Origin of the sequence: Streptomyces sp. NBC_01429 (assembly GCF_036231945.1) — a bacterium.
Taxonomy (GTDB): domain Bacteria; phylum Actinomycetota; class Actinomycetes; order Streptomycetales; family Streptomycetaceae; genus Streptomyces.
This window is the reverse complement of the sequence record NZ_CP109599.1, coordinates 7,857,601-7,970,847: the sequence shown is the minus strand read 5'-3', so window position 1 is coordinate 7,970,847 and position 113,247 is coordinate 7,857,601. Positions and strand designations below refer to the sequence as shown.

Here is a 113,247-nt window from a genome sequence, read left to right as displayed (position 1 = left end):
CACGTGGTAGCGGAACCAGTAGTCGACAACGCTCTCCAGGTCAGGGGAGAAACCCCGGTCGCCGGAACTCCAATACCCGACGAACGCCGCACGGAAAGCCTTGCCGAGGTGGTGCTCATCGACGAGACCACTGCCCGTCCCGCTCGACGCCAATCGGCCCGGGGCGACAAAGAACGCGGCAACGAGGGCCACGGCGAGTGCGACGAGAACAGCGAGTGTGCGACCGGAGACACCTGCGGATCGCGACGTGGCCACGGAACTGCTCAAGGAAATTCCTTCGGATCGATCAAATGTGCAGACACCACGCCGACCAGCGGATTCGCCGGTTGAAAGGTTCGGTGCGGCAGGGGCAGTCCCCCTGCTGTTGTCATAGCGATCACTGTCTCGCACCGGCTGACGCCCGGTCACTGGGGTACACCGCACACTTCGGGGTGGGGTTTGCCCCCCAAGACAAAGGCGGACGCAGTGTCCTCGGGGCCGCCTGTTCCCGGTCATGGCCGTCGGGACGGACGGCGCGCCGCCGGGTCGTCGACCCGGGCCGCCGGGATCGAACGCGCTGTCCAGGCCGAGCCGGACCCCCAGCAGCGGATCCGGGTCTACCTCGCCGGCGTGGGTACCGCCATGCGGCGGCACTCCCACGCCTTCTACGACGACATGGTCGGGTACGAGCCCACGGCGCGGATCTACCGCCAGAACTCGGCCGCCGCCGCACGCCGGGTCCATGAGCTGATCGATGAGGGGGTGCGGGCGGGTGCCTTCCGTTCCGTCAACGGGCCGTTCGCCGCCCAGGTCGTGGCCGTCGCCATCGACGCCGTCCAGTCCGGCGCCCCTCTGGAGACCACCGGCCTGTCCGCCGGCGACGCGTTCTCGGAGCTCGGGGACCTCCTGCTCGACGGTCTCAGCTCGGCCTGAGAGTCCGACGGCCCGCCGGCAGGCGCCGCCGCCGCGTACCGGACTCCTGCCGCCGGGCAGCCAGTTGTCCGGTCAGAGACCGCAGGTTGCGGCTGGACAGATCGATCGAAGACGGGCGGGCAAACACACGAAGCTCCTGGCGGACAGAGTGCTCTTGGTCGAGACCCCCTCTACCAGGAGCTTCGTCGTTTCGCGGGCGCGTCCCGTCTCACGGTCGGCACAAAGCTCCTTGACCGCAAGAGCGCGATCAGGCCGCGCGGCCGCCGGACCGGCCGGTCGCACACGCGCCCACTGGATCACCGGTCCCGCCGACGCCGGAGACGCGGAGTTGAGGCGCGGTGCCGCTCCGGGGTGGTCTTCACCGGGAACACATTCACGACCGGGCGGAGTTCCCTGCTCGCGGGCGCTCCCGCAATCGCTGTCCTGATTTCTACCGCATTTCCTGTCCTGAATTGCGTTGTTGACGCACACTGGAAACATCAATTTCCGCAGACCAGCCGCGTCACGCCTTCCCGCGACTCCGGTGCGCGCCCACTCATCCCGGTGCGCCTGCGACCAATGGCCAGTTTCTGCCCTGTGGATACAAAGAGCCATCAGACACCATGGGCCCCACAGGTCGGCAGGGATTTCAGCGAGTAGAGGAATGGATACGTCACTCATCCCGTGCCGTAATAAAGCCGACGGATGAAGTATCCGTCTCTTCGATTCGACTCTGCCCGATCCTGGCGTTCCGCTGCTCCATTGCTCGGCAAAGTCGTCACACCAGTCAATCGCGCCTGAAACAGGAGTGGACACAGAAATGACAACGTTTCCCAGCTCGGCCATCCACGACTCGGTCACCTCACTCATCGACGACCTGGACCGGCACCCGGTCTACGAAAACGAGTACTTCACGTTCCTTGAGGGAACGCCCTGGACCGGCGAATCATTCGAATTCCACCGGGCGAACTTCTACCACCGCACCGAAGGAACCGTGAAGGGCATCGCTCACGTGTGCGCCCAGGCGGCGGCCCACGACGATATGGACACCCTGGTCCTGTTCTCGCACATCCTCAACGAGGAGACCGGCGACGGCAACGCGGCACACTGTCACGAGGTGCTGATGGAGAACACCCACAACCGGCACGGTCAGGTCGAGTTCGGCGTGGCTCCGATGCTGGTCAAGGAGGCGCGGGACAGCAAGCTCCTCATCCCGGAGACCTTGGAATACCGTCGGCGGACCCTGGAGCTGCTGGCCGACAGCTACCACAGCATGCTGGGCGTCGCGATGGCGCTGGAGTCCCACGCCGACCGGATGCTCAAGATCTGCCGTACGGCGTTCCGCAACACCAACAAGGTCCTCCCGCAGGACAAGTTCGTGCACGACGTCGAGATCTATTTCAACGTCCACGTGGGCGACGAAGGGGTCGAGGAGCGCCATGCCGCGGACGCCAAGAAGTGCGTGGTGAACAATTGCCACAGCAAGGCGGATGTGGCGGCCATTGCCGCCGCCGCGACGGCGACGCTGGACATCCAGTTGGAGATGTGGAACGCGATGCACAAGGCCGTCACCAACTGAGTCCGTAGCTCCAGAGAGGTGGTCCACACGGCTGTGCAGAAAAACCGAGGAATCTCCAGCGCCCTTCTGAACATTCCGGAATCGGCGACGCACGGAACAGCGGCCAAGCTCGTTGCGCTGAACAGCGGACTCGCCGTGGAAGACCAAGTAATCGACCTCAGCATAGGCGCTCTGGACACTCCCGCCGATCCTCGGATCGACCGCGGTGTGATCGATTTCATCCAGACGAAATCCGGCGTGGTCCATGCGTTCGCCCCCGTCAAGGGGTTTCCCTTTCTGCGGGAATCCATCGCGGCGCGCGTGAGCCGTCTGCACGGGATCGAATACGATCCGGAGAACGAGATCCTGGTGACGCCCGGCGGCGTGAAGGGTTCCATCTCCGTGGTGCTCCACGCCCTGCTGGACCCGGGCGACGAGGTCGTCGTCCCGGTGCCCAACTGGCCGCACTACTCGGACATGGTGCTGCTGCACGAGGCCGTGCCGAAGACGGTCCTGGTCACCGCCGAGGACGGGCTGACGGCGCCGGCGCTCGACCGGGCGATCTCCGACCGCACCAGCATCGTGGTGCTCGGCGACTGCATCAACCCGACGGGCAAGATCTACTCGACGGAGGAACTCTCCCTGCTGGCGCAGGTCATCGCCCGGCACAACCTGCGGCGCGAGGCCGATGGCGCGAGCCCGATCTACGTCCTGTTCGACTGCCCCTACGAAGCCCATGTCCTGGGCGAGCGCGCCAAGACGTTCGCCGCCATCGAGGCGTCACTCCCCGACGGGAGTCTCTCACCGATGCGGCCGTGGACGCTGACGGTGACCGGCCCCGGCAAGACGTACGGCATGCACGGGGACCGGATCGGCTATCTGTGCGGGCCGACGGACATCGTCGAGGCCGCCGCCCGGGCACAGGTCAACCTCACGTCCTTCGCGTCCACCTACGGCCAGGTGGCGACGCACATCGCGCTCCAGCCGGAGATGGACGAAGTGGCGACGGCGAGGGCCAGGACCGCGCGCGCCAACCTGCAAGCCATGCTTCGCGAGCTGGAGTCCGTTCCTTCGCTGCGGGTCAGACCTCCCCAGGGGGGCTATTTCCTCTTCGTCGACCTGTCGAACTACGCCCACGCCTACCAGCAGCACGGCTACGTCACGGCCGACCAGTTCCTGTTGGAGGAGGCGAAGGTCGCCACGATCGGCGGCAACCACTTCGCGGAGGAGAAAGACCTTCAGCACTTCGTGCGGATCAACTGCGGCCGCACGAGTTCCATCCTGAGCCAAGCCGGCATCCGCATCAGGCATGCCCTCAGTCGTCTGGAGCCCTGAGCTGAAAGCCAACTCGTCGGGAGCTGTCGGATACTGCGTCATCGGCACCGGATTCGCCGGTACCTGCGCGCTGTGGCATCTGGTCCGAGAACTGACCGTTCCAGTCCGCCTGTCCCCGCTCTCCCGTTCCGCGGTCACGATCGTCACAGTGGAGCGGGGGCCCGTGAACGGCCCCGGATACCCCTACGCCAAGGAGAACGCCCAACTCGGGCACCGGTGCAACAACGAAGCGAACACCATGGGGATCCATGGCAACGACTTCGTCGACTGGCTCGCCGAGAGCAGGACCTGGCTCGTCGCCGACCATCCGGAACTCATCCTGGAGACCCACCCCGGGATCGAGCTGACGGCATGGAAGCCCGAGGACGGCGAGTTCTATCCGCGGGCCCTGTTCGGCCTGTACCTGGAGCACCGGTTCCAGGACGCCGTGAGAATCGCCCGGGACCACGGGATCGAAGTGCGGCAGTACGTGGGGCACGAGGTCTTCGACGGGCGGACGACAGAGGACGGCTTCTCCGTCCTTCTCCGTGACCTCGGCACCGGCCGCGAGTTCAGCCTGGACGGACTCGACCGGGTGCTGCTGAGCACCGGGCACTGGCAGTCCACGGAGAACGACGCGCTCGCGGAACACGAGGGGTACGTCTCGGCGCCCTATCCACCCGGCAGGCTCCGGTCCGTCGTCGCCGGCCGTGTGCGGTCACGGCGGACGCCGGGCGCGCGTCCGCAGGTCTACGTCCAGGGGATGGGGCCGAGCGGCATCGACGCCATCATGACCCTGTGCGACGAGGGCGTGTTCACGTACACGGCCGACGGACACGTCGCCTCGTACCGGCCGGCGCCGTCGGGAGCGGGGGAGGAACCGCCGCACATCGTCGTCGGATCACGCTCCGGGTTCTTTCCCCCCGTCCGGGGCCCGCTCGCCGGCCATGAACTGTCCCACCTCACCCCGGACGCCCTCGTCCGTATCCGGAGCGAACACCAGGGACAGTTGAGGATCGAGCCCATTCTGGATCTATTGGACAAGGATCTGCGCAAAGCGACCGATGGGGCGCTGGGGTGGCACGACGTCGAAAATCCCCGGCACTCTTCGGCCAGGGAGAAACTCGAAAGCGACCTTCGGGACTCACGTCTTGGAAATCTCGTCTACACGCTTGTCCTGAAGGCGCGAAGGATGTGCTTCTACCGGGAACTGGCGCCCGGTGACAAGGCCGTGTACGACCGCCTGTTCGACACGCACTTCATTCGGACGGCAGTGCCGATGCCGACGGTGAACGCGGAGAAACTGATCGCCCTCATGGACTCCGGAGTGCTGTCCACCGTGAAACACGGGTACGCGGCGCCACCGGTCGGCGTGCACGAGGAAGGCGGATTCGTGATCGCGTACGAGACCGCTGACGGCGAGCGTTCCAGTCTGCGAGCCGACTGTGTCGTGCGGGCCAAGACACAGGATTTTGATCTGGAACGCCACCCTTCGCCGCTGGTGCGGAACCTCCTGCGGCGGGGCGAGATCGTGCGTCACGAGGAATCGGGATACGTCACCGGCGGGTTGGCCCTCGACCCGATCGGAACATACCGGGTGACGAGGCGCGTGGGGAACGTTCACGGACCGTCTCCGCACCTGTCGTCGTACGGCTCCCCCGTCAGGTTCTGGCAGAACGAGAAGAACTACGCCGGAGCCTTCGTGAAGGCCGCCGAGCAGGTCGCCGCCGACTGGGCCGACGCCGCGACCGAAATGCCGCAACCCATCACCGCCCCGGACGACTCAGGGCTGATCATCACGGAAGTTGGGAACTGAGCGATGGAAATGAAAGAGTTCTACTATCAGAACCGCATACGGGTCAGCGTGTTCAATCTCGACCACGAAGCCGTTCCCTACCACTTCCACAACGAAGTGTCGGACATGGTGTACTGCTCCAGGGGACAGATCGCCATCGAACTCCCCGAAGCCGGCGAGGTGTTCACCGTGCTTCCCGGACAGGTCTTCCAGGTGCCCCGCACGAACAAGCACCGGTTCGTCAACGGAGCGCCCGTCGGAACGCCCTCGCGGTACGTCCTCCTCCAGCTCGGCACGTTCGACATCAACTTCGTGCCGGCCGCCGAAGGGCTGGCGGGGAAGGTCGCCGACCGCATCGCGACACACGTGGCGGACGCCGACGTGTACATTCAGAATCGCAAGGCCGACGTCCTCGAACTCGCCGACCGCTTCGCGTCGGAGAAGCCGGAGGACCTGACAGCGGAGGAGCAAACCGACGTGGTGCGGGCGCTGCGCTGCTTCGTGGACTGCGGTATCGAGGCCGAGCACCCGAGGGCCGCCGTCCAGCCGTGACCGACGCCGCCCCCTTCTCGTTCCAACTGACCACTTTCGTGCTGATCGTACTCACGTTCTTCGTCGGTGGGTTGTTCAAGGGACTGACCGGCCTGGGCCTGCCGCCCGTCGTCCTCGGAATTCTCACCGTAACGATCGGTATTCAGCCCGCCAAGGCGCTGATCATCATCCCGACGTTCCTGACCAACGTATTCCAGGCGGTGCGCGGCGGCCATGGTCGGAGAATCATCCAGCTCACCTGGCCGTTTCTCCTGGCCGCCACTTTGTTCACCCTGTCGGGCGCGCTGACGCTGAGCTACTTCCGGGCGGACGTGATGTCCGCCCTGCTCGGCGTCGGGCTCGCCGTCTACGGGATTCTAGGTCTGTTCCGACTACAGGTGAACATCAGGGGGAAATGGTGGAATCACCCCGTGGGCGTGTTCCTCGGGGCCGTCAACGGATTCCTCACGGGAATGACCGGATCGTCGGCCGTCCCGGGTGTCTTCTACCTTCAGTCGATCGGCCTGCTGCGGGACCAGTTGATCCAGAGCATGGGGATCCTCTTCACCCTGTCGACGGTTTCCCTGGCGTGGTCGCTGCGTACCCAGGATCTCCTGGACGCGAACCTCCTCGCCATGTCCGCGGTGTCCCTGGCACCGGCCTTTCTGGGAATGTCGATCGGGAACAGGATCCGCCGCAGCATACCCGAGGAGAAATTTCACACGGTACTCTGTACCGCTCTGGTGCTCCTCGGCCTGTACATCACGGCCCAGAATCTGGCCAAGTGACACCGACCATTAATTGACGAGGGGATGCATCATGGAACCGGCCTTCGCCGAGTTGCTGCGAGAGTTGGAGGAATTCGGCGAGGCCAACGACTCGTCCACGGACGAACGAAGCCGGAAGATGCTGAACATCACGCCCGACACCGGTACGTTTCTCGCGCTGCTTGTCAAAGCCTGCCAGGCGCGGAACGTTCTGGAGATCGGCACGTCCAACGGCTACTCCACCTTGTGGCTCGCCGACGCCGTGGGCCCGGAAGGGTCGGTGACGACGGTGGAGCAGGCCGACGACAAGGTGAAGATGGCCGAGCGGAATTTCCGGCGTGCCGGACTCCAGTCCCGGATCCGGCAAATCACCGACGACGCGGGCCGTTTCATCGCCTCGCGCGACGCCGGCGAGTACGACTTCGTCTTCCTGGACAGTAACCGCGGCGAGTACGTCCGATGGTGGGAGTCGCTGCGGCGGATCCTTGCGGACGGCTGCCTGCTCGTGGTCGACAACGCCGTTTCCCACGCTCACCAGTTGGAGGACTTCAACCGGCTGGTCGAAGCGTCGGACGACTTCTCCGGAGTCCTGCTGCCCATCGGCAAGGGCGAGTTGGTGCTCCGCAAGGACCCGTGACCGATCCATCGCCCGCGAACGAGCGAGCGGCCGCGATCCGCGGCCGCTCCTACCCGAGGACGGGCAGCTCCACATAGGTCTCGCTGCCCAGGTGCACGGTGACACCGCCCGCGGGGTTGTCGGGGATGATCCGGGGGGAATCGCCGCCGCCGATGGTGACGCGCAGCTTCTCCCCCGCTTGAACATCCAGTGTGTCTGTCCCAGCGAGACCGTGTACCGCGTCGGCGCGCCGGGGGTGACGGGCTTGGCCTTCTCCAGGCTGTCCCGCAGCTGGGCCCGAAGGCAGCCCGTTTCGATCGGCAGGACGCGGCCGTCCGGAAGGACGGTCTCCAGCTTGCTGACGAAGTAGGTGTCCTTCGCGCTGATGGACGCGTTCAGGTGGAGGGTGACCGGCCCGGCGAGCGTGGTGTTCTCGGTGAACGCCGGGAGGGTGAAGGTGGCGCGGCGGGTCGCGTAGTTGCCGCTGGGCAGGACGCCGTTCTGTTCGGCGGTGGCCTGGTTCTGGCCCGGGTCGCAGGGCAGCGTCCCGATGACGTCGACCGATGGGCCGTCGATCGGGTTGACCTGATAGCTCAAGCCCGCTGGCGCGGGGGCGTTCCTGGTGAGCGCGCCGTCGGCTGTCGGGTAGAGGCGCGTGTCCGACACCGCTGCCGAGGGCCACCGGCTGTAGCCGTGCCAACTGCCCGACGCCTTGGCGGAGGTCGACGCGTAGCTGATCACACGGTCCGGGGGCAGCAGCGCCCCGGGGCGCTTGGCCAGCCAGTGGTCGAACCAGTGCAGGATGACGGAGAACGAGATCGCGTTCGGGGCGTCCACGCCCTGGGTGGCCGGATCCGTCCCCGGGACTTGCAGGAAACCGCGACCCCGCGGACATCGCCGAAGCCGCGGCCTACCTGTGCTCGGAGGCGGCCCGGTACGTGTCGGGCGTGGTCCTCGACGTGGACGGCGGCATCAGCATCGGCAGCTCCCTGCGCTGACCACCGGGCGGCGGGGCGGCACCCGGGCGGCACACCGGCCGTGGGTGGGCCCGGTGGCCCGGGCCCCTCCCTCACCCGTTCCGCTCCTGGTCCGCCGTGGACCAGGAGATCAGGGCCCCGCGCAGCGCGGCCACCAGCCGGGTGGCGGCCTCCTCCTCGGTGCGTCCGCTCTTGATGAGGTCGAGGATGTCCCGTGGATCGAACAGCGCGTTCCACGGATACAGCGCCTCGTCCCCGAGATCCCCGAGGCCGAGTTCCTCGGCGGTCTGCCGAAGGGGCTCGGCCAGCGCCTCGGCCTGGGGCGTGAGGTAGTTGGTCGCCTCACGCAGCCGCTCCAGGTAGCCGCGGTGCGACCGCATCTGCGCCACCGCGCCGCCGTGTTCGAGGACAAGGGACACCCAGCAGCGCGACACCGCTTCGAGCCGCGCCATGCCCCGCGTGGTCTGACGGGCGCTGAAGTCGCGCATTTCGGAGCCTACTTGAGCCCGGAAGGCATGCAGGATCTCCTCGACGGACGAGAAGTGCCGGTAGGCCGGCGCGGTGGACACCTCGGCGTGCCTGGCGATCTCCGCCAGGCTGACCGGCGTCGGCGAGTTCTCGAACAGCAGCGCGGCGGCCTTGATCAGGTGTCTGCGGTTGCGTTCGGTGTCACTGCGCATGGGTCGACTCCCCGTCGCGAGCGAGGCGGCGTTCACCGCAGGGCCGAGAGGCCCTGGGCCAGCCGGCGGACGCCCTCGGTGATGGATTCCGGGCTCGCAGCGTACGACAGTCGAAGGTGCTCCTCCCCCGGGCTCCGAACTCGCTTCCGGGGCGGACGGCGACACCGTGCGTGCGCAGCGCGGCGACGACCTCCACGGAAGGCAAGTCGATGTCGTATCCGGGGAATTGGTAGAACGCTCCCTCCGGCGAGCTGAGGGTGAGGCCGGGGATCGCGGCGAGTTCCGTCCGCATGATCTCGCGCCGGACCTCGTACGCGCTCCGCATCCGGGCGACATCCTCCTCGCGGCTCCGCACCGCGACGAGCGCGGCGTCCTGGATGAAGGTGTTCACGGAGCCGTTGAAGGTGTTGTGTCGACGATCGCGCCGACGGCACCGAACGCGGCGAACCGCTGGGCGAGGTTGTCGCCGACGATGGCGCGACCCGCGTGTCCGAAGGCGTTGATGACGAGGATGTCGCTCGCCGCCGTCAACCCCAACCTGCTCGGCGGCGCCGCCTACGGCGCGGCCAAGGCCGGGGTCCGCACTTTCATGACGTTCCTGCACACCACCTTCCGCAACCAGGGGCTACGGGCGATCACCGCGCTGCCCGGCGAGGCGGACACTCCCATCCTCGACAACCGCGCCCGGCCTCCGGCGCCCCGGGAACGCGCGGACAAGGTGCGGCCCGAGGACGTGGCCGAGGCCATCCGCCTCGCCGTCACCCTTCCCCAGCGCGTGGTCGTCCAGGAGATCGTCGTCGCTCCCACCCGGCAGCGTGACACTTCCGCCGACCTGGAGATCAGCCGTTGGGCCGGAGCACCCGCCGACGTCACACCGCAGGCCTGAACACCCCGCCACCAGGAAGATCCATGCCGCCCACCATCACCACGCACCCGCCCCGGTTCGCCACCGCGGAGGCCGTCGCACGGATCGCGGCCGCCTCCCGCCGGACGCAGCAACCGCAGTCGCGGGGCGACCTGGTCTCCCTCGCCATGGGCGAACCCGACTTCGACACACTCCAGTCGGTGACCGAGGCGGCCCACGCCTCACTACGCTCAGGACGCACCCACTACTCACCGCTGCTCGGCGAACCGGCCCTGCGCGAAGCACTCGCCGAGAAACTCGCCGCCACCGCGGGGGCGCCGGTCGACGCCGCCGACATCCTCATCACTCAGGGCGGCACCGCCGGTCTCGCCGCCTCCATCCTCGGCATCGTCAACCCCGGTGACAAGGTGGTTATCCCGACGATCTCGGTCGACGGACTGCGCGACCGTACCGTCTACTGCCAGACCTTCTCGAAGAGTTACGCGATGACGGGCCGGCGCGTCGGCTACCTCTGGGGACCGCCGCAGCTTCTCCAGGCGTCCGCTCGTATCCCAGGGCCAGCGCGACTTCTTCGGCGCCCGCACCTACCGCCGCACCGACCGGAACGGCACCTTCCACACCCGGTGGTCGGGCGACCGCACCGAGACGGAGGTCGGTGGCCCCGCCCTCTAGGGTCCTGTCCGCGAAGCACCGCCCGGCCGATCTTCGCGACTTCGCGGGCCCGCGGCGCTTGGTGCGGGGGGCAGGCCGAGTCGTACCGCAGGCCATCATCGGGATCGGCATGGCCTCGATCCTTCCCCTGGACAGCACTGCTGGTGGTGCCCAGGCGCGATGACCGGGTGCGCGGCACGTGGCCGGGATGCCCCGGAGCTGATCAGGGCCTCCCGGCGTGCTACTGCCTCGGTCCCGCGACGGCGTAGGTCACCGTGCCGGCGACCGCGAGCACGGCCGCCGACCAGATACCCGTCGTGGCGTCGGGCGGCAGCAGCATCCAGGTCGCCAGCTCCATCGGCGTGCTCGTCGTGCCGGTCGTGCTCGTCGCGGGCGGAGCGAAGTACGCGATCATGAACCAGCCGACCGGCAGGGTCCACGCGTACTGCCGTCCGCACACCACCGCGCCCAAGGCGGCGAGCCCCATCAGCCCGGCGCTGTCCCGGACGATGAACTCCGCGGTGGCCAGGTCCGCCCCCAGCGTCCGCGCTCCCAGGGGCGCGGCGGCGACGACCGCGCCGGCGAGCAGGACGTGCCCCGCCCTGCGGGCCGTCCAGCGGATCGCGGCGGTCCGGTCCAGCGCGAGGTCCTGTCCGGCGAATCCGATCGAGGCCACCATCGCCCCCGTGACGACGACCAGCGCGGCCGAGCCCGACTTACCGGGCTCCCCACCGCCGCCGTCGGCCAGTGCCCACACCACAACGGCACTGATCAGCACCGCGGCGAGCGAGGCGGGCACCTGCCGCGAACGCGCGTACAGGGTCAGCCATCTCACCGTGAGCCACCGCCGGTCAGCGCCTCGATCGGGTCGGTCTCGCAGGAGAACGCGGCGGCGTGCATCGCGTCGATCCGTTCGCGCTGCTCCGCCTTCGGCAGCGCCGCGAGCTTCTTCCACGCCGCGCGGGCGTTCTTCTCGTCCATGTCGGCCGCCAGGCCGGGGGCGGAGGGCAGCATCCGGAAGTTCCCCATGACCCAGCTCGACGCGACGCTCTGCGCGTCCAGCACCCCGAAGGCGGTGCATTGCGGTGCCAGGCCCAGGCCGAGCAGCGCGCGGGTCAGATCCTCGTCGCTCTTCGCGTACCGGATCACTTCGTCGTCGAAGTCGATGAGTATGTCCTCACGGGACCGTTCCCGCTTCTCCAAGTAGGGCGTGATGGTGGTCCGTTCCCGGATTCCGGCCGGTGCCCGGCTCCCCAGGGCGTCCTTGAGCAGGCCGAGCGCCTTCTCGCCGGGACCCGCGAGGCCGGCCAGGCGTGCCTGCCGCGCCGCGGTGACACACACCGCGCCGTCGCACACCTTCCGCGCCGCGGCCTTGTCCAAAACATATGTCCTGTCCGACTCGGAGGGCAGGATGAGCAGGGCGATGACCGCACCCGCCAGGGCGGGGACCAGCGCGAGCAGCCGGGCCCGCCGGCTCGCGGCGGCCAGCAGGGCGAGGCCCGTCGCGGCCAGGGCGATCACCCAGAGCGTCTGCCCGGCCTGCACGGCCGGGGAGAGCGTGAGGAGTGTCTCCCTCGGTTCCCTGATCGCCGGTGACAGCAACGCGGCCCGGCTCGGCAGCGGGCCCGCGCCCGTGACCTCCTTCCACTTGGCCACCCCGCTCGCGAGGGGGACCGACTGCATCAGGAGGAGCTGGCAGAGCAGAAAGGCCGCCATGACCACCGCGGGTGGGGTGAACACGGACGGAAGGCTGCGCCCGATCCCCATGCCCAGCACCGCTCCCGCGGCGAGAAAGAGCGCCCCCACCAGCGAGATGGGAACCCAACGGAAGTGCGTGTACTCGGTGTTGGCGAGTACCTGGACCCCGCCGGCCAGGACGAGCAGCGCGAAGGCCGAGGCCAGCACGGCCGCTGTCGTCCCCCCGAGCGAGGCCGCTCGGTGCCATGCGGGCCTCGGTGTGCTCGACAGCAGCTCGGGCATCTTCGAGCGGCTGTCCCGCAGTCCCTGGAGGGCCCCCGCGCCCATGGCGAGCGGCCACGCGTAGAACAGCACACCGCGGGTCCACAGCGCCAGGGACGTCCACTGCGCCGTCCACGCCGAGGGATCCTCGGTCGGATCGCCGCCCAGCAGGAACAGGAACACCAGGGTGCTGCCAGCGATCCCCGACCCGGCCCACGGGGCGAGGGAACGCCTTGTCTCGATGCGCAGAATCCGGCCGTTCACCAGGTGCCCTTTCCCTGCTCGGTGTGGGAGAGCAGCGCCGAGTAGCCGCGCTCCAGCGGGCTGTCGCCCACATGGTCGGGGGTGCCCGCCGCGGCCAGTTCGGCCGGGGTGCCCTGGAACACCAGCCTGCCCTCGTCGAAGAGCACCACTCCGGTGCAGGCGGCGGCGACGTCCTCCACCAGGTGCGTGGAGACGACCACACACGTGTCGGTGCCGAGCTGCTGCAGCAGTTCGCGGAAGCGCAGCCGTTGGGCGGGGTCGAGTCCGACCGTCGGCTCGTCCAGCAGAAGGATCTTCGGGTCGTTGACGATGGCCTGGGCGATCCCGACCCGCCGCACCATGCCGCCCGAGAGGGCCTTCATCCGGTCGTCGGCCCGGTCCGCCATGCCCACGCGCTCCACCGCGTGCTGGACCGCCCCGGGAATGTCCGCCTTGGGCACCTCCTTCAGCCACGCCATGTACTCCACGAACTCGCGCACCGTGAAGCGCTTGTAGTAGCCGAACTCCTGCGGCAGATAGCCGATCCGGCGGCGCAGCGCGCGGTGTTCGCCCAGGCCGCTCGTGGACTCGCCGAGGAGTTCCAGGGTGCCTTCCGTCGGGCGCCGTACCGTGGCCATGGTCCGGATCAGGGTCGTCTTGCCGGCTCCGTTGGGACCGAGCAGGCCGTGCACGCCCGTGCCGAGCGACAGGTCGAGTCCGTCGACGGCCATGCGCTTCTTGCCGACCCTGACCTTCAGTCCGGTGGCCCGGACCTCCCAGGCATACGTCTGGGGCGCGATCCGAGCCGCGCTCACCGCGCTCATCATGGTGCGTTCCTCTTCTGTGTTCATCGATGGGCTTCCAGTACGGAGTAGGCGCCCCGGCGGGCGACCACGACTCCGGTGCCGAGGGCGAGGAGCAGTCCCCAGAGGGGCAGGACGTCTGTCCGCAGGGCGAAGGTCAGGCCGTCTCCGGCCAGCGACGGTGCGACGCCCACGGCCACCCACGCGACCGTCAGCGCGGCGGCGGCGCGTGACACACCGACGGCGCCTCCGAGCGCCAGGGTCGCGGAGGTGAAGGCCAGGCAGGGCAGCAGCCACTGCGCGACCATCACCCCCGTCAGCCAGCCGGCCACCAGCAGCGCGGGGATGACGACGGCGAGTACGCACGCCGTGCGCCGCAGCACCAGATCGAGTCCGGCCCGCGGTGCGGAGGCCGTCAGCTCCCAGCCCGGGTCGAGCCCGCGCGACCACGAGGCCGCCACACCGAGTACGGGCAGGAGCGGGGCGGCCAGCAGCACCGGCGACACCGGGACGGTGGTGAAGACCGACCCGACTGACCACGACACGGCAGGGTCCATCAGCACCGCCAGCAGTGTCACACCGACGACCATGGCCAGCCACGGCACTGTCGCGGGCGGCGCCCAGACCGGCAGCCACGCCCGGCGCCGCGTGCGCGGTACGGGGGCGGTGGCCAGGTGGGGTTCGAGACCGGACCACACCGTGTCGAGCAGTGACGTCACAGCGGGCGCCCGCGCCGTGACGGCGGTCGCGAGCCGGCCGCGGCACACTCCGCACGCCTCCAGATGGGCCTCCAGTGCCCATTCCTCGTCGGCGGCGAGTTCCGTGTCACCGCGCGCGTAGGCGTCGATGATCCGGGCCGACGCGTGTTCCACACTCATGAAAGTGCCTCCCTCATCACGATCCGGGCCCGGCGGGCCCGGGTCTTGACCGTGCCCTCGGGCAGCTTGAGCAGGACGGCCGTCTCCCGCACGGAGAGACCGTCGAGCACCATGGCCTGTAGTACCTGTCTGAGCTCCGGCGCGAGGCACCGCAGCGCGTCCCCCACATCACCGCCGACGGTCGCGGCGAGCACCTGCTCCTCGGCGGCGGGCGCCGAGGAAGCCTGTGCCGCCGCCGGCGGCGGCTGTGCGTGGTGAGCCCTGCGCCGGAACGCGTCGACCAGACGGCGCGCCGCGATGGTCCACAGCCATCCGACGGCGGACCCTCCGGTCGCGGACCCGTCGAACCCGCCCGCCGCGCGCCACACCGCGAGATAGGTCTCCTGCATGACCTCGGCGACGATCTGCTCATCCGCGCAACGGCGGCGCATCCGCACCGCCAGCCACGGTGAGGTGCGCCGGTACAACTCCTCGAACGCGGCACGGTCGCCCTTGGCCACCAGCCGCACGAGGCGCTCCTCGTCCAACTCCCGCAGTGCCGCTCTCCCTGGTCTCACACCCACTAGACGGGCGGGCCGAAGACCAGGATTTCCCCCTGGGAGTGATCCCCGTCACACGACCAAGCACCGGCGTCGGGCCGCCCGTTGGGGGCTGTCCCCCGTGCGAGCTACACGCAGGTGTCCACTGTGTGGTGACGATTCCGGGCCACCGGATCCGTAGCGTTCGGCGCAGTCGCAGCGATCGGGCTGTGGATCTGGCGAAGGAGTCCTCATGAGGCTGGTCCTGCAGCTGGCGGCCGTCGCGGCCGTCGCTTTCATCGGCGGGCAGGGTGTCGCCGCGGTGGCGGGGAATCCGTGGCTCACGCTCGCGCTCGGTGTCGGGACAGCCGTGCTCGCGGTGCTTGTCTACGGGTGGGTGGTGCGGCGGACCGAGCACCGCCCGTCCGTGGAGGTGGCCAGGGAAGGTGCCGGGGCCGCCATCGGCCGGGGCACACTGATCGGCGTCGCGATGTTCGTGGCCGTCATCGCCAACATCGCCTTCCTGGGGCACTACGAGATCAACGGGCTGGGCTCGGCGACGGGTGCGGTGGGGCTGTTCGGCTTCATGGCCGCGGCCGCCGTGACGGAGGAACTGCTCTTCCGCGGCGTCCTGTTCCGCATCATCGAGGAACGCGCCGGCACATGGATCGCTCTGGTGCTGACCGGCACGGTGTTCGGCCTGGCGCACTTGCTCAACCCGAACGCCAGCCTGTGGGGCGCCGTCGCCATCGCGATCGAGGCCGGCGGCATGCTCGCCGCCGCGTACATCGCCACCCGCAGTCTGTGGCTGCCGATCGGCGTGCATTTCGGCTGGAACTTCGCCGCGGCCGGCATCTTCAGCACAGAGGTATCGGGCAACAACACCCCGCAAGGACTGCTGGACACCACGACGTCGGGCCCGGCGCTGATCACGGGTGGCGACTTCGGCCCGGAGGGAAGTTTGTACTCGGTGCTGTTCGGTGTGCTGGCGACGGTCGCGTTCATGTGGCTGGCCCACAGGCGCGGTCATCTGGTGCCACGCCGTCGGCGCGCCGGGCGGGTCGATGCCGCCACTAAGCTTCCCCAGTGATCAATCTTCGACGGGTCCCGGAGCGGTGGCGCGTCCGGGAACTGCGGCGCGTCCCGGAGCGGTGGCGGGTCCTGGAGCGGTGGCGCGGGTTCAGTGTCACGGTCCGGGATCTCCCGCTCGCGCTGCTGTTCCTCGTCACGTCGTTCGTGCCCGCGCTGCACAACCACGGAACGCAGCTCGGCGAACTGCCGGACCGTCCCTTCGACGAACTCGCCGTGGTGGCAGTCGTCCTCGAATGCCTCCCCCTCGCCGCGCGCCGACGGCGGCCCGTCGTCAGTCTCGCCCTGGTGTCGCTCGGCTTCGCCGTCGACCAGCTCGGCGGGTACCACACGCTCGCGGGCACCGCGCTGCCGATCGCGCTGGCGAGCGCGGCGTCCCATCTGGATCGGCGCCGGCGAACCACCGTGGTCCTGCTCTCCGCGGCCTACGTGGTGTTGGCCGTCGCGCTGTTCCGGATCGGCTCGACCGAGGGGCTGGAGGGATTCGTGACGTTCTACCTGGCGCTGACCGTCACGTGGGGCTTCGGGACCTGGCTGCGCTTCACCCGGGCCATGGAGGCCGAACGGCGCCGCCGCGTCGCCGAGGACACCCTTGCCGCCGAACGTACCCGCATCGCCCGCGAGCTGCACGACGTCGTGACCCACCATGTGACGGCGATGGTCGTGCAGGCCGAGGCGGCCCGCTATCTGACGGCCGCGCCGGAGCCCCTCGACCAGACCCTGACCGCCGTCGCCGACACCGGCCGACGGGCCATCGCCGACCTGCGGCACCTGCTCGGCCTGCTCAACCCCGACCACGGCACCGAGGCCAGGACGCCGTCCGTCGGCCGGCTCCAGACACTCGTGGAACAGACGCGCCGGGCCGGGCAGCCGGTGGAGTTCACCGAGGAGGGCACGCCGGCTGAATCGACCGGCAGCGCCGACCTCGTGGCCTACCGGGTCGTACAGGAGGCCCTCACGAACGCCCTCAAGTACGCCCGTGGCAGCCGCACCTCGGTCCAGGTGCACCACAGCGGAAGGGAGATCACCGTGGAGGTGCGCACGGACGATCCCGGTGTGCGGACCGACTCCCCGGGCGGGAGCGGGCGGGGCCTCGCCGGTCTCCGTGAGCGGGTCGACGTCCTGGGCGGCGACTTCAGCGCGGGCCGGGGAACGGGCGGCGGCTTCGTCGTACGGGCCCGTATACCCGCGGGGAGTCCGTCGTGACCGCGCCGATCCGGGTCCTGGTCTGCGACGACCAGATGCTGGTCCGCACCGGGCTGGTGACCATCATCGGCGCGCAGCCGGACCTCGATGTGGTGGGCGAATGCGGAGACGGCCGGGCCGCGGTCGACCTCGCCGGGCAACTGCGCCCGGATGTCGTGGTGATGGACGTACGCATGCCGGTGCTCGACGGCATCGAGGCCACCCGCCGGCTGGCCGGTGCCGGAGTACCGCATCCCGTGAAGGTGCTCGTGGTGACCACGTTCAACCTGGACGAGTACGTCTACGAGGCGCTGCGCGCGGGGGCGAGCGGGTTCCTGCTCAAGGACGCGCCTCCGGCCCAACTGCTGCACGGCATAAGGACCGTGGCCACGGGCGCCGCGCTGCTGGACCCCGAGGTGACGCGCCGCCTCGTAGGCAGGTACGCCGCCCGGATCCGGCCCGCCGAAGGCAGCGCGCACGACAGCCCGCTGACCCCGCGCGAGCTGGAGGTCCTGTGCCTCATCGCGGACGGCCTCTCCAACAGCGAAATCGCCGCGACCCTGGTGATAAGCCAGGAGACCGTCAAGACGTTCGTGTCACGCATCCTCACCAAACTGCGACTCCGGGACCGTGTCCAAGCAGCCATCTACGCCTACCGCCACGGCCTGGTCACCTGACGCTCCGGGCACCGGGACCGGTACGGGAACTGGTACGGGAACTGGTACGGGCAGGAGGACGGGGACTGGCACGGTGCCTGACACTCCGTTTCCAGTCCCCGCCACTTCATACCGTGCGTGTGATTCTCCCGCACACGGCTTTCCCGCATGGTTCACCGGCTGGGCAGCACTGTTGCCCCGTGCGTGCTTCCGGTGAGGCGGCAGAAGCCGAGCCGGAGGATCCCGCACCGGAGTCGGCGGCGCGGGAACTCGTGACCCGGCGGCGAGCCGGATCAGCGGACTCCGGTGACCCGGTTCTCCTTCAGGGAGGCGCAGTTGGAGTTCTCCACCGACACGTACGAGTTGTCGATGCTGCCGCCCCAGCTCACGCAGTAGCCCTTGCCGTAGACGTAGGCCGGCCCCGCGTACGACGTGTAGTTACCGGAGTCCCCGGCTCCGTCACCGGTGGCGGGGATGTAGACGTACGTGGAGACGTACTTCGCCGTGCCCGGGTTGGCACGGATGGTCGCGACGCAGTTCTTGCCGTTCGAGGAGTTGTACGTCAGGTAGACGGTGCCCAGCGAGCCGATGGTCGCCGAGTTCACGGTCTTGTAGGCGCTGCCGCAGACACCCTGCGGTGTGACGTTGGGTGCGGCGGAGGCGGTGGTGCCGACCGCGGTGGCGGCGCCCACCGCCAGCACCGTTAACGCCCCGGTGACAGCGAAATGACGAGCGATACTCATATTTCCCCCTTGTGTCCCTGGGAGTGGTTTACTCCTACTTGATGTGACACGCGAGCGGCGCGGATGGTTGTGCCCGGCGCGGGCCGAGGTGTTGCTCGGGCTCGTCATTCGCCTCCTGCTCGTTAAGCGTGCTGGCCGGGCTGGTAGTTGCCGGCGGGCTGCCGGGTGATGACGTTCAGGCGGTTGAAGGCGTTGATGAGGGCGATGACGCAGACCAGGGCGGCGAGCTGCTCCTCGTCATAGTGCTTGGCGGCGTTCGCCCATACCTCGTCGGGGACGCCACCGGCCGCGTCGGCGATGCGGGTGCCCTGCTCCGCCAGCTCCAGGGCGGCGCGCTCGGCGTCGGTGAACACCGTGGCCTCCCGCCAGGCCGCGACCAGGTTGAGCCGCACCGAGGTCTCCCCCGCGTGCGCGGCCTCCTTGGTGTGCATGTCGATGCAGCCGGCGCAGCCGTTGACCTGACTGGCGCGGAGCCTCACCAGCTCCTGCGTCGCGATCGGCAGCGTCGATTCGGAGAGCGCTCTGCCCGCCGCGATGAGGTGCTTGAGGGACTTGGCGGCGACCGGACTGCCGAGGGGGTTCAATCGAGCATTCATGGTGTACTCCTTGCCGATGATTGGTGCCTACGTCTCTTGGACGGATCAGCTCGGCGCGATGTGACATCAACGCATGCGAGTACGACGAAGGACCGTCGATCCGGCAACCGTCCGTCCGGCCTCGGCCTCGGTACGGCTGGCCCGTCGCGTGCCGGACGACCGCCAGCGACCCGACCGCGATCGGTTACTGTGCGCGGATGTCAAACGCGCTTACGCATGGCGGCTATCGGACGGGTGGCCTGTGGGCCGCGACAGGAATTGCGTTCGGTGCGCTGGTAGTTGGCTCAGGAATCGCCCTGCTGGGCATGTTCGAGTTCGACGAGCGGTGCATGCACGGGCTGACGCAGGGGCCGGGCCGACTCCTGCGGGTGCGGGATCAGGCGTTTCCACCGGCCACCATCTGCGAGTTCCAATACGGAGAAGTCTCCTCGATCGGCGACCGGGCAGCGCTCGGCCCGCTGCTCTGGGGAAGCCTGCTGGTCGTGGTCACCGGCCTGCTCGTGGCCCTGATCGCGGAGTGCTTCGATCCGCCGCTCGGTGGCGATCTGGTGATGCCGATGTCCAGGGCCGAGAAGCTCCGCCGCACAGGGACGGCGTTCTTCGTGAGCGGCTCCGCGTTCCTCATGTTCTACGCGCTGGTCGGATGGAAGCTGTTCGCGGGGCCGTCGTCGGTCTGCTCGACAGGCGCGGACTGGGGAAGCCATGCGCCGAGGACACTGGAGTACAGCTTCTTCCCGCCCCAGGCGACCTGTCAGTACACCAGCGGCATGACACAACGGATGAATCCGGACTGGATGGCGTCACTGGCAATGGAGTTGGCCGTTCCCACGCTGATAGCCGGAGTCGGCTTCGCCCTTGCCTGGCGACGTCGACACGTGGAACGACGGGCGGAGCGGCAGGACACTGCTGCGGCGGCCTCAGGCACCGCTGGCCGAAGAGACGCTCACTAGCCGACGGGGGGTGAGCCGAGAGTTGCGAGATGGGCGGTGTCGCCCCCGCGCCACTCGGCGAGGAAAACGATCTCGGCGGAAATCGGCTGCCCGATGCGGGCACGGCCTGGGACTCTGTGCGGGTGACCGAGACGACGCCCTACGACGCCGACCGTGCCCGATTCACCCGCCAGGCGCTGGCACGCCTGGCCCTCTGCGATCACGCCGTGGACGTCGCCGATGGCGCCACGGGCCTGGTCGCCACGGAGAACGACCCGGCTTGGGCCTGCACCCAGCTCGACCTCTGGGCGCGGAACCGGCTCGTTCTCGTCGGCGACGAGCACCCCGTCAGCTCGGGCCTCGTCATGGCCGTGCCGGAGACGCAGCCTCCAGTCACCTGTGAATGGCGAGCAGGGCGCCGCCTCCGCCCCGGGAGCGTCGGCGGCGTCGGCCGCTTCGGCCGCTTCGGCCGCTTCGGCCGCTTCGGCGAAGGTACGGAGCTCGGCGGCAGGCAGCGCGGCGATCTCGTGCACTCCCAGCTCGATCGGCCGCTCGGCCTGCGCACTCAGGGCCGGAAGCGCGGGGAGAACGGTGGAGGTGGCGGGCGTGGTGTCGGACACGATGTTCCCAGGGATAGCGACGTGGGCGGGCCCAGGCGCTGACGAGACGGCCCGCCGGAACGTCCCGCCCCCGGGCCGCGCGCGGAACATCACCGTGAGCGGCCCGCCTCGACGGCCCTCTCACCGCCGCGCCGCCGCGCAGGTGCTCTATCTCCGGTTGGAGACGGCAATCATCCCGTAGCCCGAGGACCCGCGTATCCCTGCGGCCATAGTCTCGGAACACATCGGGAAACGCGATCGGATCGGCCACCGCCGATCCCTTCCCGCTCCTCCGCTCGGCGGCCAACGCCGCATCACGTGTGGAGAAGCACTTCGGAGACGTCCGTAGCGCGTCACCCATCACCTGCTCGTCATCCAGGCGGGCAGCGGAGAAGCCACCGCGCCGCACAGCGGTCGAACGCGTGTGATCAACGGTCCGCACATGCACATATCCAGGAGGAACACACTCATGTCCAAGCGCATCGTCGTGTCGTCGCTCATCGGTGCCGTCGCTCTCGGCGGTATCGCCGCCGGCAGCATGGTCTGGGCCTCGACCCCCTCCAACCCGACCGTGGAGAACAGCTCGGCCCGCTACGTCGCCCCCATGGCCGGCACCGCCGGCTCGCTCACCTTCGCCGCGGAGGTGACCGACGGATCGGGCATCCGGGACCTCAAGGTCCTTGCGTGGCCGAAGAGTTCGGATCTCAAGCCGACGGCGGAGGAACTCGCACACGCGGAGCCGGCGACGTGCAGGAAGACCGGGACCGAGACGTCCGCGTGCACCTACACCCTGCCGGTCTCCGAAGATGAGGCGGCCGACATGCCCGAGGGCCTCTGGTACGTGTCCGTGCTGGCCACGGCGAACGACGGAGACACGAAGTTCGAGCCCGAGGCCGCCACCTTCACTTTCACTCGCTGACCCGCCACCGCGAGGTGCCTCCGCGTGTACGGGGAGGCACCTCGCTTTCGCCGCGCCCGAGGACATCGGGGCCCCGGACAACCGGCCCCCGCACCGGACGCACCGCCACCGCGCCCAACCACGACACCGACACCCGCCGCGCCCTCCCGGACCGCGTCAGTGTGATCGGCGCAGACCCGCCACGAGCAACTCGACCAGTCGGCGTGCGTCGTAGCGGGGATTGTTCCCGGCGCCCGCGCAAAGGCCCCCGACGCCGCGCATGAGCTCGTAGGCATCCAGGTCGGAGCGGATCTCGCCGGAACCGGCCGCGGCATCGAGCAGCTGACCGCACACGGGGACGACCCGGTCGAGGAAATAGGAGTGCAGGGGGTCGAAACAGGGGTCGTCGGACTGGAGTACGGCGGCGAGTCCGTGTTTGGTGACCAGGAAGTCCACGAAGAGGTCGATCCATCGCCCCAGTGCCGCGTACGGCGTCGCACTGGTCGCCAGGAGGGTGGGACCGGCCTCGGCGAGCGCCTCGACCTGGTGCCGGTAGACGGCGAGGATGAGATCCGCCCGGGTCGGGAAGTGACGGTAGATCGTGGCCGTCCCGACACCGGCCTTGGCCGCGATGTCGCGAATCGGCGCCTCCACGCCTGACGCGACGAAGACAGCGGCGGCCGAGTCGAGCAGGACCTCCTGGTTACGCCGCGCGTCCGCCCGTTTGGGCCGGGCCGTGGGCCCCGCGTTCCGATCGCTGTCGTTCACCGCATCGTCCCTTCGCCACCTTGCTTGCTAAACGGGACAGCGTCCCGTATTTTCAATCGGGACAGCGTCCCGTTTCCCATGATGGCAGATCGGGGAGCCGTCGTCCCGCCCGGCCGTCATCGGCAGGGACGGCCCCACCGGCAGCTGCCACGAGGATGCCGACCGGGCCGCGCCGGGCCGGTGGCCCTGATCCTTCCGCGCCCCCGACGCGGACAAGCACAGCAAGGAGCTAAGTCATGTCTACATATGTACTCGTACACGGTGCCTGGCACAGCGGACAGAGCTGGGAGCGGGTGGCCCCCCTGCTGACGTCGGCCGGGCATCGGGTCCTCGCGCCGTCATTGACCGGCTACGGCGACCAGGCGCATCTGCTCGGCCCGGAGGTAGGGCTTGAGACACACGTCGACGACATCGTCAGGCTGATCGTCGAGGAGGACCTCACCGAGGTGGTGCTCGTGGGACACAGCTACGCCGGGCTGGTCATCTCGTCCGCGGCCAACCAGGTCCCGGATCGGATCGCACACTTGGTCTACCTCGACGCGATGGTCCCGGAGGACGGCGAGAGCGCGACCGACGTCATGCCCATGACCCAGGCCCTGATCGACCTCGCTGTGAACTCCGAAAGCGGCTGGCGGGTTCCGCCGCTGCTCGAAATGCCTTCGTCCGCAGGTCTGTTCGGGGTCACCGACCCGGCAGACGTCGCCTGGCTGCGCACCATGCTGTCGGATCAGCCGGTGCGCTGCCTCCAGCAGCCGGTCCGCCTGGACAACCCCGCCGTGAACGCGATCCCACGAACGCACATCCACTGCACTGTCGGTGTGCCGGAGGGCATGGCCCGCCGCCCCGTCCCCGCGATACAGCCCAACGGGACCCCGGCACAGGTCTGGGAGTTGCCGACCGGCCACGACTGCATGATCACCATGCCCGTCGAGCTCACCGAACTGCTGCTCAAGCTCGGCTGACCCGCTGACCCGCTGACCCGCTGACCCGCTGACCAGCCGACCCGCCGGCTCTCTGACCAGCCGACCCGCCGACCCGCTCACCCGCTCACGTGGTCCCGTCGCAGCGCCTGGGCGCACCAGCCGATGATCACGGCGTTGACCAGGGCACCGAGACAGACCGGGAGGAAGAACATGGAGCTGTGGTCCGGCAGTACGAGCATGATCAGGCTCACCGGCGCCGTCGCGATGATCGGAATCACCCCGGCGAAGGAGGCGTCCGGGTTGTCACCCATGTCCACCACGACGGTCCAGACGAGCAGGGCCGCGCATACGACGAGGTAGCCGCGCGCGAGAACGCTGCCGAGCGCGCGGCGCACGGCGCGCGGGGCCGGGTGGGTCGACTCCGAATCGGTCATGTCGGTGGTCTCCTCGTGTCGGTCATGTCGGTGGTCTCCTCCTGTGGGCTGTTCATCGCTTCGAGGGTTCTCGCGGCCGGTGGCGGGCCGCCGGACCGCGGCTCGGCGTCAGCCGCGCCCGCCCGGCGGGATCGCGCGGACCAGGCTCAGGTCGTACGCGAGAATGGTCGCCTGCACCCGGTCGCGCACCTCCAGTTTGCGCAGCAGCGCGTTCACATGGGATTTGACGGTGCCGACGGTGATGCCGAGTTCAGCGGCGATCTCCGCGTTGTTCAGTCCCGAGGCCACCAGAGTGAGGACGAAGCGTTCCCGTACGGTCAGCCGGTCCAGGACCGCCTCGTCCTGGCCGTCCCGCGGTCCCGCGAGCGCGCCGGCGGCGTAGTGGCCGATGAGGCGACGGGTGGCGGACGGGGCGAGGACACTCTCCCCGCCCGCCACCACCCGGATACCGCTCAGCAGTTCGGCCACGTGCACGTCCTTGAGCAGGAAGCCGGACGCCCCGGCGCGCAGCGCCTCGAAGACATGGGCGTCGAGGTCGAAGGTGGTCAGTACGAGGATACGAGGCGGGTTCTCGCGCCCGGTGAGGATCCGGGTGGCGGCGATGCCGTCGAGTCCGGGCATCCGTACGTCCATGACGATCACGTCCGGCGCGAGCTGTGCGGCGAGGCTCACGGCGGCGGCTCCGTCGCCCGCCTCGCCGACGACGGTCATGTCGTGCTCGGCGTCGATGACGGCGGCGAAGCCCGCACGGACGACTGCCTGGTCGTCGACGACCATCACGGCGAGGGTCATTGGGGTTCCTCCTGGTCTCCCCGGCGCGGGATGCTCTCCGCGCGGGACGGGGAGTGCGGGCCGGTGGCGGCGCCGGGGTGTTCGGCGTTCGGAGCGTGGTCGTGGTCGCCCCGGGGCGTGGCTCCGTCGCCCGGGACGGTGTTCAAGGGCAGGCGCAGCACGACCGTATCCGGCTGGTCGGTGGTGAGGGTGCCGCCGAGGGCTGCGGCCCGCGCCGCCAACCGTCGCTGGGTCGCGAGGCGGGTGGCGCGGGACGCGCCGGTGGCGGTGAGGGTCAGGACGCCGTCCGCGGCGTCGAGGACGAGCACGGCGGGTTCGTCACCGCCCGACCGCAGAATGGTCTCGGCGGCGCGGTAGGCGGCGAGGTCGGCCTCCGTCGGCAGCCGCTTCGGCACCCGGGCGGTGAGCCGTACCTCCACCTGGCGGCCCGTGGCCCGGCACTGGCTGACGAGCAGGTCGAGAGCCTGGAGCGTGGGCTGCGGCCGGAGTTCGGCGTGCTGTTCCCCGTCCCGGACGGATTCCAGCAGGGACCGCATCGCGGTCAGGGCCTCACGGGCCCGCTCCGCTGTCTGCGCGAGCCGCCCCGCCTCCGCCTCCTCTACCAGCTCGGCGGTGCGTGCCAGCACGGTGGTCTCCAGTCCGACAGTGATACGGCGCCGCTCGGCCCAGGCGTCCCGGACGGCCTCCTCCGTCCACGTGGCGAGCCGGTCCTGGTGCGCGTCCCGGTCGGCCGCCCGGCGCGTCCCGTACCAGGTGCCGAGAGACCAGGCGGCGGCCACCAGCGTCGCCACTCCGGCGGTCGCGGCCCCGATGACCGCCCAGCCGGGCGGGGCTCCGCCGCCACCGTCGTCGGTGAGTACGGCGGCGATCACCGCGGCCGTGTGCACCACAGCGGCCGCCACGGGCAGGGCCCGACGCGCCACCGTCACCGCCCCGCCCGGAGCGGGCTCGTACGCGGGCCGCGCACGGGTCCGCCGGACAGGGACGGAGCCGGTCTCGACGGAACCAGTACCGACGGAGCCGGTGCCGACAGGGCCGGTCCCGGCGGCGCCGGCCGACACCGTAGCGAGCGCCACACACGTGGCGAGCATGCTCAGCCCCGGCGGCAGAAGCACAGGCCCGGCGTACCCGCTCATGGCCATCGCCACCGGCCACAGCCCGGCCAGGACCAGCAGCACACCGAGCGCGGTCCGCGGCACCCGCCGCAGCCACAGCAGCGCGAGCACCTGCGCCGCCGCGAGCAGCGCGAAGAGCGCACCGGCGGATACGCCCGGCCCGCTGGACGTGGCGTGTTCCCTGACGATGAGGAGCGGCAGCAGCGGCTGGAAGCACAGCCCGGCGGCCGCGGTGAACTGGGCGAGACGGTAGGTACGCGGAACGGATACGGACGGCGTCGCCCGGTCCCGTCCCGGCAGGACCGCCCGTACCTCCCACCCTCCGTCCGTTGTCGGCCCGCTGGTGAGCGTGCCGCCCGCTTCCCGCGCCCGGCCGCGCAGCAAGTTCTGGCCGCGACCGCCGCCGAGCCCTTGGCCACGTGCCGTACCGGGGCCCGACAGGTCCGGAGGCTCGTTGCGCACCACGATCTCCGTGTGGGCGTCGCCGTAGACGCATCGCACGGTGGTGGGGGCGCCGGAGGCGTGGCGCACCGCGTTGGTCAGTGCCTCGCGGACGATGCCGAACGCGGCGTCGCCGACGGAGCCGTCCGGCAGGGCCTCGGTCCGCAGGGTCACCGGCTGTCCCAGGGCGCGGAACCCGGCGACGAGCTCCCGCAGCCGCTCCTCCGGCGCCGGGAGGTCGTCCGGCGAGGGGGCGGGGGCCCTCACCGCGCCCAGCGCCCGGGTCACCTCGCGGCCGGTCCGGGCGGCGAACTCCACTGCCTCATCGGCCAGTTCGGGCCTTCGCTCGCGCAGGCCGAGCGCCGCCTCGACCGTCACGACGACCGCTGTGAGGTGGTGGGCGCTGACGTCGTGCAACTCCCTTTCCATACGGCGCCGTTCGGCGGCCGGAAGCCGGTACCGCTCGCCCTCCGCCCGGTGCAGACGCCGTTCGGCGGCTTGCCGAGCGGCCCGCCGTCGCCGCAGGTACAGCCCCGTACCGGTGGCCGTCGCGTAGAGCAGCGTGGTGAGGACGAGGTCGAGGCCCTGGCTGCCGCCGAGACCGTGCAGGCTCAGCCCGTGCACGAGCTGCCAGAGCGCGAGGGCCACCACGCACAGCAGGGCGGTGGTGGTGTCCCGCTCGGTGGCCACCGTGCACAGGGCCAGCGCGATCCCCGCGGTGCCGAGCAGCGCCACCGCTCCCGTGGGCAGAGGCCCCGCCCCGACCGCGCAGGCGGCGGCGACCAGGATGAGGACGGGGACCGGGCGGGTACGGCGGGCCGTGAGCGCGACGGTCACCAGACCGCCCACCAGGGCGGCCACCAGCAGGTCCGCAGCCGTCGGGGTGACGCCGCGCATCAGCGCGTACCCCGGCCACACAGCGGCCTGGGCGCCGAGCAGCAGGACCGGAAGGAGCCGGTCGTCAGTTCGTTCCATGATGTGCCCCACGCTAGGGCCCCGCGCGGGCCGGGGGCATCCGGCCACAGGACGATCGCCCCTCTAACCAGAGATAGAGACGGCCTCGGCGGTTCCCCGGCAGCCATGGATCCGATCCTCGGAGGGATCCTCAGCCAGTCGTGCCGATCATCTTCCAGGGCACCGGACTCGCCAGCGCCAGGCGTGGTTTGCGGGCCGCCCAGTGGCGTACCGAGGCCGCCATGACCTCTCCGGGGGCGTCGACGGGCCAGGTGGGTTCGAAGGGGGTGTCCATGCTGGTGTAGCTCTGGAACATGGCGAGCAGTTTGACGGCCTGGCTCTGGAACGGGGAGAGGTACTGCTCGGCGAGCGGCAGGAAGAACCGGTCCCAGCTGTCGCCGGAGACGATGGGCGGCTGAGCGATCGGCGCGGCCCCGGCCTCGGCCCGGCACTCGTTGATGGTGCGGCAGGTGATGTCGAGGAGGGTGGCGAGCCGCAGGCTGGCCCGGCCGCCCGCGATCACCTCGGTGCGCGGGGTGGCCGGCGGGGTGGCCAGTACGGCGGCGGTGACGGCTGCCGCGACGTCGTTGACGGGGCTGATCTCGGCGTATCCGTCGGGATCGCCGACCACCACCGCGGCCAGACCGGAGACGAGCGCCTGGAGGAGCGTGTAGGGGCCGGAGAAGCGGGAGATCTCGCCGCTGTGCCGGCGTCCGACGACGAGGGGCGGGCGGACGAGTGTCAGCGGCCCCCGGTGTGTGTCCCGCACGATGCTCTCGCCCAGGGCCTTGGACCACTCGTATCCGTTGCGGTACCCGTCGAAGGGAACGCCGCGGGGGTCTTCGAGGTCACGGGCCCCGGCGACGTAGGCGGTGGAGATATGGACGAGATGGGTGCTCCGGTCGGCGAGGGCCAGTACCGCCCGGAGGGGGCGGATGTTCGCGGTGACGGCCTCCTCGCGGCTGAGCGTCCAGCGGGTGGACGCCGCGGCGTGCACGATGACGTCCCAGTGTCCGGCCAGTTCCGGGGGCGGCGGCCGGCCGCCGATGTCCCAGCACACGATGGAGCTGTCGGCGGGGCGGCGGGCCACGCGGGTGAGGGTGAGGTCCGGCGGCCGGCCGGCGGCGAGGAGACAGGAGACCACCTCGGTGCCGACCACGCCGGTCGCGCCGGTGACAAGGATTCGCATGGGGCATCGTTTCCGGTCGCTGAGGCGGGGAGTCGCTGAGTCGGTGAGTCGGTGAGGGGCAGGGGGGGTTACGCCGGGTCGCGCGTCGTGGCCGGGCGGTCGCCTCCCGGGGCCGGGGCCAGCACCAGGCAGCTGTTCTGCCCGCCGAACCCGAAGGAGTTGGACAGCACGGGGGCGGGCGCCACGGCACGCGGGGCCCCGACGACCAGGTCCACCAGGCCGGCCTCCGGGCTGGAGCGCAGGTTCGCCACGGGAGGTACCAGCCCCCGGTTGGCGCAGAGGAGGGAGAGTGCGGCCTCCAGCGCGCCGGAACCGCCGACGAGATGGCCGGTGACGCCCTTCATGGCGGTGACGGGTGGCGAGTGGCCGTCGAAACAGCGGGCGATGGCGCGCGCCTCGGACTGGTCGTTGAGGATGGTCGACGTGCCGTGGGCGTTGATGTGCCCGATGTCGGCCGGGGCGTACCCGGCGTCGGCGAGGGCGCCCCGCATGCACCGGCTCGCCGGTTCGCCGTCCGGCCGGGGTGCCACGATGTGGAAGGCGTCGCAGGTGGAGGCGTAGCCGGCGACCTCGCCGTAGATCCTGGCACCGCGGGCGAGCGCCCTGTCCCAGCGTTCGAGGACGAGGACCGCGGCGCCCTCTCCGATGACGAAGCCGTCGCGGTCGGCGTCGAAGGGACGGCTGGCCCGCTCCGGCGCGTCGTTGCGCACGGACAGGGCCCGCAGCCGGTGGAAGCCGCCCATGATGACGGGGGTGACGGGCGCGTCGACGCCGCCGGCCACCGCCACGTCCAGCTCCCCGTATCGGATCCGGCGCGCGGCCTCGCCGATGGCCGTGGTGCCGCTGGCGCAGGCCGTGGCGTACGTGGTGCAGTCGCCCCGGAACCCGTAGCGCATGGCGATGCGGCAGGCTGCCGAGTTCGCCATGGTGCGCGGGACGGTGTGTACGGGCATGGCGGAGGGCCTCTCGCCGTGGTCCCGCGTGGTCGCCTCCATGCTGGCGAGGCCGCCGACTCCCGTACCGAGCTGCACGCCCGCCCGCTCCGGCGCCGGTCCCGGGGAGAGCGACGCGTCGGCGACGGCGTCGGCCGCGGCGCACAGTACGAGTGCGGTCGGACGGTCGATCTGGCGCGCTTCACGGCGGCTGATGTAGGCGTCGGTGTCGAAAGGGGGCACCACGCAGGCGAAACGCACCGCCATCCCCCGCTCCACCAGCTCCGGCACCACGGCCGCCGTGGACCTGGCGGCCAGCAGGGTGGCGAACACCTCGTCGGGGGTGGTGCCGGCCGGTGACTTCACACCGATTCCGGTGACGGCGACGCGCACCCCGCCGGAGCGGTGGGCGCCGGTCATGTGCGCCCGGCCGATCGGGCTTCGAGCAGGTCGATGGCCTCACCGATGGTCTGGGTACGGGTCAGGTCCTCGATCTCGATGCGCAGGTCGAGGTTTCTCTCCAACCGGGCGCCGATCTCCATGAGTTCCAGGCTGTCGATGCCGTAGTCGGTGATCAGGTTGGTGGTCTCGTCCACCTCGTCGATGTCCGTGCCGAGTACGTCCGCCACGGCGGTGCGCAGGATCAGAGCGAGTTCCTCACGGGTGGGCATGTCGGTCATTCCTTCCCTCGCTCAGGTGCCGACGCGGGCGCAGGCGGAGGCGGCTGCGCGACGGCGGCCCGTCGTGGTGCGCTCGCCGCGCTGCGCGCCGCCGCGGCCATCGCGGAGTCGAGGATGTGGGCGGCCTCCGCGAGATCCGCCTCGGTGCTGACCAGCGGCGGCAGCAGACGCACGGTGGTGGGCCTGCTCAGGCAGGGCGATACGAGGAGTCCGGCGGCGGCCAGTTCCATGACGACCACGCCCGCGGTGCGTGGGGTGGCCAGGTCGATCCCCCGGAGCAGTCCCCGGCCGCCGACCGCCCTGACCAGGTCCGGGTAGCGGTGCTGGAGACCGTCCAGGGTCTGCCCCAGCAGCCGGGCCAGTCTCGCCCCGTGCGGGGCCAGTTCCTCGATGGCTGTCAGCGCGGCCGGCAGCGCGGCGCAGCTCAGGGGGTGGCCGCCGAAGGTGGCCGAGTGGAGGAAGGGGTCCGCGTTCAGCGGCGCGTACAGCTCCTCGGAGCAGACCACCGCGGACAGCGGTACGACGCCTCCGCCCAGCGGCTTGCCGACCAGCACCGCGTCGACGCGGAGCCCTTCGGCCAGGGCGACCGAGCGCTCGCCGCATCTGCGGAGCCCGCACTGGATCTCGTCGGCGATCACGAAGGTGCCGTGCCGGGCGGCGTCCGCGCACCACTGGCGCAGCACGTCGGGCGGGAGACGGAACGCGCCGTTCTCGCCCTGCACCGGTTCGAAGACGACGGCGGCCACGTCCGCCGAGGCGACTTCCCTGCCCACAGCGCCGGGGTCGTCGGGCGCCACGTGGACGACGTCCACGGAGCAGCCGCGCAGCCCGGTGCGGTAGAGGGGGTGGTGTGTCAGCGCGAGGGCGCCGAGCGACTTGCCGTGGAAGCCGCCCCGCACCGCCACCACACGGTCCCGGCCGGAGGCGAGACGGGCGAGCTTGACGGCGACTTCCACCGCGTCGGCGCCGTTGAGTCCGAAATGGACCTTGGGCAGGGTGTTTCCGAAGTAGTCGGCGAGGCGGGCGGCGGCGGCCGCAGCGACCGGGTTGCCCAGGCTGCGGGTCGAGGTGGGCATGGTGTCGAGCTGCCGACGGACCGCGGCGACGACGGACGGGTGGCGGTGGCCGAGCAGGGTGACGGCGTACGAGCCGAAGTCGAGGACCGACCGGCCGTCCGACAGCCTCACCCGGCAGCCGTCGGCGCTCGCCTCCACGGCCCCGCTCCCGGCGAAGCCGCCGGCCAGCGCGAGCTTGGCGGAGAGGTGGCGACGGATCCGGTCGAACGTCAGGTCGGCGTCGATCGGGCTCGGTGGCGGTGGCGGTGGCGGTGGCGGTGGCGGTGGCGGTGGCGGTGGGGTCATGGTGTGCTCTCCGGCTCCGGCTCGGTCACGGATACGGCCGACGCGGCGTCCCCCGGTTGCCCGGAGCCGGCCGCCAGCAGCCGCTGTTCCAGCGCGGCGAGCATCTGCGCGGCGTTCTCCCGCAGGGCGTCGGCGGCGACCGAGTTGAGCATGTCCGCCAGCAGCGGGATGCCGATGTCGAAATCCACGTGCAGTCGGACGACGCTCCCCGTACCGGGCGCCGCGGTGACGGCCCAGTGTCCGACGAACTCACCGAGATCACCGCTGACTTGGCGGAAGTCGAACCGGCGTGCCGCCGGGTCGATCACCTCTTCCTCGGTCCACCGCAGCAGCGAGCCCTTGAGACGGACCGACCAGGCCGTCGTGCGGAGGAACTCGTCGGTGCGGTGGGTGACGACGACCGACTCGACGTTCTCCATGCACCGTGGATAGCTCTCCACGTCGACCACGGCCGCCCAGGCCACCTCGGGCGGGGCCTCGATACGTAACTGCGTTTCAACGCGTGGCATGGGTGGGCCGTCCTGCCTCCGGAGGGGAATGCGGGTGGGGGCCGGATCCGGGAGACGGCGCATCCGTCGCGGCGGCCGGACGCGGGCCCAGCGCCCGCACCCGCGCGGCCGCCAGCGTCCGGGGAAGGACCCGGCGCAGCAACGCGCGGCGCACCGGGCGCAGATGCGTGATCGCGTACGACTGCGGGACCAGGTCGCAGCCCAGTTCCATCTTCGGGATGTAGGCGGTCTGGGCGAACCGGATGTGGTCGCAGCCCGACGCGAGGGCGAGGTCGATCGCCGCGTAGTGCACGATGTGATAGAGCCGCGCGTCATGGGCGAGGCGGTAGTCCAGGCCGATCCGGGCTCCGGTGGCACCCGATCCGGCGAAGAGGCAGAGCAGGAACGCCACCAGGGTGTCCCCCTCGAAGCAGGCGACGAGGCGTCGGCGCGTCTCGTTCTGGGCGTGCACGGCCGCGAAGAACGACGGGTCGAGGACGTCGAGGAACTGGTCGGCGCGGTCCATCACTTGCCGGTAGAGCGCGAGTATCCGGGGGAGCAACTCCTCGAAGTGGTCGAGGATTTCGATCCGCAGGTCGGAGCGGGCCCGGAACTTACGGATCTTGCTCCGGGCGTTGCGGCGCGGCTTGGCCGGGAGCGCTGCGAGATAGCTGTCGAACGAGTCGTGGCCGAGGCGCAGTTCGGTGTCCGGCAGTCCGGGCGCGAAGAAGAAGCCCGAGCGGCTCAGGGCCGGGCGCAGCGGCCCCAGCTCGGCGGGGGCGAAGTCCTTGAACACCACGGTGCCCAGCCGCTCCCGGCGGGCGTATGCCACGGCCGCGTCGACCAGCAGCCGGTGGACCTCCTCCCCCGGGGGGCCGCCCGCGGAGAGTACGTGCCCCTGTCCGAGGAGATTGCCGCACAGAAGCGCCGGTACCCGCAGCAGCCGGGGGAACAGCCGGCCGACGGGTGTCAGGAAGCGCCGTTCGTCCGGTCCCACGAGGCCGTCGAGCCGCAGCTTCCGGAACCGGCAGACGGGCAGTACGGCGCGGACCCCCGCGTCGTCGCGCACGACGAGATAGGCGTAGCCGTCGGGGCCGATGCCGCCGCGTTCCATGGCGGTGAAGAGGGCCCGGGACCACATGGGGTCGTCGGCGGGGGCGAGGTCCTCCCACATCGCGCGCGAGAGCGTTTCGATGCTGGGCAGGACTTCGACGCGGTATCCGCCGGGCGCGCCCGGCAGTCCGTCGCCGGGTCGTCGGCGGGGTGCGTTGACGTCTCGCTGCATGAGGGCACCTGTTCGTCTTCGTCGCGACATGTGAGGGAGGTACGGGGCCGCCGGTCAGCCGATGCGCAGGGGGCCGCCGTCGAGGAAGTCCCGCAGCGGGCGGGCCATCCGTCTGCGGGCGGGGGGATGGTGGGAGAGTGCGGTCGCGGCCGACGCCAGGTAGCTGCCGTCGGGCGAGCCGATGAACTCCATGCCGCCGAGCGCCGTGAGGCAGGCGTGGGCGGTACGGGCGATCGCGTCCTGGGCCGCGTAGCGTGCGGTGAGGGCGTTCACCAGGAGCGCGTCGGTCCATTCCTCGGTGTCCATGGCGCGTGCGACGGCCTCCACGGCCAGCATGGCGGCGTCGGTGTCGACCAGGTAGGGGGCGGGGTCCTCGCCCGCGCCGGTCCGGTGGTCGAGGACGCGTTCGACGAGAGCGCTGATGATGCCGAGGTATCCGGCGGTCAGCAGCAGTTCGAACCAGAGGAACCCGGCGATGTGGACGGCGTCGGGCACGGCGTCGGCGGTCACGTCGGTGACCACCACCAACTGCGGGTCCAGTTCCACGTCGGTGAGGACGATCTCGTCGCTCTCGGCGCCGGCCAGGATCGTGGTCCCCCAGAACGGCCGGATCTCCAGGCCGGGGGTTCCCGCCGGGATGAGCGCGATGGCGAGCCGCCCGACGCCCTGGTCGTCGGTCACCACGACGGATGCCGTCAGCAGGTCCATCGAGTGGGACAGACTGCACGGCGCCTTGCGGCCGTTGAGTACCACCCGTCCGGCGACCAGTTCGGCGGTGATGTGCGGCCGCAGGATGTTCTGGCCGGTGTTGCCCTCCGCGAAACCGGAGGCCAGCAGCAGACGCCCGGCGGCGATGGTCTCCAGCAGGGGTGCCTCCATGCCGGTTCCGTCCTGGGCCGCCCGTACCAGGCCCGCGACCGAGAAGTGGTGCATGGTGGTGGCGACGGCGAGCGAGGGGCAGCGGGATCCGATGGCGCGTTGCGCCCGGACCGCCTGTAGCGGGGACGCTCCGCTGCCCCCGTTGCGTACGGGCACCAGCAGCGCGGGGCCGCCTGCCGTGCGGAAGTGGGCGATCGCCGGGCTGGGCGCGCTCTCCAGCTCCGTGAGCGGATGCCGGGCGAGCGCGGTGTCGAGTCCGGGCATGAGCGCTTCGAGGGTGGAGCGTTCGGTGTGCAGAAAGTTCATGTGCGGTCCCTTCAGGGGGCCTTGTCCCGGGACATGGTGTGTGCGGTCGTACGGACCGTTCGGGCCGCCGGGAGGGGCGCCGCGATCCACTGGGGCGCGCGGCAGGCGCTCAGCCGCTGGTGGACAGCGGGAGTACGTCGAACGCGCGCAGGCTGATCGAGTCACGTCGTACGGCGGGCCCGGCCAGCGCCAGGTCCGGGAAGCGCGGCAGTATCTGCCGTACCAGCGTCGCGCCTTCCATACGGGCCAGTGCCGCGCCGAGACAGAAGTGCGGTCCCGCGCTGAAGCTGAGGACCTTGGTGTCCCGTCGGCGCACCCTGAACGCGTCGGGTTCGTCGTGGCACGCGGGATCGCGGTTGGCGGCGGCGAGGACCGTGGTCACATTGGCCCCCTCGGGAACCGGAACGCCGTCGATCTCCAGCGCCCGGGAGGCGACGCGCTCCGTCATCCGGACCGGGGTGTCCCACCTGAGCGACTCCTCCACGGCGGCCGGGCCCAGTCCGGGATCCTCGGCGACGAGAGCCCGCTGTTCGGGGTGGGTCAGCAGCGCGAAGAGGGTCAGGCCCAGAAGACTCGTCGTGGTCTCGAAGCCCGCCACGAACACCAGGAGCAGCATGTCCGTCAGCTCCCGCTCCGTGAGCGGCTCCTCGGCGGCTTCCCGCATCGCGAGGAGTCTGGAGGCGAGACCGTCGGCGGGCTTCGAACGGCGGCGGCAAAGGAGTTCCGCGAAGTACTCCCGCAGGGTCTCCACGGCCAGGTCGGCGCGCGCCCAGTCCGCCGGTGAGCGCACCGGCTCCAGAATGCGGCCGGCGTCCTTGCCGTAGCGGTAGAAGTGGTCCTGTTCGTCTCGGGGTACGCCGATGAGCGCGCCCACCACGGCCACCGGAAGGGGATATCCCACCATCTCCTGGAAGTCCGCCGTGCCGCCCCCGGAGGTCGCGTCGGCGAATTTGTCCAGCAGTTCGCGGGTGCGCCCTTCCACGGCCGGTCCCAGCGCGGCCATGCGCCGGGCGCTGAACTCCGCGCCGACCGTCCGGCGCATTCGGTCATGGAGCGGGGAATTGGCGCGGAGCATGGAGGAATAGAAGAATTCGGCGGCCGGGTGCTCCCGGCCGGCGGACACCTCCTGGTCGTACCATTCGAGATCGGGAGTCCGAAGGCGCGGATCCGTCAGCGCCGCATGGCAGTCGGAGAAACGCGTGAGGAAATATGAATCAAGCTGCTGGCTGTAGTGGACCGGAGCGATTTTCCGGAGTTCCGACAGGGCAGGATAGGGATTTTCCCGGCCGTCCGGGGTGAACGTCGAGAGAAGAATCGATTCCGGATTCACCCGGATCGCCTCCTGCTGTCCTTCGTGCAAAACGGGGAGGGAACGTACGCCACGCAGTCCGCTGGAGCGGCATGTCTCGCAGGATTTCATCCCGGTGCGTACGGAGCATACCCCGACCCACACCCCGTACGCCATAAAACAAATACTCGACCAATTAAACTCTTAATCAGCATGAATGAATTAATTGCAAGAATGGCGGATCTCCCCCGAAACCCGCCATCCACCCCCTCAGCCGCTCACCAATCGCGGGTGGCGATCAGCTCCTCCACGTCCGCGTCCGCGAACCCGTAGGCCGAAGCGACGAACCAGAAGCCCTCGGCGATCTCCTCCCGCGCAACGGTCTCGATCTGGCTTCCCGCCGCCTCGAACTCGGCCTCCAGCAGGTTGAACTCCTCCGTCGCCGCTTGGGTCAGCACGTACAGGGCCGCCAGGTCCGCCGGCCTCTCCGCCTCGATCCGCGCGCACAGCCGCAGCAGGATCGCGCTCCCCTTGTCGAGGAGGTGATCCGGGAAATACGTGTCCGAGTAGAGCCGTCGCAGAAACGACTGCCCCGCTACCCGCTGGTTCGTGATCGACATGGCGTCCCCATCCCCTTCGAACAACCGATGCCCCGATCATGCACCACACCTCTGACAACGCCCGCGCCTCTCGCGCCGAACGGACCGAGGCCCCGACCTCCCGGCCAGGGCCTCGGTCACGCGTCGGCGTCGGTCACGCGTGGCGTCGGTCGGCCGGTCAGTCGGTGCCGAACTCCATCGCGGCGCGGTCCAGAAGCTCGTCGTCGCCGGAGACCTCGCCGCGGGAGGCGATGGCCTCGGCGCCGCCCTCAGGCATGGTGCCGATCAGGCCGGTCGCGGCCGCCTGGGCGGCGCCGATCAGCGCGGGGTGGGTCGTGCCGACGATACCGAGGCCGGCGTACTGTTCGAGCCTCGCGCGCGAGTCGGCGATGTCCAGGTTGCGCATGGTGAGCTGGCCGATCCGGTCCACCGGGCCGAATGCCGAGTCCTCGGTGCGCTCCATCGACAGCTTGTCCGGGTGGTAGCTGAATGCCGGTCCCGTGGTGTTCAGGATCGAGTAGTCCTCACCGCGCCGCAGCCGCAGGGTCACCTCGCCGGTGACCGCCGATCCGACCCAGCGCTGGAGCGACTCGCGGACCATCAGCGCCTGCGGGTCCAGCCAGCGGCCCTCGTACATCAGGCGGCCGAGGCGCCGCCCCTCGTTGTGGTAATGGGCGAGGGTGTCCTCGTTGTGGATCGCGTTGACGAGGCGCTCGTAGGCGGCGTGCAGCAGCGCCATGCCCGGCGCCTCGTAGATGCCGCGGCTCTTCGCCTCGATGATCCGGTTCTCGATCTGGTCCGACATGCCCAGGCCGTGGCGGCCGCCGATCGCGTTCGCCTCCATGACCAGGTCGACCGGGGAGGAGAACTCCTTGCCGTTGACCGTCACCGGGCGGCCCTGGTCGAAGCCGATCGTCACGTCCTCGACGGGGATCTCGACCGAGGGGTCCCAGAAGCGCACGCCCATGATCGGCTCGACGGTCTCCACACCCGTGTCGAGGTGCTCCAGCGTCTTGGCCTCGTGCGTGGCGCCCCAGATGTTGGCGTCGGTCGAGTACGCCTTCTCGGTGCTGTCGCGGTAGGGCAGCCCGTGGGCCACCAGCCACTCCGACATCTCCTTGCGGCCGCCCAGCTCGGAGACGAAGTCCGCGTCGAGCCACGGCTTGTAGATGCGCAGGTGGGGGTTGGCCAGCAGGCCGTAACGGTAGAACCGCTCGATGTCGTTGCCCTTGAACGTCGAGCCGTCGCCCCAGATCTGTACGTTGTCCTCCAGCATCGCCCTGACGAGCAGGGTGCCGGTGACGGCGCGGCCGAGCGGGGTGGTGTTGAAGTAGGCACGGCCGCCCGAGCGGATGTGGAACGCGCCGCAGGCGAGCGCGGCCAGGCCCTCCTCGACCAGCGCCGCTCGGCAGTCGACCAGGCGCGCGATCTCGGCACCGTAGGCCTCCGCGCGGCCGGGCACCGACGCGATGTCGGGCTCGTCGTACTGGCCGATATCGGCGGTGTAGGTGCACGGGACGGCACCCTTGTCGCGCATCCACGCGACCGCGACGGAGGTGTCGAGGCCGCCGGAGAAGGCGATGCCGACGCGCTCGCCGGTGGGCAGGGAGGTAAGAACCTTAGACATAGGAAGAGTATGCGACGTCGCACATGATTATGCAAGGCGAGTGGGCGGCCTCACCTCCGGGCCCCGCCGGCTGTCGGCCCCGGCGCGGCGCCGACCGGGGAAGCGCCCCCTCTCCCGCTGGGCCCACCCTGGCAGGCACCGCTGGCGCTACGAGCCCCCGGAGGTTCCGGGCGGGACGCGGGTCGTCGAGACCTGCGACTTCTCCAACTCGCCAATCGGCCTGGCGCTGGCGCGCACCCGCTGGACCAAGATGAATGCCAAGGGCATCGAGAAGACACTGCCGAGGCTCAAGGCGCTCGTCGAGAGCGGACAGGTAGGCCGAGGGCCCGCCTCCTCCGGATCCGGGGGAGGCGGGCCCTCGCGGGTGAGGACATGGCGGGGTGGGGTCGGCTGCTTCGTTTTCGCGGATTCCAGCTCCCGCATGCAGAATCCGGAGAAGCTCGGAGATCTCCCTTGACCGTTGCCGGGCGACTTCGACCATCCGGTCCAGGCCGCTTCGTCCATCCCTAGTCGTCACCGCCGCCGCTGGTGCTGCTGGTTCCGTAAGGAATCCGGCGCCGGTTCTTCCTGGAGCGACGTGCCAGCTCGCCCGCGGCCAGCGTCACGGTCGCCACCCCGCGGACCCAGCGGGGCCCGCCACGCCCCGCCCACACCACACATACACATCCGCCGACGGCGAGCACCAAGACGCCGAGCAGCACCAGACCGATCATGTTCCCCACCTTTGTATTCATTCGTGCGGTCCCGCTGATCATCTCAGACCGGAAAGCGTCCCAACGGGATGTACGACCGAAACAACATCTGGCTCACGGCCTCTTCGCTTCCTCTGCGCCGGAGGACCACTGGTCGAGCTCAGGTGGCAGGAAATTACTGGTCGTCGAAATCGCCTGACAACCGGCCAACATCTCATGTCAGAGGACAACCGCTACAGGTACTGAGCTGACGTCTACCCCCTCACGCCCTGGGCCGGCGCACTCGCGAGCCGTGAACGTCACGTTCTTGACGGCCACGGCTGAGAACCGACGCGTCGCGTGCCACCGGACAGGCGGATCCCGGGCTTCTGATCGTCTGCCGAGACTGACGAAGGGCGGCGTGCCAGGTGCGCCCCGCATTCGTTCCCTACGACCAGAGGATCATGTACGGCCCGTCATATCACTCCGCAGACGGAGGGGAGTTGAGGCCGTCGGCTGATGTTTCGCACGCACACCACCTGAATGATCGTTTCCGTCCCAACACGCGACCAGAAGGAACGATTACGTGCGTAGACGATGTCTCGGGCCCCTGTTGGCCGTCGGTGTCACGGCAATGCTGGCTCCCGCGCTCGCCACCTCGACGGCCATCGCCGCACCGGCCGCCACCCCGTCGACCGCCTCCTCGTCCGCCGCCAAGGGCGCGCTGGACCGTTACGTGAAGCAGAAGCCGAAGTGGCAGCGGTGCGAAGCCGACTCTCCGGCGGAGTTCGAGTGCGCCAGGATCAAGGTCCCGCTGGATTACCGGGTTCCTGAGGGCAAGCGGATCGACCTGGCCATATCCCGGATCAAGAGCACCGCGCCCGACGAGCGGCACGGTGTCCTGTTCTCCAACCCCGGCGGCCCGGGCGGGCGGGGACTCTACATGCCGATGGGGATGCAGGAGAGGCTCCCCGAATCCGCACAGCGGAAGTACGACCTCATCGGCTTCGACCCACGCGGGGTGGGGAAGAGCAGCCCGGTCTCCTGCGATCTGGAGCCGGAAGAGGAGAATCCGCTGCGGCCGTACAAGGAGGAGACGTTCGGCAAGGACGTCGCCTGGGCACGCGACGTCGCGAACAAGTGCAAGGCGAAAGCGGGCGACACGCTCCCGCACATCACCACACTCAACACCGCGCGCGACTTGGATCTGCTCCGGGCGATCCTCGGTGAGAAGAAGATCTCGTACGTGGGTTACTCGTACGGCACCTACCTGGGCGCCGTCTACACCCAGCTCTTCCCGGGCCGGGCCGACCGGTTCGTGCTGGACAGCGCGGTCGATCCGGCGCGTGCCTGGCGGGGGATGATCCAGTGGTGGGCCGAGGGTGCCGAGCCCGCTTTCGACCGGTGGACCGAGTGGGCCGCCGCACGCTCGGAGAAGTACGGCCTCGGTGACACACCGAAGGAGGTCGCCCGTACCTTCTGGGACCTGGTCGCGCAGGCCGACGAGAGGCCCATCGAGATAGAAGGGCAGCCGAACACCGGTGATGACCTCCGCAGCGGCATGCGCGAGGCGGTCTTCACCCCGGAGTACGCCACCGAGGGGGTCGTGGAGCTGAAGAAGGCCGCGGCCGGCGAGCCCGCCTCCGCGAGAGTGCTGGCTGCGTTCGCCGGATCCGAGGGGGACGGGACGGCGGGCGCCGTCGCCGATGCCGCCGAGGTCCCGTCCGACAACATGACGGCGAGCTTCTGGGCCGTGGTCTGCGGCGACAACTCGGCCGCGTGGTCACGCGATCCTGAGAGCTACCGGCGGGACGCCATCGAGGACAAGGGCCGTTATCCGCTCTACGGTGACTTCGCGTCCAGCATCAAGCCCTGTGCGTTCTGGGACGAGTCCGTGGAACCGGCCACTGTCGTGAACAACAAGGCCGGCTCCCTGGTCGTCCAGAACGAGTGGGACTCGCAGACCCCGCTGCCCAGCGGACAGGCCCTGCACGCCGACCTGAAGGGCTCGAGAATGGTCACTGTCCTCGGCGGCGAGGGCCATGGCGTCTACCCGAGCGGCAACGCGTGCACGGACGGCGAGGTCACCGGCTACCTGCTCACAGGCAAGCTCCCGGCAAGGGACGTGACCTGCGAGGCGACGGCCGACTCGAACGCGGAGGCGCGGAAGAACCAGAAGCGGGACGCGCTCCCCGGATCTCCGCTCCCGGAGCGTGCCCCGGACCGCTTCTGAGCCCGGTCGCACCACCCATTGCCGCATGACTCACTGCCGCATGACCCACTGAAGATGGGGCGGGGCCTCTTGGCGGGGTCCCGCCCCCTCGTGCGTCGTCGGCGTGCGTCGTCGGCGCCGGAGTCGCGTGCTACCGCCGCCAGGCGGGCCGGAGCATTGTGACGGCGGCGAGGACGGCGAAGGCAGCGCGCCACACTCTCGGCATCGCCGTCCGGCCGCCCGCACCAAGACCGCGGCTCCGCCAGAGCGTGCGGCGCGGCGGGCGCGTACGCACGGGAAGCGCCACCGCACGTCATCGCCCTGCCGACGCCGAAGGCACCGTGCAACTGTCGCAGGAAACGGCTCAGACGACCACGACCCGGCGCCCGCGCGTGTGACCGGCTCGGCTGTCGATGTGGGCCGCCCCGGCCTCGGCGAGCGTGTACGACTTCTCGACCGGGATGTGGAGCTTCCCCCGCGAGATGAGGCCGGCGGCCTCGGCCGGCGCATCCGGCACGCTCCCGGCCACGCCGGAGAACCGGACACCGAGCTCCGGCGCATCGAGATCGGCGATGGAGATCACCCTCTGCGGGTCCCCGGTCAGCTCGACGAGTTCGCGGATCACCCCCGAGCCGGCCAGGTCGAGGGCCGCGTCGACATGGCCGAGCTGCCGCACCCGCTCGGCCCAGCCCTCGCCGTACGTCGTGGCAAGGGCACCCAGGCTCCGCAGATGGTCCTGGTTCGCCGCCCCGGCGGTGCCGATCACCGTGATGCCGCGGTCGCGGGCGATCTGTAGCACCGCCGATCCGACTCCCCCGGACGCACCGCTGACCAGCAGCGTCTGTCCGGGCCGCACACCGACCTCGCGAACGACGCGAGAATGTCGCGCCGCCTCTGGCTCAGCAGCGGCAGCACCCCTTCGAAGTCCGCTTGGTCCTTGGGCCGTGCCGCCTTCGCTTTGAACAACAGCACAAGCTCCGGCACCAGATAGGGGATGCCGTCCTCGGTCCGCTCGATGATCGCGTCGTACGGCAGCCGCAGGTTCTCGTCCCGTCGACAGATCCACGTCCCGCCCTCGTGCGGCTCGCGGAAGACGTCGAACAGGAACTGACCGCTCGCCGGATCCCGCAGCCAGGTCTGGTGCGTGGCCGCGAGCACCTCAGCCCCTGCCCTCGCCCAGACCCGTCCCGAGCCCACCGCGTCAAACACGTACTCGGGGAAGCAGGCTCGAATCTCCGCGAACCCCGCCGCGGGTACCGCGATCTCCAGATCGCCGTGGGGCCGCGACTGCCCTCCGCCAAACAAATCCAGCGCCCACCCCGCCGCGATGCACCAGGGCGCGCTGACCTCGCCCAATCGCTCCGCGACCTGTTCCGGCCGCCAGGCATCGGCCCACCGAGCGTCCAGTTCGTCCGCACCAAGGACAGCGCCGCCGGGCGGCACGGAATCGGTCATCGCCACAACATACCGCCGCGACCCGGCCGCGGTGCGGCTCTTGAATCAGGGCCGGATCACGACCTTCACCAGGCAGATTGCCGCTTCCCGCCCCGAGCTCGTGCCCCTCGGCCCGGAGCCGTGTCAACGACCGGTCGACGCCCCAGAGCCTTCTGTGGAATTGATGTGTCCAGATGATGCGTGCCTGATCAGTTCCAGCGTCCATGATCGCTGTTCGTCGGTGTCCGGGACGGCGAGGCCCCTGGCCTGTTGGATACGGCTCCAGGCGGCGTTGGGTTCGACGCCGTTGAGGATCAGGAGTGCGGCGGCGAGGAGGGACGCGCGTCCGATGCCGGCGCGGCAGTGGGTGGCGATGTGGGCTCCTCCCCTGAGCTGTTCGGCGAGTTCGCACAAGGTGGGCAGGACCGTGGCGAGGGCTGGAACGGTGCGGTCAGGGATGGGGATCGCGACGAATCGCAGACCTGCGGCCGAGGCTCTATGGGCTTCTCCGGCGAGACCGAGCTCGTCGATCTCGGGTTGCGTGAGCGCGCTCACCAGGATGTCGACACCTGCGATGCTCAGAGCCCTCATCTCGTGTTCGAGCCAGTCCAAGCCGCGGGGCCTGGCCATGGTGCTCAATCGGCCCGGGCCGGGCAGGTCGATGGTGAACAGGGTGGGTCGCATGTCAGCAGCTCTTTCGATCGGCGGAGTCGGTGGGTGACTGGTTGGTCGGCGGGCAGGGGTCGACCGGGCTCGGCGCGTCGTTCGCGTGGGAGTCGGGCTGTCAGTGCGTGGCCATGTCGGCCGGACGTACGAGAGGGGCGTCCGGGGCGCGCCGGCCGTCGTCGACGGCGGCGCGCTCCTCGTCGGTGAGCGCGATGCTCACGAGCAGGCGCTGCACATGGGCCCTGGCTGCGGCGAGTTGAGCTCTCGTCGAGCCCTTGACACTCCACGGGTCGCAGGCCGCAAGCTCGTTGACACCGTCCGCGGCCTCACACCCGCTCCCCCGCATCCACCGCATCCGGGCCACAGCGCCGTCAGCAGAGTCCTGCGGCGCCGAACGCGGGATGGCCCGGGACGGCGGCGAAGCGGATGCGCGGGGGTCAGCTCTCCTGGACGGCGTTCCGCTCCAGGCGGCGCAAATCCCGCAGGCCGTCGGCGAGGGTGTGGTCACCGAACGCTCCGAGCACCGCCTGCTCGGCCTGCTCGGTGAGTTGGGCGAAGTACGCGGTCGTGTGCGCGGTCACCAGGCACACGTGTTCGCTCTCGGGGCGACATGCCCACAAAGGCTTGTCGCCGACCGCGCAGCGGTAGACCTCGGCGAGGGTGACGTCCTCAGCGGGCCGGGCCAGCCTCGTACCGCCCGCGCGACCCTTCACCGACTCCACCAGCCCCGCCCTGACGAGCGGCACCAGAAGCTTGCGGACCAGGCTCGGGTTGGCGTCCAGACCCTCGGCAAGCTGCGCGGAACTCAGCACCGGGGAGCCGCTCTCGGCCGCGACCGCGAGAAACAGCAGCACCTTCAGGGCACTGGAGAACCTGACGTCCAGCACTCGGCGCACCCCCTCGGCCTGTTGGCCACAGTGTATCGAACAGCATCATCCCCGCCATAATAGCAACAATCATTGTTGCATTTAGATCCAGCGAAAATGTACCTTCAACAGGAACACATTGCTCGATCGCACACCACTCAGGAGGACGGCAACATGCCCACTCGCGCGGCTCAGTCCCTGGCCCGGCCTTTCACACTCGGCTCGGCAGAACTCCGGAACCGGATCGTCATGGCTCCGATGACCCGCGCCCAGTCCCCCGGCGGCATACCGGGAGAGAACGTCGCCGCCTACTACGCACGCAGGGCCGCGGCGGGGACCGGCCTCATCATCACCGAGGGCACCTATGTCGACCACCCGAGCGCGGGCGACGTCGCGAGCGTGCCGCGCTTCCACGGGGAGGAGCAGCTCGCCGGATGGGGCCGGGTCGTCGACGCCGTGCACGCCGAAGGCGGCAAGATCATGCCCCAGCTCTGGCACGTAGGCATCCAGCGCCAGGCCGGGAAGCCGCCGTTTCCCCAGGCACCGTCGGTCGGCCCGTCCGGCATCGCGCTCGACGGCACCGCCGGCGCGGGTGAGGCACTGTCCCTTACCGACATCGACAAGATCATCCAGGCGTTCGCCGATGCGGCGCACGAGGCCGAGCGCATCGGGTTCGACGGCATCGAGCTGCACGGTGCGCACGGCTACCTGATCGACCAGTTCCTCTGGGGCCGGACCAACCAGCGCACCGACGTCTACGGTGGCGACGCGCTCTCGCGCACGAAGTTCGCCGCCGACATCGTCGCCGCGGTGCGCGAACGGGTCTCACCGGACTTCCCGCTGGTGCTGCGCTTCTCGCAGTGGAAGGCCGACAACTACGAAGCCAGGCTCGCCGCCGACCCGGACGAGTTCCAGGCGCTCCTGGAGCCGCTGGCGCAGGCCGGGGTCGACGCCTTCCACGCCTCGGGCCGCCGCTACTGGGAGCCCGAGTTCCCCGAGTCCGGCCTGGACCTGAACGTGGCGGGCTGGGCCAAGAAGCTCACCGGCAAGCCCGTCATCACCGTCGGCTCGGTAGGGCTGGACACCATCTTCGACGCCAGCGCCTTCGCCCCCGGGGCACAGGCCGGGGTGGAAAGCGTCGAACGTCTCCTGGAGCGCCTGCAGCGGGACGAGTTCGACCTGGTCGCCGTCGGCCGCGCGCTGCTCGCGGACCCGGAATGGGCGGACAAGGTCCTTGAGGGCAGGGAGACCGAGCTGACACCGTTCAGCCAGGACGCGCTCAGCAACCTGCGCTGATCCACCCGCGGTCTGCGAGTTGCTCCTGTCCGTACCGGACGGTGTGCCGGACGTGCCCTTATGGGCACCGACCCGGCCGTGGCCCGGTTACGTCCTGGGGAGGGGAGCCCCTCCCCAGGACGTAACGCGCGTGCCGTATCCGCTGATTGGCCCGCCGGGGCGGCCGGGGTTTCGGGTCAGGCGGTCGCCTCCCGGCCGCGAACCTGTCGAGCGGTTGCCGGCCGACGCCGTTGAGCTCCACTTCGGGCACGTCGGTCTCTCTCGCGATACCTGATCTCGTTGAAGTGTGTCTGCGCTACTGGATATACATCAGATACCTAACGGCCTGACGGCGAAGCGGGAATCATGGCTGACGCCTGACGCATACTCGACCCTCAAGATCTCCCTCACCAGCGGCGTGGCGCACGTCGTGATCGACAGCCCTCCCATCAATCCGCTCGACACCGCCCTGATGACGGGACCTGGACAGGTTCACGGACACCGTGTCCGGCGATCACGACATCCGGGTGATCGTTTTCGACAGCGCGGACCCGGACTTCTTCGTCGCACACGGCGACATGACGACCGCCGACGACCCCGCGACGTTCATCGCTCTCCCCATCGCCCCCCGAACAGGACCAGTCCCTCAACCCGATGATGCGGCTCCACGAACGCATCCGGTCACTGCCGCAGATCACCATCGGCAAGGTGCGCGGGCCGGCACGCGGCGGCGGTGCGGAACTGCTGTCCGCGATGGATATGCGGTTCGCATCGCTCGAGCGTGCCGGAATGGCTCAGATGGAGTGCCGGCTGGGAATCATCCCTGGCGCGGGAGGCACCGCGTATCTGCCCGGTCTCGTGGGTCGCGCACGCACCCTGACCGCTACCGCATCGTCTCCCGGATCAGCCCGGGAGATCCCGGCCCGGCGGAGCCCGCCGTTCCCGAGACGCGCGGCGCCCACCCGGGCATCCCGCCGGGGGACTTCGCACACCGCTCCCCGGTCTCCTCGTCGACGGTGGGCGATGTCCAGTCCGCCAGGTGACCTGCCGGGACGAAAGCCCTCTCGTCCTGCCGACCTGCCCGGCAGGGACCATGTCATCCCCAGGGCGCAGCCGTGGTCATCCGCTGGGCTGAACACGGAGTGATGCCCTTGACCATGCCGTAGCGGCATAGCTTGAACTGGCCCTGCCGACGTTTCCGCGCCGGTGAATCGAGGTCTGGGGATGTCGTGGGGTGGAGTACCCGTCAGCTCGCGGAGCTTGCCGGCACGACATTGCGCACGGTTCGGCACTACCACGAGATCGGTCTGATGGCCGAGCCCGAACGCCGGGCCAACGGCTACAAGGACTATGGCGTGCCGCATCTCGTGCGGGTGTTACGGATCAAGCGCCTCACGGCCCTCGGGCTCTCGCTGACGCGGATCGCGGAGCTGGGCGACGCCGACGAACACCCCGAGGAGGCGCTGCGGAAGCTGGACGGCGAACTCGCCGCTTCCATCGAGCGGCAGCAACAGCTGCGTACGGAGCTGGATCTGATCCTGCGTCACTCGGCGCCGACCGAACTTCCGGCCGAGCTGGGCGGGGCCGTCGCCGCCGCGAACGTCTCGGCGGCCGACCGCGCGCTGACCGTCGTCATGTCCCAGGTGCTCGGCAAGTCCGCGCTCGACACCTACGCGGCCACGCTGCGGAACTACGAAGTCGACCCCGCTCTAGCGGAGTTCGACGCGTTGCCCGCCGAGGCCGACGAGGCCACCCGCCAGGACCTGGCCGAACGCATGCTCCAGGCACCCGCCGTCAGGAAGATGCTCGCCGAGTTCCCCAGCTTCGAGGACCTCAGCGCCGATGCCCCGCACGGAGCGGACTTCGCCCGGCGCGCGATCGTCCTGGCGGTGGTCGACCTCTACAACCCCGCTCAGCTCGACGTCCTGGTCCGGATGAACTGCTAGTCCGGCGACGTCACTTGCCTCATCCCGTCCCCACGTCTCCCGCATTCGATCCAGGCGCCCGAGTCCCGGAGCGCCGCCCAGGAGGAAGCCATATGCGCAGAACCTTGTCCCTCGGCCTCACCGCCGCCGCGATAGCGGTGGTCGCCGTCCCGGGGACCTCGGCGGCGGAGACGCAGAGCGCGAAGACGCCGAGCACCGTGCGGTGGGGCGAGTGTCCCGAGGACTCCGCCCTGCCGGGGCTGGAGTGCTCGGTCCTCGATGTCCCGCTCGACTACCGGCACCCGGAGAGGAAGACGATAGAGGTCGCCATCTCCCGCCTGGCCAGCACGAAGCCGGAGAAGCGTCGGGGCGTGCTGTTCACCAATCCGGGCGGCCCCGGCGGGGCCGGGCTCAACTACCCGGCCCTGCTCAAGCTGGTCGGTCTGCCGCAGAGCGTCCTGGACTCCTACGACGTGATCGGGTTCGACCCGCGCGGTGTCGGCCACAGCACCCCCGTGACCTGCGACCTGACACCGGAGCAGCAGGCCCGGGGCAACTTCCCGAAGCAGCCGGACACCCTCGCGGACGTCGCGAAGGAGGCGACGTACGCGAAGACCGTCGCCGAGCAGTGCGCCACATCGAAGACGGCGTCGCTGCTGCCGCACACCACCACCGCGAACACCGCGCGGGACATGGACCGTATCCGGGCCGCGCTGGGCGAACCGAAGATCTCGTACGACGGGGCGTCCTACGGCAGCTACCTCGGCGCCGTGTACACGACGATGTTCCCGCGGCACAGCGACCGGATCGTGCTCGACAGCAACCTGGGCCCCGGCGGCTACGACGCGACCGCCATGCGGATGTTCGCCCACGGCCTCCAGGACCGCTTCCCGGACTTCGCGAAGTTCGCCGCCGAGCACCCCGAGTACGGCCTGGGAGCCACCCCCGCGCAGGTGACCGCCAAGTACTACGAACTTGCCGCGCGGCTGGACAGGAAGCCGGTCCGCGAGGTCGACGGAACCCTCTTCCGGGGCGCGACCTTCGGCTCCCTCTACACCGAGGCGGGCCTGACCGAGCTGGCCGAACTGTGGAAGGCCCTCGACACGGACATACCGCTGCCGGCCCAGCCGCCCGCGCAGCCCTGGGAGAACATCGAGAACCTCTCCTCCGTCCGTCTCGCCGTGATCTGCGGCGACTCGCGCTGGCCGCGCTCGGTTCGCACCTACCAGAGGCACGTCGCCGTCGACCGGCTCCGCTACCCGATGCTGGGCGCGGTAACGGCCAATATCGGCCCGTGCGCGTACTGGCCGACCAGCCCTGTCGAGCCGCAGGTGCGCATCGGCGACCGGGGCCCGTCGAACATCCTCATGGTGCAGAACGAGCGCGACCCCGGCACACCGCTGGTCGGCGCCCGCGAGCTGCGGCAGGCGTTCGGCAAGCGGGCCACCATGGTCACGGCCGACGAGGGCGGTCACGGCGTCTACCCGTTCGGCAAGAACGAGTGCGCGAAGGACGCGGTGACCCGCTTCCTGACCACGGGCGAGCGGCCCTCGCGGGATCGCGCCTGCGCGGCGGAATGAGGATCTACTCCTCGGCCGGCTCGGAAGAGGCCGCGTCGCGCCGCTCCGGGCAGCCGATGACCACGGCACCGCGGTAGCGGTCCGGCGAGATCGTCGACATCACGTCGAGGGACGCGTCGGGTACGGGCAGCAGGTGGGCGTCGACCCAGGTGTCCCCCGCGGCCGCGTTGGCCCAGGGGTCCTCGATCACCACGGCGCCGGGTACGGCGCCGTGGCAGAGCACCCAGTGCGGCACGTCGAATCCCTGCATCCCTGCGAGCGAGACCAGGAGCAGCACGTGCTCCCGGCTGCCGATCGCGCTCCGGATCGCGGTCATGGGCAGGTGGTGCGAGTCGATCGGGACACCGGTCCGTCCGGCGTCCGTCCGCGCTGTGCGCTGGAGCACGGCACGCCACTCCTGCTCGCTCTCCGGAAGGTGGTCGAGCAGGATGGGCCGGTCCGTGTCGAGAAAGACCGTGACCGGGGACGACGGCCACGCTCGGCGCACGGCGACGCCCAGTCCGACGGGCTCGCACGCGGGGAAGTTCGTCGCGTCGCGCCACAGGGTCAGCTCCGCCGGGCGGTCGAGCGACTCCTCCGGCAGCGTCCCCGCGTGTGCCTGCGCGATCAGGGCGGTGACGGCGCCGCACGTGAAGTGCGTCGTCTGCCCGTAGTACGGGGGTTCGGTCACCGCGCCGTCGGACAGCCAGCGCACGTAGCCGGAGCCCGGCCCCTGCGCGTCCCGGGCCCGCGCGAGCGGAAGACGCAGCGGGGCGAAGCCGACGGCGGCGGCCGCCCCGGCGCTCGCCGTCCACCCTTCCCACTTGACCTGCGCGAGCCCCCGGTGGCGTGCGTGGGAGACCACGGCGCCGACGGCCGCCGGTACGTCACCGACGGCATCGACGATCTTCAGGTAGGCCGTGTGCGGGCGGGCCGTCACGAGTGCGGCAGCGGTCCAGTCCCCGCCGTCGTCCCCGGGAACGGCCACGAGGTGCGGGGCGTGGGCGGACCGGTCGACCGCGCGCCAGCGTTCCAGTACGTCGTGGTGGACGAGCCGCTTCAGCGGGGTCGGCAGTGTGTCGGGCTCGAACGGGACGACGGTGCTCTTCACGGGCGTTCCCCGGTGAGGCGGCATTCCGGCACTCCTGACGGGTCGGAGGGGGTGTGTGGAGGGCGGGGCTCGCGGCCCGTGGGGTCTCCATGACGGCGCGGCCCCGGACCCTGAGGTCCGGGCCGGCCGAAGCGGGTGCGCCGCCCGGCGTCATGCGCGGGACTGCCGGAGCACCCAGATGAAGTACGGAGCGCCGACCAGGGCGATCATGAGGCCCGCCGGTATCTGGGCCGGTGCGACGAGCGTGCGGCCGAGGGTGTCGGCGACGCACACCAGCAGCGCGCCGAGGAGCATCGCGACCGGGATCGCGCGGCCGTGCCGGGCACCTACCAGTGACCGGGCGAGGTGCGGGGCGACGAGCCCCACGAAGCCGACGACGCCGATGGCGATCACGCTGAGTGCCGCGAGCACCGCCGCGATCGCCAGTGCGGCGAAGCGGGTGCGTTCCAGCCTGACGCCGACGATGCGCGGGGTGTCCTCGTCGACGGCGAGCAGGTCGAGCCGGCCGCGCATGGCGAGCAGCGTGGGGAGCGCGAGCGCGAGTGCCATCGCGATCGGTACGACATCGGGCAGTGTGCGCCCGTAGGTCGTGCCGGAGAGCCAGGTGAGGATCCGGGGCGTGTTCCACGGGTCGGCGCGCAGCAGGAGGAACGTGGTGATGGAGCTGAGGCCGTACCCGCAGCCGATGCCGATCAGTACGAACCGGTCGGGCAGGAGGCCGCCGCGCCAGGCCAGCATGGCGATCACCCCGAACGTGGCGAGCCCCGTCACGACGGCCGCTGCGACGAGCAGTGGCCGTCCGCCGGGCAGGCCCGAGGTCACGACACTCACCGCCCCCAGCCCGGCGCCCGCCGTGATGCCGAGCACACCCGGCTCCGCCAGTGGGTTGCGCACCGCGCTCTGCACGGCGCATCCGGCCAGTCCGAGCGCCGCGCCGGCGAGGACCGCCGCGACCACGCGCGGGACTCGGTCGTCGAGCGCCTGGCCGATCAGGTCCGGGGCGGTTCCCCGGAGCCAGAGCGCGATGTCCCCCGTCCGCAGCCAGAGGCTGCCCGCGAGGATCGCCACGAAGACCGCAGCGGCCAGCAGTGCCACCGCGCCGAGCACGACGAGGAGGAACGCCCGGCGCGACCGTGCGCCGACCGGCGCGTGCGGTGGCCGGCGGAGCTGGCCCGTATCGCGGAGGCGGAGGGCGAGGACCACGATCACGACGGCGCCGAGCAGCGCGGTCGGCACACCGGTGGGAATGGAGGCGGCCCCGTCGGCGCCCTGCACCGCACGCAGCGACGCGTCCGCGAGCAGGATGAGCAAGGCGCCCAGCAGCCCGGACGCGGGCACCAGGAAGAGGTGCCGGTGCAGCGCCCTGACCCGTCCCGCGATCAGGCGGGTCAGGACGGGGGCGCCGAGTCCGACGAAGGCGATCGGGCCCGCGAGTGTCACCGCCGTGCTGGTCAGGAGCACCGCGCAGAGCACGGCGGTCACGCGGGTGGTACGGATCGGCACACCGAGGGTGGACGCGGCGTCGTCGCCGAGGTTCATCACGTCGAGTCTGCGGGACAGCGCCAGGGCGACGCACAGCACCGTGGCCACGAGAGGGAAGGCGCGTACCGACGCGTCGATGTTCAGTTGCGCGAGCGACCCGCTTCCCCAGGCGAAGAGACCGGTCGTGTTCTGTTTGAACAGGATGAGCAGCATCGCGGTCGCCGCGTCCAGGGCCATCGCCGTCGCCGATCCGGCGAGGATGAGGCGGGTGCCCGTGGTGCCCGCGGCCCGGCCCGCGAGGACCAGCACGAGCGCCGCCGCGAGCAGACCGCCGGCGAAGGCGACGGCGCCCGACGCCCACAGCGGGACGGCGAGGCCGAGGGCCGCGACGAGCGAGAGTGTGAAGTAGGCCCCGGCCGTGACCGCCAGGGTGTCGGGTGAGGCGAGCGCGTTGCGCGTGACGGACTGCAGCAGCGCGCCGGCGCAGCCGAGGGCGAGGCCCACCGCGACACCCGCGAACAGGCGCGGCAGGCGCGAGCCGGTGAGGATCTCACCGACCGGCGCCCCGCCGGCGTGCGCCGGTTCACCGGTGAGGTACCGCACCAGGTCCCCGACGCCCACGCCCGACGTCCCTTGCGTCAGGTGCCACATGCCCACCAGGGTGGTCACGACGAGAAGGAGTGCCAGGACGGCCACCCCGGTGGGACCGCCGCCTTGGTCGGCGTGCGGCAGCGGTCTCCGTCCGGGTGCCGATATCGGCGGTGTGCTCACTTCTTGGCGAGTACGTCGACGTACGCGTCGATCGCCTGCTCGCAGGAGCGCGGACCGCCGGCGCCCCACACGCGCGCCGGGAAGGAGTGCGCGCGGCCTTCCTTCACGGCCGGGAGGGACTTCCAGATCGGGCTCTTCTCCAGCGCCGTGACGTAGCCCCCCACGCCTTCGTCGTTGGCGTAGAAGAGGTTGGCGTTGCCCACCGCGCTGAGTCCCTCGACGTCGGTCTGCGCCAGGCCGTAGGAGGGGTCGACTCCCCCGTCGCCGTGGGACTTGTTGACGTCGTTCGTCCACGCGGGCTCCATGCCGAGCTGCTCGCCTATCTCGGTGAACAGGGCGCCCTTGGCGTACGGGCGGACCGTGAGGTTGCCGCCCTGGAGCCATCCGTCGAAGAACAGGAAGTCCTTCGTCGGCAGATCGGCGTCGGTCACCTGCTTCTTGGCGGTCGCGAGGTGCGCGTCGAACTGCTTGAGCACCTGGTCGGCCCGCTCGGTGCGTCCCGTCGCCTTGCCGATCATGCTGAACACGTCGCGCATGTTCCCGATCGGGTCGGCCGGATTCGCGCCTCGCGTGGCCATCACGGGGACGCCTCGCTTCTCCAGCTTCTTGATGGTCTCGTCGTCGGCCTTGAACGCCTCCACGACGATGAGGTCGGGCTTCGCCGCGTACAGGGTGTCGAGGTCGGGCTCCTCACGGGTGCCGACATCCGTCACCCCGCCGGGCAGCTTCTCCGCGCTGACCCAGGTGCGGTATCCCTTCGCGTCGGAGACCGCGGTGGGGGTGACGCACAGGGTGAGCGCGTCCTCGATCTGCTGCCATTCCAGGACCGCGATGCGTGTGGCGGGCTTGTCGAGCGTGATCTGCCGGCCGACGCCGTCCTTGAAGGACACCGGCTTCTTCGAGGTCGTCGTGGTGTCCTCGGAGCAGCTCTTCGACGCGGGCGCCGTGCTGCTGCCGGTCCCGGCCTTGTCGACACTGGTCGTGCCGCAGGCCGTTGCGGCGAGGACGACGAGCCCTGCGGAGGCTGACACCGCCAGGCGACGGGCACGGTTCATGAAAGGTCCTCTTTCTTGCGATTCGTCGGAGCGGCGGATGCGCCGCTCCGGGCGGTGTGCCGCCCGAGTGGGTCGATGCGGAGACGGCCCGTGCGAGGGTCCGTCCCGACGTCGACACGGATGTCGTAGACCGCGCCGATGTTCTCCGCGGTGAGGACGTCGGCGGGCGCGCCCGCGGCGTGCACACGGCCGGAGCGCATCAGGATCAGTGTGTCGGCGACGCGGGATGCCTGGTCGAGGTCGTGCAGCACGATCCCCACCGCGGCGCCGTGCTCCTCGACGAGATCGCGCACCAGGTCGAGCGTCTCGATCTGATAGCGCAGGTCCAGGTGGTTCGTCGGCTCGTCCAGCAGCACGACACCGGTGTCCTGGGCCAGGCAGGCCGCGAGCCAGACACGCTGCATCTCCCCGCCGGAGAGTTCCCCGACGGGCCGGCCGGCCATGTCCCGCACGCCGGTGACACTCATGGCGTGGTCGATGGCGCTCCGGTCCTCGGCGGTCAGGCCGCCGAAGCCGCGGCGGTAGGGGTGGCGTCCGAATGCCACGACCTCCGCCACCGTCAGTCCTTGGGGCGCCGGCCTCGATTGGGAGAAGAGTGTGACCTCGCGTGCGAACTGGCGGGCGCTGAGCAGGGCTGCCTCGCGCTCGGGATGTCCGTCACGGGGTCCGAGTGTCACCCGGCCGCCGTCCAGCCGGTGCAGTCGGGAGAGCGCGCGCAGCAGTGTGGACTTCCCACTGCCGTTCGGCCCCACCAGAGCGGTCGCGCGACCGGTCTCCAGGGCCAGCGAGACGCCGTGGACGACCGGTGTCCCGCCGTACCGCAGTACAAGATCGTGCCCGCTGAGGGCGGCCACCGGCGGCGTGGCCGGACCGGCCGCGGGCCGACCGGTGCGCCGGGAGGAGTTCGTACACATTGATGGGGTCCGGATGGTTGGAGGAGCAACGAATGCGGCACCCTCCGTCCGGCCGTTGCCGACCGGGCCGCAGACTCTCCAGCGCCCGGAAACCACCGCACGCGGAACTAAGGGTTACCTAACTTCAGGAAGGTTATATTCCGCTCGCCCTGTCGGCAATCAGGAGTTCTGGACACGCGATACGGCATTGCGGACACCGGCCGGGGTGCCGTCGGCCGCGTCGAAGAACGCGCCGGGCGTGGTTCCCATGACCCGCCGGAAGGCGGCGATGAAGGTGCTGGGCTGCGCGTAGCCGAGCGTCTCGGAGACGGTCTGCACGTCGAGTCCGTCGGAGAGCAGCGTCAGCGCCCGGTGGACGCGCAGCGCCTGTCGCCACTGCGCGAAGGACAGCCCGGTCGCGTGGCGGAACGCGCGGGTGACCGTACGGTCGCTGATTCCCAGCGCGCGGGCCCACTCCTCCAGCGAGCGGCAGTCGGCGGGGTCGTCCAGCAGGGCTTCGGCGATCGCGTCGATCCGGGCGTCACCGGGCAACCGCAGCGCGAACTGGCGCTCCGACGGCTGGAGCACATCGAACACGACCGACTCCGCCCGCGCCCTGGCCGCGGCATCGAGATCCGTGCGGGAGAGATGGGTCAGCAACGACTCCAGCACCGGCGTCATCGCGATCGCGACCGGTTCCGCGAACGCGAACGGCGTGCGGTCGGGGGCGAAGAAGGCGTCGTAGAACTCCGCACCCGCCGTCGCCCGGCCTCCGTGCACCACTCCGGCCGGCATCCACAGCCCGTGCCCCTCGGACACGGTGAAGATACGTTTCTCCACACGGGACGTCAGTGTTCCCCCGCGCACCCAGACCAGCTCGTGCAGGGGATGCGAGTGCGGGGCCCACTCCGTGGGAACGCGGGGAACCCGCGAGCCCGCGGTGATGACGAAGGGGGCTGTCGCCTGCTCCGGAAGTGCCGCGGCCCGGCGCACCACGGTGCCCGTCTCGCGCCGCCACATCCCGGGGTTCGTGGCATCACGAGACGATCGGACCATGCGAAGGAGTCTATCCGGGGCCCGCGCCGACGCCGGAGGGCCCGTGGCCCCGCGACGGGGCTCTTTTCACCAGCGGCGGGATCAGGCACACGTTCCGCGAGGACGGTCGACGGGGTCCGGCCGCGCCTGCCGTCCGAACTGCTCCGGCGCGCACAGGAGTTCGGACAGGACAGGCCCCGACCCGGGCGGTCAGGACGCTGCGCCGGTGAGAACCGCGGCCGTCCCGTCCGCCCTCGGGTCGCTCGCCGCGTCGAGCACGCCCGCGCGCAGCCGTGCCGTCTGTACGTGGCCCGCCTCGTCGTGCGGTCCCGGTGTCTCGGCCACCGCCAGGCCCAGCCGGTGCGCGACGGCGGTCAGGCGGTCCGATTCCGGGGTGCCGGGCTCCAGGACGAGGGTGGGCCGCGGACGGTTCAGGTCCCGGGAGCCGATGACCCAGCGGGGGCGGGCCAGCAGCGCCTCCGGGTCGGAGGCGTCGAGGAGTGCGTCGGCCACCTGCGACAGGATCCACGCCTGGGCCCGGCCGCCCTGGCAGCCGAGTGCCACGACGCTCCCCGGACCGGTGGCGAGCGCCGGGCACAGGGTGTGCGGCGGCCGCACTCCCGGACGCAGCGCTCCGGGGTGCGCCGGGTCCAGGCTGAACGCCGAACCCCGGTTGTGCAGCACCACACCGGTGGCCGGGTCGGCGATGCCGGATCCGAAGCTCTGGAACACACTCTGGACGAGGGTGACCGCGTTGCCCTCGTCGTCGACGGCGGTGACGGCCACCGTGTCCCCGGCCGGTTTGGGCCCGGAGGGCAGGGCCGCGGTGTCGCGCTGTTCGCGCAGCAGCAGGCCGTCGATGTCCACGGCACCCGACCGGGGGTCGCCCAGGAGCGCGTCCCGGCTCAGCTCCGCCCGCCGGGCGGCGGTCAGCGGGTCGCTCCCCCGCCCGAGTACGGCCAGGAGCGCCGCGCCCTGGCTGGGCGGCGGGGCCGCCCACCAGGTGACGCCGTCGCGCGTCGCGCTCAGCGGAGCGGTGTTCTCCGCCCGGTGGGCGGCGAAGTCCGCCGTGTCGAGGAGGCTGCCGCGTGCGCGCAGGCCCGCCACCAGGCGCCGGGCGGTCGGCCCGGTGTAGAAGTGGCGCCAGTCCTCGGAGAGTTCCGCCAGGGTCGCGGCGAGCGCGGGCTGGAGCAGCGTCGCGCCGGCGGACAGCGGCTCTCCCGCCTTGTCCAGCAGCAGCGCGGACAGCCCCGGGTCGGCCCGTACCACGTCGAGACGGTTACGGATCGCCCGCGCCAGGCCCGCGCTGACGGCGACGCCTTCCTCGGCGAGGGCCGTGGCCGGTGCGAGCGCCCCGGCGAGCGGCAGACGCGCTCCGAGGCGGGCGAGTTCGGCCCAGCCGGCGACGACTCCGGGCACGGTCACCGTGTGCGGGCCGCCGGCGGGCATCCGGTCTCCGGCCGCCCGCAGAGGCGCGGGGTCGGTGGCCGCGGCGGCGGCGCCCGCCGACACGACGGCGCGCACGGTGCCGCGCGCGCCGTCGCGGATCAGGGCGACGAGGTCCCCGCCGATGGAGCACTGGTGGGGGTAGGCCACCGTGAGCGCCGCGGCGGCGGCGAGCGCGGCGTCGACCACGCCGCCGCCGGCGTCGACCACCTGGCGCGCCGCCTCGATCCCGGCGGGATGGGGTGCGGCGATCGCGATCGTGGCCATGGTCAGTCCCGGGTGGTGAGAATGGCGCGGGCGAAGGAACCGTCGGCGCCGACCAGTTTGGCGGGCAGGCAGGTCAGGTCGTAGGTACCGGCGGGCACCTCGTCGAGGTCGGCGTTCTCCAGGATGAGCACACCGGCGCCGAGCAGGGAGTGGTGGACGTCCCAGGTGTCGGTGCGGTGGTGGCTCTCGATGGTGAGGTAGTCGATGCCGACGAGTTCGACCTCGTGCGCGATCAGCCAGTCGGCGGCCTCCGGGGACAGGCCCACCCACCGCGGGGCGCGCTCGGTCTCCTTGAGCGGGCCCGCGGAGTTGGAGGTCTTGAGCAGAACCCGTACGTGTCCGGCGGCTCCGCCCTCCTCCAGGTGGTGTGGTTCGACGTCGCCCTCGACGTGTGTGAGGTCGATGACCAGGGCGGGGCCGACCAGCGAGTGCAGGGACACCTCGTCGATGGGGGTGGCACCGTCGCGGAAGTGCGCGGGGGCGTCGACATGGGTGCCGGTGTGGGCGCCGAGCCGCCAGCGGGTGACGTTGGAGGCGTCGCCGTGGGAGAGCGACTCGACGATCTCGACCTCGGGCTTGCGTCCCCAGTGCAGCATCTCGGGGTGGATGGGCAGGGTGATGTCGTAGATCTTCACGCGGTCGCTCCGGGACGGTGGGTCGGGTCGGGCCACGGCTCGCTGACGGCGGCGGCCACGGCGCGGGCGGTGGTGAGCAGGCAGCGGTCGAACTCCGCGCCGCCGTGCCCGGCGTCGGCGTCGGCCACGTCGCGGCCCCAGACGCCGGTCTCGCTGACCTGGTCCATCCGGTAGTCCCAGAAGGAGTCCACGTCGACGTGCGAGGTGGCCCGGTCCATCCGTACCAGCTCGGGGTGGAGGTGCAGCATGACCGAGGTCTCGAAGAAGTTGGCGTGCATCAGCGCCCGGCCGTAGCGCACGTGTCCGTCGACCTCGGGGCCGGGGTACATCGTCACGTAGCCCAGGGCCCGTACCCGGGCGTCGCGGTGGCGCACCCGGAGCTTCTCGGCGGACACGTCGAGCGCGCCGTTGTTCCAGATGTGTCCGTTGAGCAGGATGAACTGCCGTACTCCGGAGGCGTACAGGGAGTCGATCACGTCCTCGACGACGGCGATCATCGTCTCCGGACGCAGTGCCACCGTGCCGCCGAAGTCGCCGTGGGAGGCGGAGACGCCGAAGCTGAGCGGCGGCACCACCGGTACGCCGGTCAGCGCGGAGACGCCGAGGGCGACCGCGCGGCAGATGAGGGTGTCGACGGCCAGCGGCAGGTGCGGGCCGTGCTGTTCGGTGGCGCCGACGGGGATGATCACGGCGTTCCGGTCGGCGGCGGTGGTCTCCGCCTGCTGCCAGGTGAGTTCCTCCCACCGCACGGGGGCTCCGGAGCCGCCCAGTTCAGCGGCGAGCGCGGGGATGTCCAGGGAGGTGGGGACGGTTGGGGACATGGTGTTTCCCTCTCTTTCGCGGCCGGTGCTCACCATGCGCGCCGGCTCTTGTCCGGCAGCAGGTCGAGGGCCCGGACCGGGACGACCTCGTTCTCCTCGGCCGTGGTGATCCAGACGGTCGCGTCCGGGCTGTAGTCGCTGATCAGTTCCCGGCACACACCGCACGGCGCGATCACCCGGAACTGTCCGGCGGGTTTGATCTGGACGGAGACGACCGAGGTGACCTCCAGCGGCTGTCCGCCGGGATACGCCCCGCGGGCCGTTCCCAGGGCGACGCCCTCGGCGCAGATGGAACTGCGCCGGCAGGACCCCTCCAGGTGGACCCCGGTGTGCACGGCGCCGTCGGCCGTACGCACCGCGGAGGCGACCTCGTGCCGGCCGTCGCGCCAGACATGGGCGAGCAACTCCTGTGCCCGGGTGAGCAGTTCGGCGTCGTCGGTGCTCATGGACGCGGGTACGGCGACGGACTCGACGCCGGCCGGTGCCGTGCCGGGGGCCGTGGCGCTCACGCGGTGATCCCGAGCAGGCGGGCCATGTTGCCGCCCTCGACGAGCGCGCGGTCCTTCTCGTCCGGTACCGCCTTCGCTATCTTCATGCGCTCCAGGTCGAAGTCGGAGCCGGGCCACTCGCTGCCCATCAGGATCTTCTCCGGCCCCAGCCGCGCGTAGGCCCGCCTCACGTCGCTCACCAGGGTCGCCGAGGTCTCCAGGTACACATGGGGCTGCCGCTCGGCGACGATGATCGCTTCGGGAACGTTCCACACCGCTCCCATGTGGGCGATGACCGTCGGCACTCCGGGATGGTCGCGGGCGATCTCCTCGATGGCCAGCGGGGCACAGAAGGAGTCGTCCAGGGCGTTGATCAGCACCATCAGCCCGCGCCGGGCGCAGGCATCGAACAGCGGGTCCAGCAGGCCGTGGTCGGCGACGTGGTAGCCGTGCAGGCTGGGGTGGAGCTTGAGGCCCACCAGTCCGGCGTCGGCCATGCGGTCGATCTCCTCGACGGCGTCGTCGGCCTGCGGCAGCACCTGCCCGAAGCCGAAGAAGCGGTCCGGACGGGACGCCACCAGGGAGCTGATGAAGTCGTTCTCGATGCGCTGGGCGAGCGAGCAGACCATGGCCATGTCGACGCCCGCGGCGTCCATCCGGTCCAGGATGCGCCGCGGTTCGAACGGTGTGTACGGCGGCGGCGCCTCGCCCTTGCGGACGCCGGTGAGGTAGTCCGACCGTCCCCGGACGTCCTGGGTCGTGTTGTACGCGTCGATGATCACTCGGGATCAGCCTTTCTCACTGGGCACCAGAGGCAGGTGGCAGCGCACGGTGCGGCCGGGCGCGATCTCCCGCAGTTCCGGCATGCGGGTGCGGCACTCGTCCTCGGCGAAGGGGCAGCGGGTCTGGAACAGACAGCCGTCCGGCGGGTTGGCCGGATCCGGCAACTCGCCCTCCAGTACCTGCCGTTCGCGCCGCCTGCCGGGGCGCGGCGAGGGGACCGAGGACAGCAGCGCGTCGGAATAGGGATGGGCGGGACCGGAGAAGAAGTCGTCGCGGGACGCGATCTCGATGATCTGCCCCAGGTACATGACGGCCACCCGGTCGGCGATGTGCCGTACGACGCCCAGGTCGTGGGAGATGAACAGCATGGTCAGGCCGCGCTCGCGGACCATGTCCGTCAGCAGGTTCAGCACCTGCGCCTGGATGGAGACGTCCAGCGCGGAGACCGCCTCGTCCGCCACGACGAACTTGGGCGAGGAGGCCAGTGCGCGGGCGATACCGACGCGCTGGCGCTGTCCGCCGGAGAACTCGTGCGGCTTGCGCGGGCCCGCCTCCGCGCCGAGGCCCACCCGTTCCAGCAGTTCCCGTACGACCGGCGCGGCCTCGGCGCGGCTCACGCCGCGCGCCCGCAGCAGCGGTTCGGCGACGATGTCGGCGATCCTGCGCCGGGGGTTCAGCGAGCCGAAGGGGTCCTGGAACACCATCTGCAGGTCGGCCCTGGTGCGCCGCAGCCGGGGTCCGCCGAGCCGGGTGATGTTCAGGCCGAGGAACTCGATGGTGCCCGACACGGGCTCGATCACCCGCAGCAGGGCCCGGCCCAGGGTGGACTTCCCGCATCCCGACTCGCCGACCAGGCCCAGCGTCTCGCCCTCGACGATCTCCAGGTCGATGTCGCGCAGCGCCCGGACCCGGCCGCCCGAGCGGCCGCGGTACTCGACGCGCAGCTTCTCCGCCCGGATGAGCGGGGTCCCCGGCCGGGACGGCGGAAGGAACTCCGCGGCCGAGGCGGCGGATGCGGATGTGGTGGGCGGCGGGGTCACGAGCGCCCCCTTTCGTTGGGTACCAGGTCCCGGTCCGTCCGCCGTGCCGGTTCCGGTTCCGGGCTCGGGCTCGGCCCGGCCCGGCGCGCCGACTCCCGTACGGGGGCGGGCAGGACGCAGGCGTCCAGATGGCCGGGGCCGCCGTGCCGACGGAGCAGCTCGGGCGGCTCCTGGCACTCGTCCCGGGAGAAGGCGCAGCGCCCGGCGAACGCGCAGCCGCTCGGGCGGTGCACACCGGTCAGCGGGTTCCCGGGGATGGCGGGCAGCCGGTCGGTGACGGGGCCGTCGATCGGCGGCACCGAGCCCAGCAGGCCGATGGTGTACGGGTGCTGGGGGTCGAACAGCACCTCGTCGCGCGTGCCCTGCTCCACGATGCGGCCCGCGTACATCACGGCGACCCGGTCGGCGACCTCGGCGACCACTCCCAGGTCGTGGGTGATCAGGAGGATCGCGGTGCCGTGGTCGGCGCGCGCCCGCTCCAGCACGGAGAGGACCTGCGCCTGAATGGTGACGTCGAGCGCCGTGGTGGGTTCGTCCGCGATCAGTACGGCGGGGTCGTTGGCCAGGCCCATGGCGATCATCACGCGCTGGCGCATTCCGCCCGACAGCTGGTGGGGCAGGGCGCGGGCGTTGTCGCGGGGGCTGGCGATGCCGACCTCGCCGAGCAGTTCCACGGCCCGGTCCATGGCCAGCGCGCGGGGCATCGCGCGGTGGGCGCGCATCATCTCCACGACCTGGGCTCCGACCCGGTGCAGCGGGTTGAGCGCCGCCAGGGAGTCCTGGAAGACGACGGCGATGTCCTTGCCGCGGACGGCGCGCAGTTCGCTCTCGGAGGCCTCGGCCAGGTTGCGGCCGCCGAAGTCCACCTCGCCGCTGATGTGTGTGCGCGGGCCCCGGTTGAGGCCGACCAGGCTCATGGACAGCGCGGACTTCCCCGACCCCGACTCGCCGACCAGCGCCAGGATCTCCCCTTGGCGCAGGGTCAGGTCCACGCCGGCGACGGCCGGCAGCCGTCCCGCCGGCACGTCGAACCCGACCCGCAGACCGCGGATTTCGAGGACCGCGGGCGGTCCGGCGGCCGGGCTCTCCCGCCCGCGGGCGGCGGGCCCGGTCACGGCGTGCCGCTCACGGCCGCGGCCGCGGTGTGGATGAGGTCGGCCACCCGCCGCGGGTGCACGAGCGTCGTGTAGTGGCTGCCCGGTACGTGCTCGGTGACGGCCCCCATCCGGAGGGCCATGTCCCGCTGCGCTTCCGGGCGCAGGGTGCGGTCGTCGTCGGCGACCAGGTACCAGCTGGGCAGGGTGCGCCAGGCGGGTTTCCCGGTCGGCTGGGTGAAGACGCGGTTGTCCGCCTGGCGTCCCTCGGCCTCGACGGCGGCCCGGTGCCCGGGCGACAGGTCGGGGCCGATCTCGGCCCAGAACTCCTCGCCCGGTTCCGACTTCCACTCCCCGTTCGGGCCGCGCCGCATGAACGCCGAGATCTCCGCGGGCTCGTACCGTTCGACGATGCCGTTGACGGTCTCGCCCTCCTCGGGTCCGAAGGCCGCGATGAAGACCAGGCCCCGGACGGCGCGATGCCGGCCGGCGTTGGTGATGACCGCGCCCCCGTAGGAGTGGCCGACGAGGAGCACCGGCCCCTCCGTCTCGTCGATGGCTGCGGTGGTGTGCGCCAGGTCCTCCTCCAGGGAGGTCAGCGGGTTGGTGACGGCGACGGTCCGGTGTCCCCGGGCGGCGAGCAGGGGTTCGACCTCCGTCCAGGTGGTGGGACGTCCGCCCGCGCCATGAACCAGCACGATGTTCATACGACTCAGCCCTTCCGTATACGTGGATCGAGGATCATGTAGAGCACGTCCACCGCGTAGTTGACGAGGACGAACAGCAGGGCGATGGCGAGCGCCGCGCCCTGCACCACGGGGTAGTCGCGCTGGAGCACGCCCTGCACCAGCAGCCGGCCGACGCCGCCGTAGGAGAAGACGGTCTCGGTGATCACGGAGCCGCCCAGCAGGGACCCGAACTGCAGGCCGAGGACCGTGACGATCGGGAGCCAGGAGTTGCGGAGCACGTGCCGCCGGATGACCGCGCCTTCCGCGAGTCCCTTCATGCGGGCGGTCCGGACGAAGTCGTCGCCGAGGACGTCCAGGACGGAGGCGCGCACGATGCGGGTGATGTATCCGGCCATCGACAGTGCCAGGGTGGTGGCGGGCAGGATCAGGTGCTGGAGCCAGGGGCCGATCAGTTCGGGGCGATTCTGGAGCATCGCGTCGAGGAGGACGAAGTTGGTCGTGGGCCGGTAGTCGAGTGAGCTGGGCAGCCGTCCCAGGACGGGCAGCCAGCGCAGCCAGACGCCGAAGACGACGATGGCGATCACCCCGAGCGCGAACCACGGCAGGGAGAAACTCACCGTCGCCACGGCCCGGGTCGCGGTGTCGATCCAGGTGCCCTTGCGCAGCGCGGCGACGACACCGGTGACCACGCCCAGGAGGACGGCGACGGTCATCGCGGCCAGGGTCAGTTCGATGGTGCCCGGCAGGGCGTCGCCCAGCATGTCGAGGACGCTGTTGGAGCCGAAGAACGAAGAGCCGAACCGCAGGTGCACCAGGTCGTCGAGGTAGGTGGCGTACTGGGTGAGGAGCGGCTGGTCGAGGCCGAGGGCCTGGCTGGTCCTGGCCTCGTTCCGCGCTATCTCCTCGGCCGTGAGATTCGTTCCGCCGCCCGCCAGGGAGGCGGTGGGCGATCCGGGCAGCAGGCGCATGGCGACGAAGACCAGGGTGGCCAGCGCGAACATGACGACCGGGATGCCGAGGAGCCTGCGGGCCATCGCCCGCAGGGTGTCGGCCCGTTCGGACCTCGGACGGTTCCCGCGCCGGACGCGCGGCAGCGGGAGGGCGCTCATGCGGTGCCCTTCGGGTCGAGCGCGTCCCGCAGGTCGTCGCCGACGAAGTTGCAGGCCACGACGGACAGCAGGGTCAGGGCCGCCGGCAGCACCACCAGGCGGGGCGCGGAGTACAGGAACTCCTGGCCGGCCTGGACCATGTAGCCCCAGTCGGGGGTGGGCGGCTGGATGCCGAGGCCCAGGTACGACAGACCGGCGGCGAAGCCGGCCGCGACCGACAGGGTCATGACGACCTGGGCCACCATCGGTCCGGCGATGTTGGGCAGGATCTCCTGGACCAGGATGCGCGGGGTGCGGGTGCCGCCCAGCCGTGCGGCGACGACGTAGTCCCGGGAGGTCTCCCGCGCCGTGAGCGCCCGGGCCAGCCGCGCCAGGCCCGGGGCGAGGGACACCCCGACCCCGACGACGAGGCTCGTGGTGCCCGGTCCGGCGGCGACGACCAGGAGGATGACCAGCAGGATGGACGGGAAGGCGAGGGCGAGGTCGACGGCGCGCATCAGTACCTGTTCGACGGCGCCGCCCGCGTAGCCGGCGAGCAGGCCGACGCCGGTGCCGGTCACGGCCGCCAGCGCGGTCGAGGCGAACGCCACGAGCAGCAGCGGCCTCGCCCCGTGCACCAGCCGGGACAGTTCGTCCCGGCCCAGGTCGTCGGTGCCGAGGGGGTGGCCGGGCGAGCCGAAGGGCAGCAGCGCCGAGGAGGTCTGCCGGGCCGGGTCGGCCGCGATCAGCCAGGGCCCGACGAGGGCGACCAGGACGATCGCGATCAGGAACGCCCAGGACACCAGGGCCGGCCAGGACGTGCCGACGCCGCGCCGCCGCAGCTTCGCCGGCCATTCCCGGAAGGCGGTGGCCGCGGCCGGTGCCTCGGTGATGCCGGTGACGGCACCCGCGGGGTCAGACACTGGCTTTCTCCATGAAGCAGCGGTGGTTGCCCAGCGCCGAGGCGTTGATCCCCTTCACCCCGGAGCCGCTGACCACCAGGTTCGTGGAGCAGGCCAGCATGGCGATCACCATGTACTCCTCCGCCCAGCGCCGCTGGATCCTGGAGTAGGCGGCGGTGCGCTTCGTGCCGTCCGGCAGGTTCTTGGCCGCCACCAGGTCCTCGGCCATGCCGGCGGCGCCGTCCAGCGTGTCCAGGCCGGTGATGGTGCTGCCGTAGAGACCGGCGGGGTTGGCCATGGAGCCGACCATGTTGTTGGGGTCGGGGACGTAGGAGTTGCGTTCCCAGATCATCAGGTCGTGGTAATCGTCCTCGCCGTCGCTGAGCCGGCTGAAGTACGAGGCAGGGTCGACGGAGGTGGTTTTCACCGTGAAGCCGGCGTCCTCCAGGTTCTGCTTGACGATCTGCGCGGCCTTGGGATGCCAGGAGTCGCTGGCCGCCATCAGGCCCAGCTCGCGGCCCTCCGCGCCCGCCTCCTTCAGCAGCCTCCTGGCCTGCGCGAGGTTCTTGGTGCTCAGGTCGGCGAGGCCGGTGTCGTAGCCGTTCTGGGCGGGCGGTATCGCATAGCCCTCGGGTTCGCTGCCGACGCCGAAGAAGGCCTGCTGGACGATCGCCTTGCGGTCGATGGCCAGGTTGATGGCCTTGCGCACCTTCAGCTCGGGGACGCGCCGGGCGTCGATCATCAGGATGGCGTCGAAGCCCTCCCGGGTGTCGTGGACGGTGACCGACGGGTCGGACTTGAGCTGCTCGACGGCGGAGTACGGGGTGAACTGGGTGGCGGACACGTCGCCGCTGAGCAGGGAGCTGACGATCGCCGAGGGGTCCTGCACCTGGCGCAGGACCAGTCGGTCGATCGGCGGCCGGCCGAGCCGGAAGTCGTCGAAGGCTTCGAGGGTGATGGACTGGCCCGAGGTGGCCGAGGAGAACCGGAAGGGCCCGGTGCCGACGAGGTGCTTGCCGATGCCGGACCCGTACTTGTCGAGGGCGGCCTTGGAGATGACGCGGCCGCCGATGTCGGAGAGCTGGGCGAGGACGGTGCGGTCGGGCGTCTTGAGCACCAGTTTGACGGTGAGTTCGTCCTCGGCGGTCAGCGAGGCCACGTTCGCGCCGAGGGAGGCCAGAGGTCTGGACGCGCCCTTGGGCAGGGTCTTGTTCTCCGGGTCGAACTGCCGGTCGAGAGTGGCCAGGACGTCGGCGGAGGAGAGCGTCGTACCGTCGTGGAACTTCACGCCCTCGCGGAGAGTGAAGGTGTAGGTGAGCCGGTCGTCGGAGACCTTCCAGCTCTTGGCGAGGTCCGGCGCGGGTTCGTTGGACTCGAAGGAGATGAAGGTGAGGCCGCGGCAGACGCAGTCCACCGCCATCCAGTCCCCCAGGGTCGTGTAGAAGGCGGGGTCGTTGACCGCGCTGGTGGAGTCGATCGCGAGGGTCAGGGTGCCGCCCTTGCCGGATCCGCCGCCGGACTTCCCGGCCCCGTCGTCCGCCACACCGCAGGCGGTGAGCAGCGGGGTCAGTGCGAAGCCCACTCCGACGCCGAGGACACTGGCGCCGCGCAGCACGGAGCGGCGGGAAATCTGCGCTTCGGCCGGGCGGAGTGCGGGCGATCCCTGCGACTGATCCGGCATGAGGGCCTCCTTGGGGCACCGTTCCTCTGAAGGAATGGATCTAATCCTGTACCGATTGGATCCAAATGCATGCTGTCCGGCTCGCGCTTCCGAGCCATGTCCCGAACGTTACGAACGTATGAAATCGGGATCTTGCATATTTTCTGCCTCGATGTATTGACACATACGGTTCTTGACCCGTCGTCAGCTGCCGCAGCAGTGGTCGGCGCCGGCCGACGGGTCGGGGATGTCCATGGCCGGGTTGCGGTCGAAGAAGCCGTCGGGCTCGAAGACCAGCCGCACCCGGTCGACCGGCATGACGGGCCACTGCTCGGGCCGGGGGAAGTGGTGGGTGCCCACGACCGGCCACAGCACCAGCTCCGCTCCGTCCAGCGAGCGGTCCTTGCGCTGCCAGACCTGCACGCCGTCCTCGCCGGGCTCCGCCTGGTTGGGGTACTGCCCGCCGACGTACCGCTCGGCGGGGTCGGAGACCGTCGCCCACAGATGCTGGTGGACGAAGGGCGCCCGGCGGGCCATCACCGAGTCGGGCCGCGCGAAGGGCCGAGTGGTGTGGGGCAGCAGCAGCCGGTACGCCGTCGGCTCGCCGTAGCGGTTCTCCCGGTCCGCGCTCTCCACCCGCCAGTGCCGGGACGTCGCCGGGTTCGTCCGGCGGGCGGCCCGCGACTCCGACAACAGCGGGGTGCGCACCATCCGGACCGCGTTGCCGTACGGGTCGTGGCGGGGGTCGTCCTCGGCCTCCGCGTTCTCCTCCACCAGGCGGTTGAACGCGCCGTCCACCGCGACGTCCAGGCGCAGGCCGAAATAGTGCTGGTGCGTGGGGGTCTGGACGTTGCGCGAGACCACCCGGCCGTGCCGCACCTCCTGGCCCTCCTCGATACCGGAGGCCGACAGCATTCCGGTCAGCTTGATCTCCAGCTCGACGCGGCCGTCCTGGTAGAGCGACCAGTAGAACCCGTAGTCGTAGTTGGCCACCGTCTGGAAGCTGGAGATGATCAGCCGCCGGGAGCGGCGCACCTCGCTCACCCCGCGGCGCAGGTCGTTGTGCTTCCAGAGGATGCCGTCGTCCTCCTCGTGCATGCAGATCGCCTGGCCGATCTCCTGGGCGGCCCCGTCACCTCCCAAATAGGCCGCGTCGAAGTAGTGGATGACGCCCAGACAGTCGCAGCCGAGCGCGAGCGAGTTGGTCAGCGGGCCGGCGCCGTACTCGCCCCAGTCGAAGAAGTTCTTGCGGAACTGCGTCGAACTCGGGTCGAGGTAGGGGACGTACATCTCGTTGCAGGCGGCCCGCTTGAGCACCGAGCGCCCCAGGAAGTTCAGGTCGTACAGGACCAGGCCCTCGCGGTGGGTGAAGCCCACGCGCAGCTCCCAGCCCTGCCAGCTCACCCGGTGCCCGTCGACGGTGAAGCTCGGCCCCTCGGGCTGCACCACCTCCAGCGGCTTCAGCCCTTCCCGGTCCGGCCCGAAGCCGCCGGCCGACAGCGGCCCCGGCTCCTCGGAGACCGGGACGACGCCGTGGTCCTCGACCTCCAGCACCTCCATGGTCGCCATGTCGATGAGGGGGATGACGCCCTGCACCGGGCGCACATAGGCGTTGTCGTCCTCCTGGACCCGGTGCCAGACCGAACCCCAGGTGATCCTGCGGTCCTTGTACTTCTCCGGTACGAAGCCGCCGATGGACTCCGCGTCGATCACCGTCAGCGACACGTCGTGGATGCCCCGCCGGGCCAGCGCCTCGCGGAACAGCGGGCTCTCCCGGCACGCGCGCGCGGCCGCGCGCGCCTCCGTCGAGGTGATGCCGGGCCGCCGGATGTCCACCGCCCGCCACGCGAGGCAGCGCGGCTCGGTCCCGAGCCGCACGTCGATCTCCCAGGCGCCGGGCAGGTCGTGGTCCATCGCCACCAGTCCGACCAGCACCTCGCCCGCGGCGTGCCGGCCGGCCATGACCTCACGGGCGAAGCTCTCGTCCAGCACCGCGCCCCAGAACCTGGTGCGCTCGCCGAGCCGTCCGTCGGCCCGTGCCACGGCGACCGCGGCGTCGATCTCCGCGGGGGACAGCGGGTCGAGAGGATGGGTACGCTCCCGGCTCGCGTGGACACGGGTGCTGACACTTCGGGGGGAGTTGTTCATGGTGTGCTCCGCTCACTCGCACAGTTCGGAATCTCTGGATCCTGAATCTTTGGATCCTGATTGCTATAGAATGGATACATAAAGCTGTACGTGGTCTGTCAGGGGCGCCCGCTCCGGCGCTGCCCCACCACCGCCGACCTTCGCCTTCCCGACCAGACGGAGACCTCATGGACACCGCCCCGACCGCCGACGCGGACTCCCCCGCGGGAAAGGGCAAGGCGCTCGTCGACGACACCGCCGCCGCGATCCGCGCGCGGATCCTTTCCGGTGAGATCCCCATCGGGGCCCAGCTGCGACAGGCCGAACTCGCCGGCGCCCTCGGCGTGAGCCGCACTCCCGTACGGGAGGCCCTGCGCCAGCTCCAGGCGGGCGGTCTCATCGAGGTGCTGCCCAACCGGGGGGCCGTGGTCCGCGTCCCCTCCCCCTGGGAGGTCCGCGAGGCCTACGAGGTCCGCGCCGAACTCGAAGGGCTCGCCTGCGTACGGGCGGTCCGCGCGGTCACCCCCGACGTCCTGCGGGAGCTGCGCGAGGCCAACGAGACGGTGCGCGCCGTCGGCGGTGGCTCCGCGCCCGGCGAGAGCGCCTCGCCCTCCACCGCGGCGAACGACTGCTTCCACACCCTCATCCACACCGTCGCCGGCAACCAGCGCCTCGCCCGCGCCATCAAGGACGTCAACGAGGCGTTCCCGCGCAATGTCTCCGCCCTCGTCCTGCACGACAACCCCCGCCACCGCGAGGACAACATCCGTGAGCACGAGCGCATCGTCGAGGCGCTCGCCGCGGAGGACGCGGAGCGGGCGCGCGCCGAGATGAAGGCCCATGTGACCAGCGCGGGTGAGCAGTTGGCCCGCTGGTACGAACAGCGGTCGGCCACCGTCTTCCGGGGCTGACGCCCCGTCCGGCCGGGCGCCGGTGCTCATGCCCCGGCTCCCGGTCCGGGCCCGTCGGCGATGCCCATCGCGGCCGGGGACAGGAAGTCCAGGTCCGGGCGTTCCCTGCCTTCGGCCAGGTCCGCGAGCGCGGCCCCCAGCGCGGGCCCGAACTTGAAGCCGTGACCGGAGCAGGCCGCCGCCACCGACACCCGTTCCTCACCCGGCAGCCGGCCGACGGCGAACCGGTTGTTCGGCGCCATCGTGTAGCGGCAGGTGATCGTCTCCTCCACCGGCCCGTCGGCCGCCGGAAGGAACCGGGAGGCCAGGCCGAGAAGCCGGTCGCGCTCGGCGTCGGTGACCGGTCCCGCGGGCACCGAGGGATCCTCCGGCGGCCCGTCGTCCAGGCCGATCTTGACGCCGGCGCCGCCGAGGGCCGGGATGCCGTACAGCAGGCCGATGTCCGGGATCTCGACGGAGAAGGCGCCCAGCAGCGGCGGTTCCAGCAGGTGCCGCCGGGAGGAGCCGAGGTGTACGTTCACGATCCGCACCACGCGCAGCGGTGCGGCGAAGGCGGGCAGCAGTTCCCCGGTCCACGGGCCCGCGCAGACGACCAGCCGGTCCGCGCGCAGGACGCCCCGCTCCGTCTCGACCCGTACGCCGTCGCCGTCCCGGCGCCAGTCGAGCACGGCGCAGCCGTCCCGCCGGTCCACGCCGTGCGCGCGGCCCAGCGCGGTCAGCGCGGCGAGCGAGCCCTCGGCGTCGATGACACCGGCGGCCGGGTCGTGGACCGCGGAGAAACCGTCGCACAGGCGCAGCCCGGGAAAGAGTTCCGCGGCGCGAACGTGGTCCACGTTCGCGCAGCCGGGGCCGCGCAGGGTGCCCGGGGCACCGGCGGCTCGGGCGTACAGGCCCCCGGTGGTCGTCACCAGCCGCTGCCCGGCGGCCAGTTCGAGTTCCTCCCAGGCCGCGTAGGCGGTGTCGACCAGGCCGTCCCAGACCTCGGCGGGGTAGGCGCGCCGGATCATCCGCGTCCGGCCGTGCGAGGAGCCCCGGGTGTGGCCGGCGGGAAACCGGTCGAGGTGGATGACTCCGGCGCCGCGAGCCGCCAGGTGCCAGGCGGCGGAGGAGCCGTGGATACCGGCCCCGACCACGATCACATCGGCCCGGTCCCGCCCGCTGCCCACGGGTGCGCGTGAAGGCGCGGATGCGGGCGCCGGTACGGGTGTACGTGAAGGTGCGGATGCGGGCGCCGGTGCGGGCGCGGTCTCGCGGGCGCCGACAACGGCGGCCTCCGGCCTGCGCCGTCGTTCCCGTGCGGTCAGGGCGGCGATGAGCGCGTCCACGTCGTCCTCACTGTTGTAGACGTGCAGGGAGGCCCGGGCGACCCGCGCCAGACCACGCCTGCCCAGGTCCCACTGGCCGTGCGAGGCGGGCACGGTCGTCAGGCGGAATCCGGTGGCGCGCAGGTCGCGCACCGTCTCGCGCGGGTCCTCGCCCTCGCGCAGGAAGGTCACGATGCCCGAGGCCGCCGCCGGCGGATCGGTGAGCCGGACGCCCGGTACGGCCGGCAGTCCGGCCCGCAGCCGTTCGGCCAGCGAGGCCACGTGGTCCCGGATCCGCTCGACACCGAGGTCGAGTGCCTCATCCAGCGCCGTGCCGAGCCCCAGCCGCAGCGCGTGGGACGACTCCCACGTCTCGTAGCGCCGCGCTCCCGGCACCACCTCGTAGCGGTAGGCCGCCGACCACTGGGCGCCCCGTACGTCGGGAGCGTCCGGCCTGGTCCTCTCCCGCAGCTCCGGGGCGACGTACAGCAGTCCGGTGCCGCGCGGCCCGCGCAGGAACTTGCGGCCGGTGGCGACGACGATGCCGCACCGCATCTCCTCCACATCGACCGGGAGCTGGCCGAGCGACTGCGTCGCGTCCAGCAGCAGCGGCACCCCCGCCCGGGCGGCCAGCGCGCCGGCCTCGGCTACCGGCTCCACCAGTCCGGAGGACGTGGGCACATGGGCGAGGGTGACGAGGGCCGCCGGTTCGCGCAGCGCCGTCTCCAGCGCGCCGAGGTCGACCTGCCCGTTTCCGTCGGCGGGCAGCACCTCCAGCACGATGCCGTGCGACTCCCGCAGCTCCAACAGGTGCAGGGCCGAGCTGACATAGGTGGAGGACGAGGCCAGGACCCGGTCGCCCGCCTTGAGCCGCAGGGCGCCCATGGCCCGCTGCCACGCGGTGGAGGCGCTCTCCACCAGGGCGATGTCCTCCGCAGCGGCGCCCAGCAGCCGGGCCGCCGAGCGGTAGACGCGCTCGGTGTGTGCGGTCAGCGCCTCGGCCGCCTCGTAGCCGCCCAGCAACGACTCCATGCGCAGGTGTTCGGTGACGGCGGCCAGCGTCGCCCGGCTGGGCAGTGCCGCACCGGCGGCGTTCATGTGGTGGGCGTGGCGCATGCCGGGGGTGGCGGCGCGCAGCGCTGCCACGTCGAGGGCCGCTGTCCGCTCGGTCGGCGGCGGGAGGGGGGCCGCAGCGGTGTCGGTACTCATAGTGCGACGACCACCGCCTTGCGCTCGCAGTAGGAGAACAGGGCGTCGTCGCCCAGGTCCCGGCCCAGTCCCGAGTCGCCGAACCCTCCGAAGGGAAGCGCCGGGTCGAAGACGTTGTACGTGTTGATCCACACCGTTCCGGCCCGCAGCCGCGCGGCCATGCGGTGGGCGCGGGACAGGTCCCTGGTCCACACGCCGGCGGCGAGCCCGTAGGAGGTGTCGTTGCCGATGGCGACGGCCTCCTCCTCGTCCTCGAAGGGGATCACGCCCAGGACCGGGCCGAAGATCTCCTCCCGGGCGATCCGCATGCTGTTGGTGACGTTCGTGAAGAGCGCGGGCTCGACGAAGTAGCCCGGCCGGTCAGGCACTTGACCGCCGACCACGAGCGTCGCGCCTTCGGCGACACCGGTCTCGATGTAGGAGAGGACCTGTGCGCGCTGCTCCTGCGACACCAGTGGGCCGACGGTGATCCCGCCGTCCAGGCCGTTGCCGACGGGGACCTTGCGCACCGCTTCGGCGAGGCGTTCCTCCATCTCGGCGAGGACGGAGCGCTGGACCAGCAGCCTGCTGCCGGCCGTGCACATCTGCCCGGAGTGACCGAATCCGGCGCGGATCGCGGTGGTGACGGCGGCGTCCAGGTCGGCGTCGGCGAAGACGATGTGCGGGCTCTTGCCGCCGAGTTCCAGGGTGAGGCGCTTGACGGTGGGGGCGGCGGCGCTCATCACCAGCCGGCCGACCTCGGTGGAGCCGGTGAAGGACACCTTGGCGACATCCGGGTGCGCGGTGAGCGCGGCGCCCACCATGCCGTCGCCGGTGAGCACGTTGAGCACCCCCGCGGGCAGGCCGGCCTCCGCGCACAGGGCGGCGACGCGCAGCATGGTCAGCGGGGTCTGCTCGGCGGGTTTGACCACGACGGTGCAGCCCGCGGCGAGCGCGGGGGCCAGCTTGAAGCAGCCCGTCATGATCGGGAAGTTCCAGGGGAGGATCAGCGCGGCCACTCCGGCGGGCTCGGGCACCGTGTAGACGTGGTGGCCGGCGTCGAGGGGTACGACCGTGCCCGTCAGCCGGGTGGGGGCGCCGGCGAAGTGACGGAACGTCCGGGCGCTCATCGCCGTGTCGGCGCGCGAGCGTTCGATCGGCTTGCCGTTGTCGCGGGTCTCCAGCACCGCCAGCTCCTCGGCGTGCTCCTCGATCAGCTCCGCGATCCGGTGCAGCACCCGGCTCCGCTCGGCGGGCGGCAGACCGCGCCAGCGGCCGTCCTCGTGCGCCCGGGCGGCCGCGGCCACGGCGGTGTCCACGTCCTCGGGCGTGGCTTGCGCGACCCGGCTCAGGACGGTTCCCGAGGCCGGATCGAGGACCGGGAAGGTGGTGCGGTCGCCGGGGGCGATCCACCGGCCGTCGATCAGGAAGGGTTCCAGTCGCGCGGGCTGGGCGTTGAACGTGGTCATGGGGTCTTCCGTGAGGTGTCGGCCGGCCGTGGGGGCCGGGGTGCGGTCATCGGCCGGCCGCGAAAGGCCGGGGCGGGGCGGGCGGGTCCGGGGCGGGCGGGGACGGGTCGGACGAGGACGGGTCGGACGAGGCTGGGCCGGACGAAGCGCCGTCAGACGAGGTCGAGGTACTCGCGCTGCTCCCAGTCCGAGACGTACGCCAGATAGCGGGCGAACTCCGCGCGTTTGATCGTGGTGATCCAGGAGACGACGTCCTGGCCGAGGGCCTCGGCGAAGACCGGGTCCGCGTCGAGCGCGTCCAGCGCCTGGCCGAGCGAGCCGGGCAGTCCGCGCGCTTCGGCGGCGTACGGGTCGGCGACCGGCGGGCCGGGGTCGAGCCGCCGGGCCATCCCGTCCATTCCGCTGACCACCTGCGAGGCGATGTAGAGGTAGGGGTTGGCCGCCGGTTCGCCGGATCTGTTCTCCAGCCGGGCGCCGCCCCCGCCCTGGGCGCCGACGACCCGCACCATGGCGCCCTTGTTGTCGATGCCCCACACCACCCGGTCGGGGGCCAGGGACATCGGCAGGTACCGCTTGTAGCCGTTGACCGTGGGGGTGGTGAAGACGGTGGCGGCGGGCGCGTGTTCCAGGAGCCCGGCGAGGTAGTGCCGGCCCACCGGGGACAGCGTCTGTCCGTCCGCCGGGTCGAAGACGGCCTCGCCGGTCGCCCGGGAGCGCAGCGACTGGTGCAGGTGCCATCCGCTCGACACGGTCTCCGCTCCGGCCGGACGGGCCATGAACGTCGCGTGGTAGCCGTTCCTGCGGCAGATCTGCCGTACCGCCGCCCGGGTGAGCAGCGCGTCGTCCGCGGCCCGCGCCGCGTCCCGCGCGTCCAGGGTCAGCTCCAGCTGGCTGGGCCCGAACTCCAGCTCCAGCGAGCGCAGTGGCAGATCGAGCCCGGTGAGCCCGCGGTGCAGCAGATCCACCAGGTCGTCGAGCCGGTCGAGTCCTTCTTCGTGCAGCAGCTGCGCCCCGCTGCTCAGCGGCTCCACCCCGGGTGCCGGGCCGGGCGCGCCCGGCCGCCCCGGGCCCGGCCGCCCCGGGCCCGCCGTCGTCGGCCCGGAGACCGCAGGACGGTACACGTGGAACTCCAGCTCCACGCCGACCGTGAGGTCGTACCCCGTCTCCGCCAGCGCGTCCAGCCTGCCGCGCAGCAGCCCGCGCGGGCAGAACGCCGCGGGCGTGCCGTCCGGGTGGTGGACGTCGCACAGGATCCAGCCGGTCCGCTCGGCCCACGGCAGGACCCGGAACGTCGTCATGTCGGGCACCAGCACGATGTCGCCTGCGCCGGCGAACCGCCCGGGGACCAGCGGGTCGTCGCCCGAGAAGACGGGGAGGACGGTCCGGCCCGAGGTGTCCTTGAGCAGCAGCGAGGAGGGTGCGGTGACTCCGGAGCGCAGCGCGCCGGGCACCGCCTCCCGGGTCAGGGTCTTGCCGCGCAGCACCCCGTGCTGGTCGGCGAAGGAGAACCGCACCCGGTCCAGGCCGAGTTCGTCGATCACCCGGCGGACGTGACCGGCGGCGACGTACTGCCGCTCGTCCCACAGGCCGTACCGTTCGACGAAGCCGCCGGTTCCGGCGGAGGTCAGCGGGCGGGCTCTCGGCCCGTCGCCGCCCTCGGCCCGCGGCCGCTCGTCAGCGCTGCGCACGCCGCACCTCCCGCCCCGCCCACGGGGACCGTGCGCGCCGCTCGGACTCGCGCTGCCGCCAGGACTCTTCCCAGCCGTCCGCGGGCGTGATGGTGTCGATGGCCAGGGGGCCGGTCAGTTCCCCGGCCGACCGCGTGTCGAGCGGGAGGCCGGGAACCGGATTGCCGTTCTCGAAGGAGGTGATCGCCTTCAGCAGCAGTCTGCGGTTGGCGGTGACGGCGCGGTCGGAGACGCCGAGCCGCTCGACGGTCCGGTCCTGGACGGGGCCCATGCTCTCCACCGCCCACTGGTCGTGGACGTTGATGTCCAGTCCCATGCCGGTGTAGGTGAGTTCCCGCTGCTCCCCGGGGTCGAAGCCCCAGTCGTTCGTACGGTTGCGCAGCGGCCGGTAGTCCGGCAGCGAGACCTCGCTCAGGCGCTGGGCCAGCAGCGTCTCCTTGTCGGTGACCTCCTCGAAGTCGTAGAGGATCATGAACCAGTAGTGGTTCTCGTCGTCGATCGGGACGTGCCACTGACAGAAGGCCTTGCCGTTGCCGAAGGGCACCACGAAGGCGTTGGGGAACACCAGGTTGGTGATCCGTACGTGCCGGACGTCCTCAGTGAGTTCGCGCAGCGCGAGGACCCGCAGCCCGTGCTCGGCGCTCTCCACCTCGATGTCCGGCCGGAAACTGGCTCCGACCAGTTCCGAGAGCTTCTTCCCGGTGCCCTCGACCTCCTCGCTGAACTGCTGCCCGTACACCTCGCGGGGGTCCTCGCCGACGAAGCGGTGCAGGAAGGAGACGTGGCTCGGGTCGATGCCGCCTTCCACCCCCTGCAACCAGTTGCACTCCCACCAGCCCTTGAAGGCGAAGGTGTACTCCTCGGGAGCGCGGAAGCAGTCGTACGCCGGGAAGGGCGGCGGGTCGCCGGTGCCGAGGTAGGCGAAGACGATGCCGTTGCGTTCGGCGCAGGGGTAGCTCGGGATGCGCACCTTGGCGGCGAAGTCGCTGTGCCCGGGTTCCGCGGGCTGCTCCAGGCACTGGCCGTCCGGCCCGTACAGCCACCCGTGGTAGAGGCACCGCAGTCCGCCGTTCTCCCGGCGTCCGTAGGAGAGATCGACACCCCGGTGGGCGCAGTACCGGCCGACCAGGCCCCACACACCGGACGCGGCCGCGCCCTCCGGGTGGTCCGTCTCGTCGCCGGTCAGGTCGGGGGCGTCGTCGCGCCGGAAGAGGGCCAGGTCCTCACCCATGATCCGGATCGCCTTGACCGGTCGCTCCTCGGACATCTCCGAGACGAGGGCGACCGGCTGCCAGTAGGCGCGCATGAGCTGGCCGAGTGGCGTGCCCGGGCCCGTGCGCGTCACGCGCTCATTTTCCTCGCGTCTGAGCATCGCTCTCCTCATGCATACGATCAATGAGTGATTGGATCCAATACTTGCATATCGAGATCCAAAGCAACAGGGGCTGATTTGCGGAGGCTGCTTTACGGACGACACTCCGTGGCTTCTCCGGCCGCGCCTCGGTGTCTTCAACTGCGTTGCTGATCCGGCCACTTCGGTGTGGATTTCGGTGTGGACCTCGGCGGGGACCTCGGCGGGGACTTCACTGCCGCGGCAGCGTCACAACGCCGTCCTGACGCCGTCACGGCAGACCGATCATGATCGCCATGGTGGTCACCATGAGCGCGCTGCCCGTCTCGCCCAGCAGCAGCGCGCGCTTTCCCGGATGGCGTGCGGGGAGCCCGGAGGGCCACGCCTGCCGGACGAGCACCGCACCGGCGCGGGCCACGACCCAGCACGCGACGAGGAACAGCACCGGCCACGGCGTCAGCGCGGCCGACGCGACGCCTTCGGGGACGTACGCGCCGTGGTGGCTTCGTTCGACACCCGCCGCGCCGGCCGCGCCCGCCGCGCCGGCCGCGCCCGCCGCGCCCGCCGCGCCCGCTGTCAGCACCGCCATCGCGGCCAGGTTCACCGACTCGGCGGGCCTGCGGTACCGGCATCCCGCGCGCATCTGCCACAGACAGGCGACGCCGAGCACGGCGGCCCCCGCCAGCAGCGTGCTCCGGTCCCCCGCCCCGGGAGCCATGGCCAGCATGGCCACCAACGCGACCGCGTGCGGCATCCACTGCCGTACGGGAGAAGCCAGATGACCGGCGAGACACAGCACTCCGCCCGCCAGCCCGGTCAGCCACAGCACGTCATGCATGGAGTCGACACCGAGCGGACAGGGCCACCCCCGTCAAGCCCCTGCCGGGACGCGGCCGGTGGCAGCGGGCCCGAACGCCGCGCTCGCGCGGACCTCCGGAACCGCGCGGGGGAAGGAACGCATTACATGAGGTGTTCACGGCCCTCCTGATGTCACTCGGGCAGGACGACGTCCCGCAGACACGGACAAACCTGCGTGTGACATGTTTCATCGCGAACCGGCGTCTGTTGCTCATCAGTAACAGCTCTTACTGATGGGCGACAGACGCCGGTTCGCGCACTTCGGGGGCGTGATCGTGACGTAGAGGGGTCGGTGTGACAACAGGTGGACGGGGGCGGGGTACGGGGGCGGGGTGGATCAGCGGCCGGCCGTGCCGTCGATGAGTTCGCGGAGGATGTCCGCGTGGCCCGCGTGCCGGCCGGTCTCCTCGATCATGTGGGCAAGTGCCCAGCGGATGCTGGGAGCGGGGCGGTCCGGTCGCGCTCGCGGTCGGGGAACCGGCGCGCCGAGATCGGCGCACCGGTCGAGAACGTCGTTCGCGCGCTTGACCGCGTCGCGGTAGCGGGCGACGACACGGGCCACGTCGTCCGACGGCGCGGCGTGGAACGTCGCCTGCCAGTCGGTGACGTCGTCCCCGAGGAACATCGAGCGCTCGACGAGAGTCAGGTGGTTGAGCAGACCGAGCAGGTTCGTGCCCGACGGCACCGCGGCTGTTCGCACCTGCGGCTCGGGGGCGCCGTCGACCTTCGCGGCGATCGAGGTCCGGAGGTAGTCGAGAAATCCGCGCAGGACCTCGGTCTCATCGCTTCCGGTCCGGGGCGGCGGGGTGTCACGGCGGTGATCGCGGCGCGTGGTGCCGGGCATCGTGGTCTCTCTTCCTTCGACTCGGGCGGGCGCCGACCGCCGTGTCAGGCGGCGCGGCGGATGAGGAGGACGTGGTCGGTGACCTCGGCGGTGCGCCCGTCAGGTCCGGTCGCGATCCGGCGCGGTGCGTCGGCCCGCTCGACCGCCACGGCCGAGATGTCGGGTTATGGAACTCCGTCTCAGCTTGTTCTTCAACCTCACGTCACCGCGGAATGCTTGCCGGTGGAGAAAATGAGGTGCGTGGTGGCATCACGCTGGTCAGACTCGCTGCCATGACTGAGAAGATCACCCGCATCAACCCCGAGCAGCTGCATGAGACACCCGGCTACCACCACATCACCGTCGTGGAGGCAGGCCGTACCGCCCATCTGGCGGGGCAGTGCCCGCTTGATCGGAATGGTGACCTCGTCGGCTCCGGTTCCTTCGAGACGCAGGTCGACCAGGTTGTCGCGAACGCGCTCACTGCCCTGGCAGCGGTGAGTGCCCAGCCTGAACATGTGGTGCGGTCAGTAATCTACGTGCGGAGCGATGAGAGGGACGCTCTCGGAGCTGCATGGCGTCGGCTCACCGAGTCTGCCCTGGGTCCGGCGTTCACCACCGCCAGCACGCTCTTGGGCGTCGCCCAGCTGGGCTTTCCGGGACAGCTCGTCGAGGTGGATCTCACCGTGGCGCTGCCTGACTGACTTCGAACGGCCGTATCGCACTGGGTAGTCCAGCTGGGCATTCGCGGGACGCTGGGGGCGGCCTTCGTCTGATCATGTGCTCCGGCCAAGGCGTACCGATCAAGACGAAGGCCGTGATGTCCCGTCTCATTCGATCTTGCCGCTCGGGGAGGGGCGTGCAGGCGAGCACACTGGTCAGGGCGACGATGTCGAGATGGGCGCTGACGACGATCCGTAGATCATCACGGTTGACGACATTCCAGTTCGGCCCACTCAGGACGGCCATGCGGTGGTCTCGTGCGGCCCTGCGTTTTCGGCTGTTCCACCAGCCCCAGCACACGTTGCCGGCCTCCTCGAACGCCAAAGAGACACGCGTCAAGCCGTGGCGACGGACGCGAAAATGCTGGTGCTGGGCTCGTGGAACCTCGGGGAGGCGGCGGAGATCGAGCTGATCGCCATGCGTGTCGGTCCAACGGCGGCGTCGCGGGCAGGGTTTGGTGGTGATGCGAACCCGGCACCGCGCTGGTTCGGTAACGTTTTTGGAGGCCAGACAGAGTCGGCAGGCCCGTCTGGATCACCCAGCCGCGGTCGAGGTGCCATGGGCCGGTGGGGGCCGGACGCCGGGCGTGTCCGGGAGATCGCGGTGACGGCCGTCGACCATGCCCACCACACCGCGTTTTCGGTAGTGGCGCCGACGCCAGCGGATGGTGTGAGGGCTGACGAACCTGCCGGTCTCTGCGCTGAGTTCGGCGGCCTTGGCCGCCTCGCGCTCGGCCGGATTCCGGGTCGTACTCCGGCTGCGGAGTCGCCCCCGGCGCGGCGTCCGGCGGCAGGCGTTGAGGATTTCGCTCATGTGCCGGTGCCACCACAGAGCCCGGTCGGCTTCGCCTGGCGGCAGTCCGTCCAGCAGGCCGGGAGCAGGCCGGCGGGCCCCGCCTGAGCCGACCACCTCGAAGCCCGGGGCGGTCATCAGCGTCGGCAGACGCATCGCGCTGGAGTGCCCGTGTTCGTCGGCCAGCCTCACCAGGACGCCGGAGAGTCCGATCACGGTGTGCACCTTGTTGTCGAACCGCACCCGGTCACCGGGCCTGACCACCAACGGGTGCCTCACCGGGCCGTCACCGCTTGGCGGACCGTGCTTCGCGGCCCCAACGGGCCTGATGTCAGGTCGACTTCCAGAACCCGGCGCCAGAGCAAACGATAGAGAACCGGCAGCACCGCCAGGCGATCACCGACCCGCTCGGCCCCGGCCAACAGGGCCTCCGGCTCAGTGAAGGCCGCCGCCAAGTGCGAGGCGACACGTTCCCGGTGGTTGCGCGGAGTGCCGGTAGCCCGCCGGTCACTTGGCGTTCGCCAACAGCACCGGATCGATCACACGGAATCAATCCAAGCGAAGTCGCCAGAAGATACCTCTGCCAGCGATGCGGCCTCAAACCACCCGTGAGAGGGAACAGCACCTGAGGCGGAGCATGGTCAGCGGCAACTCCAGCTGAGACGGCGGTCCAGTTCTGACCAGGTCAGGAACGTGCTGGCAGAGAACGAGCCAGGGCACTGGCCGGAGCCGTTCCCGCCGCCGAGCGGGAACGCCCTCGCAGAGCACCTCGTCACCGTTTCTCCGCGCTGCGGCGATGTCCCACAAACCGAAGCCGGTGGCGGTCTACCGGCCTGGTTCGCGGCCCGGAATCGGGGTTGCCGACCAGATCACTCCGTTACGGGCAGGCACTCGGTGAGCAGGTCGACGACGTCGTGCCAGGCGCGCCGCGCGTGCCGTGAGTGGTAGCCGACGCCGGGGACCGTGGGGTGGTCGACCGGCGGGTGGTGGAAGGCGTGCAAGGCGCCGCCGTAGACCACGAGGCGCCAGTCGACGCCCGCGGCCTGCATCTCGGCGGTGAACGCGTCCCGTTGCGCGGGCGGCATGATCGGGTCTTCCGACCCGACCCCGGCCCACACAGGGCAGCGGATGCGCGCCGTCTCGCCCGGTCGGCCCGTGGTCAGTGCGTTGACTGTGCCGATCGCGCGTAGGTTGACGCCGTCGCGCCCGAGTTCCAGCCCGATGGCACCGCCGGTGCCGTAACCGACGGCGGCGATCCGGTCGGGGTCGATCCTCGGCTCGGCGCGCAATACGTCGAGCGCCGCATGGCCGATGCCCCGCATCCGGTCGGGGTCGGCGAGCAGCGGCAGGCAACGGGCCAGCATCTCGTCCGGGTCGCCCAAATAGCGCCCGCCGTGCATGTCGAAGGCCAGCGCTACGTATCCCAGTTCGGCGAGCGCATCGGCCCGGCGGCGCTCGACGTCGCTGAGCCCCGGGCCCTCTGGTCCGAGCAGCACCGCGGGCCGACGGTCGACGCCGGCCGGGAGCGCGAGGTGCCCGATCATCGTCAGGCCGTCGGCCGGGTACTCGACCGTGCGCGTGGTAATCGTCGTCATGAGACTGGACCGTAGTCATTGTCGAGCCCGGTCGGGCCGGTGTTCTCCGCCGGCAGAACAGCGCGGGAGTGCCTCTGAAATGCGGCGACGGCTCACAAGTTCCGTCAATAACCCCGTTGCCGCAGCAGCGTTATCGGATCGCCTGCCTGGGCACGGTGCTGGAGGTGGACCTGCCGGGTCTTGCGCCGGGGGACCGGGACCGGCGCCCACACGACGAACAAGTCGGACGCGAAGGGGCTCGCGGAAGCGTTCGCTGAACTCGACGGCCAGTAGAAGGAGCCCCCACGAGCGCAGGGCTGGGGCGAACCCGACTGAGCGACAACATCGCGTGAGAATCAGTCTCCGCCCCGGCCGACTGCGACAACGCCACCCGAGACCAGCCGCTGCGCGCCGAGTACGAGGCCGGGCAGGTCCCCGGGCCGGAGCCGACGGCCGAGCTGGCTCCGCTGATCACCATGGCAGTTGCCGACGACCACCCCTCACCGGCCCGCCCGCGGCAAACAGCCAGCCGACCGAGGACCCCGCGGCCGACACTGCCGCATGCACCTACCACCAACGTGGTCATTGTTCTCTCCTGAACTCCTTGGCTGTGGAACACCTCCAGCAGATCCCATCGGCACGGCGGATGCCGACAGCACAAGCCTCCCGTACGTGGAACGCATGGAGACAGCCCCCCGTTATCCAGGTACTCAAGCACCTCTGAGCGTGGCCGAGCCAGCCGACCCGTAATCGGGGTCCGCTCATCCCACCGTCCCCGACGCTGGTGGTTCCGGCTGTCGCGACGTGCGGAACCGCGTGCCGCCGGCGCCCTGGCCGAAAAGGCCCGCCGGGCGCGCGCGTCGTACCACGCGCCTCACGCGCAGAAGCGCGTCATTTCTCGGCTGAGGCGGGGGCCTGGGGAATCCGTAGCAGGAAGCATGCTCCGAGGGTCCGGGGCGTGAGGGTGAGGGTGCCCCGGTGACGGTGGGCCAGGTCGCGGGCGATGGCGAGGCCCAGGCCGGTGCCGCCCTGGTCGCGGGAGCGGGCGTCGTCGAGCCGGACGAAGCGTTCGAAGATGCGCTCGGCGTCCTCGGTGGGCACGCCCGGTCCGTCGTCGTGCACCGTGAGGACGACCCAGCCGTCCTCGTTCCGTATGGTGATCTGGATGCGGTGTGCGGCGTGGCGGGCGGCGTTGTCGATGAGGTTGCGCAGCAGCCGTTCGTGTTCGTCGGGGTTTCCGTGTGCGTGTGCGGGGGCGGTGCTGTCGCAGGTGAGGGTCAACGGTCGTTCGGTGAGGGGGTATTGCTCGATCAGCCGGGAGGTGAGGGCTGTCAGGTCGACGGTGTCGGGGCTGGCCATGGGGGTGCGGGTGTCGAGGCGGGCGAGGAACAGCAGGTCTTCGGCGAGGGCCTGAAGGCGGCGGGTCTGCCGTGCGGCGGTGGTGGCCGCGGCGGGCCAGTCGGTGCGGTCCGGGTAGGCGAGCGCGACTTCCAGACTGGCCAGCAGTGTGGTGAGCGGGCTGCGCAGTTCGTGGGCGGCGTCCGCGACGAAGCGGCGTTGCCGGGCGGCGGCGTCGTCGAGGCGTTGGAGGGTGGTGTTGATGGTGGTGGCCAGGGCGGTGATCTCGTGTCCCGCGGCGGGGACGGTGACACGTTCGCGGGGGTCGCTCGCGGTGACCGAGGCGGTGAGGACCCGGATGGCTTCGACCGGCCGCAGCGCGATCCGGACGGCGAAGTAGGCGGCGGCGGCGATCAGTACGAGGCTGACAAGCCCGGCCCGCAGCAGCAGGCGGTCGGTGGTCCCGGTGATTGTCTCGGCGATGTCTTCGCCCGCGTGCGGGTGCACCACCACATGGACCCGCAGCTGGGCATCGGCGGCGACACCCAGGGCGGCGACCTGGTCGCTGCTCAGTTCATCGGCCCTGACATCGTGGTACATGACCAGGTAGGTCCCACCGTCCTTGCCGAACCGGTCCCAGGGCTCGGAGTCGTGGCGCGCGGGTATGCGCATGGGACGGGTCGTATAGCCCCAGCCTTCCTCGTCATCCGGTGGGGCGGGCAACTCGGCCTTCGGTGGGGCGGGCAGCACATGGCGGGTGCCGGGATCGAACTCCTCCATGCCTCCGCCGTAGGCGACAGCGGCGCGGCGGTCGGTCGCGACGACCTCGTACGGCACAGTGCTCCGGCGAACGGGAACCACACCCTCCTCCAGCTGATCGACGAGAGCCAAGAGCTGTTCCTCCGCCTGCCCTTCGGCGATCCGCGTGCTCTCGCGGTAGACGTCGCGGTGTACCCACCAGCCCATGCCGACCAGGATGACGGCGGCGGCCGAGGCGGCGGCCAGGGCCGTGCGGGCTCGTACCGAACGCGGCCACCAGCGGCGTCGCGGCTCAGTCGCGTTCACGGTCGTCCACCAGCCGGTAGCCGGTACCCCGTACGGTCTGCAGGGACTGCCGGCGGAACGCGGCGTCCACCTTCTTGCGGAGGGCGCTGACGCGCGCCTCCACCAGGTTGGGGTCCCAGGCTTCGTCGGGCCACGCGTGATACAGCAGATCCGTTTTGGAGACCGCCTGGCCCGCCCGGCGGGCCAGCAGCTCCAGGACGGCGAACTCCCGGGGTGTGAGTTCCACCCGGGCCCCGGCCCGGCGGCAGATCCGGCCGGCGACATCCAACGAGAGGTCGCCCACGGCAAGGACGGGCGGGGCGACCGTGGCGGCCCGTCTGACCAGGGCCCGCAGCCGTGCGACGAGCACCACGTAGGAGAAGGGTTTGGCCAGGTAGTCGTCGGCCCCGGTGTCCAGGGCCTCAGCCTGATCCCAGTCCCCGTCCTTGGCGGTGAGTACCAGGATGGGGGTCGCGTTGCCCTCCCTGCGCAGTTGGGCGCAGACCTTGTAGCCGTTGAGTCCGGGCAGCATCAAGTCCAGTACGACAAGGGCGTATTCGCCGGTCCGGGCCATCCACAGTCCCTGTCGGCCGTCATGGGCGAGGTCGACACTGTAGCCCTCGGCGGTCAGACCGGTGCGCAGGGTGTGGGCAAGGTCCACCTCGTCTTCGACCACCAGGATGCGCATGTGGTGCAGCTTCGCACAGCGTCGGCGCGCCTTCCTGATCGGCCGGTCAGGTTGGATCAGCATCCGGTCAACGGGGTCCGGGCACGCTGGCGCGGTGTCTTCGCCACTGCTGAAAGGCCCTGTCGCCCATGTCCATTGATGAACGTGGCCCCGCCGTGGCCAGGACGGCTTCCCCTCCCGTACCCGCCCGTCGACAAGCACCGGGCCCGGCCAGAGCCGTTGTCGTCATCGCGCCCATGGTGCTGACCATCGCTCTGGGGCTGTGGGGTATCCGCAGGAAGAACAGTATGTGGGGGGACGAGTCCGTCACCTATCAGCTCGCGCACCGCGATCATTCGCAGATATGGCGCACCGCCCAGCATGTTGATCTGGTCCATGCCCTCCACTACTCCGTGATGCATGAGATCTTCGGCCTCTTCGGCGGAGGGCTGCTGACGTTGCGGCTGCCGTCTGTGCTGGCAATGTCCGTGGCGGCGGCCGGAGTCGGGCTTCTGGGGCTACGCCTGGCGGGACCCCGTGCCGGGCTGCTGGCCGGGTTGGTGTTGCCGCTTCTTCCCCAGGTACAGAAATACGCGCAGGAAGGCCGCTCGTACGCCATGGTCTGTGCCCTGGTCACCTGGGCCACCTACGCGCTCGTGGTCAGCGTCCCGCATCGCGCCCGGTGGCGGTGGGCGGTCTATGGCTGCACCATGCTGCTGGCCTGTCTGCTCCATGAGTTCGCGGTCCTCGCCCTGGTCGCACACGGCGTCACACTGGCCGTCTCCCGTGTGCCACGACCGGTGCTGAGGGCGTGGAGTGTGGCTGCCGCGGGCGTTGTGGCCGGGCTGTTGCCGCTGGCGATCTACAGTGCGGGGCAGTCGGGGCAGGTGGCCTGGATCGGCGGACCGGTGAGCCTTCCTGGTCTCCTGGCTGTGGCGGTCGTGGGCGTGGCGTGTGCCCGGGCGCCCCTGGGGGTGAGGGGGCCCGTGCGGCTCTCGGCGCTGGCTCTGCCGACTCTTCTGCTTCCGGGCCTTCTGCTGCTGATCGTCTCACCGGTCAAGCCGCTTTTCGTCGACCGGTATGTGCTCTACAGCAGTATCGGATTCGCGTTGCTGCTGGGCGCCTGGATGGATTACATCCACCGGTGGCAGCCGTCTTCCCGGAATTCATGGGTCGCGGCCGTTGTCGTACTGGCCGCGCTCGTCCCGCCGAGCCTTTCGCTGAGGACGCCCCAGAGCCGGAGCACTGACGTCATCGCCATCGGCGCCACCGTACGCGAGGAAGGCCGTCCCGGCGACGGGCTGCTCTATCTCTCCGGCCGACACCGGATTTGGACGGAGGCCAACCCCGAGGACACCCGGTTCCTGACGGATCTGGCCCTGGCACAGGATCCTGCTTCCTCGAACACACTCGCGGGTATCGAGCTTCCCGCCCAGGACATAGCGGCACGCATGCTGGAATTCGACCGGATCGTCGCGGTCCGCGACCCGGCGGGCGCCCACTCGCCGACCAACCCGCAGGAGAAAGCGAAAACAAGCACCCTGCGGAGCCACTTCCGCGAGTACGGAACAACCCATGTCAACGGGGCGCGAGTCACCGTCTACGTCCGTGACCACGGCCTGTCGCCGAAGGCCGGTCCTGGCTCCGACGGGCCGGGAGACGGGGTGGGGTGATGAGGTGATCGCGGGCGGCGCCGACCGGGCCGGCACCACTTACCGGCCTCCGGACCACCGTATCCGGCGCGGCCTTTCCGCGAGCGCGAAGCGCGACGGTACTCACCAGGCATGATCATCCGGCCGCAGCGTCGGAACCCGTTTCCGTCTCGGGCCACGGCGGGTGCGGATCAAGGCACGGGTACCCGTCGCGGAGCCGGCCAAGTCAGCGCGCTCTGCGTGAGGGGCGGGGCTGACCGGGGCCGGCCGGTTCGATACAGCGGGACTGGACGTGCTCGTAGGCCATGGTGGTCTGCACGTCGGCGACTTCGCGGCGTTCGGTCAGGCGGTCGATGACGAAGGCGTACACACTGTCGACGTCCGGGACGGCGATGTGGATGAGGAAGTCGTGAGGGCCTGAGGTGACGAACAGGCCGATCACCTCGGGCAGCCGTGCCGCCCACTCCCGGAACCCCTCGATGACGGGGCGGGCCGGAGGCCGGATGCGCACCGAGATGAGCGCCTGGACGGGGCGGCCGGCCGCGTCGAGGTCCAGGTCGGCGTGGTAGCCGGTGATCACGCCGCGCTCGCGCAGCAGCCGTACCCGTTCGAGCGAGGTGGACGGGGAGACCCCGGTCTTGGCCGCGAGGTCGCGGTTGGTCTGCCGTGCATCGTTCTGCAGCTCCCGCAGAAGGGCCCGGTCCAGCGCATCAAGTTCCATGAAGTCGACCCTACGGCGCACGACATGCGGGTACAGGGTTTGCCGCTTGGATGTTTGCCTAGTGTCGGTGCCCATGGATACACGAAAGAACGGCCCGTTGTCCGGTGCGGGGCTGGTGCTGGGCGCGGCTGTGCTGTGGGGCACGGTCGGTCCCGCTCAGGTGCTGGCGTCCAGCCCCATGACGCCGACGGCGCTGGGTGGCTGGCGGCTGCTCGTGGGCGGGCTGGTCCTGGGGATCTTCACCGTCCGCCGGAACACCGTGCGGGCCCTGACCACGGGCACGGTGGTGCGCCCCCTGCTGGTCTGCGCGGTGTCCACGGGCGTCTTCCAGGCGGCCCTCATGTCCTCGGTGGTACGGACCGGGGCGGCCCTGGCCACGGTGGTCGCCCTGGGTGTGGCCCCCGCGGCGATCGGCCTGTGCGCCCGGTGGGTCACCGGCGAGCGGATGACAGCCGTCTGGATGGCCGGCACGGCCGCGGCCGTCACCGGCTGTGCCCTGCTGCTGACGCCGACAAGCGCGGGCGTGGACGCGCTGGGCCTGCTCCTGGCCGTGGCCGCCGGTGTCTGTTACGGCCTGTACACCGTTTTCGCCAAGAAGCTGGCCGACGTCGCTTCCGCCGCCCAGTTGCCCGGGCTCTCCGCGCTCTCCCTTCTCGCGGGCGCCGTCCCTCTGGCGCCCTGGATGATCAGCAGCACCGCTCCCGTGCGGCAGGGCGCCACCTTCGCCCTGACCATCTGGCTGGGCGTGGCGACCACCGCCCTCGCCTACTGGCTGTTCACCACCGGTCTCACCCAGGTGCGCGCGACCACGGCCGGAACCCTCAGCCTCGCCGAACCCCTGGCCGCCGCGCTGATCGGCGTGCTCCTGCTCCACGAGCACCTCTCGCCGGTGGCCTGGACCGGCGGCGCGCTGATCCTCACCGGAATGATCACCATGTGCCTGCCGCCGCGGCTCTTCGCCCGCTCCGCCCGGATGCCGCGGATCGCCCGCGACAGCCGCAGCACGTCCGCCGAAGCCGGACTCCTCAAGACTGAAGGGCCCGTGTGGCCGCGTCCACTTGAAACGGTTCCGGCTCGCTTTCCGTGGAGCGGTCAGGGGAAGTTCATTTCTGCCGGCCGCGGAGATGATCGCCCTTCACCCGTAGTTGAGGAGTTGGGTCGAGTTGACGGTGAACATCAACGGGCCAGGAATCAGCTGTGCACGCACACCGTTCGAGTTGGCCCCGAGCTGGCGGAGGAGATCGAAGCCGACACAGCAGGAGCCGTCGAGCAAGAGGCGCGCCGCGCATAAGTGCTGTGGAGCGGAACCTGGTTGAGGCCCCAAGTCGATGAGCGCGGCGGCGCCGGGACCGGACGCGCAGGCTGGGGCCAGGGGCGCGGACGTTCGTGGCCCAGCTGGCAGTGACAGGCGCCTGCGCCGCTTGCTGGTCGGATGTGCGGAACAGTTCGTGTGGCGAGTTCGTCCACGGGGGCCGGAGTCGTTGGTCGTTCAGGACGAGGCGGGTCGGCGGAGTCCCTGAAGAAGCAGTGCGATCAGGCGGCGGGGGTCGTAGCGGGGGTCGCTGCCCCGTCCGATGCAGAGGTTGCCGATGCCGCGCATGAGTTCGTAGGGCCGCGTCCCGGGCCGGATGTCGCCGGCGTCGACCGCCGCGTCGATCAGCTGGGTGGCGACGGGTGACAGCCGGTCGAGGAAGTGGGCGTGCAGGGCGGCGAAGCGTTCGCTGTCCGACTGAAGGGCATCGGCGAGGCCGTGCTTGGTGACAAGGAAGTCGACGAAGAGGTCGATCCACTGACTCAGCGCGTCGAACGGTGTTTCTGTACGGCCCAGCAGGGCGGGACCGGCGGCGGCGAGTTCTTCGATCTGTTGGTTGTAGACGGCCGTGACGAGGTCCGCCCGGGTCGGGAAGTGGCGGTAGATGGTGCCCATACCGACGCCCGCCTCGGCGGCGATCCGGCGGATCGGCGCATCGACACCCGAGGTGAGGAACACCTCGGCGGCAGCGGTGATCACAGCCTGCTGGTTGCGCAGGCTGTCGGAGCGTTTGCTCCTCGCCGGCGGCGTCGCGGCAGGGCTTCCCGTGGTCATGACGCATTCCTTCCGACACCCTTTGACAAAGCGGAACAGCGCTCCACATAATAAAGGGAGCAGTGTTCCGCTTACCAGGCTAGCGTACGCGGACCACGCCGAGCCGCCCTGCCTGCCCCCGGGCGGCGGCCTCTGGAAAGGACCCCCTCATGAACGCATCCGCTTCCGCCGTCGGCACCTCGCCCGCCCCGGTGCTGTCCTTCAGCCCCGTGGTGCTTCCCGTCGCGGGGCGGCCCGTGGACCTCCAGGTCCGCGTCACCGCCCCCGCCCAGGGAACCGGCCTCCCCGTGATCCTGCTCTCCCACGGCCATGGAGGCTCGAACAACCTGTCCTCACTGAACGGCTACGCGCCGATCGTGAACCTCTGGGCGCAGGCTGGGTTCGTCGTGATCCAGCCCACGCACCTGTCTTCCAAGACGCTGGCGCATCAGGTCTCCGACGACCCCGAAGCGCCCCTGTTCTGGCGCTCGCGCGCGGAGGACATGGCCCACATCCTCGACCGCCTCGACATGATCGAGGGCACCGTGCCGCAGCTCGCCGGACGCATCGACCACGACAGGGTCGCCGTCGCCGGCCACTCGCTCGGCGGCTTCACCGCGAACCTGCTGCTGGGCGCCCAGCTCACCGACCCCACCGCCGGAGAGCGGGTGAGCCTGCGGGAGCCGCGCGTCAAGGCAGGCGTCGTGCTCGCCGCACCGGGCCGGGGTGACGTCATTCACGCATCCACGGCCGCGCAGATGCCGGTCTTCAAGACCGTCGACTTCTCCACGATGATCACCCCCGCGCTCGTCGTGGCCGGAGACAAGGACGACTCCCGTCACTTCACGGATGTGGGCCCGGACTGGCACGCCGACCCCTATACCCTCTCCCCCGGCCCCAAGACCCTGCTCACCGTCTTCGACGCGGAGCACGGGCTGGGCGGCATCGCCGGCTACGACGCCGACGAGACCACCGACGAGAACCCCGAGCGCGTCGCGGCCGTCGGACACCTCACCGCCGCCTACCTGGCCACCACGCTCGGACTCGACGCCCACGCCTGGCAGAGGGCCTGCGACGCCCTGGTGTCCGGCACCGCGCCGGTGGGGCGCATCGAGTCGAAGTAGGCCCACCGGGGGCTTGGCCGTCCGTCCCTCCTCCGACCGTCCGTCCCTCCGTCCGGGCTCGTCCATGCCCTGGCTGCCATCGGCTTGGACCATCTCGCCGATGGAAGCGGCTCGGCGTGTCGGCGGGCCGGATCCGGGCGGACAAGGCGTACCACTCCGCGAGTGGGCCGACGAGGGCAAGATCAAGTCAAGGCGAACCTGTCAGCGGATCCGCCGTTGATCAGACACTCCCGGAGGCGGGTCCACTCGCCCGGGTGACCTGCACCTGCGACTCGGTGACGGCGGGCTCGCGGAGCGGCTCGGACGCGGGGCGGAGTCCGGCGATCGAGATCTCGACCTGGCGGCGCCAGGCGGGAGTGGAGTCGGCGCCGGTGACCTCGATGATGCCGCGGACCGACCAGAACAGCACGTCGACGTCCGTCAGGGTGGCGTCGGCGCGGATGCGGCCCGCGCGCTGGGCGTCGCGGAGGAGGACGTCGACCGTTTCGCGGTACTCCTGCCGTAGCCAGCGGTCGCGTCGTCGCTCCAGATGCGCCCGAGACAGCCGCGAGCGTCGGCCTGGATCTGGCCGGCAGCGAAGAGGAACCGCTCCGGCCCCCGCCCGTCCGGCACGTCGAGGGCCGCCTGCGCCTCGGTCATCAGTTCGCCCACCAGCTCTCGGACGAGCTCGGTGATCAGCGCGTCCTTCGTCGGGAACCGTCGGTAGAGCGTCCCCGACGCCGACGCCGACACCGGCGACCGGGGGGGGGATCTCGTCGACACCGATCTCAAGGCCGTGTTCGGCGAACACCTGGCGCGCCGCCACGATCAGCTTCTCGCGGTTCTCGGCGCGGCCCGGCTGATCTCCTCGCGGTGGGCCCGCTGCTTGGTGCTGGTGGTCACGGATCGCGGTAGCGTCTGGATGTCGCCTTCTCTCGCTGTTTCACTCCGTTGATTTCCCCGGCCGACGACAGACGCGAGCACCTCACCGGTCACCACGAGGCCCGCCCGCCCTCGGCTGTCGCGACTACGGACCCAGCCATTGACGCCGCACGGCGACGCCGCAAGGCACGGACACGCAGGCGGGCCTGGCGGTGTCGGCCGGCCCGCGTGACGCAGTCGGAGGGCCTCGTCCGTCCAGGACACGGACGGTGGCGGTGGCGGCACCGGCGAACAGCCGGCCCGGATACGAGGGACTCAGAAAAACTCTGCGGCAGGGCGGGAGGCCCGGTGGCCGGCACCCGTCAGGCAGGCACGCACCAGCGCCTCCGCGGTGGAGGCGGGTAGGGTCGCCGACGACAGCCCCACCGGAGTACGCGGAGCCCCGAACCAGTTCAGCAGCCGAGGCAGTTGCAGCGGCCACAGCTCTCACGTGCCCACCCGCACCGAATGCCGCTTCGACACCAACCTCGGATTCGGCCTGCGGCGTTATCTCACCGAGGACGCGGAGATCGGCGGCCGGACACTGCCGGGCGGCACCACCGTGATCTGCAACATGCCCGCCGCCAACAGGGACGAGGACGTCTTCGACAACGCCGAGGAGATGGACCTGGGCCGCAGCCCCAACCCGCACCTCGTCTTCGGCGCCGGACCCCACTCCTGCCTCGGCCAGTCCCTGGCCCGCACCGAACGTCGCGGCTGCTCCGGGCCGGTTCATCGGCAGGAACGCCACCACCGCGTCTCCGGCCTTCCAGCCGCCGGCCCCCTCGCCGACCTCCGCGATCACTCCGGCGACGTCGAAGCCCGGGATGTGCGGGAAGTACCAGCTCGAACAGCAGCTGCGCACCGACGGCGGCATCAGTTACGTGCAGTTCGAGCTACTGGCCCGCCTCGCCGACGCCGCCGGTGCGCTGACCATGACGCAGCTGGCGGACGGCGTCGTCTACAGCCGCAGCGGCCTGACCTACCAAGGCCGGACTGCTGGAGAAGGCCGGCCTGATCACCCGCGGCCCCGACCCCGAGGACGACCGCGCGACCGCCGTCACCCTCACCGAGGACGGTCTGTCCCTCGTCCAGCGCATCCTGCCCGGTCATATCCAGCTGGTCCGCCGCCTGCTGTTCGATCCCCCGGCCGAGGACGACCTGACCCGCCTCGGCGACATCATGACCCGCGTACGCGACCACATGCGCACCCAGCCACCCCGCTCCGCGGCCCCCCGCGGACGCCGCCGCACCTCCGCCACCCCTGACACCGCCACGACGGACAACTGATGACCACCCTCTCCCTCACCCCGGCCGGGCCGTTCTCCCTCGGCTCATCCATCCGGTTCCTGGAGGGCTTCACCCCGCCTCCTACGACCCCACGGCCGACCAGGTGCTGCGCCTGGCCTTCCCCGCCCTCGCCGACGCGGATCCGGTGGTGGCCGGTCTCCAGGCCGACTACCCGGGGCTGCGCCCCGTCTGCTTCCACTCCCCCTACGAAGCGGCCGCCCGGACCATCATCGGCAACCGCATCCGCACGTCCCAGGCCGCCACCATCAAGGCCCGCCTGGCACAACAACACGGCCACACCCTCGATGTCGCGGGCCGACGACTCAACGCCTTCCCCACTCCGGCCGTACTGCGCTCCCTCGATCACGTCCCCGGCCTGACCGGGATCAAGATCGAGCGCCTCCACGCGATCGCCGAGGCGGCCCTCGACGGACGTCTCGACGCCGCCGCGCTCCGGGAACTGCCCGGTGTCGGGCCGTTCTCCGCCGAGCTGATCCTCATCCGCGGAGCCGGAGACCCCGACGTCTTCCCGACCGCCGAACCCCGCACGCACCGCGCCATGGGCGCCGCGTACCAACTCGACACCGCCATCACGAGAACCCCGGCCGACTCGCCCGGATCGCCGACGTCTGGCGCCCCTACCGCAGCTGGATCGCACTCCTCCTGCGCGTCCGCGCACACGACCGGACCGCCACCACGCGGTAGCCCGCCCCTCCCACCCCGCCGGCCCGTGCCGGGACTCGAACCGACGAGCCCTTTCATCTGCCCCTGGACTCGTCCAGGGGCCAGGGCTTCACGCCGGTGATTCGGTGGCGGTCAGGAACCCGCGGATATACCCGGCCACGGTGTCCAGGTGGCTTTCGAGCAGGAAGTGTCCGCCTCCGGGAACCAGGTGGATCTCCGCGTCCGGCAGGTCCCTCGCGAACGCGCGCGCGCCGTCCGGGCCGAAGATCTCGTCGCCCGCGCCCCAGACCGCGAGGAGAGGAACCCGGCGTTCCCGGAAGTAGGCGTGCACCTGCGGGTAGAGGCGTGGATTGCCGGCGTAGTCGCGAAACAGTGCCAGCTGCACGAGGTCGTTGCCCGGCCGGCTGACCTCGCGGTGGTCCGCGGCCCAGGCGTCGGGATCGAGCAACTCGGGTCGGTCCACTCCGTGCTGGTACTGCCAGCGGATGGCGTCGAGCGAGAGGGCGGTACGGACGGCGGGTTCGGTCCGGGGGCCCGGGTTCTCGCAGTACGCCCAGATGGGCTGCCAGAAATCCGGTACGAAGCCGTCCTCGTAGGCGTTGCCGTTCTGCGTGATCACCGCGGTGATCGCCGCCGGGGAACGCAGGGCCAGCCGCCAGCCGATGGGCGCGCCGTAGTCCTGGACGTACACGGCGTAGCGGGTGACGTCGAGCTGAGCCAGCAGGGCTTCGGTGGTGTCGGTGAGCGAATCGAAGGTGTACGTGAACGCGTCCACGGGCGGGGCATCGGAGTTGCCGAAGCCGAGGTGGTCGGGGGCGATCACATGGAATCGGTCGGCCAGCGCCGGAATGAGGCGGCGGAACATGCGCGAGCTGGACGGGAATCCGTGCAGGAGTACGAGCGTGGGCGCCTCGCGGGCTCCCGCCTCGCGGTAGAAGACGCGATGTCCCCCCACGGTCGCGTAGTGGTGGCGGATCTCAACCATGACTAACCCCTTCGATTCATTTTGATGGTTACCTCTCGGTCGTCCAGTAGACCCCCCTTGGAGTAACCTGTCAATCGACCCGATGGAGTTAGATGAGAAGGTGGGTCCATGCTGGACGACCAGGCCCTGATGCAGGCGCTGAACAGCACCCCTGTTGTGGAGGGCCGAGGCCAGGACCTGTGGCGTGACGACCACGAGGTGGACAGTTGGGCGCGGGAGCACGGCGGTCTCGGCGGCGACGAGGAGGAGCGCCGGTGGCTGCGCACCGCCCGGGACGCGCTCCAGGCGGTGGAGTCGGGCGCAGCGGCGGAGCCCCGTCTGCGCCGGGTCCTCGCAGGCGTGCACAAGGCCCCGCAGCCCAGCGCGTCGGGCATCGAGTGGCACGTGGAGGCGCCGCCGGAGCGCAGGCTCGCCGTGGAACTCGTGCTCGCCTGGGCGGACGTCAAAGAGCGCATGCCCGGCCGGCTGCGGCCGTGCGAGAACGCCGAATGCCGCCTCTTCCTCCTGGACCGCAGCCGCGCCAACACCGCACGGTGGTGCTCCATGAAGACCTGCGGGAACCGGCTCAAAGCCCGCCGGCACCACGCTCGGGCGCGGGAGACCCCACGTCTCGACGAGAGCACCGGCGAGGTCGGTTGAACAGATCCCGGCAACGGTGTTGACGAGAGTTCCGGCGCTCCCCGCCCGCTGCGCGCGGGCGACCATCGCGGGGTTCATCGTCACGCCCACGGGCCCCATGCCGGGCATCGCCGGAATGGCCGCCCACGGCTGGTGCGCGGCGATGGCTAACGCGGAAATGAGATGCCGCCGAAGGGCAGACCGTGATCTGCCACCCGTCTCCTCGGCTCGCACCGGCAACCGTGAACGGGTTTCCCGGAATGGCCTCCAGCAACTCCCGCGTGTACGCGTGCCTCGGGGCGCGGAACACCTGCTCGACCGGGCCGTTCTCGACCACGAAGCCGCCCTTCATCACCGTCACGTCGTCGGCGATCAGGCGTACGACGCCGAGGTCGTGGGTCACGAACCGGCGTGAAGGTCAGCCCTCTGGCACTCGGCACGATGAACTTCGGCGCGTGGGCCAACCGCGACCACGACGACGCCATCAAAATCATCCACCAGGCCCTGGACGCCGGCGTCGATGTCATCGACACCGCAGACGTCTACTCCCAGGGCGAGAACGAGGAGATCGTCGGCAAAGCCCTCGCGGGCGGCCACCGCGACAACGTACTCCTCGCCACCAAATTCCACGGCCGGATCGGCGACAGCCCCCACCACCAGGGCAACTCACGCCGCTGGATCCACAAAGCCGTCGACAACAGCCTGCGCCGACTCAACACCGACCACATCGACCTCTGCCAAGCCCACCGACCCGACCCCTCCACCGACTTCGACGAAACCCTCGGCGCGCTGACCGATCTCGTCCATCAGGGCAAGATCCGCTATTTCGGGACCTCGGTCCACTCCCCCGCGCAGATCGTGGAGGGGCAGTGGATCGCCGAGCGGCGGGGCTCCTGCGGCCGTTGTCTTCCGGTGCGGGGACGGGACGGATCCTCTGGGTCGGCCTCCGGCTCAGAGCCGGGGGCGCCTCCGCCGGCCGGAGCGAGCGGCGAGCGGCGGCGGAGGGCGGGGTCGGCGAAGGCCGGTGGGACGGCGCCGGTGTTCCTGAGGTGGAAGACGTTCCCCGGCGGCACGATCTCGTCGATCCGGTCGAGGATGTCGGCGCTGAGCCGCACGTCCAGGCCCCGAGGTAGGCGTCAGGAGTGTCGACTGGGCCCCGGCGGCAGGCGTCGTCCCCCTGCTCACCGGCGTCCCCTCCTGGCTCACCGCACAGCCCGTCCAGCTCCGGACCATAGGCGACCACCTCCTGGTCGTCGGTCGCGTACGCGATGCAGGCGGCCCGGCCACCGGCACCCCTCTCGTCCATCACAACGGCGGTTTCGGAACCTTCCATCCCGTGTCATGAGTCGTCATGAGTCCCGCGGTGCCCTTCCGGAGGCGGGGGACGCCGTCCTCGGAGTCCTTCATCTGGAGTCCTTCATCCGGAGCGCTTCATCCGGAGCGCTTCATCCTGGGTTCTTCATGTACGCCGCCAGCTTGCCGATGAGGCGGGCCGCTTCGTCCAGACTGCGGGCCGTCTCGCCCAGCTCGCCGGCCAGCAACTTCTCCGATTGACCTTCCTGCGGCTCGGTGTGGGACCACGGGCCCGGGACGGTCGTACCCCGGTATCCGACGGGCTCGCCCCCGGCGGGCGCGCAGTAGCCGGTGAAGTCGGCGGCGGGTGCCGGGGCCGTGACACTCTCGCCCGCGAGGAGTTCGATCCTGGAGAGCTGGATCTCGGAGCCGCCCGCGTTCCGGGTGATGGAGAGCCGATAGTAGGTATAGGACGTGGTGTTGGCGAAGTGGTACTCGTTCGTCTCGAAACGTGCCAGGAAGCGCTCACCGCCGCGGGAGTCCAGGCGCGCCCAGACGCGTCCGTCGTACGAACCCTCCAGCGCCCAGTCCCTCGGATCCCGGTCCGGGACGTCGTTCGCCGAGGTCAGCCGGTAGGCCGAGACAGCGGCGGGGCTGCTCAGGACGAACTCCAGCTCGGCCGCGTCGTCGTGGGCCAGCCACTTGTTGCGGGAGCCGCGGAGCAGGTTCTCCGCGAACTCCTCCGCCCCGACGAACTCGTCGCTCGCCCGCACGCCGGTGACCGTATGGGTGATGTCCCGCAGCTCGCCGGTGGCGGCCCCCGGCGCGGGGGCGGCGGAAGTCAGCGCGATGGAGGCGGCGTTGCCGCGCCGGTCGGTCCAGGACACCCGCTCCACGGCTGCCTCGCCCGCGTCGAGCAGCAGCCTCAGCTCTCCGGACGGGGACCAGCTCTCGTCCCGGCCCTCTTCGGTCGAGAAGAGGTGGAGCGGGGCGCCGTCCGTGCCCTCGGGGTAGGCCGAGCGGTCCGTGAGTGTGCCGCGGTACTCGGTGAGTACGCCGTCGGCGGCCCGCCAGTGCCCCTGAAAACCTGACAGGTCGGTCCGCAGCCCGATCGCCGCCTCCGATCCGTCCGCTCCGCGCCAGGCGAGGTGTGCGGGGACGGCCTGCTCGCCGCGGTCGATGTGGAACAGCAGCCGTGCGGCGGGCTGCCACACGACGGTGCCGGGTGCGCGGCGCTCGGTGCTGAAGGCGAAGACCGACCGGGTCGCCGTCCTGGCCGCGAGCGCCCGCTCGGCGCGGCCGCTGTCGTGGGCCGGATCCACCGTGACGGCACGCAGCCGGAGCAGCGTATCCGCGCCCTCCGGGCTGCGTATCTCCAGGATGTTGTCGCCGGGCGCCAGCAGATCGCCGGGAACCGCAAGCACGGTCTCCTGGGGAACACCGTGCCCACCGCCTCCCGCGACGGCCGGCCGATCAGCGAGGACCTTGCCATTGAGCAGGACGTCCATCGCCGGGTCGGCCCCGATGGTGGTCACCTTGACGACCATCTCGGTGATCTCCTCCTGCCCGTCCGCCGCGAAGTCCAGCTTGATGTGTCCGCCGGCGCCCAGCGCGAGATGCGAGGAGGCGATCCCGCACCGGTGGTGACGGACGACGGCGTTCGACAGGCGGGCCGGAGCGGTGGAGAAGTCGGCGAAAACCGGATCCATGGGCGTTCCTCGGCGTTGTCCCGCGCCGGCCCGAACAGCGCGGCGGCTTTTCCCGAACCGTACCGGCGCCCACTGACATCACGGCGAGGTCCTCGACGGTCGCCCGACGGCGTGATGAGCCGCGCCCGGCCCAGGAGGTCAGGGGGTCACGAGGTCAGGAAGGGGAACCGGAAGCCGTAGGCAGGTCGTAGTCGGGGAGGGTGAGGGCGCTGAACGTGGCGTGCGGAGGGTCGGCGGGGAGGGCGGAGAGAGTACGCAGGGCGGCGTTGCGCTCCTGGAGGGACTGCTCGTTGGAGGGGAAGAGTTCCGTGTCGCCGTCGTTGGCCAATTGCTGATTGAGGGTCACGAACGGCCTCATCACCCTTTCGTAGGCGTCGAACGCCTGGGCGTGGTCGGCGCGTGCGACCAACTCGCCGGCCAGCACATACGCGCCGACCAGGGCGAGGCTGGTGCCCTGCCCCGTCAGGAAGGACGGCGCGTAGGCGGCGTCACCGACCAGCGCGACCCGGCCCAGGGACCAGCTCGACATCCGTATCTGGCTGACGGCATCGAAGAACAGGTCCTCGGCACCGCGCATCTCGGCGACCATCCGGGGAATCTCCCAGCAGTCGTCCGGGAAGGCGGCGGCGACCAGTTCACGCTGCGCGTCGAGGTCACGGAAGGCGTCGAAGGGCAGGTCGGAGCGCCTGAAGTTGAGCAGCCCGAACACATGCCGGCCGGAGCCGACGGCATAGAGGGCGGCGCGCCGGCTCGGGGTGTTCCACAACATGCCCTCGTGGGAGAGCCCGAGGTGGTTGGGCAGGGTGAATCCCGCGAAGCAGGCGCCGAGGTAGTGGTGGAAGCGCTCTTCGGGGCCGAGGATCAGCCGGCGGGTGTGGGAGTGGATTCCGTCGGCCCCGATGACGAGATCGAAGGTGCGGCGGGTGCCGCCGCGGAAGGTCACTTCGATGCCGCCGGGGCGGTCGTCGAGGGCGGCGATGGAATCCTCGAACAGGAACTCGACGGAGTCGCGGACGGCGTCGTAGAGAATCTCGGTCAGGTCGCCGCGCTGCACCTCGAGGTCGCCGTCGGCGCCGATGCCCATGGTCTCGGTGCGCAGTGCGGCGATGGTGCTGCCGTCGGTGTCCACGAAGGTGATGCGGTGGGTGTTGACGTGGGCCTTCTGCAACTGGGGCAGGAGGCCCATGCGCCGCACCGCCTCCAGAGCGGTGCCGCGGATGTCGATGGGGTAGCCGCCGCCGCGCACGGTGCCCGCCTTCTCGACGATGGTGACGTCGAAGCCGTAGCGGTGCAGCCAGTAGGCGATCGCGGGGCCGGCGATGCTGGCTCCGGAGACGAGGACGGAGCGCTTGGGGACGGGGCGGTGTGTCTCGGTCATGATCAATCCTTCCTGGCCGCACCGCGCCGATGCGTCAGGCGGCCAGATGCCGAACGTGAGGTTCTCTGTTGTCCGGGCGCGCGGTGGCCGCTGTGCGGAAACGGCGCCCGAAGGTGTGCGGTCGGTCTCCGCACGCAGCGAGCAGGCGGGCCTCGCGGCGTACTGCTCCGCACGTATCGGTATCGGTATCGGGGGCGTGGGCGTGGGCTCGGGCGTGGGAATGGGCATCCCTGGCGTACTCGAAGTGACGCCTGAGGCTCGCACCGAGGCGTATCAGCTTGTGCCTGCGCGTGCCTGCGCGTCCTAGAGTCCCGCCCTGCCGGTGGCCCAGTACGGCTTTGTGGTGATGGCGCGGCGCGGCAGGTTCTGACTGTCGGTGAGCGCACGCCGCTGACGCTGGATGGACTGGGCGTGGCCCAGCAGTACAGCGCCGTCGATATCCATGAACGCGCCTTCACGTACGGCACGTTCGAGCCAGGTCTGCAGTGCGTCACCCGGCGCTTCCGCCGCCGGTAGGAAGTGGTACCGGGGCCAGCGGTCGGCGAGGGGCGCGACGGCGTCCGCCGGTACCTCGACGGCCACGATCGGTGCGTCGCCACCCTGGGCGCAGGCGTCCAGGGTGGCGAGGGCGCAGCCGTCGCCGAGGTAGAGGCGGCGGGTTCCGTGCTCGCGCAGCGGCCGGTGCCGGCCGGCCAGCACCACCGTTCGGTGGGCGCCGTCGCCGCATGCACGTGCGGCGTGCAGGCGGCGGATCCATGCCGTGCCGGGACCTTGGGCTTCGGTGGCGGCGAGGATGCTGATGTGTTCGGAATCCGGGCCGCCCACGGTCCGCACCGTGTAGCGGCGGCCCAGGGTGGGGGTGACGCGGACCTGGATCTCGTGGCCAGGGTGCCAGCCGCCGGGCGGCGCCGCGGCGTGCAGCTCCAGCTCAAGGAAGCCGGGGGCGGGTGCACGGATGTCGAGCAGGTCAGCTGGGCGCCCCAGGACTGATTCGACGAGCTTGCCGATGACGGCGGGCGCTTGCGGCATGGGTGGTTCCTCCACTGTCGACGTCACGGCTGTTGACGGCACGGCGGCGACACTACACCGTGCAGTGCAGTAGGTAAACTGCACGGTGTAGAGTGCCCCTCGGAGGTGGTCATGAACACTGTCGGTACGGAGAAGACCGTGCGCGAGGGGTCCCCGGAGAAGCGGACGGCGATCCTCGCCGCCGCTCGCGAACTGTTCGTGCGTCAGGGAGTGGACCGCGTCAGCATGGACGCCATCGCGGCCGAGGCCGCGGTCTCGAAGCGCACCGTGTACGACTACTTCGGCGACAAGCGGCGCCTCTTCCTCGCCATCCTCGCCGATGTGTCCCAGTCATTGCTGACCACTTTCCACCGGGCGCTCGACGAGCACCTCCCGGAGGACGCGCAGATCACTACGGTGCCGCAACTGGAGAAGGCGCTCGCCGCATTGGCGGCCGACCTCGGCACGTCGGTCGTCGGCTCCGCCGACTATGCCGCCGGGTTCGCCCTCGTCGCCCAGGAGCGCCTGCGGACGCCGATGACCAAGGACGACATCGCGACGGCCGCGGCGGAGGAAGCACTCGCGGATCGCATCGCCCGCTTCGCCGAGGCCGGACTCCTGGACACGGACAACCCCCGCCTGGCCGCCGACCACTTCGGCGCCCTGACCCTCCTGCTGGCCTACGAACGTCACCCGGTCCCCGCCAACGCCGACCTGGATCAGGTCCGCCGGACCATGACCGACGGGGTCCACGCGTTCATGCGCGCGTACGCCACGCGTTGAGAACGGCAGGGCGTGGTGGTCGACCGACCCCCGCGCGAGCGCGGGGACGGGGCAGGAGCAGGGGCGGAATCCGGTAGCGCGCCGAGCATGACACCGCCGACCGGCAGCGACCGGCCGGCTCCCGGTCGGCCTTGGCCACTCAGGCGGGCGGCCAGTTCCGCAGAGCCGCGTCGGCCACCTGCTGCAACTCGTCGCGGGTGGTGCCGCCGGCGGCTTGGACGGCGATGCCGTTCGCCACGGTCATGATGTAGCGGGCGAGCAGTCCGGGATCGCTGCCGGGGGGCAGGTCGCCGTCATCGACGGCTTGCTCGAACCGGGCGCGAAGGCGCGAAGTGCCCTCGTTGCGCCAGTCGATGAGGGCGTCCCGGGTGGCGCGTCCAGGGGCGCCGGCGGCGAGAGACGCTTGGACACCGAGGCATCCCGTGGGGCAGCCGGGGCGGGTCGTGGCCCGGACGGATCCGTCGAGGAACGCGGTGGCCACCTGCCGGGCGCTCGGCTCCCGAAGGGCCCGGGGCACGTATGAGGCCGGGCCTTCGGCGTAGCGCTCCAGGGCCTTGCGGAACAGCTCCTCCTTGTTGCCGAAGGCCGCGTACATGCTGGTGCGGGTGATGCCCATGGCATTGGTCAGGTCGGTGAGGCTGGCGCCTTCGTAGCCCTGTTCCCAGAAGACCCGCATGGCGCGCTCAAGGGCCTCGTCGGTGTCGAAACCCCTCGGTCGGCCGATTGGCGCCTTCTGCCGTGTCTCCATAGCGGCGAGCATACCTCTTCCGTACCGGTCGGTGCAGATGTGCTACGGTCTCGTTCAGTACCGATCGGTACGGAATTTATGGAGGTCATTCCCATGGGACAGCTTGAGGGCAAGACCGCCGTCGTCACCGGCGGTGGCACCGGGATCGGCCTGGCCACAGCCGTTCGGCTGGCAGCCGAGGGCGCGCATGTGTTCATCACCGGCCGACGCAGGACCGAGCTGGACGCGGCCGTGGAAACCATCGGCGCGGCGGGGGCCACCGCGGTGGCGGGCGATATCTCGAACCTGGCCGATCTGGACCGGCTGTACGACGCGGTCCGCGCCCGGGGCCGGGGTCTGGACGTGGTCTTCGCGAACGCGGCGACCGCCTCGCTCGCGCCCCTGGAACAGATCACCGAGGAGCAGATCGACCAGATCTTCGGCGTCAACGTGCGGGGCACACTGTTCACCGTGCAGAAGGCACTGCCGCTGCTCAACGACGGCGCCTCGGTGATCCTGAACGCTTCCACCGCCGCCGACAACGGTACGGAGGCGTTCAGCTTGTACGCGGCGTCCAAGGCCGCCGTCCGGTCCTTCGCGCGGGGCTGGGCCAACGAACTCAAGAGCCGAGGCATCCGGGTCAACGCCGTCTCGCCGGGCCCGATCGACACTCCCGGGATCACGGACCTCTTCGGCGAGGAGAACGCGCCCGGCGTCCGGACGAACCTCGCCGCGGGCGTCGCGATAGGCCGCATGGGGCGCCCGGAGGAGGTCGCCGCGCTGGTGGCGTTCCTCGCCTCCGGGCAGAGCAGCTACATTCTGGGCGCCAACCTGTACGTCGACGGCGGCGAGAACCAGATCTGACTCGCGGGACTCGCAGGACTCGCGGGACCCTCGGGCGCCACCCGTCGCGCGGCCACCGGCACCACCGGCACCGGCACCGCCGTCACCAGCGGCGACGGCCCGGGACGACGCCGCCTGTTGACATGGAAGCGCCCTCCTCGGGATCCGGTGGATATGGATGATCCGGACGGAACCCGGGGAGGGCGTTGATCAGCGGCTCGGCAAAGCCGCGCGGCTCAGATCGTCGCGGCGTCGATCACGAAGCGGTAGCGCACGTCCGAGGCGAGCACACGCTCGTAGGCCTCGTTGATCCCGCTCGCCTCGATCAGCTCGATCTCGGCACCGAGAGCGTGCTCGGCGCAGAAGTCGAGCATCTCCTGGGTCTCGGCAATGCCGCCGATCGCCGAACCGGCGAGCGTCTTGTTGCCACCGATCAGGGAGAACAGGTTGAGGGCGACGGGCTCCTCGGGGGCGCCGACGTTCACCAGGGCGCCGCCCGTCCTCAGCAGGCCCAGGTACGCGCCGAAGTCCAGGGGCGCCGACACCGTGGAGAGGATGATGTCGAAGGTGCCGGTCAGGTTCTCGAAAGTGGCCGGGTCGCTGGTGGCGTAGTAGTGGTCCGCGCCCAGCTTCAGGCCGTCGTCCTTCTTGCGCAGCGACTGGGAGAGGACCGTGACCTCGGCGCCCAGGGCGTGCGCGATCTTGACGGCCATGTGGCCGAGGCCGCCCAGGCCGACCACGGCGACCTTCTTGCCGGGGGCAGCGCCCCAGTGCTTGAGCGGGGAGTACGTGGTGATGCCGGCGCAGAGCAGCGGCGCGGCCACGTCCAGCGACAGCCCGTCCGGGACGCGGACGGTGTAGTTCTCGTCGACGACGACCTTCTGCGAGTAGCCGCCGTAAGTGGGCAGGCCGTCCCGGCCGACCGCGTTGTACGTGCCGACGTTCCCGCGTACGCAGTGCTGCTCCTGCCCGGCCTCGCAGTTCTCGCACTCGCGACAGGAGTCGACCATGCAGCCGACGCCGACCCGGTCGCCGGCCTTGAACTTCGTCACGCCGGAGCCGACTTCGGCGACGATGCCGGCGATCTCGTGACCGGGCACCATCGGGAAGATGGCCTCTCCCCAGCCCTCGCGGGCCTGGTGGATGTCGGAGTGGCAGATGCCGGCGAACTTGATGTCGATCAGAACGTCGAACTCGCCGACCGTACGGCGCTCAATGGTGGTGCGTTCGAGCGGGGCCTTGGCGCTGGGGGCGGCATATGCGGTAACAGTCGTGGTCATGTCTTCCAGAGTGCCTCCTCGCATCCTGTTCACCCAGGTCACCGTTTTGCGTACGTCCAGTGGTCCTACTACTGACGGGGTCAGGCTCCCGGTCGTACGACCGGGAATACTGGAAGGCATGGACGACACCCCCGCCACAGACGACGCCCCGGCGGCCCTGCCCGACAGCCCCGACCGCCGGGCCGAGCTCAGCGCGTTCCTGCGCACCCGGCGGGCTCGGCTCAAACCGGAGGACGTGGGGATCTCCTCGCACGGGCGGCACAGGCGGGTGCCGGGGCTGCGGCGCGAGGAGCTGGCACAGCTGGCCGGGGTCTCGGTGGCGTACTACACGCGCCTGGAGCAGGGCAATGGGCGCAACGTGTCGGCGGAGGTGCTCTACGCGATCGCGCGCGCCCTGCACCTGACCGACGCCGAGCACGCACACCTGACCCACCTCGCCAAGCCGAAGCAGCAGCGCAGGAAGTACCGGGTGCCCAAGCAGCAGCAGGTGCGGGTGGCGCTGCGGCAGTTGCTCGATTCGATGGAGGGCATGCCCGCGTACGTCAGCGGGGCGCGCTCGGAGATCCTCGCCTGGAACCGGATGGCGGCGGCGCTGTTCGGCGACTGGGGCAAGCTGCCGCCCGCGGAGCGCAACTGGGCGCGGCTGACCTTCCTCTCCCCCGACTACCGCGAGCTGTTCCTCGACTGGGACTCCAAGGCGTCCGACATCGTCAGCTATCTGCGGCTGTACGCGGGCCAGAACCCGCAGGACCCGGACCTGTCGGCGGTCGTCGGTGAACTCTCCGTCAAGAGCGAGGAGTTCAGGCGGCTGTGGGCCACTCACGATGTGAAGGAGAAGGGCCACGGCGTGAAGCGGATGCGCCACCCGCTGGTCGGCGACCTCACCCTCGCGTACGAGACGATGCCTCTCCCGGACGACCACGGGCAGTTTCTGTGCGTGTACCACGCGGAGCCGGGCTCCGCGTCGGCGGAGGCGCTGCGCCTCCTCGCGAGCTGGGGCACGGACACGGTCCGGGCGGACAGCCGGACCCCACGCCCCTGACCGGGCGCGATCAGCACCGCGCCGCACGACAGAAGCACCGCTCCGGCCGTACGACAGGAGCACCGCTCCCCCTCGGAGCGCGGGTGCGCCCCCGGGAGCAGCTGTCCCTTCAGTGACGCTCGGGTTTCGCGGCGCGGGACATGAGTACCTTGACGGCGTCCCGGGGTGGCTGTCCGCCGTGGACGATGTCGATGTCGGTCTCGGTGATCGGCATCTCGACGCCGTGGCGCCGCGCCAGATCGAGGACCGCCCGGCAGGAGGGAACGCCTTCGGCGGTCTGCTTCGTGACCGCGATCGTCTCGGCGAGGGTCAGGCCCCGGCCGAGGTTGGCGCCGAAGGTGTGGTTGCGGGACAGCGGGGACGAGCAGGTGGCGACGAGGTCGCCCATGCCGGCGAGTCCGGCGAGGGTGTGGGCGTCGGCGCCCATCACTCGGGCGAGGCGAGTGGTCTCGGCCAGGCCGCGCGTGATGAGCGCGGCCTTGGTGTTGTCGCCGAGGCCGTGGCCGTCGGCGATGCCCACGGCCAGCGCGATGACGTTCTTCGTGTCGCCACCGAGGTACAGCGCCCGTACCGTCGATAACATATCGACGTTGACGTCGATACAACCTAGCGGTATCGTTGACATCATGAATTCGAGATCACTGATAATCGAAGCGACGGCCGCTCTGATCGCGGAGTCGCCGAGCGGTGATGTGTCCACGCGTGCGGTCTGCGAGGCGGCCGGTGTGCAGCAGCCCATGCTCTACCGGCTGTTCGGCGACAAGGACGGACTGCTGGCCGCGACGGTCGACTACGTCTGGGACCAGTACCTGGAGACCAAGCGGGCCGCCGAGATCTCCGAGGACCCGCTGCGGGATCTGCGGGCGGGGTGGGACAGTCACACAGCGTTCGCGCTGGCTCATCCCAACGCCTATAAGTTGATGTTCGCGCCGGCGCTGCGCTCCACGCCCGAGGCGGCGGAAGAGGCGCTGCGCATTCTGCGTGGGGTACTTGAGCGCCTCGCCGCTCAGGGACGGCTGCGCGTCACGCCGGTAGTCGCCGCAGGCATGATCATGACCGCCAACACCGGGGTCGCGCTCGCGTTGATCTCCCGCCCCGGTCTCTACCCGGACTCCGGCCTGTCGACCCTGGTCCGCGACGCGATGCACCAGGCGATCCTGCTCGACCCCGCACCGGACGACGCGGATCGCGACAGGCGCTCGGCAGCCGCCACCACACTGCTCTCCTCGCTCGACGAACTCACACCTCGGCCCTTCAGCCCTGCCGAATCAGCTCTGTTCAGGCAGTGGCTGGAGGAGATACCGGTCGCGGACAGCTGACTGAAGCCGGCTCACGGCCCGCCGGCGGCAGTCATCACTCGCGCAGACGGCATGGCCTGAACTGGCGCGACACAACCAACCAGCCTTTCCGGGCACCTCACCAAAGGACACCTCCTCATGACGGACAACATCACTCGCGCGGCTCTGGTCACCGGCGGCTCCGGCGGCATCGGCCGTGCGGTCGCGGAGCGTCTGGCCAAGGACGGCATCGCCGTGGGCGTGCACTACGCCGGCAACAAGGCCAAGGCCGACGAGACGGTCGCCGCGATCACCGGGGCCGGCGGGAAGGCGATCCCGGTCGGCGGAGACGTCGCCGACGAGAGCGCGATGTCCGCCGCGTTCGACGCGGTGGAGCAGGAGTTCGGCGGCATCGACGTGGTCGTCAACACCGCCGGCATCATGTTCCTGGCCCCCATCGCCACCCTCGACCTGGACGACCTGGACCGGATGCACCGCACCAACATCCGCGGCACCTTCGTGGTCTCGCAGCAGGCAGCCCGCCGGGTCCGGCGGGGCGGAGCGATCATCAACGTCTCCACCTCGGTCACCCGCGCCCAGTTCCCGACCTACGGCGCCTACGCGGCGAGCAAGGGAGCGGTCGAGGGCATGACCCTGGTGCTGGCGCGCGAGATGCGCGGCAAGGACATCACGGTCAACGCGGTGGCTCCCGGCCCCACCGCCACTCCCCTGTTCCTGGATGGCAAGGACCAGGCCACGATCGACAACCTCGCCAAGGCCGCGCCGCTCGAGCGTCTGGGCACTCCGGAGGACATCGCGGAGGCGATCGCATTCCTCGCGGGCCCGGCGCGCTGGATCAACGGTCAGGTCCTGTTCGCCAACGGCGGCCTCGTCTGATCCCCGCACCCCACACCCCCCACCACACGGCTCCGGGCCGCGCGCAGCGGCGACGACGGCCCGGAACCGAGCCGGGTCAGCATCGCTCCGTATCCGGCTCCCTACTTCGCCGCCAAGGCCGCGATGGACTCCCTCGCCGTCAGCTACGCCGCCGAACTCGCCCGCTGCGGTGTGGAGACCTCCATCGTGGTGCCCGGCTCGTTCACCAGCGGCACGAACCACTTCACCCACTCCGGGCGCCCCGCCGACAGCGCGGTCGAAGCGGAGGTTGAGCCCTGATCCCGCCCGGCGACCTGCGAAGCAGGGCGATCCGCCGCCCCGGCGGCGTCGATCACCTCGTTCAGCGTCACCCGGGAGCGTCGCAGATCCTCGATCATCCGGTCGATGCGGTCGCGTTCCGCGGTGAGTTCGGTGACCAGCTTCGCGTCGGCGGCCTCGGAAGGGCCGCCGTCCACGTCCCGCACGCACGGAAGCAACTGCGCGATCTTGGAGCTGCACAGCCCGGCCGCGAACAGCTCCCCAACCGCCTCGTCATGGCGCCACTGACCCGTAACCGGGCCACCGTCGAGGGCGTCCCGACCTCTCTCATGGCGACCTACTACGCCCAGCGCGCCACGGCCGGCCTGATCATCGCCGAGGCAGCGACACCCAACGCGGTGGGTCAGACCTACCCGAACATCACCGCCATCCACCGCGCGGCACACGTGACCGGCTGGCGCCAGGTCACCGAAGCCGTGCGCGCGGCCTCAGGCGGGCCGATGTTCCCGCAGATCCAGCACGGCGGCCGGGTCGGCCACCCCGACACCAGCGGCCTGCTCCCCCTCGCGCCGTCCCCGATCCCCCCTGCCCGAGACCCTGCACACTCCCTCGGGCAAGCAGCCCGCGCCCATCCCACGGCGGATGACGGCCGACGACATCCGCACCACCGTCGCCGACTTCGCCACCGCCGCCCGCAACGCCCTGGAGGCGGGCTTCGACGGTGTGGAGGTGCACAGCGCCAACGGCCACCTCCTGCACCAGTTCCTCGCCCCGAACACCAACCACCGCACCGACGCCTGGGGCGGTTCCGTCAGCCGTCGCATCCGCTTCACCGTCGAGGTCGCCGACGCCGTCGCCGCCGCGATCGGCCCCGAACGCACCGGGCTGCGCATCTCCCCCGGCAACACCGTCAACAGCATCGACGAGGGCGACGAGACCCGCGCGCTCTACGCGGCACTCGTCTCCGCCCTCGCCGACCGCAACCTGGCCTACCTGCACCTCGGTTACGCCGACCCCGACTCCGGCGTATACCAGGACATCCGCGAGCAGTGGCCCGGCACGCTCATCGCCAACCCCGTCCTGCCCGCCGACCAGATCCCCGCCGACGGCGGCAAGCACGAAGCCGACCGCCTCCTGGCCGCCGGCGCCGACCTCATCGCCCTCGGCCGCCCGTTCCTCTCCACGCCCGATCTCGTCGAACGCCTCCGCACCGGCACCCCCGTCAACCCCGTCCGGAACAAGTACCTGATGTACGTGGGCGGCGAAACCGGCTACACCGACTACCCGTCCGCCCCGTAACGGACGCGCACTCGGGAACGTATTCGTCGGGCAGGCGGAGGTGATCCGGCCGAAGAGCGTTCACACCCTGCCGAGCGCCGTCACTTCCCGCCCCGAGTCGGTGGTGAGGAGGGGGCAGGGGTGAACGCTGTCGTCCGCCGACGCGAGACGGCCCCGATCTGCCAGGCGGCGGAGTACAGGAGCAGGGCGGCCGCGAACGTGGCGCCCGCCCTTTTGGCGGCCCCGGTCAACACGCCTTCGGCGACGGTGCCCCACGGAGCCTTGACCGTTGTGGAGGGATAGGAGGTCTCGTTCGAGCCGTCGCCCAGCTCGACGGTGACCGGTCGGCTGTAGTCCACGTCGGTCACATAACGGTAGTCGTTGAAGTCGTCACGGGCATGTACGGCGCCACCCAGCAAGGGAGTTACGACCAGCGCAGTCACCACGCCCCACCGCGTGAAGTGCCCCGGGCGGGCGACGGAGTCGGTGCCGTCGTGGGAGCGCAGACGCCCCCGGCGCCGCCAAAGATGCCGGCCGATGGCCGCGAGGCCGAAAGCGGTGCTCGCGTACTGCAGCAGCCGCGCGACCGTCAGACCGCCCGGGGCCGAGGCGCGCAGCGGCTGGAGATGAGTGACCAGGAAGCCGTCTCCGTGGGTGAAGGAGTCCCATGCCACATGGGTGGCGATACCGATCAGCGCGGAGAACAGCAGCCACATGACGTGCCGGGCCTTGGCCGGCAGGCCGGTCGTCCGCTCGGGTTCCGGAAGGCGGAGGCCGGACGGGAGCAGCGCGGTGATCGGCGCGCGCAGCATCCGGCAGACGGCGACCAGGGCGGCGGCAAGGGGCAGATCGACCAGCAGGCCCACGCCGAGCGAGTGGGTCTGTGTGGCGTTGAGGAACGGCCCGTACCAGTCCTGGGGACCGGTCTCGGACACGCCGAGGGCGTTCAGGAAGTACGGGGCGTCGGGTACCACGGCGCCCGCGACCAGAGCCGCCGGAACGAAGGGGCGGCGCATCAGTGGCAGCACTGCCGCGGGGTGGGACAAGGTGAACGGCAACTCGATGACCTTCTCTGCTGGAACGGGACCGGCCGGGGCCACCGCGCTCCGCTGGAGGATGCCTTCAAGTAGGCGTCCGAGATCGTCCGGCCGGCCTGGCCCAGGCAGCACGTAGCCATAGAACATCAGGCGGAGTATTCATGTCAACGGACTATGAATATCGTGCGGAGCGGGTGCCCGTGGCCCGGGGCGGGGAAGTGGGGCCGGGCCGACGGGTCGGGCCGGAACGTCTGGATACGCGACGAAGCCGCCGCCCGTGAGCGGGCGGCGGCTGGAAAGTACAGGCCGGGATCAGTGCCGGTGGCGGCGCACCGCCTGGAGGGACGCGGTGAGCGCGGCCACCGCCGACAGCAGGAGAAGAGTGCCGAGGACGGGCCAGAGATTGCCCCAGGCATTCGCGTAGGAGTGGGCGACCAGCGACGGAGAGGCCATGGCCATCGCGCCCATCTCGCGCAGACCTGAGGAACGCGCGCGCAGAGCGAGGGCAGCCCCCGCGAAGGCGAGGACCAGCATGGGCCAGGCGCCGTAGTCCGTGGTCACGGCGAAGGCCCCCGTATAGGTCCCCGCATTGATGACGACGACGGGAAACCACCCCGCGGCGGCCACGGCTCCGGCCGCCGCCGACAGCCGCCTGTCACCGCGGCGGTCCGGAGGGCAGGCGAGGACGACGCCGACAGTGAGCAACGCCGCCGCGGGAACGATGGCTCCCCCGTCGGACACCTGTGCGTCGAAGGCCCACTGCGCGGCCGTCCCCAGCAGTCCGGCCACGGCCACCCCCACGCCCAGCCCCCACCGGCCTGTCAACGCGATGACCGCGCCGACGCACACCAGCAGGGAGAGCAGCAGGTGCAGGGCCCCCGCACCATCCATGGTGGAGACCTGGACCCATACCGGGGCGGGCGAGAGAACGAGCTTGGTGTACCAGCGCGTCAGGTGCAGTCCGCTGTCCACCGCGCCCGCGGCGAGTGCGAAGGGCGCAGCCAGCGCGAAGAGACGCCCCGCGGGCGACGCCGAGTCCAGTCCCAGCCGAACCCGCAGGGCGTGCGCGGCCAGGTCCGCGTCCGCGCGCAGCCGGGCCGGACGCGGCAGGTCCGCCGTCATCTCCCGGTGCACATCGAAGATTTCCTGACCGTGAGCGGCCCGGTACGCAGCCGGGTACAGACGGACGAGGAACTCGCTCATGCCGGCGCCACCGAGCCATCGGCCAGCCGCCGCCTGACCTCCCGGGCCGTCGCGGCCAGTCGCTCCGCCTCGGCCTCCAGCCGCTCCCGCCCGGCGGGAGCGAGAGCGAAGATCCGACGAGCCCGACCGCCCACCACCTCCTCGCGCTCCACCTGGATCAGCCCCTCCGCCAGCAGCCGGTCCAGCGCCCCGTAAAGCGCCCCGGTACGCGGCGCCACCCGGCCATCGGTGATGATCTTGACCTCCTGGGCAATGGCATACCCGTGCCGAGGGGCATTCGCCAGCGCCGTCAGCAGCAGCAGCGCCAGCTCCTGCATTCCTCGTTCACTCATACGGACAGAGTATTCCGCCCGACGGACCTTCGGTGGGCCGGTCCCGGGCGTCCACTCGGCGATCACGGCCGAAGCCGAACCCCGCCTGCCTCGCGACGACCATCCGTCCGTTGCTCAGCGACCTGGGTCACCGCCCGCGTGCACGTCGAAGCGGCGGCAGTCGCCTTCGGCACCGTCGAGGTGACGGCGCGAGTTGGCATCGGCTCCAACGAAAGGCTTTGCGCGTGCCGTCGTCCGGATGATGGGGTGGCACGGTGACCAACCACGATCAGGCGGCGGCTGTCCGACCGTCGACACTGGCTTGGGTGAGCCGGCACCTGGAGGTCGGCGAACGGATCGTCGGAACCGAGGCTCTGCACGGCGGTATCACCGCCGAAATGCGGCGGCTGACCATCGGCACGCGGGACGGAGGCACCCGCGACCTGGTGCTGCGGACCTTCGTCGACCCGTTCTTCGTGGAGCACGCCGAGAACCTGCTGAACACGGAGGCAGGCGTCCTGACCCTGCTCGCGGGGGCCGGCGTACCGGCTCCTGGGCTGGTCGCGGTTGATCCGACCGCCGCGCATTGCGCGTATCCGTCGCTGCTCATGACCCATCTGGCCGGCCGGGCGGTCCTCGGCGATGAGGGTCTGGAGGCACGCGTCCCACTGCTGGCCCGTCAACTCGTGGCGATCCACGCGCTGCGACCCGCCGAGCGGCCACGGGAGTACGTGGCGTTGACGACCGCCGACACCGTCGTGACGCCGAAGGACGCCGACACTGCGGCATGGGTCGCGGCGATCAACGTGATCCGCAAGCCCGCGCCGCCCTATGAAGGGCGATTCCTGCACCGGGACTTCCACCCCGGCAACGTGCTGTTCGACGTGCCGCCCCAGGCCCGGCAAGTCCTCGGATCACCGGGGTCGTCGACTGGCCGCAGACATCCTGGGGCCCGGCGGATCTCGATGTGGCGCACTGCTCCACCAATCTCGCGCTGCTGCACGGCCCGGCGTGGGGTTCGCGGTTCGCTCAGGCATATGAAGAGGCCGGCGGGGTGCTGGCAGCGGCCGCGAGCGAGCGGCTGTACTGGCAGGTGCGGGACGCGCTGGCGTTCTCGGAAGAAGTGCGGTTGGTGGCGCGGCCATGGCGGGAGGCGGGGAGGACAGAGCTGACGACGCGAGCCGTGGAGGAGCGGCTGGATGCCTACGTCATCGCCCTGATGGACGCGCTGGGCTGAGCCAAGGCGGTCCGGGGCGCGGGCACGGCGGCGAACCGCCATCGCCCGCGTCCTGCCTCGATTCAAGCGGCGGCATCGCGTGCTGTGACCACTCCCCGAGCTCCGTGCCAGACCCGCGTTTTGACGTCAGTTGAGGGCTTGTGGCGGAGCGGATCGATCCGCGGCCCGCGCTCGGTACCGCCCCGGTGTGGTACCGAACTCCCTCTCGAAGGCGTGGGAGAGTGCGTACGGGCTGCCGTAGCCGACTCGACCCGCGATGGTGGCCAGGGTTTCCGTGGTGTCGCGGAGCAGCGTGGCGGCGAGGATCACACGCCACCAGGCGAGGTAGGACATCGGGGGTCGGCCGATCCGGGTGGTGAACCGGCGCGCCAGGGTGGGGCGGGAGACGCCCGCCTCGGCGGCCAGCAGGTCGTTGCTCCACCGCGCGGCCGGGTTCGAGTGCAGCGCCCGCAGGGCGGCGGCCGTCACCGGGTCACCCAGTGCGCCGGGCCAGGCTCCGCTGGTGGCCTCGGCCATCCAGGAGCGGATCATGTAGACGAGGAGAAGGTCGAGGAGGTTCGGGAGCGCGACGCAGGAGCCGGGCCGTACCTCGTCCAGCTCCCCGGCGAGCAGGTCGATGGCGGCGCGGAGTTCGAGGTGGGTGCCTACTCGGCTGGGAAGGTGGACGATCTCGGGGAGTTCCGCCATGAGCGGGTGCATCCTGCTGCAGTCGAGCGAGTACTTGCCGCAGAGCACCTCCGTCTCGTCGCGATCGGGCCGGGCTCGCGGCCCCGACCTCGGGTTCGCTCCCGCCCCCGTCCCCGTCCCCACGAGCAATCGATCGACCGGTACCGCCCTCTCCCTCGCGGTCGCCGCGTCGACCGGGGAGTCGGCCAGCACGCCGCCCGTGCCATGGGGCAGCAGTACCGCGTCACCCACACCGAGGGACACCTGGGCACCGCCGTCGGTCAGCAGCCAGCAGTTGCCCTTCAGGACGACGTGGAAGCCCGCGCCGTCGTACGGGTCCAGCCGCGCGCACCAGCTACCGCCGATCCGCACCCGCTGGGACGAAGGGTGCCCGAGGTGCACGGCAGAGATCGCGTCGCTCACCACATCCATCCACCCAGGATATATCTCCCGTCTGATGCGTGAGACGGATGCGTATTTTATTGAGCTGGATGCGCATTGAGAGGATCGTTCGGTCTTCTTAAGGTCGAGCACATGATCAATGAGAACGAGCGTGTGCAGAGCATGGTGCTGGGGGATGTCGAGGTCATCCGGGTCGTGGAGTGGCACGAGCCGTTCCTGCCCACCTCCGAGTTCCTCCCGGAAGTCAGTGCCGATGTATGGAAGGACAACGAGCAGTGGCTCGCACCGGACCACTGGAAGCCGGACAGTGACAGGACGGTGATCGCGCTGCAGTCGTGGGTACTGCGCAGCGCCGGACGGACTGTCCTGGTCGACACAGGAGCGGGCAACGGGCGCGAACGACCGGGCATGGCACCGTACTTCCACCAGCGTCATGGGGATTTCCTCGGCCTCCTGGCGAGGGCGGGTGTTCGCCCACAGGATGTCGACGTCGTCGTCAACACCCACCTCCACGTCGATCACGTCGGCTGGAACACCGTCGACGCGGACGGGCAGTGGGTACCCACGTTCCCCCACGCCCAGTACCTCATTCCGGCCGCCGACGACTTCCACTACGGTCCGGACAACGCGTACGGGAACGGCTTACAGGAGGTCGACCGCCTGATCTACGAAGACAGCATCGCGCCCGTCCACCAGGCCGGACAGGCCGTGCTGTGGGACGGCCTCCACCGCATCGACGAACACCTCACCCTGGAGTCCGCGCCCGGCCACACCCCCGGCTCGTCCGTGCTGCGACTCGCGTCCGGGAGCGATCGGGCGGTCTTCGTCGGCGACCTGCTGCACAGCCCGGTACAGATCCTCGATCCCTGCCGCAACAGCAACGCCTGCCTGGCCCCGGAACAAGCGGCGGCCAGCCGCCGTCGGATCCTCGCGCGGGCGGCTGACGAACGGGAACTGCTCGTCCCCGCGCACTTCGGTGGTGCGGGCGCCTTGGAAGTCCGACGGGAGGGTGAAGGCTTCGCCCTCGGCCCATGGGCGACAGCCGGCCCGGG

The 113,247-nt window shown here is 70.7% G+C and carries 100 protein-coding genes and 18 pseudogenes (2 of these 118 cut by a window edge); 42 read left to right on the top strand and 76 right to left on the bottom strand.

The window, feature by feature from the left end:
- On the bottom strand, positions 1-267 hold the 5' end (the start) of the coding sequence (locus OG627_RS34775; RefSeq protein WP_329072044.1) for a hypothetical protein. Its footprint begins 600 nt before the window's first position; the window shows 267 of its 867 coding nt (coding positions 1-267); its start codon is at positions 265-267; the stop codon falls past the left edge of the window.
- A gap of 198 nt (positions 268-465) precedes the next feature.
- Between OG627_RS34775 and OG627_RS34770 the strand changes: the two genes are divergently transcribed.
- The 7 genes from OG627_RS34770 (at position 466) to OG627_RS34740 (ending at position 7,493) form a co-directional block, all read left to right on the top strand.
- Positions 466-912, top strand: a complete 447-nt coding sequence (locus OG627_RS34770; RefSeq protein ID WP_329072042.1) for a hypothetical protein — start codon at positions 466-468, stop codon at positions 910-912.
- 799 nt (positions 913-1,711) lie between these two features.
- Positions 1,712-2,470 (top strand): iron-containing redox enzyme family protein, encoded by a 759-nt coding sequence (locus OG627_RS34765; protein ID WP_329072040.1) that lies wholly within the window; start codon positions 1,712-1,714, stop codon positions 2,468-2,470.
- 135 nt (positions 2,471-2,605) lie between these two features.
- On the top strand, positions 2,606-3,784 hold the full coding sequence (locus OG627_RS34760) for a pyridoxal phosphate-dependent aminotransferase (RefSeq protein WP_329072038.1): 1,179 nt from the start codon (positions 2,606-2,608) through the stop codon (positions 3,782-3,784).
- Complete coding sequence (locus OG627_RS34755; protein ID WP_329072037.1) at positions 3,759-5,579, top strand: FAD/NAD(P)-binding protein; 1,821 nt, start codon at positions 3,759-3,761, stop codon at positions 5,577-5,579. Before OG627_RS34760 ends, OG627_RS34755 begins: the two co-directional genes overlap by 26 nt.
- A 9-nt stretch (positions 5,580-5,588) precedes the next feature.
- Entirely contained in the window at positions 5,589-6,110 is a 522-nt protein-coding gene (locus tag OG627_RS34750; RefSeq protein ID WP_329072036.1) for a cupin domain-containing protein, read from the top strand.
- A complete protein-coding gene (locus OG627_RS34745; RefSeq protein WP_329072035.1) occupies positions 6,107-6,877 on the top strand; it encodes a sulfite exporter TauE/SafE family protein in 771 nt (256 codons plus the stop codon). Before OG627_RS34750 ends, OG627_RS34745 begins: the two co-directional genes overlap by 4 nt.
- 31 nt (positions 6,878-6,908) lie before the next feature.
- Positions 6,909-7,493, top strand: coding sequence for an O-methyltransferase (locus OG627_RS34740; RefSeq protein ID WP_329072033.1), 585 nt, complete (start codon positions 6,909-6,911; stop codon positions 7,491-7,493).
- Between the two features lie 183 nt (positions 7,494-7,676).
- Here the strand turns inward: OG627_RS34740 and OG627_RS35620 are convergent.
- Positions 7,677-8,213, bottom strand: a pseudogene (locus OG627_RS35620) (CocE/NonD family hydrolase C-terminal non-catalytic domain-containing protein); the annotation flags it as partial.
- 146 nt (positions 8,214-8,359) lie between these two features.
- Here OG627_RS35620 and OG627_RS34735 point away from each other — a divergent pair.
- A pseudogene (locus tag OG627_RS34735) lies at positions 8,360-8,470 on the top strand (SDR family oxidoreductase); the annotation flags it as partial.
- Between the two features lie 71 nt (positions 8,471-8,541).
- Here OG627_RS34735 and OG627_RS34730 read toward each other — a convergent pair.
- Both OG627_RS34730 and OG627_RS34725 read right to left on the bottom strand, forming a co-directional pair.
- Positions 8,542-9,129: a TetR/AcrR family transcriptional regulator gene (locus OG627_RS34730; RefSeq protein WP_329072031.1), complete on the bottom strand. Its 588-nt coding sequence runs from the start codon at positions 9,127-9,129 to the stop codon at positions 8,542-8,544.
- A complete protein-coding gene (locus OG627_RS34725) occupies positions 9,119-9,520 on the bottom strand; it encodes an aminotransferase class I/II-fold pyridoxal phosphate-dependent enzyme (protein ID WP_329072030.1) in 402 nt (133 codons plus the stop codon). The genes OG627_RS34730 and OG627_RS34725 overlap by 11 nt, the downstream gene beginning before the upstream one ends.
- Positions 9,521-9,631: 111 nt before the next feature.
- Here OG627_RS34725 and OG627_RS34720 point away from each other — a divergent pair, with 111 nt between their 5' ends.
- On the top strand, positions 9,632-10,015 hold the full coding sequence (locus OG627_RS34720; RefSeq protein WP_329072029.1) for a hypothetical protein: 384 nt from the start codon (positions 9,632-9,634) through the stop codon (positions 10,013-10,015).
- A 23-nt stretch (positions 10,016-10,038) separates the two neighbouring features.
- A pseudogene (locus OG627_RS34715) lies at positions 10,039-10,494 on the top strand (aminotransferase class I/II-fold pyridoxal phosphate-dependent enzyme); the annotation flags it as partial.
- Between the two features lie 392 nt (positions 10,495-10,886).
- Here the strand turns inward: OG627_RS34715 and OG627_RS34705 are convergent.
- The 5 genes from OG627_RS34705 to OG627_RS34685 are packed head-to-tail and all read right to left on the bottom strand — an operon-like array spanning position 10,887 to position 15,085.
- Complete coding sequence (locus OG627_RS34705; protein WP_329072027.1) at positions 10,887-11,480, bottom strand: hypothetical protein; 594 nt, start codon at positions 11,478-11,480, stop codon at positions 10,887-10,889.
- The gene (locus OG627_RS34700) at positions 11,477-12,868 is read right to left on the bottom strand and encodes a hypothetical protein (protein ID WP_329072025.1); all 1,392 of its coding nucleotides are present in this window, start codon (positions 12,866-12,868) and stop codon (positions 11,477-11,479) included. Before OG627_RS34700 ends, OG627_RS34705 begins: the two co-directional genes overlap by 4 nt.
- Positions 12,865-13,698 carry an ABC transporter ATP-binding protein gene (locus OG627_RS34695; RefSeq protein ID WP_329072023.1) on the bottom strand — a complete coding sequence of 278 codons (834 nt, stop codon included), beginning with the start codon at positions 13,696-13,698 and terminating at the stop codon, positions 12,865-12,867. The genes OG627_RS34700 and OG627_RS34695 overlap by 4 nt, the downstream gene beginning before the upstream one ends.
- Positions 13,695-14,528: a zf-HC2 domain-containing protein gene (locus tag OG627_RS34690; RefSeq protein WP_329072021.1), complete on the bottom strand. Its 834-nt coding sequence runs from the start codon at positions 14,526-14,528 to the stop codon at positions 13,695-13,697. Before OG627_RS34690 ends, OG627_RS34695 begins: the two co-directional genes overlap by 4 nt.
- Entirely contained in the window at positions 14,525-15,085 is a 561-nt protein-coding gene (locus OG627_RS34685; protein WP_329072018.1) for an RNA polymerase sigma factor, read from the bottom strand. Before OG627_RS34685 ends, OG627_RS34690 begins: the two co-directional genes overlap by 4 nt.
- Positions 15,086-15,299: 214 nt before the next feature.
- Between OG627_RS34685 and OG627_RS34680 the strand changes: the two genes are divergently transcribed.
- Genes OG627_RS34680 through OG627_RS34670 form a run of 3 tightly spaced genes read left to right on the top strand, consistent with a single transcriptional unit; the run spans position 15,300 to position 17,997 of the window.
- Positions 15,300-16,136 (top strand): CPBP family intramembrane glutamic endopeptidase, encoded by an 837-nt coding sequence (locus tag OG627_RS34680; protein WP_329072015.1) that lies wholly within the window; start codon positions 15,300-15,302, stop codon positions 16,134-16,136.
- A 41-nt stretch (positions 16,137-16,177) separates the two neighbouring features.
- On the top strand, positions 16,178-17,341 hold the full coding sequence (locus OG627_RS34675) for a sensor histidine kinase (RefSeq protein WP_443073670.1): 1,164 nt from the start codon (positions 16,178-16,180) through the stop codon (positions 17,339-17,341).
- Complete coding sequence (locus tag OG627_RS34670; protein WP_329072013.1) at positions 17,338-17,997, top strand: response regulator transcription factor; 660 nt, start codon at positions 17,338-17,340, stop codon at positions 17,995-17,997. The genes OG627_RS34675 and OG627_RS34670 overlap by 4 nt, the downstream gene beginning before the upstream one ends.
- A gap of 272 nt (positions 17,998-18,269) precedes the next feature.
- Here the strand turns inward: OG627_RS34670 and OG627_RS34665 are convergent, their stop codons facing one another.
- Together OG627_RS34665 and OG627_RS34660 are read right to left on the bottom strand one after the other, a co-directional pair.
- A complete protein-coding gene (locus OG627_RS34665) occupies positions 18,270-18,719 on the bottom strand; it encodes a spore-associated protein (protein ID WP_329072011.1) in 450 nt (149 codons plus the stop codon).
- Positions 18,720-18,841: 122 nt separating this feature from the next.
- Complete coding sequence (locus tag OG627_RS34660; RefSeq protein WP_329072009.1) at positions 18,842-19,315, bottom strand: carboxymuconolactone decarboxylase family protein; 474 nt, start codon at positions 19,313-19,315, stop codon at positions 18,842-18,844.
- A 197-nt stretch (positions 19,316-19,512) separates the two neighbouring features.
- Between OG627_RS34660 and OG627_RS34655 the strand changes: the two genes are divergently transcribed.
- The 3 genes from OG627_RS34655 to OG627_RS34645 all read left to right on the top strand — a co-directional run bounded on the left by OG627_RS34655 (position 19,513) and on the right by OG627_RS34645 (position 21,762).
- Positions 19,513-20,265 carry a hypothetical protein gene (locus OG627_RS34655; protein WP_329072007.1) on the top strand — a complete coding sequence of 251 codons (753 nt, stop codon included), beginning with the start codon at positions 19,513-19,515 and terminating at the stop codon, positions 20,263-20,265.
- A gap of 29 nt (positions 20,266-20,294) precedes the next feature.
- Positions 20,295-20,906, top strand: coding sequence for a hypothetical protein (locus OG627_RS34650; protein WP_329073230.1), 612 nt, complete (start codon positions 20,295-20,297; stop codon positions 20,904-20,906).
- Between the two features lie 406 nt (positions 20,907-21,312).
- A complete protein-coding gene (locus tag OG627_RS34645; protein WP_329072005.1) occupies positions 21,313-21,762 on the top strand; it encodes a DUF5707 domain-containing protein in 450 nt (149 codons plus the stop codon).
- Positions 21,763-21,918: 156 nt separating this feature from the next.
- Here OG627_RS34645 and OG627_RS34640 read toward each other — a convergent pair whose 3' ends face one another.
- On the bottom strand, positions 21,919-22,509 hold the full coding sequence (locus OG627_RS34640; RefSeq protein ID WP_329072003.1) for a TetR/AcrR family transcriptional regulator: 591 nt from the start codon (positions 22,507-22,509) through the stop codon (positions 21,919-21,921).
- 236 nt (positions 22,510-22,745) lie between these two features.
- Here OG627_RS34640 and OG627_RS34635 point away from each other — a divergent pair, with 236 nt between their 5' ends.
- A complete protein-coding gene (locus OG627_RS34635) occupies positions 22,746-23,471 on the top strand; it encodes an alpha/beta fold hydrolase (protein ID WP_329072001.1) in 726 nt (241 codons plus the stop codon).
- A 77-nt stretch (positions 23,472-23,548) separates the two neighbouring features.
- Here the strand turns inward: OG627_RS34635 and OG627_RS34630 are convergent, their stop codons facing one another.
- The 14 genes from OG627_RS34630 to OG627_RS34565 all read right to left on the bottom strand — a co-directional run bounded on the left by OG627_RS34630 (position 23,549) and on the right by OG627_RS34565 (position 38,515).
- Positions 23,549-23,866 carry an SCO4225 family membrane protein gene (locus tag OG627_RS34630; RefSeq protein WP_329071999.1) on the bottom strand — a complete coding sequence of 106 codons (318 nt, stop codon included), beginning with the start codon at positions 23,864-23,866 and terminating at the stop codon, positions 23,549-23,551.
- Between the two features lie 108 nt (positions 23,867-23,974).
- Entirely contained in the window at positions 23,975-24,658 is a 684-nt protein-coding gene (locus OG627_RS34625) for a response regulator transcription factor (protein WP_329071997.1), read from the bottom strand.
- Entirely contained in the window at positions 24,655-27,189 is a 2,535-nt protein-coding gene (locus OG627_RS34620) for a sensor histidine kinase (RefSeq protein ID WP_329071995.1), read from the bottom strand. Before OG627_RS34620 ends, OG627_RS34625 begins: the two co-directional genes overlap by 4 nt.
- Before the next feature lie 130 nt (positions 27,190-27,319).
- Positions 27,320-28,357, bottom strand: a complete 1,038-nt coding sequence (locus tag OG627_RS34615) for an SDR family oxidoreductase (protein ID WP_329071994.1) — start codon at positions 28,355-28,357, stop codon at positions 27,320-27,322.
- A gap of 68 nt (positions 28,358-28,425) precedes the next feature.
- Positions 28,426-29,709 carry a beta-ketoacyl-[acyl-carrier-protein] synthase family protein gene (locus OG627_RS34610; protein ID WP_329071992.1) on the bottom strand — a complete coding sequence of 428 codons (1,284 nt, stop codon included), beginning with the start codon at positions 29,707-29,709 and terminating at the stop codon, positions 28,426-28,428.
- Complete coding sequence (locus OG627_RS34605; protein WP_329071990.1) at positions 29,706-29,960, bottom strand: acyl carrier protein; 255 nt, start codon at positions 29,958-29,960, stop codon at positions 29,706-29,708. The genes OG627_RS34610 and OG627_RS34605 overlap by 4 nt, the downstream gene beginning before the upstream one ends.
- Positions 29,961-29,965: 5 nt before the next feature.
- Entirely contained in the window at positions 29,966-31,330 is a 1,365-nt protein-coding gene (locus tag OG627_RS34600) for an aspartate aminotransferase family protein (RefSeq protein ID WP_329071988.1), read from the bottom strand.
- Complete coding sequence (locus OG627_RS34595) at positions 31,327-31,839, bottom strand: type II toxin-antitoxin system RatA family toxin (RefSeq protein WP_329071986.1); 513 nt, start codon at positions 31,837-31,839, stop codon at positions 31,327-31,329. Before OG627_RS34595 ends, OG627_RS34600 begins: the two co-directional genes overlap by 4 nt.
- Positions 31,826-33,103, bottom strand: coding sequence for a GNAT family N-acetyltransferase (locus OG627_RS34590; RefSeq protein WP_329071984.1), 1,278 nt, complete (start codon positions 33,101-33,103; stop codon positions 31,826-31,828). Before OG627_RS34590 ends, OG627_RS34595 begins: the two co-directional genes overlap by 14 nt.
- 54 nt (positions 33,104-33,157) lie before the next feature.
- Positions 33,158-34,288 (bottom strand): acyl-CoA dehydrogenase family protein, encoded by a 1,131-nt coding sequence (locus tag OG627_RS34585; RefSeq protein ID WP_329071982.1) that lies wholly within the window; start codon positions 34,286-34,288, stop codon positions 33,158-33,160.
- 109 nt (positions 34,289-34,397) lie between these two features.
- Positions 34,398-35,363, bottom strand: coding sequence for a cytochrome P450 (locus OG627_RS34580; RefSeq protein ID WP_329071980.1), 966 nt, complete (start codon positions 35,361-35,363; stop codon positions 34,398-34,400).
- Between the two features lie 491 nt (positions 35,364-35,854).
- Positions 35,855-36,196, bottom strand: a complete 342-nt coding sequence (locus OG627_RS34575; RefSeq protein WP_329071978.1) for a DUF5713 family protein — start codon at positions 36,194-36,196, stop codon at positions 35,855-35,857.
- A 157-nt stretch (positions 36,197-36,353) separates the two neighbouring features.
- Positions 36,354-37,802 (bottom strand): argininosuccinate synthase, encoded by a 1,449-nt coding sequence (gene argG / locus OG627_RS34570; RefSeq protein WP_329071976.1) that lies wholly within the window; start codon positions 37,800-37,802, stop codon positions 36,354-36,356.
- 506 nt (positions 37,803-38,308) lie between these two features.
- Complete coding sequence (locus tag OG627_RS34565) at positions 38,309-38,515, bottom strand: hypothetical protein (RefSeq protein ID WP_329071974.1); 207 nt, start codon at positions 38,513-38,515, stop codon at positions 38,309-38,311.
- 544 nt (positions 38,516-39,059) lie between these two features.
- On the opposite strand from OG627_RS34565, the gene OG627_RS34560 reads away from it, so the two are divergent.
- Positions 39,060-40,706 carry an alpha/beta hydrolase gene (locus OG627_RS34560; protein WP_329071972.1) on the top strand — a complete coding sequence of 549 codons (1,647 nt, stop codon included), beginning with the start codon at positions 39,060-39,062 and terminating at the stop codon, positions 40,704-40,706.
- Positions 40,707-41,049: 343 nt separating this feature from the next.
- Here OG627_RS34560 and OG627_RS34555 read toward each other — a convergent pair.
- The 4 genes and pseudogenes from OG627_RS34555 to OG627_RS34540 form a co-directional block, all read right to left on the bottom strand.
- Positions 41,050-41,628: pseudogene (locus OG627_RS34555) on the bottom strand (zinc-binding dehydrogenase); the annotation flags it as partial.
- A pseudogene (locus tag OG627_RS34550) lies at positions 41,541-42,140 on the bottom strand (nucleotidyltransferase domain-containing protein); the annotation flags it as partial. The pseudogenes OG627_RS34550 and OG627_RS34555, both read right to left, overlap by 88 nt.
- Before the next feature lie 123 nt (positions 42,141-42,263).
- Positions 42,264-42,803, bottom strand: coding sequence for a phosphatase domain-containing putative toxin (locus tag OG627_RS34545; RefSeq protein ID WP_329071968.1), 540 nt, complete (start codon positions 42,801-42,803; stop codon positions 42,264-42,266).
- Between the two features lie 419 nt (positions 42,804-43,222).
- The gene (locus OG627_RS34540; RefSeq protein ID WP_329071966.1) at positions 43,223-43,672 is read right to left on the bottom strand and encodes an RrF2 family transcriptional regulator; all 450 of its coding nucleotides are present in this window, start codon (positions 43,670-43,672) and stop codon (positions 43,223-43,225) included.
- 153 nt (positions 43,673-43,825) lie between these two features.
- Between OG627_RS34540 and OG627_RS34535 the strand changes: the two genes are divergently transcribed.
- The 5 genes and pseudogenes from OG627_RS34535 (at position 43,826) to OG627_RS34520 (ending at position 48,431) form a co-directional block, all read left to right on the top strand.
- Entirely contained in the window at positions 43,826-44,947 is a 1,122-nt protein-coding gene (locus tag OG627_RS34535) for an NADH:flavin oxidoreductase (protein ID WP_329071964.1), read from the top strand.
- 633 nt (positions 44,948-45,580) lie between these two features.
- A pseudogene (locus OG627_RS35615) lies at positions 45,581-45,742 on the top strand (enoyl-CoA hydratase/isomerase family protein); the annotation flags it as partial.
- A gap of 62 nt (positions 45,743-45,804) precedes the next feature.
- Positions 45,805-45,969: pseudogene (locus tag OG627_RS34530) on the top strand (GntR family transcriptional regulator); the annotation flags it as partial.
- A gap of 186 nt (positions 45,970-46,155) precedes the next feature.
- Entirely contained in the window at positions 46,156-46,872 is a 717-nt protein-coding gene (locus OG627_RS34525; RefSeq protein ID WP_329071962.1) for a helix-turn-helix domain-containing protein, read from the top strand.
- A gap of 92 nt (positions 46,873-46,964) precedes the next feature.
- A complete protein-coding gene (locus OG627_RS34520; protein WP_329071960.1) occupies positions 46,965-48,431 on the top strand; it encodes an alpha/beta hydrolase in 1,467 nt (488 codons plus the stop codon).
- Positions 48,432-48,435: 4 nt separating this feature from the next.
- On the opposite strand, the gene OG627_RS34515 is transcribed toward OG627_RS34520, so the two are convergent.
- The 17 genes from OG627_RS34515 to OG627_RS34435 form a co-directional block, all read right to left on the bottom strand.
- A complete protein-coding gene (locus OG627_RS34515; RefSeq protein WP_329071958.1) occupies positions 48,436-49,545 on the bottom strand; it encodes a peptidase C39 family protein in 1,110 nt (369 codons plus the stop codon).
- A gap of 126 nt (positions 49,546-49,671) precedes the next feature.
- Positions 49,672-51,774 carry an iron ABC transporter permease gene (locus OG627_RS34510; RefSeq protein ID WP_329071956.1) on the bottom strand — a complete coding sequence of 701 codons (2,103 nt, stop codon included), beginning with the start codon at positions 51,772-51,774 and terminating at the stop codon, positions 49,672-49,674.
- Positions 51,771-52,829 carry an iron-siderophore ABC transporter substrate-binding protein gene (locus OG627_RS34505; RefSeq protein WP_329071954.1) on the bottom strand — a complete coding sequence of 353 codons (1,059 nt, stop codon included), beginning with the start codon at positions 52,827-52,829 and terminating at the stop codon, positions 51,771-51,773. The genes OG627_RS34510 and OG627_RS34505 overlap by 4 nt, the downstream gene beginning before the upstream one ends.
- Entirely contained in the window at positions 52,826-53,743 is a 918-nt protein-coding gene (locus OG627_RS34500) for an ABC transporter ATP-binding protein (RefSeq protein WP_329071952.1), read from the bottom strand. Before OG627_RS34500 ends, OG627_RS34505 begins: the two co-directional genes overlap by 4 nt.
- Positions 53,744-53,902: 159 nt before the next feature.
- Entirely contained in the window at positions 53,903-54,742 is an 840-nt protein-coding gene (locus OG627_RS34495; RefSeq protein WP_329073195.1) for a helix-turn-helix domain-containing protein, read from the bottom strand.
- A 225-nt stretch (positions 54,743-54,967) separates the two neighbouring features.
- Positions 54,968-56,470: a gamma-glutamyltransferase gene (locus OG627_RS34490; protein WP_329071950.1), complete on the bottom strand. Its 1,503-nt coding sequence runs from the start codon at positions 56,468-56,470 to the stop codon at positions 54,968-54,970.
- Between the two features lie 2 nt (positions 56,471-56,472).
- A complete protein-coding gene (locus OG627_RS34485; protein ID WP_329071948.1) occupies positions 56,473-57,105 on the bottom strand; it encodes a cyclase family protein in 633 nt (210 codons plus the stop codon).
- Entirely contained in the window at positions 57,102-57,926 is an 825-nt protein-coding gene (locus OG627_RS34480; RefSeq protein ID WP_329071946.1) for a creatininase family protein, read from the bottom strand. Before OG627_RS34480 ends, OG627_RS34485 begins: the two co-directional genes overlap by 4 nt.
- Before the next feature lie 29 nt (positions 57,927-57,955).
- The gene (locus tag OG627_RS34475) at positions 57,956-58,435 is read right to left on the bottom strand and encodes a cytidine deaminase (protein ID WP_329071944.1); all 480 of its coding nucleotides are present in this window, start codon (positions 58,433-58,435) and stop codon (positions 57,956-57,958) included.
- Positions 58,432-59,196 (bottom strand): amidohydrolase family protein, encoded by a 765-nt coding sequence (locus OG627_RS34470; RefSeq protein WP_329071942.1) that lies wholly within the window; start codon positions 59,194-59,196, stop codon positions 58,432-58,434. The genes OG627_RS34475 and OG627_RS34470 overlap by 4 nt, the downstream gene beginning before the upstream one ends.
- 6 nt (positions 59,197-59,202) lie before the next feature.
- The gene (locus OG627_RS34465; protein ID WP_329071940.1) at positions 59,203-60,237 is read right to left on the bottom strand and encodes an ABC transporter ATP-binding protein; all 1,035 of its coding nucleotides are present in this window, start codon (positions 60,235-60,237) and stop codon (positions 59,203-59,205) included.
- On the bottom strand, positions 60,234-61,352 hold the full coding sequence (locus tag OG627_RS34460; protein ID WP_329071937.1) for an ABC transporter ATP-binding protein: 1,119 nt from the start codon (positions 61,350-61,352) through the stop codon (positions 60,234-60,236). The genes OG627_RS34465 and OG627_RS34460 overlap by 4 nt, the downstream gene beginning before the upstream one ends.
- Positions 61,349-62,038: an alpha/beta hydrolase gene (locus OG627_RS34455; protein WP_329071935.1), complete on the bottom strand. Its 690-nt coding sequence runs from the start codon at positions 62,036-62,038 to the stop codon at positions 61,349-61,351. Before OG627_RS34455 ends, OG627_RS34460 begins: the two co-directional genes overlap by 4 nt.
- Before the next feature lie 5 nt (positions 62,039-62,043).
- Positions 62,044-63,129 carry an ABC transporter permease gene (locus OG627_RS34450; RefSeq protein ID WP_329071933.1) on the bottom strand — a complete coding sequence of 362 codons (1,086 nt, stop codon included), beginning with the start codon at positions 63,127-63,129 and terminating at the stop codon, positions 62,044-62,046.
- Positions 63,126-64,031: an ABC transporter permease gene (locus OG627_RS34445; protein ID WP_329071931.1), complete on the bottom strand. Its 906-nt coding sequence runs from the start codon at positions 64,029-64,031 to the stop codon at positions 63,126-63,128. The genes OG627_RS34450 and OG627_RS34445 overlap by 4 nt, the downstream gene beginning before the upstream one ends.
- Entirely contained in the window at positions 64,024-65,691 is a 1,668-nt protein-coding gene (locus OG627_RS34440; protein WP_329071929.1) for an ABC transporter substrate-binding protein, read from the bottom strand. The genes OG627_RS34445 and OG627_RS34440 overlap by 8 nt, the downstream gene beginning before the upstream one ends.
- 183 nt (positions 65,692-65,874) lie before the next feature.
- On the bottom strand, positions 65,875-67,818 hold the full coding sequence (locus tag OG627_RS34435; protein WP_329071927.1) for a primary-amine oxidase: 1,944 nt from the start codon (positions 67,816-67,818) through the stop codon (positions 65,875-65,877).
- 167 nt (positions 67,819-67,985) lie between these two features.
- On the opposite strand from OG627_RS34435, the gene OG627_RS34430 reads away from it, so the two are divergent.
- Positions 67,986-68,708 (top strand): GntR family transcriptional regulator, encoded by a 723-nt coding sequence (locus OG627_RS34430; RefSeq protein ID WP_329071925.1) that lies wholly within the window; start codon positions 67,986-67,988, stop codon positions 68,706-68,708.
- Between the two features lie 26 nt (positions 68,709-68,734).
- On the opposite strand, the gene OG627_RS34425 is transcribed toward OG627_RS34430, so the two are convergent.
- The 7 genes and pseudogenes from OG627_RS34425 to OG627_RS34395 all read right to left on the bottom strand — a co-directional run.
- The gene (locus OG627_RS34425; protein WP_329071923.1) at positions 68,735-71,221 is read right to left on the bottom strand and encodes an FAD-dependent oxidoreductase; all 2,487 of its coding nucleotides are present in this window, start codon (positions 71,219-71,221) and stop codon (positions 68,735-68,737) included.
- Positions 71,218-72,669 (bottom strand): aldehyde dehydrogenase family protein, encoded by a 1,452-nt coding sequence (locus OG627_RS34420; protein WP_329071921.1) that lies wholly within the window; start codon positions 72,667-72,669, stop codon positions 71,218-71,220. The genes OG627_RS34425 and OG627_RS34420 overlap by 4 nt, the downstream gene beginning before the upstream one ends.
- Positions 72,670-72,821: 152 nt before the next feature.
- Positions 72,822-74,357 (bottom strand): glutamine synthetase family protein, encoded by a 1,536-nt coding sequence (locus OG627_RS34415; RefSeq protein WP_329071919.1) that lies wholly within the window; start codon positions 74,355-74,357, stop codon positions 72,822-72,824.
- Positions 74,344-75,702, bottom strand: a complete 1,359-nt coding sequence (locus tag OG627_RS34410; RefSeq protein ID WP_329071917.1) for an aromatic ring-hydroxylating dioxygenase subunit alpha — start codon at positions 75,700-75,702, stop codon at positions 74,344-74,346. Before OG627_RS34410 ends, OG627_RS34415 begins: the two co-directional genes overlap by 14 nt.
- 277 nt (positions 75,703-75,979) lie before the next feature.
- Entirely contained in the window at positions 75,980-76,546 is a 567-nt protein-coding gene (locus OG627_RS34405; protein WP_329071915.1) for a hypothetical protein, read from the bottom strand.
- 357 nt (positions 76,547-76,903) lie between these two features.
- Positions 76,904-77,410: a mycothiol transferase gene (locus OG627_RS34400; RefSeq protein ID WP_329071913.1), complete on the bottom strand. Its 507-nt coding sequence runs from the start codon at positions 77,408-77,410 to the stop codon at positions 76,904-76,906.
- A 44-nt stretch (positions 77,411-77,454) separates the two neighbouring features.
- Positions 77,455-77,556, bottom strand: a pseudogene (locus tag OG627_RS34395) (SAM-dependent methyltransferase); the annotation flags it as partial.
- Positions 77,557-77,682: 126 nt separating this feature from the next.
- Between OG627_RS34395 and OG627_RS34390 the strand changes: the two are divergent.
- On the top strand, positions 77,683-78,093 hold the full coding sequence (locus tag OG627_RS34390; protein WP_329071911.1) for a RidA family protein: 411 nt from the start codon (positions 77,683-77,685) through the stop codon (positions 78,091-78,093).
- 553 nt (positions 78,094-78,646) lie between these two features.
- Here the strand turns inward: OG627_RS34390 and OG627_RS34385 are convergent.
- The 4 genes from OG627_RS34385 to OG627_RS34370 form a co-directional block, all read right to left on the bottom strand.
- Positions 78,647-79,183: a hypothetical protein gene (locus OG627_RS34385; protein WP_329071909.1), complete on the bottom strand. Its 537-nt coding sequence runs from the start codon at positions 79,181-79,183 to the stop codon at positions 78,647-78,649.
- 590 nt (positions 79,184-79,773) lie between these two features.
- On the bottom strand, positions 79,774-80,499 hold the full coding sequence (locus OG627_RS34380) for a dienelactone hydrolase family protein (RefSeq protein WP_329071907.1): 726 nt from the start codon (positions 80,497-80,499) through the stop codon (positions 79,774-79,776).
- A gap of 870 nt (positions 80,500-81,369) precedes the next feature.
- Positions 81,370-82,881: a sensor histidine kinase gene (locus OG627_RS34375; protein ID WP_329071905.1), complete on the bottom strand. Its 1,512-nt coding sequence runs from the start codon at positions 82,879-82,881 to the stop codon at positions 81,370-81,372.
- Positions 82,868-83,548 carry a response regulator transcription factor gene (locus OG627_RS34370; protein ID WP_329071903.1) on the bottom strand — a complete coding sequence of 227 codons (681 nt, stop codon included), beginning with the start codon at positions 83,546-83,548 and terminating at the stop codon, positions 82,868-82,870. The genes OG627_RS34375 and OG627_RS34370 overlap by 14 nt, the downstream gene beginning before the upstream one ends.
- A 128-nt stretch (positions 83,549-83,676) precedes the next feature.
- On the opposite strand from OG627_RS34370, the gene OG627_RS34365 reads away from it, so the two are divergent.
- Positions 83,677-85,200 (top strand): glycosyltransferase family 39 protein, encoded by a 1,524-nt coding sequence (locus OG627_RS34365; RefSeq protein ID WP_329071902.1) that lies wholly within the window; start codon positions 83,677-83,679, stop codon positions 85,198-85,200.
- Between the two features lie 205 nt (positions 85,201-85,405).
- On the opposite strand, the gene OG627_RS34360 is transcribed toward OG627_RS34365, so the two are convergent.
- Positions 85,406-85,900 carry an Lrp/AsnC family transcriptional regulator gene (locus tag OG627_RS34360; protein WP_329071900.1) on the bottom strand — a complete coding sequence of 165 codons (495 nt, stop codon included), beginning with the start codon at positions 85,898-85,900 and terminating at the stop codon, positions 85,406-85,408.
- 73 nt (positions 85,901-85,973) lie between these two features.
- On the opposite strand from OG627_RS34360, the gene OG627_RS34355 reads away from it, so the two are divergent.
- Complete coding sequence (locus tag OG627_RS34355) at positions 85,974-87,191, top strand: DMT family transporter (RefSeq protein WP_329071898.1); 1,218 nt, start codon at positions 85,974-85,976, stop codon at positions 87,189-87,191.
- Positions 87,192-87,389: 198 nt separating this feature from the next.
- On the opposite strand, the gene OG627_RS34350 is transcribed toward OG627_RS34355, so the two are convergent.
- The gene (locus OG627_RS34350; RefSeq protein ID WP_329071896.1) at positions 87,390-87,986 is read right to left on the bottom strand and encodes a TetR/AcrR family transcriptional regulator; all 597 of its coding nucleotides are present in this window, start codon (positions 87,984-87,986) and stop codon (positions 87,390-87,392) included.
- A gap of 149 nt (positions 87,987-88,135) precedes the next feature.
- Here OG627_RS34350 and OG627_RS34345 point away from each other — a divergent pair, with 149 nt between their 5' ends.
- Positions 88,136-89,089 (top strand): alpha/beta hydrolase family protein, encoded by a 954-nt coding sequence (locus OG627_RS34345; RefSeq protein WP_329071894.1) that lies wholly within the window; start codon positions 88,136-88,138, stop codon positions 89,087-89,089.
- Positions 89,090-89,309: 220 nt separating this feature from the next.
- On the opposite strand, the gene OG627_RS34340 is transcribed toward OG627_RS34345, so the two are convergent.
- Both OG627_RS34340 and OG627_RS34335 read right to left on the bottom strand, forming a co-directional pair.
- Positions 89,310-89,618 carry an SbtR family transcriptional regulator gene (locus OG627_RS34340; RefSeq protein ID WP_329073194.1) on the bottom strand — a complete coding sequence of 103 codons (309 nt, stop codon included), beginning with the start codon at positions 89,616-89,618 and terminating at the stop codon, positions 89,310-89,312.
- Positions 89,510-89,851: a TetR/AcrR family transcriptional regulator gene (locus OG627_RS34335; RefSeq protein ID WP_329073228.1), complete on the bottom strand. Its 342-nt coding sequence runs from the start codon at positions 89,849-89,851 to the stop codon at positions 89,510-89,512. The genes OG627_RS34340 and OG627_RS34335 overlap by 109 nt, the downstream gene beginning before the upstream one ends.
- A 490-nt stretch (positions 89,852-90,341) precedes the next feature.
- Here OG627_RS34335 and OG627_RS35610 point away from each other — a divergent pair.
- Positions 90,342-90,638, top strand: a pseudogene (locus tag OG627_RS35610) (cytochrome P450); the annotation flags it as partial.
- Between the two features lie 36 nt (positions 90,639-90,674).
- On the opposite strand, the pseudogene OG627_RS35605 reads toward OG627_RS35610, so the two are convergent.
- Positions 90,675-90,866 (bottom strand): annotated as a pseudogene (locus OG627_RS35605) (alcohol dehydrogenase catalytic domain-containing protein); the annotation flags it as partial.
- Positions 90,867-91,278: 412 nt separating this feature from the next.
- On the opposite strand from OG627_RS35605, the pseudogene OG627_RS34325 reads away from it, so the two are divergent.
- Positions 91,279-91,963, top strand: a pseudogene (locus OG627_RS34325) (DNA-3-methyladenine glycosylase family protein); the annotation flags it as partial.
- Between the two features lie 109 nt (positions 91,964-92,072).
- On the opposite strand, the gene OG627_RS34320 reads toward OG627_RS34325, so the two are convergent.
- A complete protein-coding gene (locus OG627_RS34320; protein WP_329071892.1) occupies positions 92,073-92,948 on the bottom strand; it encodes an alpha/beta fold hydrolase in 876 nt (291 codons plus the stop codon).
- A gap of 108 nt (positions 92,949-93,056) precedes the next feature.
- Between OG627_RS34320 and OG627_RS34315 the strand changes: the two genes are divergently transcribed.
- The gene (locus tag OG627_RS34315) at positions 93,057-93,587 is read left to right on the top strand and encodes a CGNR zinc finger domain-containing protein (protein WP_329071890.1); all 531 of its coding nucleotides are present in this window, start codon (positions 93,057-93,059) and stop codon (positions 93,585-93,587) included.
- 420 nt (positions 93,588-94,007) lie between these two features.
- Positions 94,008-94,457, top strand: a pseudogene (locus OG627_RS34305) (aldo/keto reductase); the annotation flags it as partial.
- On the opposite strand, the gene OG627_RS34300 reads toward OG627_RS34305, so the two are convergent.
- Entirely contained in the window at positions 94,388-94,681 is a 294-nt protein-coding gene (locus OG627_RS34300) for a hypothetical protein (protein WP_329073226.1), read from the bottom strand. The pseudogene OG627_RS34305 and the gene OG627_RS34300 overlap by 70 nt on opposite strands.
- A 32-nt stretch (positions 94,682-94,713) precedes the next feature.
- Between OG627_RS34300 and OG627_RS35600 the strand changes: the two are divergent.
- Positions 94,714-94,911, top strand: a pseudogene (locus tag OG627_RS35600) (flavin reductase family protein); the annotation flags it as partial.
- A gap of 100 nt (positions 94,912-95,011) precedes the next feature.
- On the opposite strand, the gene OG627_RS34295 reads toward OG627_RS35600, so the two are convergent.
- The 3 genes from OG627_RS34295 to OG627_RS34285 all read right to left on the bottom strand — a co-directional run bounded on the left by OG627_RS34295 (position 95,012) and on the right by OG627_RS34285 (position 98,975).
- A complete protein-coding gene (locus OG627_RS34295) occupies positions 95,012-96,568 on the bottom strand; it encodes an alpha-1,2-mannosidase (protein ID WP_329071888.1) in 1,557 nt (518 codons plus the stop codon).
- 154 nt (positions 96,569-96,722) lie between these two features.
- Positions 96,723-97,946 (bottom strand): FAD-dependent monooxygenase, encoded by a 1,224-nt coding sequence (locus OG627_RS34290; protein WP_329071886.1) that lies wholly within the window; start codon positions 97,944-97,946, stop codon positions 96,723-96,725.
- Positions 97,947-98,249: 303 nt separating this feature from the next.
- Positions 98,250-98,975 carry a hypothetical protein gene (locus tag OG627_RS34285; RefSeq protein ID WP_329071884.1) on the bottom strand — a complete coding sequence of 242 codons (726 nt, stop codon included), beginning with the start codon at positions 98,973-98,975 and terminating at the stop codon, positions 98,250-98,252.
- 111 nt (positions 98,976-99,086) lie between these two features.
- Here OG627_RS34285 and OG627_RS34280 point away from each other — a divergent pair, with 111 nt between their 5' ends.
- Positions 99,087-99,737, top strand: coding sequence for a TetR/AcrR family transcriptional regulator (locus tag OG627_RS34280; RefSeq protein ID WP_329071882.1), 651 nt, complete (start codon positions 99,087-99,089; stop codon positions 99,735-99,737).
- A gap of 139 nt (positions 99,738-99,876) precedes the next feature.
- Here OG627_RS34280 and OG627_RS34275 read toward each other — a convergent pair whose 3' ends face one another.
- A complete protein-coding gene (locus OG627_RS34275) occupies positions 99,877-100,485 on the bottom strand; it encodes a TetR/AcrR family transcriptional regulator (protein WP_329071880.1) in 609 nt (202 codons plus the stop codon).
- Between the two features lie 93 nt (positions 100,486-100,578).
- Between OG627_RS34275 and OG627_RS34270 the strand changes: the two genes are divergently transcribed.
- Positions 100,579-101,328: an SDR family NAD(P)-dependent oxidoreductase gene (locus tag OG627_RS34270; protein ID WP_329071878.1), complete on the top strand. Its 750-nt coding sequence runs from the start codon at positions 100,579-100,581 to the stop codon at positions 101,326-101,328.
- 215 nt (positions 101,329-101,543) lie between these two features.
- On the opposite strand, the gene OG627_RS34265 is transcribed toward OG627_RS34270, so the two are convergent.
- Entirely contained in the window at positions 101,544-102,587 is a 1,044-nt protein-coding gene (locus tag OG627_RS34265) for an NAD(P)-dependent alcohol dehydrogenase (protein WP_329071876.1), read from the bottom strand.
- A gap of 118 nt (positions 102,588-102,705) precedes the next feature.
- Between OG627_RS34265 and OG627_RS34260 the strand changes: the two genes are divergently transcribed.
- Entirely contained in the window at positions 102,706-103,629 is a 924-nt protein-coding gene (locus tag OG627_RS34260) for a helix-turn-helix transcriptional regulator (RefSeq protein ID WP_329071874.1), read from the top strand.
- A 109-nt stretch (positions 103,630-103,738) separates the two neighbouring features.
- On the opposite strand, the pseudogene OG627_RS34255 reads toward OG627_RS34260, so the two are convergent.
- Positions 103,739-104,185 (bottom strand): annotated as a pseudogene (locus OG627_RS34255) (NAD(P)H-dependent glycerol-3-phosphate dehydrogenase); the annotation flags it as partial.
- Between the two features lie 70 nt (positions 104,186-104,255).
- On the opposite strand from OG627_RS34255, the gene OG627_RS34250 reads away from it, so the two are divergent.
- The 3 genes and pseudogenes from OG627_RS34250 to OG627_RS34240 all read left to right on the top strand — a co-directional run.
- Positions 104,256-104,948 carry a TetR/AcrR family transcriptional regulator gene (locus tag OG627_RS34250; protein ID WP_329071872.1) on the top strand — a complete coding sequence of 231 codons (693 nt, stop codon included), beginning with the start codon at positions 104,256-104,258 and terminating at the stop codon, positions 104,946-104,948.
- A gap of 117 nt (positions 104,949-105,065) precedes the next feature.
- Positions 105,066-105,803 carry an SDR family oxidoreductase gene (locus OG627_RS34245; protein ID WP_329071871.1) on the top strand — a complete coding sequence of 246 codons (738 nt, stop codon included), beginning with the start codon at positions 105,066-105,068 and terminating at the stop codon, positions 105,801-105,803.
- A gap of 87 nt (positions 105,804-105,890) precedes the next feature.
- Positions 105,891-106,076 (top strand): annotated as a pseudogene (locus OG627_RS34240) (oxidoreductase); the annotation flags it as partial.
- A gap of 41 nt (positions 106,077-106,117) precedes the next feature.
- On the opposite strand, the pseudogene OG627_RS34235 reads toward OG627_RS34240, so the two are convergent.
- Positions 106,118-106,327 (bottom strand): annotated as a pseudogene (locus OG627_RS34235) (MerR family transcriptional regulator); the annotation flags it as partial.
- A 9-nt stretch (positions 106,328-106,336) separates the two neighbouring features.
- Here OG627_RS34235 and OG627_RS34230 point away from each other — a divergent pair.
- A pseudogene (locus tag OG627_RS34230) lies at positions 106,337-107,360 on the top strand (alkene reductase).
- 80 nt (positions 107,361-107,440) lie between these two features.
- Here the strand turns inward: OG627_RS34230 and OG627_RS34225 are convergent.
- The 3 genes from OG627_RS34225 to OG627_RS34215 form a co-directional block, all read right to left on the bottom strand.
- Complete coding sequence (locus OG627_RS34225; RefSeq protein WP_329071869.1) at positions 107,441-108,523, bottom strand: DUF4184 family protein; 1,083 nt, start codon at positions 108,521-108,523, stop codon at positions 107,441-107,443.
- Positions 108,524-108,688: 165 nt separating this feature from the next.
- On the bottom strand, positions 108,689-109,579 hold the full coding sequence (locus OG627_RS34220) for a hypothetical protein (protein WP_329071867.1): 891 nt from the start codon (positions 109,577-109,579) through the stop codon (positions 108,689-108,691).
- On the bottom strand, positions 109,576-109,911 hold the full coding sequence (locus OG627_RS34215) for a PadR family transcriptional regulator (RefSeq protein ID WP_329071865.1): 336 nt from the start codon (positions 109,909-109,911) through the stop codon (positions 109,576-109,578). The genes OG627_RS34220 and OG627_RS34215 overlap by 4 nt, the downstream gene beginning before the upstream one ends.
- A 254-nt stretch (positions 109,912-110,165) precedes the next feature.
- Between OG627_RS34215 and OG627_RS34210 the strand changes: the two are divergent.
- Positions 110,166-111,127 (top strand): annotated as a pseudogene (locus OG627_RS34210) (phosphotransferase family protein).
- A 126-nt stretch (positions 111,128-111,253) separates the two neighbouring features.
- Here OG627_RS34210 and OG627_RS34205 read toward each other — a convergent pair.
- A complete protein-coding gene (locus OG627_RS34205; RefSeq protein ID WP_329071863.1) occupies positions 111,254-112,225 on the bottom strand; it encodes an AraC family transcriptional regulator in 972 nt (323 codons plus the stop codon).
- A gap of 102 nt (positions 112,226-112,327) precedes the next feature.
- On the opposite strand from OG627_RS34205, the gene OG627_RS34200 reads away from it, so the two are divergent.
- Positions 112,328-113,247, top strand: partial view of an MBL fold metallo-hydrolase gene (locus OG627_RS34200; protein ID WP_329071861.1) — the 5' portion only. Its footprint extends 25 nt past the window's final position; only the first 920 of its 945 coding nucleotides appear in the window; the start codon lies at positions 112,328-112,330; its stop codon lies off the right edge, out of view.

Coding starts and splice junctions, on each gene's coding strand:
- OG627_RS34765 (WP_329072040.1), top strand. CDS start 1,712: ATGACAACGTTTCCCAGCTCGGCCATCCACGACTCGGTCACCTCACTC.
- OG627_RS34755 (WP_329072037.1), top strand. CDS start 3,759: ATGCCCTCAGTCGTCTGGAGCCCTGAGCTGAAAGCCAACTCGTCGGGA.
- OG627_RS34750 (WP_329072036.1), top strand. CDS start 5,589: ATGAAAGAGTTCTACTATCAGAACCGCATACGGGTCAGCGTGTTCAAT.
- OG627_RS34740 (WP_329072033.1), top strand. CDS start 6,909: ATGGAACCGGCCTTCGCCGAGTTGCTGCGAGAGTTGGAGGAATTCGGC.
- OG627_RS34730 (WP_329072031.1), bottom strand. CDS start 9,129: ATGCGCAGTGACACCGAACGCAACCGCAGACACCTGATCAAGGCCGCC.
- OG627_RS34720 (WP_329072029.1), top strand. CDS start 9,632: ATGACGAGGATGTCGCTCGCCGCCGTCAACCCCAACCTGCTCGGCGGC.
- OG627_RS34695 (WP_329072023.1), bottom strand. CDS start 13,698: ATGAACACAGAAGAGGAACGCACCATGATGAGCGCGGTGAGCGCGGCT.
- OG627_RS34690 (WP_329072021.1), bottom strand. CDS start 14,528: ATGAGTGTGGAACACGCGTCGGCCCGGATCATCGACGCCTACGCGCGC.
- OG627_RS34680 (WP_329072015.1), top strand. CDS start 15,300: ATGAGGCTGGTCCTGCAGCTGGCGGCCGTCGCGGCCGTCGCTTTCATC.
- OG627_RS34665 (WP_329072011.1), bottom strand. CDS start 18,719: ATGAGTATCGCTCGTCATTTCGCTGTCACCGGGGCGTTAACGGTGCTG.
- OG627_RS34660 (WP_329072009.1), bottom strand. CDS start 19,315: ATGAATGCTCGATTGAACCCCCTCGGCAGTCCGGTCGCCGCCAAGTCC.
- OG627_RS34655 (WP_329072007.1), top strand. CDS start 19,513: ATGTCAAACGCGCTTACGCATGGCGGCTATCGGACGGGTGGCCTGTGG.
- OG627_RS34650 (WP_329073230.1), top strand. CDS start 20,295: ATGGGCGGTGTCGCCCCCGCGCCACTCGGCGAGGAAAACGATCTCGGC.
- OG627_RS34645 (WP_329072005.1), top strand. CDS start 21,313: ATGTCCAAGCGCATCGTCGTGTCGTCGCTCATCGGTGCCGTCGCTCTC.
- OG627_RS34635 (WP_329072001.1), top strand. CDS start 22,746: ATGTCTACATATGTACTCGTACACGGTGCCTGGCACAGCGGACAGAGC.
- OG627_RS34630 (WP_329071999.1), bottom strand. CDS start 23,866: ATGACCGATTCGGAGTCGACCCACCCGGCCCCGCGCGCCGTGCGCCGC.
- OG627_RS34625 (WP_329071997.1), bottom strand. CDS start 24,658: ATGACCCTCGCCGTGATGGTCGTCGACGACCAGGCAGTCGTCCGTGCG.
- OG627_RS34620 (WP_329071995.1), bottom strand. CDS start 27,189: ATGGAACGAACTGACGACCGGCTCCTTCCGGTCCTGCTGCTCGGCGCC.
- OG627_RS34615 (WP_329071994.1), bottom strand. CDS start 28,357: ATGCGAATCCTTGTCACCGGCGCGACCGGCGTGGTCGGCACCGAGGTG.
- OG627_RS34610 (WP_329071992.1), bottom strand. CDS start 29,709: ATGACCGGCGCCCACCGCTCCGGCGGGGTGCGCGTCGCCGTCACCGGA.
- OG627_RS34605 (WP_329071990.1), bottom strand. CDS start 29,960: ATGCCCACCCGTGAGGAACTCGCTCTGATCCTGCGCACCGCCGTGGCG.
- OG627_RS34600 (WP_329071988.1), bottom strand. CDS start 31,330: ATGACCCCACCGCCACCGCCACCGCCACCGCCACCGCCACCGCCACCG.
- OG627_RS34595 (WP_329071986.1), bottom strand. CDS start 31,839: ATGCCACGCGTTGAAACGCAGTTACGTATCGAGGCCCCGCCCGAGGTG.
- OG627_RS34590 (WP_329071984.1), bottom strand. CDS start 33,103: ATGCAGCGAGACGTCAACGCACCCCGCCGACGACCCGGCGACGGACTG.
- OG627_RS34585 (WP_329071982.1), bottom strand. CDS start 34,288: ATGAACTTTCTGCACACCGAACGCTCCACCCTCGAAGCGCTCATGCCC.
- OG627_RS34580 (WP_329071980.1), bottom strand. CDS start 35,363: ATGCTCCGCGCCAATTCCCCGCTCCATGACCGAATGCGCCGGACGGTC.
- OG627_RS34575 (WP_329071978.1), bottom strand. CDS start 36,196: ATGTCGATCACGAACCAGCGGGTAGCGGGGCAGTCGTTTCTGCGACGG.
- argG (WP_329071976.1), bottom strand. CDS start 37,802: ATGTCTAAGGTTCTTACCTCCCTGCCCACCGGCGAGCGCGTCGGCATC.
- OG627_RS34565 (WP_329071974.1), bottom strand. CDS start 38,515: ATGATCGGTCTGGTGCTGCTCGGCGTCTTGGTGCTCGCCGTCGGCGGA.
- OG627_RS34545 (WP_329071968.1), bottom strand. CDS start 42,803: ATGCGACCCACCCTGTTCACCATCGACCTGCCCGGCCCGGGCCGATTG.
- OG627_RS34535 (WP_329071964.1), top strand. CDS start 43,826: ATGCCCACTCGCGCGGCTCAGTCCCTGGCCCGGCCTTTCACACTCGGC.
- OG627_RS34520 (WP_329071960.1), top strand. CDS start 46,965: ATGCGCAGAACCTTGTCCCTCGGCCTCACCGCCGCCGCGATAGCGGTG.
- OG627_RS34515 (WP_329071958.1), bottom strand. CDS start 49,545: ATGCCGCCTCACCGGGGAACGCCCGTGAAGAGCACCGTCGTCCCGTTC.
- OG627_RS34505 (WP_329071954.1), bottom strand. CDS start 52,829: ATGAACCGTGCCCGTCGCCTGGCGGTGTCAGCCTCCGCAGGGCTCGTC.
- OG627_RS34500 (WP_329071952.1), bottom strand. CDS start 53,743: ATGTGTACGAACTCCTCCCGGCGCACCGGTCGGCCCGCGGCCGGTCCG.
- OG627_RS34495 (WP_329073195.1), bottom strand. CDS start 54,742: ATGTGGCGGCGCGAGACGGGCACCGTGGTGCGCCGGGCCGCGGCACTT.
- OG627_RS34490 (WP_329071950.1), bottom strand. CDS start 56,470: ATGGCCACGATCGCGATCGCCGCACCCCATCCCGCCGGGATCGAGGCG.
- OG627_RS34480 (WP_329071946.1), bottom strand. CDS start 57,926: ATGTCCCCAACCGTCCCCACCTCCCTGGACATCCCCGCGCTCGCCGCT.
- OG627_RS34455 (WP_329071935.1), bottom strand. CDS start 62,038: ATGAACATCGTGCTGGTTCATGGCGCGGGCGGACGTCCCACCACCTGG.
- OG627_RS34450 (WP_329071933.1), bottom strand. CDS start 63,129: ATGAGCGCCCTCCCGCTGCCGCGCGTCCGGCGCGGGAACCGTCCGAGG.
- OG627_RS34440 (WP_329071929.1), bottom strand. CDS start 65,691: ATGCCGGATCAGTCGCAGGGATCGCCCGCACTCCGCCCGGCCGAAGCG.
- OG627_RS34435 (WP_329071927.1), bottom strand. CDS start 67,818: ATGAACAACTCCCCCCGAAGTGTCAGCACCCGTGTCCACGCGAGCCGG.
- OG627_RS34430 (WP_329071925.1), top strand. CDS start 67,986: ATGGACACCGCCCCGACCGCCGACGCGGACTCCCCCGCGGGAAAGGGC.
- OG627_RS34425 (WP_329071923.1), bottom strand. CDS start 71,221: ATGAGTACCGACACCGCTGCGGCCCCCCTCCCGCCGCCGACCGAGCGG.
- OG627_RS34420 (WP_329071921.1), bottom strand. CDS start 72,669: ATGACCACGTTCAACGCCCAGCCCGCGCGACTGGAACCCTTCCTGATC.
- OG627_RS34405 (WP_329071915.1), bottom strand. CDS start 76,546: ATGCATGACGTGCTGTGGCTGACCGGGCTGGCGGGCGGAGTGCTGTGT.
- OG627_RS34400 (WP_329071913.1), bottom strand. CDS start 77,410: ATGCCCGGCACCACGCGCCGCGATCACCGCCGTGACACCCCGCCGCCC.
- OG627_RS34390 (WP_329071911.1), top strand. CDS start 77,683: ATGACTGAGAAGATCACCCGCATCAACCCCGAGCAGCTGCATGAGACA.
- OG627_RS34380 (WP_329071907.1), bottom strand. CDS start 80,499: ATGACGACGATTACCACGCGCACGGTCGAGTACCCGGCCGACGGCCTG.
- OG627_RS34370 (WP_329071903.1), bottom strand. CDS start 83,548: ATGCGCATCCTGGTGGTCGAAGACGAGGTGGACCTTGCCCACACCCTG.
- OG627_RS34365 (WP_329071902.1), top strand. CDS start 83,677: ATGTCCATTGATGAACGTGGCCCCGCCGTGGCCAGGACGGCTTCCCCT.
- OG627_RS34360 (WP_329071900.1), bottom strand. CDS start 85,900: ATGGAACTTGATGCGCTGGACCGGGCCCTTCTGCGGGAGCTGCAGAAC.
- OG627_RS34355 (WP_329071898.1), top strand. CDS start 85,974: ATGGATACACGAAAGAACGGCCCGTTGTCCGGTGCGGGGCTGGTGCTG.
- OG627_RS34350 (WP_329071896.1), bottom strand. CDS start 87,986: ATGACCACGGGAAGCCCTGCCGCGACGCCGCCGGCGAGGAGCAAACGC.
- OG627_RS34345 (WP_329071894.1), top strand. CDS start 88,136: ATGAACGCATCCGCTTCCGCCGTCGGCACCTCGCCCGCCCCGGTGCTG.
- OG627_RS34320 (WP_329071892.1), bottom strand. CDS start 92,948: ATGGTTGAGATCCGCCACCACTACGCGACCGTGGGGGGACATCGCGTC.
- OG627_RS34315 (WP_329071890.1), top strand. CDS start 93,057: ATGCTGGACGACCAGGCCCTGATGCAGGCGCTGAACAGCACCCCTGTT.
- OG627_RS34295 (WP_329071888.1), bottom strand. CDS start 96,568: ATGGATCCGGTTTTCGCCGACTTCTCCACCGCTCCGGCCCGCCTGTCG.
- OG627_RS34290 (WP_329071886.1), bottom strand. CDS start 97,946: ATGACCGAGACACACCGCCCCGTCCCCAAGCGCTCCGTCCTCGTCTCC.
- OG627_RS34285 (WP_329071884.1), bottom strand. CDS start 98,975: ATGCCGCAAGCGCCCGCCGTCATCGGCAAGCTCGTCGAATCAGTCCTG.
- OG627_RS34280 (WP_329071882.1), top strand. CDS start 99,087: ATGAACACTGTCGGTACGGAGAAGACCGTGCGCGAGGGGTCCCCGGAG.
- OG627_RS34275 (WP_329071880.1), bottom strand. CDS start 100,485: ATGGAGACACGGCAGAAGGCGCCAATCGGCCGACCGAGGGGTTTCGAC.
- OG627_RS34270 (WP_329071878.1), top strand. CDS start 100,579: ATGGGACAGCTTGAGGGCAAGACCGCCGTCGTCACCGGCGGTGGCACC.
- OG627_RS34265 (WP_329071876.1), bottom strand. CDS start 102,587: ATGACCACGACTGTTACCGCATATGCCGCCCCCAGCGCCAAGGCCCCG.
- OG627_RS34260 (WP_329071874.1), top strand. CDS start 102,706: ATGGACGACACCCCCGCCACAGACGACGCCCCGGCGGCCCTGCCCGAC.
- OG627_RS34250 (WP_329071872.1), top strand. CDS start 104,256: ATGAATTCGAGATCACTGATAATCGAAGCGACGGCCGCTCTGATCGCG.
- OG627_RS34245 (WP_329071871.1), top strand. CDS start 105,066: ATGACGGACAACATCACTCGCGCGGCTCTGGTCACCGGCGGCTCCGGC.
- OG627_RS34225 (WP_329071869.1), bottom strand. CDS start 108,523: ATGTTCTATGGCTACGTGCTGCCTGGGCCAGGCCGGCCGGACGATCTC.
- OG627_RS34220 (WP_329071867.1), bottom strand. CDS start 109,579: ATGAGCGAGTTCCTCGTCCGTCTGTACCCGGCTGCGTACCGGGCCGCT.
- OG627_RS34215 (WP_329071865.1), bottom strand. CDS start 109,911: ATGAGTGAACGAGGAATGCAGGAGCTGGCGCTGCTGCTGCTGACGGCG.
- OG627_RS34205 (WP_329071863.1), bottom strand. CDS start 112,225: ATGGATGTGGTGAGCGACGCGATCTCTGCCGTGCACCTCGGGCACCCT.